This is a genomic window from Frigoribacterium sp. CFBP 13712, assembly GCF_014842255.1.
In the GTDB taxonomy this organism is placed as follows: Bacteria; Actinomycetota; Actinomycetes; order Actinomycetales; family Microbacteriaceae; genus Frigoribacterium.
In genome coordinates, this window is sequence record NZ_JACYVH010000004.1 from 1 (window position 1) to 109,453 (window position 109,453).

General features: G+C 70.9%; 116 protein-coding genes, 2 tRNA genes and 1 pseudogene (1 of these 119 cut by a window edge). 45 read left to right on the plus strand and 74 right to left on the minus strand.

The genetic code is table 11. The annotated features are described in order from the left end of the window. Positions 1-301 precede the first annotated feature (301 nt). A complete protein-coding gene (locus IFT51_RS08285) occupies positions 302-592 on the minus strand; it encodes a DUF4190 domain-containing protein (RefSeq protein ID WP_192060625.1) in 291 nt (96 codons plus the stop codon). Positions 593-751: 159 nt separating this feature from the next. Here IFT51_RS08285 and hutH point away from each other — a divergent pair, with 159 nt between their 5' ends. Then, the gene (gene hutH / locus IFT51_RS08290; RefSeq protein WP_192060626.1) at positions 752-2,335 is read left to right on the plus strand and encodes a histidine ammonia-lyase; all 1,584 of its coding nucleotides are present in this window, start codon (positions 752-754) and stop codon (positions 2,333-2,335) included. 297 nt (positions 2,336-2,632) lie between these two features. On the opposite strand, the gene IFT51_RS08295 is transcribed toward hutH, so the two are convergent. Together IFT51_RS08295 and IFT51_RS08300 are read right to left on the minus strand one after the other, a co-directional pair. Continuing rightward, the gene (locus IFT51_RS08295) at positions 2,633-5,236 is read right to left on the minus strand and encodes an MMPL family transporter (protein ID WP_192060627.1); all 2,604 of its coding nucleotides are present in this window, start codon (positions 5,234-5,236) and stop codon (positions 2,633-2,635) included. 142 nt (positions 5,237-5,378) lie between these two features. After that, positions 5,379-6,023, minus strand: coding sequence for a TetR/AcrR family transcriptional regulator (locus IFT51_RS08300; protein ID WP_192060628.1), 645 nt, complete (start codon positions 6,021-6,023; stop codon positions 5,379-5,381). A 169-nt stretch (positions 6,024-6,192) separates the two neighbouring features. On the opposite strand from IFT51_RS08300, the gene IFT51_RS08305 reads away from it, so the two are divergent. Continuing rightward, the gene (locus IFT51_RS08305) at positions 6,193-7,491 is read left to right on the plus strand and encodes an NAD(P)/FAD-dependent oxidoreductase (RefSeq protein WP_192060629.1); all 1,299 of its coding nucleotides are present in this window, start codon (positions 6,193-6,195) and stop codon (positions 7,489-7,491) included. 84 nt (positions 7,492-7,575) lie between these two features. On the opposite strand, the gene IFT51_RS08310 is transcribed toward IFT51_RS08305, so the two are convergent. From IFT51_RS08310 to IFT51_RS08365, 12 genes are all read right to left on the minus strand, one after another. Continuing rightward, on the minus strand, positions 7,576-9,666 hold the full coding sequence (locus IFT51_RS08310) for a fructose-specific PTS transporter subunit EIIC (protein ID WP_192060630.1): 2,091 nt from the start codon (positions 9,664-9,666) through the stop codon (positions 7,576-7,578). A 33-nt stretch (positions 9,667-9,699) separates the two neighbouring features. Next, on the minus strand, positions 9,700-10,668 hold the full coding sequence (locus tag IFT51_RS08315) for a 1-phosphofructokinase family hexose kinase (RefSeq protein WP_192060872.1): 969 nt from the start codon (positions 10,666-10,668) through the stop codon (positions 9,700-9,702). 101 nt (positions 10,669-10,769) lie between these two features. Beyond that, complete coding sequence (locus IFT51_RS08320; RefSeq protein WP_192060631.1) at positions 10,770-11,558, minus strand: DeoR/GlpR family DNA-binding transcription regulator; 789 nt, start codon at positions 11,556-11,558, stop codon at positions 10,770-10,772. A 137-nt stretch (positions 11,559-11,695) separates the two neighbouring features. Further along, positions 11,696-12,907: a Fic family protein gene (locus IFT51_RS08325; RefSeq protein ID WP_192060632.1), complete on the minus strand. Its 1,212-nt coding sequence runs from the start codon at positions 12,905-12,907 to the stop codon at positions 11,696-11,698. Between the two features lie 121 nt (positions 12,908-13,028). Next, a complete protein-coding gene (locus IFT51_RS08330; RefSeq protein ID WP_192060633.1) occupies positions 13,029-13,733 on the minus strand; it encodes an NADPH-dependent F420 reductase in 705 nt (234 codons plus the stop codon). 44 nt (positions 13,734-13,777) lie between these two features. Further along, positions 13,778-14,188, minus strand: coding sequence for a hypothetical protein (locus IFT51_RS08335; protein WP_192060634.1), 411 nt, complete (start codon positions 14,186-14,188; stop codon positions 13,778-13,780). After that, positions 14,188-15,180 carry an Asp23/Gls24 family envelope stress response protein gene (locus IFT51_RS08340; RefSeq protein ID WP_192060635.1) on the minus strand — a complete coding sequence of 331 codons (993 nt, stop codon included), beginning with the start codon at positions 15,178-15,180 and terminating at the stop codon, positions 14,188-14,190. Before IFT51_RS08340 ends, IFT51_RS08335 begins: the two co-directional genes overlap by 1 nt. Positions 15,181-15,328: 148 nt before the next feature. Next, on the minus strand, positions 15,329-15,934 hold the full coding sequence (locus tag IFT51_RS08345) for a hypothetical protein (RefSeq protein ID WP_192060636.1): 606 nt from the start codon (positions 15,932-15,934) through the stop codon (positions 15,329-15,331). Next, entirely contained in the window at positions 15,931-16,509 is a 579-nt protein-coding gene (locus IFT51_RS08350; protein ID WP_192060637.1) for a DUF6286 domain-containing protein, read from the minus strand. Before IFT51_RS08350 ends, IFT51_RS08345 begins: the two co-directional genes overlap by 4 nt. Next, positions 16,506-16,859 (minus strand): hypothetical protein, encoded by a 354-nt coding sequence (locus IFT51_RS08355; protein WP_192060638.1) that lies wholly within the window; start codon positions 16,857-16,859, stop codon positions 16,506-16,508. The genes IFT51_RS08350 and IFT51_RS08355 overlap by 4 nt, the downstream gene beginning before the upstream one ends. Next, on the minus strand, positions 16,856-17,044 hold the full coding sequence (locus tag IFT51_RS08360) for a DUF2273 domain-containing protein (RefSeq protein ID WP_192060639.1): 189 nt from the start codon (positions 17,042-17,044) through the stop codon (positions 16,856-16,858). Before IFT51_RS08360 ends, IFT51_RS08355 begins: the two co-directional genes overlap by 4 nt. Then, positions 17,041-17,481 (minus strand): Asp23/Gls24 family envelope stress response protein, encoded by a 441-nt coding sequence (locus tag IFT51_RS08365; RefSeq protein WP_192060640.1) that lies wholly within the window; start codon positions 17,479-17,481, stop codon positions 17,041-17,043. The genes IFT51_RS08360 and IFT51_RS08365 overlap by 4 nt, the downstream gene beginning before the upstream one ends. A gap of 257 nt (positions 17,482-17,738) precedes the next feature. On the opposite strand from IFT51_RS08365, the gene IFT51_RS15100 reads away from it, so the two are divergent. The 4 genes from IFT51_RS15100 (at position 17,739) to IFT51_RS08385 (ending at position 20,531) form a co-directional block, all read left to right on the plus strand. Next, entirely contained in the window at positions 17,739-18,335 is a 597-nt protein-coding gene (locus IFT51_RS15100) for an RNA polymerase sigma factor (protein WP_243216454.1), read from the plus strand. Beyond that, a complete protein-coding gene (locus IFT51_RS08375) occupies positions 18,332-18,970 on the plus strand; it encodes an Asp23/Gls24 family envelope stress response protein (protein WP_192060642.1) in 639 nt (212 codons plus the stop codon). The genes IFT51_RS15100 and IFT51_RS08375 overlap by 4 nt, the downstream gene beginning before the upstream one ends. Then, entirely contained in the window at positions 18,967-19,368 is a 402-nt protein-coding gene (locus IFT51_RS08380; protein ID WP_192060643.1) for a hypothetical protein, read from the plus strand. The genes IFT51_RS08375 and IFT51_RS08380 overlap by 4 nt, the downstream gene beginning before the upstream one ends. Positions 19,369-19,577: 209 nt before the next feature. Beyond that, positions 19,578-20,531 (plus strand): diacylglycerol kinase family protein, encoded by a 954-nt coding sequence (locus tag IFT51_RS08385; protein WP_244637104.1) that lies wholly within the window; start codon positions 19,578-19,580, stop codon positions 20,529-20,531. Between the two features lie 81 nt (positions 20,532-20,612). Here the strand turns inward: IFT51_RS08385 and IFT51_RS08390 are convergent, their stop codons facing one another. Further along, complete coding sequence (locus tag IFT51_RS08390) at positions 20,613-21,398, minus strand: SDR family oxidoreductase (RefSeq protein ID WP_192060644.1); 786 nt, start codon at positions 21,396-21,398, stop codon at positions 20,613-20,615. 206 nt (positions 21,399-21,604) lie between these two features. Between IFT51_RS08390 and IFT51_RS08395 the strand changes: the two genes are divergently transcribed. Next, complete coding sequence (locus tag IFT51_RS08395) at positions 21,605-22,630, plus strand: SDR family NAD(P)-dependent oxidoreductase (RefSeq protein ID WP_192060645.1); 1,026 nt, start codon at positions 21,605-21,607, stop codon at positions 22,628-22,630. 105 nt (positions 22,631-22,735) lie between these two features. Beyond that, the gene (locus IFT51_RS08400; RefSeq protein WP_192060646.1) at positions 22,736-23,338 is read left to right on the plus strand and encodes a TetR/AcrR family transcriptional regulator; all 603 of its coding nucleotides are present in this window, start codon (positions 22,736-22,738) and stop codon (positions 23,336-23,338) included. Here IFT51_RS08400 and IFT51_RS08405 read toward each other — a convergent pair. Further along, positions 23,286-24,572, minus strand: a complete 1,287-nt coding sequence (locus IFT51_RS08405) for an acyl-CoA dehydrogenase family protein (protein WP_192060647.1) — start codon at positions 24,570-24,572, stop codon at positions 23,286-23,288. The genes IFT51_RS08400 and IFT51_RS08405 overlap by 53 nt on opposite strands. Before the next feature lie 162 nt (positions 24,573-24,734). Here IFT51_RS08405 and IFT51_RS08410 point away from each other — a divergent pair, with 162 nt between their 5' ends. From IFT51_RS08410 to IFT51_RS08425, 4 genes are all read left to right on the plus strand, one after another. Beyond that, positions 24,735-25,826: a MetQ/NlpA family ABC transporter substrate-binding protein gene (locus IFT51_RS08410; protein WP_192060648.1), complete on the plus strand. Its 1,092-nt coding sequence runs from the start codon at positions 24,735-24,737 to the stop codon at positions 25,824-25,826. Beyond that, positions 25,823-26,860: an ATP-binding cassette domain-containing protein gene (locus tag IFT51_RS15550; protein ID WP_192060649.1), complete on the plus strand. Its 1,038-nt coding sequence runs from the start codon at positions 25,823-25,825 to the stop codon at positions 26,858-26,860. The genes IFT51_RS08410 and IFT51_RS15550 overlap by 4 nt, the downstream gene beginning before the upstream one ends. Then, positions 26,853-27,533 (plus strand): methionine ABC transporter permease, encoded by a 681-nt coding sequence (locus tag IFT51_RS08420; RefSeq protein WP_243215034.1) that lies wholly within the window; start codon positions 26,853-26,855, stop codon positions 27,531-27,533. The genes IFT51_RS15550 and IFT51_RS08420 overlap by 8 nt, the downstream gene beginning before the upstream one ends. Positions 27,534-27,620: 87 nt before the next feature. Continuing rightward, positions 27,621-28,208, plus strand: coding sequence for a sugar O-acetyltransferase (locus tag IFT51_RS08425; RefSeq protein WP_192060650.1), 588 nt, complete (start codon positions 27,621-27,623; stop codon positions 28,206-28,208). Between the two features lie 40 nt (positions 28,209-28,248). Here the strand turns inward: IFT51_RS08425 and IFT51_RS08430 are convergent, their stop codons facing one another. The 3 genes from IFT51_RS08430 to IFT51_RS08440 form a co-directional block, all read right to left on the minus strand. Next, positions 28,249-28,542 (minus strand): helix-turn-helix transcriptional regulator, encoded by a 294-nt coding sequence (locus IFT51_RS08430; RefSeq protein WP_192060651.1) that lies wholly within the window; start codon positions 28,540-28,542, stop codon positions 28,249-28,251. A gap of 88 nt (positions 28,543-28,630) precedes the next feature. Next, complete coding sequence (locus tag IFT51_RS08435; protein WP_192060652.1) at positions 28,631-28,786, minus strand: zinc transporter permease; 156 nt, start codon at positions 28,784-28,786, stop codon at positions 28,631-28,633. A gap of 138 nt (positions 28,787-28,924) precedes the next feature. Further along, a complete protein-coding gene (locus IFT51_RS08440; protein WP_371740745.1) occupies positions 28,925-30,109 on the minus strand; it encodes an ROK family protein in 1,185 nt (394 codons plus the stop codon). 83 nt (positions 30,110-30,192) lie between these two features. Between IFT51_RS08440 and IFT51_RS08445 the strand changes: the two genes are divergently transcribed. Further along, positions 30,193-31,200 carry an arsenic resistance protein gene (locus IFT51_RS08445; protein ID WP_371740746.1) on the plus strand — a complete coding sequence of 336 codons (1,008 nt, stop codon included), beginning with the start codon at positions 30,193-30,195 and terminating at the stop codon, positions 31,198-31,200. A gap of 1 nt (position 31,201) precedes the next feature. Here IFT51_RS08445 and IFT51_RS08450 read toward each other — a convergent pair whose 3' ends face one another. Further along, positions 31,202-31,582 (minus strand): MmcQ/YjbR family DNA-binding protein, encoded by a 381-nt coding sequence (locus IFT51_RS08450; protein WP_192060654.1) that lies wholly within the window; start codon positions 31,580-31,582, stop codon positions 31,202-31,204. A 215-nt stretch (positions 31,583-31,797) separates the two neighbouring features. On the opposite strand from IFT51_RS08450, the gene IFT51_RS08455 reads away from it, so the two are divergent. After that, positions 31,798-32,346 carry a GNAT family N-acetyltransferase gene (locus IFT51_RS08455; RefSeq protein WP_192060655.1) on the plus strand — a complete coding sequence of 183 codons (549 nt, stop codon included), beginning with the start codon at positions 31,798-31,800 and terminating at the stop codon, positions 32,344-32,346. A gap of 8 nt (positions 32,347-32,354) precedes the next feature. On the opposite strand, the gene IFT51_RS08460 is transcribed toward IFT51_RS08455, so the two are convergent. Further along, positions 32,355-32,738 carry a MerR family transcriptional regulator gene (locus tag IFT51_RS08460; protein WP_192060656.1) on the minus strand — a complete coding sequence of 128 codons (384 nt, stop codon included), beginning with the start codon at positions 32,736-32,738 and terminating at the stop codon, positions 32,355-32,357. 202 nt (positions 32,739-32,940) lie between these two features. Between IFT51_RS08460 and IFT51_RS08465 the strand changes: the two genes are divergently transcribed. Continuing rightward, positions 32,941-34,455 (plus strand): SulP family inorganic anion transporter, encoded by a 1,515-nt coding sequence (locus tag IFT51_RS08465; RefSeq protein WP_192060657.1) that lies wholly within the window; start codon positions 32,941-32,943, stop codon positions 34,453-34,455. 61 nt (positions 34,456-34,516) lie between these two features. Here the strand turns inward: IFT51_RS08465 and IFT51_RS08470 are convergent, their stop codons facing one another. The 6 genes from IFT51_RS08470 to IFT51_RS08495 form a co-directional block, all read right to left on the minus strand. Beyond that, positions 34,517-36,418: an ABC transporter ATP-binding protein gene (locus IFT51_RS08470; RefSeq protein ID WP_192060658.1), complete on the minus strand. Its 1,902-nt coding sequence runs from the start codon at positions 36,416-36,418 to the stop codon at positions 34,517-34,519. Positions 36,419-36,466: 48 nt separating this feature from the next. Further along, entirely contained in the window at positions 36,467-37,114 is a 648-nt protein-coding gene (locus IFT51_RS08475; protein ID WP_192060659.1) for a signal peptidase I, read from the minus strand. Then, positions 37,111-38,409 (minus strand): RICIN domain-containing protein, encoded by a 1,299-nt coding sequence (locus IFT51_RS15555; protein WP_192060660.1) that lies wholly within the window; start codon positions 38,407-38,409, stop codon positions 37,111-37,113. The genes IFT51_RS08475 and IFT51_RS15555 overlap by 4 nt, the downstream gene beginning before the upstream one ends. 2 nt (positions 38,410-38,411) lie before the next feature. Beyond that, positions 38,412-38,975, minus strand: a complete 564-nt coding sequence (locus tag IFT51_RS08485) for a hypothetical protein (RefSeq protein WP_192060661.1) — start codon at positions 38,973-38,975, stop codon at positions 38,412-38,414. Further along, positions 38,975-39,541, minus strand: a complete 567-nt coding sequence (locus tag IFT51_RS08490) for an alternate-type signal peptide domain-containing protein (protein WP_192060662.1) — start codon at positions 39,539-39,541, stop codon at positions 38,975-38,977. Before IFT51_RS08490 ends, IFT51_RS08485 begins: the two co-directional genes overlap by 1 nt. 301 nt (positions 39,542-39,842) lie before the next feature. After that, the gene (locus IFT51_RS08495; protein WP_192060663.1) at positions 39,843-40,220 is read right to left on the minus strand and encodes a helix-turn-helix domain-containing protein; all 378 of its coding nucleotides are present in this window, start codon (positions 40,218-40,220) and stop codon (positions 39,843-39,845) included. Positions 40,221-40,310: 90 nt separating this feature from the next. Here IFT51_RS08495 and IFT51_RS08500 point away from each other — a divergent pair, with 90 nt between their 5' ends. Then, positions 40,311-40,961 (plus strand): NAD(P)-dependent oxidoreductase, encoded by a 651-nt coding sequence (locus tag IFT51_RS08500; protein ID WP_192060664.1) that lies wholly within the window; start codon positions 40,311-40,313, stop codon positions 40,959-40,961. 63 nt (positions 40,962-41,024) lie between these two features. Here the strand turns inward: IFT51_RS08500 and IFT51_RS08505 are convergent, their stop codons facing one another. Continuing rightward, complete coding sequence (locus IFT51_RS08505; RefSeq protein WP_192060665.1) at positions 41,025-41,588, minus strand: hypothetical protein; 564 nt, start codon at positions 41,586-41,588, stop codon at positions 41,025-41,027. Between the two features lie 218 nt (positions 41,589-41,806). Between IFT51_RS08505 and IFT51_RS08510 the strand changes: the two genes are divergently transcribed. Both IFT51_RS08510 and IFT51_RS08515 read left to right on the plus strand, forming a co-directional pair. Then, on the plus strand, positions 41,807-42,556 hold the full coding sequence (locus tag IFT51_RS08510) for a helix-turn-helix transcriptional regulator (RefSeq protein ID WP_192060666.1): 750 nt from the start codon (positions 41,807-41,809) through the stop codon (positions 42,554-42,556). Next, a complete protein-coding gene (locus tag IFT51_RS08515; protein ID WP_197981939.1) occupies positions 42,553-43,413 on the plus strand; it encodes a hypothetical protein in 861 nt (286 codons plus the stop codon). The genes IFT51_RS08510 and IFT51_RS08515 overlap by 4 nt, the downstream gene beginning before the upstream one ends. A 9-nt stretch (positions 43,414-43,422) precedes the next feature. On the opposite strand, the gene IFT51_RS08520 is transcribed toward IFT51_RS08515, so the two are convergent. Then, on the minus strand, positions 43,423-44,370 hold the full coding sequence (locus IFT51_RS08520; RefSeq protein ID WP_192060667.1) for a GlxA family transcriptional regulator: 948 nt from the start codon (positions 44,368-44,370) through the stop codon (positions 43,423-43,425). A 129-nt stretch (positions 44,371-44,499) separates the two neighbouring features. Here IFT51_RS08520 and IFT51_RS08525 point away from each other — a divergent pair, with 129 nt between their 5' ends. From IFT51_RS08525 to IFT51_RS08535, 3 genes are all read left to right on the plus strand, one after another. After that, a complete protein-coding gene (locus IFT51_RS08525; protein ID WP_192060668.1) occupies positions 44,500-45,138 on the plus strand; it encodes an isochorismatase family protein in 639 nt (212 codons plus the stop codon). A 117-nt stretch (positions 45,139-45,255) separates the two neighbouring features. After that, positions 45,256-46,143 carry a helix-turn-helix transcriptional regulator gene (locus IFT51_RS08530; protein WP_192060669.1) on the plus strand — a complete coding sequence of 296 codons (888 nt, stop codon included), beginning with the start codon at positions 45,256-45,258 and terminating at the stop codon, positions 46,141-46,143. Positions 46,144-46,231: 88 nt separating this feature from the next. Further along, positions 46,232-47,443: an MFS transporter gene (locus IFT51_RS08535; RefSeq protein ID WP_192060670.1), complete on the plus strand. Its 1,212-nt coding sequence runs from the start codon at positions 46,232-46,234 to the stop codon at positions 47,441-47,443. Positions 47,444-47,531: 88 nt separating this feature from the next. Here IFT51_RS08535 and IFT51_RS15345 read toward each other — a convergent pair whose 3' ends face one another. The 5 genes from IFT51_RS15345 to IFT51_RS08555 form a co-directional block, all read right to left on the minus strand. Next, positions 47,532-47,654 (minus strand): hypothetical protein, encoded by a 123-nt coding sequence (locus IFT51_RS15345; RefSeq protein WP_256415638.1) that lies wholly within the window; start codon positions 47,652-47,654, stop codon positions 47,532-47,534. A 400-nt stretch (positions 47,655-48,054) separates the two neighbouring features. After that, positions 48,055-48,639 carry a DUF1349 domain-containing protein gene (locus IFT51_RS08540; protein WP_192060671.1) on the minus strand — a complete coding sequence of 195 codons (585 nt, stop codon included), beginning with the start codon at positions 48,637-48,639 and terminating at the stop codon, positions 48,055-48,057. A gap of 68 nt (positions 48,640-48,707) precedes the next feature. Beyond that, positions 48,708-48,929, minus strand: a complete 222-nt coding sequence (locus IFT51_RS08545) for a hypothetical protein (RefSeq protein WP_192060672.1) — start codon at positions 48,927-48,929, stop codon at positions 48,708-48,710. 159 nt (positions 48,930-49,088) lie between these two features. Beyond that, positions 49,089-50,255 carry a Fic family protein gene (locus IFT51_RS08550; protein ID WP_371740747.1) on the minus strand — a complete coding sequence of 389 codons (1,167 nt, stop codon included), beginning with the start codon at positions 50,253-50,255 and terminating at the stop codon, positions 49,089-49,091. A gap of 169 nt (positions 50,256-50,424) precedes the next feature. Next, positions 50,425-50,781, minus strand: a complete 357-nt coding sequence (locus tag IFT51_RS08555) for a VOC family protein (protein ID WP_192060674.1) — start codon at positions 50,779-50,781, stop codon at positions 50,425-50,427. A 335-nt stretch (positions 50,782-51,116) separates the two neighbouring features. Here IFT51_RS08555 and IFT51_RS08560 point away from each other — a divergent pair, with 335 nt between their 5' ends. The 3 genes from IFT51_RS08560 to IFT51_RS08570 all read left to right on the plus strand — a co-directional run bounded on the left by IFT51_RS08560 (position 51,117) and on the right by IFT51_RS08570 (position 54,644). Further along, a complete protein-coding gene (locus tag IFT51_RS08560; protein ID WP_192060675.1) occupies positions 51,117-52,163 on the plus strand; it encodes an NAD(P)-dependent alcohol dehydrogenase in 1,047 nt (348 codons plus the stop codon). Between the two features lie 210 nt (positions 52,164-52,373). After that, positions 52,374-53,210, plus strand: a complete 837-nt coding sequence (locus tag IFT51_RS08565) for an alpha/beta fold hydrolase (RefSeq protein WP_192060676.1) — start codon at positions 52,374-52,376, stop codon at positions 53,208-53,210. A 126-nt stretch (positions 53,211-53,336) separates the two neighbouring features. Then, a complete protein-coding gene (locus tag IFT51_RS08570; protein WP_192060677.1) occupies positions 53,337-54,644 on the plus strand; it encodes an alpha-amylase family glycosyl hydrolase in 1,308 nt (435 codons plus the stop codon). A gap of 51 nt (positions 54,645-54,695) precedes the next feature. Here IFT51_RS08570 and IFT51_RS08575 read toward each other — a convergent pair whose 3' ends face one another. After that, a complete protein-coding gene (locus IFT51_RS08575; RefSeq protein ID WP_192060678.1) occupies positions 54,696-55,877 on the minus strand; it encodes an MFS transporter in 1,182 nt (393 codons plus the stop codon). 177 nt (positions 55,878-56,054) lie between these two features. On the opposite strand from IFT51_RS08575, the gene IFT51_RS08580 reads away from it, so the two are divergent. Both IFT51_RS08580 and IFT51_RS08585 read left to right on the plus strand, forming a co-directional pair. Beyond that, on the plus strand, positions 56,055-56,414 hold the full coding sequence (locus IFT51_RS08580) for a carboxymuconolactone decarboxylase family protein (protein ID WP_192060877.1): 360 nt from the start codon (positions 56,055-56,057) through the stop codon (positions 56,412-56,414). After that, positions 56,411-56,812, plus strand: coding sequence for a cupin domain-containing protein (locus tag IFT51_RS08585; RefSeq protein WP_192060679.1), 402 nt, complete (start codon positions 56,411-56,413; stop codon positions 56,810-56,812). Before IFT51_RS08580 ends, IFT51_RS08585 begins: the two co-directional genes overlap by 4 nt. A gap of 59 nt (positions 56,813-56,871) precedes the next feature. On the opposite strand, the gene IFT51_RS08590 is transcribed toward IFT51_RS08585, so the two are convergent. The 6 genes from IFT51_RS08590 to IFT51_RS08615 all read right to left on the minus strand — a co-directional run bounded on the left by IFT51_RS08590 (position 56,872) and on the right by IFT51_RS08615 (position 62,391). Continuing rightward, positions 56,872-56,941 (minus strand) — tRNA-Arg (locus tag IFT51_RS08590). Positions 56,942-57,077: 136 nt separating this feature from the next. Further along, positions 57,078-57,545, minus strand: coding sequence for an RbsD/FucU family protein (locus IFT51_RS08595; RefSeq protein ID WP_192060680.1), 468 nt, complete (start codon positions 57,543-57,545; stop codon positions 57,078-57,080). An 81-nt stretch (positions 57,546-57,626) separates the two neighbouring features. Continuing rightward, complete coding sequence (locus IFT51_RS08600; RefSeq protein WP_192060681.1) at positions 57,627-58,682, minus strand: ABC transporter permease; 1,056 nt, start codon at positions 58,680-58,682, stop codon at positions 57,627-57,629. Beyond that, positions 58,675-60,282, minus strand: a complete 1,608-nt coding sequence (locus IFT51_RS08605) for a sugar ABC transporter ATP-binding protein (RefSeq protein ID WP_192060682.1) — start codon at positions 60,280-60,282, stop codon at positions 58,675-58,677. The genes IFT51_RS08600 and IFT51_RS08605 overlap by 8 nt, the downstream gene beginning before the upstream one ends. Next, complete coding sequence (locus IFT51_RS08610; protein WP_192060683.1) at positions 60,279-61,319, minus strand: ABC transporter substrate-binding protein; 1,041 nt, start codon at positions 61,317-61,319, stop codon at positions 60,279-60,281. Before IFT51_RS08610 ends, IFT51_RS08605 begins: the two co-directional genes overlap by 4 nt. A 124-nt stretch (positions 61,320-61,443) precedes the next feature. Continuing rightward, complete coding sequence (locus IFT51_RS08615) at positions 61,444-62,391, minus strand: sugar phosphate isomerase/epimerase (protein ID WP_192060684.1); 948 nt, start codon at positions 62,389-62,391, stop codon at positions 61,444-61,446. Between the two features lie 185 nt (positions 62,392-62,576). Between IFT51_RS08615 and IFT51_RS08620 the strand changes: the two genes are divergently transcribed. Both IFT51_RS08620 and IFT51_RS08625 read left to right on the plus strand, forming a co-directional pair. Beyond that, a complete protein-coding gene (locus IFT51_RS08620; RefSeq protein WP_192060685.1) occupies positions 62,577-63,533 on the plus strand; it encodes a ribokinase in 957 nt (318 codons plus the stop codon). After that, positions 63,481-64,236 carry a DeoR/GlpR family DNA-binding transcription regulator gene (locus IFT51_RS08625; RefSeq protein WP_192060686.1) on the plus strand — a complete coding sequence of 252 codons (756 nt, stop codon included), beginning with the start codon at positions 63,481-63,483 and terminating at the stop codon, positions 64,234-64,236. Before IFT51_RS08620 ends, IFT51_RS08625 begins: the two co-directional genes overlap by 53 nt. 34 nt (positions 64,237-64,270) lie before the next feature. On the opposite strand, the pseudogene IFT51_RS08630 reads toward IFT51_RS08625, so the two are convergent. The 16 genes and pseudogenes from IFT51_RS08630 to IFT51_RS08705 form a co-directional block, all read right to left on the minus strand. Next, positions 64,271-64,543: pseudogene (locus tag IFT51_RS08630) on the minus strand (sugar ABC transporter permease); the annotation flags it as partial. Then, entirely contained in the window at positions 64,471-65,223 is a 753-nt protein-coding gene (locus IFT51_RS08635; RefSeq protein WP_308196199.1) for a LacI family DNA-binding transcriptional regulator, read from the minus strand. The pseudogene IFT51_RS08630 and the gene IFT51_RS08635, both read right to left, overlap by 73 nt. 128 nt (positions 65,224-65,351) lie before the next feature. Further along, positions 65,352-67,373 carry a serine hydrolase domain-containing protein gene (locus IFT51_RS08640; RefSeq protein ID WP_192060687.1) on the minus strand — a complete coding sequence of 674 codons (2,022 nt, stop codon included), beginning with the start codon at positions 67,371-67,373 and terminating at the stop codon, positions 65,352-65,354. Between the two features lie 136 nt (positions 67,374-67,509). After that, positions 67,510-68,256 carry a TIGR03943 family protein gene (locus tag IFT51_RS08645; protein ID WP_192060688.1) on the minus strand — a complete coding sequence of 249 codons (747 nt, stop codon included), beginning with the start codon at positions 68,254-68,256 and terminating at the stop codon, positions 67,510-67,512. Beyond that, entirely contained in the window at positions 68,249-69,280 is a 1,032-nt protein-coding gene (locus IFT51_RS08650; RefSeq protein ID WP_192060689.1) for a permease, read from the minus strand. The genes IFT51_RS08645 and IFT51_RS08650 overlap by 8 nt, the downstream gene beginning before the upstream one ends. 33 nt (positions 69,281-69,313) lie before the next feature. After that, a complete protein-coding gene (locus IFT51_RS08655; protein WP_192060690.1) occupies positions 69,314-69,961 on the minus strand; it encodes a thioredoxin domain-containing protein in 648 nt (215 codons plus the stop codon). Positions 69,962-70,022: 61 nt separating this feature from the next. Then, positions 70,023-70,703 carry a cation diffusion facilitator family transporter gene (locus IFT51_RS08660; RefSeq protein WP_192060691.1) on the minus strand — a complete coding sequence of 227 codons (681 nt, stop codon included), beginning with the start codon at positions 70,701-70,703 and terminating at the stop codon, positions 70,023-70,025. Continuing rightward, positions 70,700-71,053 carry a helix-turn-helix transcriptional regulator gene (locus IFT51_RS08665; RefSeq protein ID WP_192060692.1) on the minus strand — a complete coding sequence of 118 codons (354 nt, stop codon included), beginning with the start codon at positions 71,051-71,053 and terminating at the stop codon, positions 70,700-70,702. The genes IFT51_RS08660 and IFT51_RS08665 overlap by 4 nt, the downstream gene beginning before the upstream one ends. Before the next feature lie 272 nt (positions 71,054-71,325). Then, positions 71,326-71,916 carry a DJ-1/PfpI family protein gene (locus IFT51_RS08670; protein ID WP_197981941.1) on the minus strand — a complete coding sequence of 197 codons (591 nt, stop codon included), beginning with the start codon at positions 71,914-71,916 and terminating at the stop codon, positions 71,326-71,328. A gap of 147 nt (positions 71,917-72,063) precedes the next feature. Beyond that, the gene (locus IFT51_RS08675) at positions 72,064-72,834 is read right to left on the minus strand and encodes an ABC transporter ATP-binding protein (RefSeq protein WP_192060693.1); all 771 of its coding nucleotides are present in this window, start codon (positions 72,832-72,834) and stop codon (positions 72,064-72,066) included. After that, entirely contained in the window at positions 72,831-73,871 is a 1,041-nt protein-coding gene (locus IFT51_RS08680; RefSeq protein WP_243214279.1) for an iron ABC transporter permease, read from the minus strand. Before IFT51_RS08680 ends, IFT51_RS08675 begins: the two co-directional genes overlap by 4 nt. 13 nt (positions 73,872-73,884) lie before the next feature. After that, positions 73,885-74,979, minus strand: a complete 1,095-nt coding sequence (locus IFT51_RS08685; RefSeq protein WP_192060694.1) for an ABC transporter substrate-binding protein — start codon at positions 74,977-74,979, stop codon at positions 73,885-73,887. 118 nt (positions 74,980-75,097) lie between these two features. Beyond that, a complete protein-coding gene (locus IFT51_RS08690; RefSeq protein ID WP_192060695.1) occupies positions 75,098-75,943 on the minus strand; it encodes a DJ-1/PfpI family protein in 846 nt (281 codons plus the stop codon). A gap of 47 nt (positions 75,944-75,990) precedes the next feature. Further along, positions 75,991-76,770, minus strand: coding sequence for an ABC transporter ATP-binding protein (locus IFT51_RS08695; RefSeq protein WP_192060696.1), 780 nt, complete (start codon positions 76,768-76,770; stop codon positions 75,991-75,993). After that, positions 76,767-77,834, minus strand: a complete 1,068-nt coding sequence (locus IFT51_RS08700; protein ID WP_192060697.1) for an iron ABC transporter permease — start codon at positions 77,832-77,834, stop codon at positions 76,767-76,769. Before IFT51_RS08700 ends, IFT51_RS08695 begins: the two co-directional genes overlap by 4 nt. Then, positions 77,831-78,877 carry an ABC transporter substrate-binding protein gene (locus IFT51_RS08705; RefSeq protein ID WP_192060698.1) on the minus strand — a complete coding sequence of 349 codons (1,047 nt, stop codon included), beginning with the start codon at positions 78,875-78,877 and terminating at the stop codon, positions 77,831-77,833. Before IFT51_RS08705 ends, IFT51_RS08700 begins: the two co-directional genes overlap by 4 nt. A gap of 133 nt (positions 78,878-79,010) precedes the next feature. On the opposite strand from IFT51_RS08705, the gene IFT51_RS08710 reads away from it, so the two are divergent. Continuing rightward, the gene (locus IFT51_RS08710) at positions 79,011-79,244 is read left to right on the plus strand and encodes a hypothetical protein (RefSeq protein ID WP_192060699.1); all 234 of its coding nucleotides are present in this window, start codon (positions 79,011-79,013) and stop codon (positions 79,242-79,244) included. A gap of 89 nt (positions 79,245-79,333) precedes the next feature. Further along, positions 79,334-80,278 carry a PDR/VanB family oxidoreductase gene (locus IFT51_RS08715; protein ID WP_192060700.1) on the plus strand — a complete coding sequence of 315 codons (945 nt, stop codon included), beginning with the start codon at positions 79,334-79,336 and terminating at the stop codon, positions 80,276-80,278. A 57-nt stretch (positions 80,279-80,335) separates the two neighbouring features. Here the strand turns inward: IFT51_RS08715 and IFT51_RS08720 are convergent, their stop codons facing one another. Then, positions 80,336-80,947 (minus strand): DUF5134 domain-containing protein, encoded by a 612-nt coding sequence (locus IFT51_RS08720; protein ID WP_192060701.1) that lies wholly within the window; start codon positions 80,945-80,947, stop codon positions 80,336-80,338. A gap of 77 nt (positions 80,948-81,024) precedes the next feature. Between IFT51_RS08720 and IFT51_RS08725 the strand changes: the two genes are divergently transcribed. The 5 genes from IFT51_RS08725 to IFT51_RS08745 all read left to right on the plus strand — a co-directional run bounded on the left by IFT51_RS08725 (position 81,025) and on the right by IFT51_RS08745 (position 87,466). Further along, a complete protein-coding gene (locus IFT51_RS08725; RefSeq protein ID WP_192060702.1) occupies positions 81,025-82,476 on the plus strand; it encodes a PepSY domain-containing protein in 1,452 nt (483 codons plus the stop codon). Between the two features lie 91 nt (positions 82,477-82,567). Beyond that, positions 82,568-82,786, plus strand: a complete 219-nt coding sequence (locus IFT51_RS08730; protein ID WP_192060703.1) for a heavy-metal-associated domain-containing protein — start codon at positions 82,568-82,570, stop codon at positions 82,784-82,786. A gap of 108 nt (positions 82,787-82,894) precedes the next feature. Then, on the plus strand, positions 82,895-83,101 hold the full coding sequence (locus IFT51_RS08735; protein ID WP_243214286.1) for a heavy-metal-associated domain-containing protein: 207 nt from the start codon (positions 82,895-82,897) through the stop codon (positions 83,099-83,101). Further along, positions 83,094-85,169: a cytochrome c oxidase assembly protein gene (locus IFT51_RS08740; protein WP_192060704.1), complete on the plus strand. Its 2,076-nt coding sequence runs from the start codon at positions 83,094-83,096 to the stop codon at positions 85,167-85,169. The genes IFT51_RS08735 and IFT51_RS08740 overlap by 8 nt, the downstream gene beginning before the upstream one ends. Further along, entirely contained in the window at positions 85,166-87,466 is a 2,301-nt protein-coding gene (locus IFT51_RS08745; protein WP_320477915.1) for a heavy metal translocating P-type ATPase, read from the plus strand. Before IFT51_RS08740 ends, IFT51_RS08745 begins: the two co-directional genes overlap by 4 nt. Positions 87,467-87,486: 20 nt before the next feature. Here IFT51_RS08745 and IFT51_RS15560 read toward each other — a convergent pair whose 3' ends face one another. From IFT51_RS15560 to IFT51_RS08770, 5 genes are all read right to left on the minus strand, one after another. Further along, positions 87,487-88,329, minus strand: a complete 843-nt coding sequence (locus IFT51_RS15560) for a M56 family metallopeptidase (protein WP_192060705.1) — start codon at positions 88,327-88,329, stop codon at positions 87,487-87,489. A 50-nt stretch (positions 88,330-88,379) separates the two neighbouring features. After that, positions 88,380-88,760 (minus strand): BlaI/MecI/CopY family transcriptional regulator, encoded by a 381-nt coding sequence (locus IFT51_RS08755; protein ID WP_192060706.1) that lies wholly within the window; start codon positions 88,758-88,760, stop codon positions 88,380-88,382. Positions 88,761-88,823: 63 nt separating this feature from the next. After that, positions 88,824-89,705, minus strand: a complete 882-nt coding sequence (locus IFT51_RS08760) for a thioredoxin domain-containing protein (RefSeq protein WP_192060707.1) — start codon at positions 89,703-89,705, stop codon at positions 88,824-88,826. A 188-nt stretch (positions 89,706-89,893) separates the two neighbouring features. After that, positions 89,894-90,457, minus strand: coding sequence for a hypothetical protein (locus IFT51_RS08765; RefSeq protein ID WP_192060708.1), 564 nt, complete (start codon positions 90,455-90,457; stop codon positions 89,894-89,896). Positions 90,458-90,544: 87 nt separating this feature from the next. Then, positions 90,545-90,925, minus strand: a complete 381-nt coding sequence (locus IFT51_RS08770; RefSeq protein ID WP_192060709.1) for a helix-turn-helix domain-containing protein — start codon at positions 90,923-90,925, stop codon at positions 90,545-90,547. A gap of 65 nt (positions 90,926-90,990) precedes the next feature. Here IFT51_RS08770 and IFT51_RS08775 point away from each other — a divergent pair, with 65 nt between their 5' ends. Together IFT51_RS08775 and IFT51_RS08780 are read left to right on the plus strand one after the other, a co-directional pair. After that, entirely contained in the window at positions 90,991-91,839 is an 849-nt protein-coding gene (locus IFT51_RS08775; RefSeq protein WP_192060710.1) for an SDR family oxidoreductase, read from the plus strand. Positions 91,840-91,912: 73 nt separating this feature from the next. Next, on the plus strand, positions 91,913-92,398 hold the full coding sequence (locus IFT51_RS08780; RefSeq protein WP_192060711.1) for a GNAT family N-acetyltransferase: 486 nt from the start codon (positions 91,913-91,915) through the stop codon (positions 92,396-92,398). Positions 92,399-92,543: 145 nt separating this feature from the next. Here the strand turns inward: IFT51_RS08780 and IFT51_RS15565 are convergent, their stop codons facing one another. From IFT51_RS15565 to IFT51_RS08805, 5 genes are all read right to left on the minus strand, one after another. Then, the gene (locus IFT51_RS15565; protein ID WP_192060712.1) at positions 92,544-93,743 is read right to left on the minus strand and encodes an MFS transporter; all 1,200 of its coding nucleotides are present in this window, start codon (positions 93,741-93,743) and stop codon (positions 92,544-92,546) included. 63 nt (positions 93,744-93,806) lie between these two features. After that, positions 93,807-94,010 carry an ArsR family transcriptional regulator gene (locus IFT51_RS15350; protein ID WP_192060881.1) on the minus strand — a complete coding sequence of 68 codons (204 nt, stop codon included), beginning with the start codon at positions 94,008-94,010 and terminating at the stop codon, positions 93,807-93,809. Between the two features lie 452 nt (positions 94,011-94,462). Further along, entirely contained in the window at positions 94,463-95,122 is a 660-nt protein-coding gene (locus IFT51_RS08795; RefSeq protein WP_192060713.1) for an HAD hydrolase-like protein, read from the minus strand. Positions 95,123-95,337: 215 nt separating this feature from the next. Beyond that, a tRNA-Arg gene (locus tag IFT51_RS08800) sits at positions 95,338-95,410 on the minus strand. Between the two features lie 99 nt (positions 95,411-95,509). Next, complete coding sequence (locus tag IFT51_RS08805) at positions 95,510-95,800, minus strand: hypothetical protein (protein ID WP_192060714.1); 291 nt, start codon at positions 95,798-95,800, stop codon at positions 95,510-95,512. Positions 95,801-95,961: 161 nt separating this feature from the next. On the opposite strand from IFT51_RS08805, the gene IFT51_RS08810 reads away from it, so the two are divergent. Next, on the plus strand, positions 95,962-96,822 hold the full coding sequence (locus IFT51_RS08810; protein WP_192060715.1) for a phosphatase PAP2 family protein: 861 nt from the start codon (positions 95,962-95,964) through the stop codon (positions 96,820-96,822). A 212-nt stretch (positions 96,823-97,034) separates the two neighbouring features. Here the strand turns inward: IFT51_RS08810 and IFT51_RS08815 are convergent, their stop codons facing one another. Next, positions 97,035-98,237: a VIT1/CCC1 family protein gene (locus IFT51_RS08815; protein ID WP_192060716.1), complete on the minus strand. Its 1,203-nt coding sequence runs from the start codon at positions 98,235-98,237 to the stop codon at positions 97,035-97,037. 252 nt (positions 98,238-98,489) lie between these two features. Here IFT51_RS08815 and IFT51_RS08820 point away from each other — a divergent pair, with 252 nt between their 5' ends. Next, positions 98,490-99,401 carry a DUF429 domain-containing protein gene (locus tag IFT51_RS08820; RefSeq protein ID WP_192060717.1) on the plus strand — a complete coding sequence of 304 codons (912 nt, stop codon included), beginning with the start codon at positions 98,490-98,492 and terminating at the stop codon, positions 99,399-99,401. On the opposite strand, the gene IFT51_RS08825 is transcribed toward IFT51_RS08820, so the two are convergent. Both IFT51_RS08825 and IFT51_RS08830 read right to left on the minus strand, forming a co-directional pair. Continuing rightward, positions 99,398-99,784, minus strand: a complete 387-nt coding sequence (locus IFT51_RS08825; RefSeq protein WP_192060718.1) for a YchJ family protein — start codon at positions 99,782-99,784, stop codon at positions 99,398-99,400. The genes IFT51_RS08820 and IFT51_RS08825 overlap by 4 nt on opposite strands. Before the next feature lie 67 nt (positions 99,785-99,851). After that, complete coding sequence (locus IFT51_RS08830; RefSeq protein ID WP_192060719.1) at positions 99,852-100,265, minus strand: VOC family protein; 414 nt, start codon at positions 100,263-100,265, stop codon at positions 99,852-99,854. A gap of 145 nt (positions 100,266-100,410) precedes the next feature. On the opposite strand from IFT51_RS08830, the gene IFT51_RS08835 reads away from it, so the two are divergent. The 5 genes from IFT51_RS08835 (at position 100,411) to IFT51_RS08855 (ending at position 104,409) form a co-directional block, all read left to right on the plus strand. After that, entirely contained in the window at positions 100,411-100,806 is a 396-nt protein-coding gene (locus IFT51_RS08835) for a hypothetical protein (RefSeq protein WP_192060720.1), read from the plus strand. A 64-nt stretch (positions 100,807-100,870) separates the two neighbouring features. After that, positions 100,871-101,761, plus strand: a complete 891-nt coding sequence (locus IFT51_RS08840; RefSeq protein WP_192060721.1) for a metallophosphoesterase — start codon at positions 100,871-100,873, stop codon at positions 101,759-101,761. A 136-nt stretch (positions 101,762-101,897) separates the two neighbouring features. Continuing rightward, a complete protein-coding gene (locus IFT51_RS08845; RefSeq protein ID WP_192060722.1) occupies positions 101,898-102,914 on the plus strand; it encodes an NAD-dependent epimerase/dehydratase family protein in 1,017 nt (338 codons plus the stop codon). A gap of 55 nt (positions 102,915-102,969) precedes the next feature. Then, positions 102,970-103,872 carry an aminodeoxychorismate lyase gene (locus IFT51_RS08850; protein WP_192060723.1) on the plus strand — a complete coding sequence of 301 codons (903 nt, stop codon included), beginning with the start codon at positions 102,970-102,972 and terminating at the stop codon, positions 103,870-103,872. A 285-nt stretch (positions 103,873-104,157) separates the two neighbouring features. Further along, on the plus strand, positions 104,158-104,409 hold the full coding sequence (locus tag IFT51_RS08855; protein WP_192060724.1) for a hypothetical protein: 252 nt from the start codon (positions 104,158-104,160) through the stop codon (positions 104,407-104,409). A 190-nt stretch (positions 104,410-104,599) separates the two neighbouring features. Here IFT51_RS08855 and glgX read toward each other — a convergent pair whose 3' ends face one another. Then, a complete protein-coding gene (gene glgX, locus IFT51_RS08860; protein ID WP_192060725.1) occupies positions 104,600-106,648 on the minus strand; it encodes a glycogen debranching protein GlgX in 2,049 nt (682 codons plus the stop codon). Between the two features lie 376 nt (positions 106,649-107,024). On the opposite strand from glgX, the gene IFT51_RS08865 reads away from it, so the two are divergent. Continuing rightward, on the plus strand, positions 107,025-108,074 hold the full coding sequence (locus tag IFT51_RS08865; RefSeq protein WP_192060726.1) for a hypothetical protein: 1,050 nt from the start codon (positions 107,025-107,027) through the stop codon (positions 108,072-108,074). 197 nt (positions 108,075-108,271) lie between these two features. On the opposite strand, the gene IFT51_RS08870 is transcribed toward IFT51_RS08865, so the two are convergent. Next, positions 108,272-109,453, minus strand: partial view of an amino acid transporter gene (locus IFT51_RS08870; RefSeq protein WP_192060727.1) — the 3' portion only. 810 nt of this gene lie beyond the right edge of the window; only the last 1,182 of its 1,992 coding nucleotides appear in the window; its start codon lies beyond the right edge, outside the window; the stop codon is at positions 108,272-108,274.

The window sequence follows — 109,453 nt, forward strand, 5'->3', positions numbered from 1 at the left end:
TGGAGCCGCTGTTGGAGTCCATCGAGCACGCGGCGAGCGAGAACACGAGGGCGCCGGAAGCGACGAGGCCGAGTCCGACCTTGGTGATCTTCTTACGGGAGAAAGCATTCATGATCAGGTCCTTTTCTGTGATTCCCGGTGGGGATGAAAAGGATTCGCCACCCTCCCCCGAAAGGATTGGAACGATCTTCTTTCGTTATCGCCCCGTTACCTGCGCGGGCGACCGGTGATCCGTCGCGCGCCTCCTCAGGGGGGGGTACGACGAAGGGGCCGGGCACATGGCCCGGCCCCTTCGGCTGGATCAGCCCTGGAACGTCTGGACGGCGATCATCGCTCCGACGACCATCGAGGCGATGTTCGCCGCGATGCCCACGAAGCCGAGGATGATGCCGACGAGCGCCATCGTGCGGGCGTTCTCGCGCTTGCGTGACAGGAAGCCGAGGATGACGGCCGCGATCGCCATGAGGATCCACAGGATCGGGAAGAACGGGCTGAGCACGACGCTCACGATGCCGAAGACGAGCGACAGGACGGCCATCGTCTTCTTCTGCGTGGCGGGCGTGGCGTCGGGTGCCGGGTTGGCGTAGGTCATGGGTTCCCCTTGGTGTGAAAGATGACAGGCCGTCGTGATCGAACGGCCCGGTACGGATCGAAGATACCGGCAACCGGGGCGGCAGGCACGGACTCGACTCGAAAGGCGCCCACGGCGCGCCCACGGTGCGCGGCCGGGGCGACGCGGTGTGATGTGGTCATGACCGACTCGACCCGCGCCTCCTCGTCCACCACCGCCCCCGACGAGACGCCCGTCGTCGTCGGGATCGGCCCCGTCTCGGCCGCCGACGTCGTGCGCGTGGCGCGCCACGGCGTCCGCATCGGGATCGCCGAGGAGGCGCGGGTCGCCGTGGCCGCCAGCCGCACCGTCATCGACGCGCTCGCCACCGACGACCGCCCGCACTACGGCATCTCGACGGGCTTCGGCGCCCTCGCCACGACCTACATCGACGCCGACCGTCGCACGCAGCTGCAGAAGAGCCTCGTGCGCTCGCACGCCGCCGGATCGGGGCCCGAGGTCGAGCGCGAGGTCGTGCGGGCCCTGATGATGCTGCGCATCTCGACCCTGCTGACCGGGCGGACGGGCATCTCCCCCACCACCGTCGAGCGCTACGTCGATCTGCTGAACGCCGGCATCACGCCGATCGTCGCCGAGTACGGCTCGCTCGGCTGCTCGGGCGACCTGGCCCCTCTCGCCCACTGCGCGCTGGCCCTGATGGGAGAGGGCGACGTGCGCGACGCGTCGGGCACGGCCATGCCTGCCGCCGAGGCCCTGGCGGCCGCCGGCATCGAACCGGTCGTGCTCGCCGAGAAGGAGGGTCTGGCGCTGATCAACGGCACCGACGGCATGCTCGGCATGCTGACCCTCGCCCTCGCCGACCTCGACCTGCTGCTCGCCACCGCCGACGTCTCGGCCGCGCTGTCGATCGAGGCGCTGCTCGGCACCGACGCCGTGTTCGCGGCCGATCTGCACGCGCTCCGCCCGCAGGCCGGGCAGCAGTCGTCGGCCTCGAACCTCCGCCGACTGCTCGCCGGGTCGCCCATCGTCGCGAGTCACGCCCACCCGGGTCACACCGTCGTGCAGGACGCCTACTCGCTGCGCTGCGCCCCGCAGGTGCACGGCGGCGCGCGCGACACCGTCGACCACGCCCGCCTGGTCGCCGACCGCGAGCTCGCCTCGGCGGTCGACAACCCCGTCGTCACCGTCGACGGGCGCGTGCAGTCGAACGGGAACTTCCACGGGGCGCCGGTCGCCTACGTGCTCGACTTCCTGGCGATCGTCGTCGCGGACGTCGCGAGCATGTCCGAGCGGCGCACCGACCGCCTCCTCGATCCGCATCGCAACCACGGGCTGCCGGCGTTCCTGGCGCACGACGCCGGGGTCGACAGCGGACTGATGATCGCGCAGTACACGTCGGCGGGCATCGTCTCGACGCTGAAGCGGCTGGCCGTGCCGGCGTCGGTGGACTCGATCCCGTCGTCGGCCATGCAGGAGGACCACGTGTCGATGGGCTGGTCGGCCGCCCGCAAGCTGCGGACCGCCGTCGACGGACTCGCCCGCGTCGTGGGCATCGAGGTGCTGGCCGCTGCTCGCGCCCTCGAGCTGCGCGCCCCGCTCGAGATGGGGGCTCCGGCGCGCGCGGTCGTCGAGGCCCTGCGGCCCGAGGTCGGCGGACCGGGGCCGGATCGCTGGCTCGCGCCGGAGATCGACGCCGCGCACGCCGCCGTCGCGTCGGGCCGGGTGCGGGCTGCGGCCGAGTCGGCCGTGGGGGCGCTGGACTGACGCGTCGCCTGGCCGCCGCGGGGGGTTCGGCGGGTCCGTGTCGGCGGCGGCGGGTGCGCTGGGCTGACGCGGCGGGGGCGCGGCGGGTCCGTGTCGGCGGCGGCGGGTCAGCGCTGACCCGCCGCGGATGACGGGAACCCGCCGAACCCCCTCGGGACATGCAGGAGGCGCGGTGCGGGAACCCGCCGAACCCGATGGGGACACGCGGGAGGCGCGGGGCCGGAACCCGCCGGACCACGCGGGGATACGCAGGAGGCGCGGTGCGGGATCTCCCCGCACCGCGCCTCCTCGGTTCCGCTACGCCCGGTGCGCGGGCGGGCCGTCCGACCCCTGCACGTGCGGAGCACCGTCGGGTGCGGCACCCTCGATCACGTGCGACGCGTGCTCGCCGTCGGCGTTCGCGGCGGCGTCGGTCGAGCTGCCGGGGTGCGACCGCTCGAGCGAGGCTCCCTCGACGTCGACGTCGGGCAGGATCCGGTCGAGCCACTTCGGGATCCACCACGCGGCGTCGCCCAGCAGGTGCATCACCGCGGGGATCAGCAGCAGGCGGACGACGAAGGCGTCGACCAGCACGCCGAGCGCGAGCCCCAGACCGATCGACTGGATCATCACCGAGTTCGAGAACACGAAGCCGGCGAACACCGCGGTCATGATCAGCGCGGCCGCGGTGACGACGGTGCGCCCCGCGTGGACCCCGCGCTGCACGGCGAGACGCGCCCCCGCACCGTGGGCGTACGACTCGCGCATGCCGCTGACGAGGAACAGCTGGTAGTCCATCGCGAGCCCGAACAGCACGCCGACCATCAGGATCGGCAGGAAGCTCAGGATGGGCCCCGGGTCGTGCACGCCGAAGACGGGCGCCAGCCAGCCCCACTGGAACACCGCGGTCACCCCGCCGAACGCCGCGAACAGCGACAGCACGAACCCGATGGTCGCCGTGATCGGCACGAGGATCGACCGGAACACGAAGATCAGGATGATCAGCGAGAGCCCCACGACGACGAGCAGGTAGAGCGGCAGCGCGGCCGACAGCTTCTCGCTGACGTCGATGTTGCCGGAGGCGTTGCCGGCGACTCCGAACTCGGACACCCCGTCGAGCTCGAGACCGCGCAGATCGCGGACGAGCTGCTCGGTCGACTCGTCGGTGGGACCACCGTCGGGCACGACCTGGAAGGCCAGCAGCGTGTCGTCGTCGGAGGCGCCGATGGGCGCGACGGCGACCACGTCGGACTGGTCTTTCAGCAGTGTTCCGACGCGGACCTGCTCGGCGACGAGATCGTCGTCGGACACGGCCTCGTCGAGATCGGCGACGACGAGCAGCGGACCGTTGACCCCGGCGCCGAACTTGTCGGCGACGAGCGTGTACGCCTTGTACGCGCTCGAGTCGACGGGCTCGGACGAGCCGGCCGGCAGACCGAGGCGCATGGAGAGCGCGGGGATCGCCACGATCAGCAGCACGATGACGCCGCCGATCAGGGTGAGAACGGCACGGCTGGTCTTCATGGGCTTGCTCGGCACGCGGACCGGGCCGGTGTGACCGACTCGGGCGCGGACCTTCTTCGGCAGGATGCGCATCCCGACGATCGAGAGGAGCGCCGGCGTGAGCGTGATCGCGATGAGGATGGCGGCCAGCACGCAGACCGCGCCGACCGTCCCCATCAGGCCGAGGAACGGGATGCCCGTGAGGTTCAGCGCGAGCAGGGCGATGAGCACCGTCGAGCCGGCGAAGACGACCGCGTTGCCCGACGTGCCGTTGGCCAGCCCGATCGACTCGGGCAGCGGGGTGCCGTCGCGGAGCTGCGTGCGGTGCCGGTTCAGGATGAAGAGCGAGTAGTCGATGCCGACCGCGAGACCCAGCATCACCCCCAGCACGGGCGTGACCGACAGCATCTCGACGGTGCCCGAGAGGGCGAGCGAGGCGAGCACGCCGACACCCACGCCGATCAGCGCGTTGATGAGCGGCAGACCGGCGCCGATGAGGGTGCCGAGCATGACGAGCAGCACGATGGCGGCGATGACGACACCCGCCACCTCGCCCGGTCCGAGGATCTCGGGGATGGAGGCGGCGATGTCGTTCGACACCTCGGCGCGGACGCCGTCGATGTCGGCCTCGTTCATCTCGGCGACCACGGCCTCCTTCGACTCGGCCGGGACGAGGTTCAGCGCCTCGTCGAACTGGATGGTCGCGACGGCGGTCGTCTCGTCGGTCGAGACCTGACGGATGTCCTCGGCGAGGGCGAGCAAGGCCGCGCCGTCCTCCAGGGTCGAGCTCTGCGTCTCGAGCTCGGTGCGGCTGGAGTCGAGGGTCGCCTGCTGCTCGTCGATCTGCTGCTGGCCGGCGTCGATCTGAGCCTGCTGCGCGTCGAGCTGCGGCTGCGCGGCGGCGAGCTGACCCGCGGCCTCGGCCTGGGCGCGCGCGGCGTCGAGCTGCTGCTGACCGGCGGTGAGCTGGTCTTGCGCCGCGTCGATCTGCGACTGGCCCGCCTCGAGCTGCGCGGTGCCGTCGGTGATCTGCTGACGACCGTCGGCGACCTGCTGCTGCTGATCGTCGAGCTGCTGCTGCGTATCGAAGGGGTTCGTGCTGCCCTTGACGTCGTCGAGCTCTTCGGTGGACGTCAGCAGATCGCCGACGGCGGTCTTCTGCGCGTCGGTGAAGGGAGCGTCGTCGGTCGTGGTGAACACCACGGTGCCGGTGCCGCCGCTGGCCTGCGGGAACTTGTCGGCCAGCTCGTCGCTGACCTCCTGGGTGGCGGTGCCGGGGATGCTGACGGCGCTCGTGAGCGTGCCGCCGAACAACGCGAACGCGCCGCCGGCGAGGCCGAGCACGACGAGCCAGGCGACGACGACCGTCCAGGCCCGGCGGGCGGCGAACCGTCCGAGTCGATAGAGCAGAGATGCCATGGTGCTGGGTTCCTCCAGAAGGTGAAGCGGGGTGTGCTGCGGTGGGGGTGGTGGAGCCTCGCGTCGCGTCGTCGGGAAGGAGGTGCGGGTCGGCCGTCGCGGGCGGCGGCCGGGGGGCGGTCGGGGGGCGGTCGGGGGGCGGTCAGTCGGCGGGTGCGTACCCGCGTCGGACGGTCGAGACGAGTCGGTCGAGGAGGGCGTCCCACTCGGCGCGCGAGGCGGGGTCGAGGGAGGCGCCGGTCGCGGTGATCCAGCGGTGCGAGACGACGGCGATGCCGTTCATCATCGAGCTGACCAGGATCTCCGCCTCGAGTCCGTCGGCGTCGCTGCCACGGACGGCGAGCTCGGCGGAGAGCTCTTCGGTCGTGCGGGTGAAGACGTCCTGGATGAGGTGGTGCGACCGCGGATCGGTGCCGTCGTCGCCGAGCACCGTCCAGAGGTAGGCGATCACGGCGGGCAGGTCGATGCCGCGCATGGCGGCGGTGATCTCGGAGAACATCGACGCCGGCGAGCCGTCTCCGACGGGGGTCGCCGCGGTCGCGGCCCGGAACTCGTCGACGGCGCCGGTGAGCACGCGGGTGCAGGCCGTCATGACGACCTCGTCGAGCGAGGCGAAGTGGTTGAAGACGGTGCGGCGCGAGACGTCGGCCCGCTCGGCGAGCTCGTCGACGCTGAACCTCGGGGCGCCCCGTTCGGCGATCAGGGCGTCGGCGGCGTCGACGATCGCGAGGCGGTGCCTGGCCTTGAGGGCGGCACGGCGATCGGGCGCGAGGGTCTTGACGGTCACGTGCCTACACTAAGTGCACCGACGCACTCGGTGCACGGTGCGGGGCTGGGGATCGACTGGGACTTCGGAGGCGCGCCGAGGCGAGTAAGCTCGCGGCTGGCCGCACGAGGGCCGCGAATTCAAGGGTCGATGGGGATCCGCACACCATCGACACCCGCAGGAGCTCAGCATGAGCGAAGATCACCGTAAGCACGTCGTCATCGTCGGCGGAGGGTTCGCCGGCATCGCCGCCGTCAGGGCGCTGCGCGATGCCGACGTCCGCGTGACCCTCGTCGATCGCCACGTCTACAACATGTTCCAGCCGCTCATGTACCAGGTCGCGACCGGCGGCCTCAACGCCGGCGACGTCACCTACTTCCTGCGGAGCCTCCGCTCGCGGCAGTCGAACGCCGACTTCCGTCACGGTCTGCTCACCACCATCCGCCCGGACGAGCGCATCATCACCCTGCGCGACGGCGAGGAGATCGCCTACGACGCCCTCGTGCTCGCGAACGGCGTGAACACCAGCTACTTCGGCACCAAGGGCGCGTACGAGTACGCCTACTCGATGTACTCGCGCTCGCAGGCGCTGCGGATCCGCGACGAGCTCTTCACCCAGCTCGAGAACGCGGCCGCGTCGCAGGGCAGCGGGGAGGTGCGGGTCGTCATCGTCGGCGGCGGTGCGACCGGCGTCGAGATGGCCGGCTCGCTGGCCGAGCTGCGCGACCAGGCCCTGAAAGACGCCTACCCCGAGATCGACGCCTCGAGCATCACGATCACGCTCGTGCACCGCAGCGGCGAGCTGCTGAAGCCCTTCGCCCCGCGCCTCCGCCGCTACGCCGCCAAGGTGCTGCGCAAGCGCGGCGTCGATCTGCGCCTCGACACGGGTGTCGAAGAGGTGCGCCCCGACGGGGTCGTCGCCGCCGACGGCGAGTTCATCCCGGCCGAGCTCGTCATCTGGGCGACCGGCGTCGCCGCGCACGCCGAGGTCGCCGGCTGGGGTGTGCCGCAGACCCACGGCGGGCGCATCCAGGTGAACGACGACCTCACGGTCAAGGGCCTGAACTGCATCTTCGCCGCAGGCGACATCGCCGCCACCGACGACGCCCTCGCGCAGCTGGCCCAGCCGGCCATCCAGGGCGGCGAGCACATCGGCGAGCAGATCCAGCGGATGTTCGCGGGCAAGCCGCTGACCAGGTTCAAGTACCACGACAAGGGCACCATGGCCACGGTCGGCACCAACGCCGCCGTCGTCCAGCTGCCGAACGGCTTCACCCTGACCGGCCCGATCGCCTGGCTGCTCTGGGTCTTCGTGCACATCACGAGCCTGCTCGGCAACGGCAACCGCCTGTCGACCCTCACCCACTTCACCGTCCGGTACCTCTGGGCGATGCGCAAGCGGGCCATCCCGATCGTCGGCGACGTGCGCCCGGTGCGCCCGAACGGCGACCGTGCGCCCGAGAAGTGGCAGACGGAGAAGACCGAGTAGCGCCTCCTCGGCCACCCCGCCACGAAATCAACAGCCCGCCACCGGATTCGGTGGCGGGCTGTCGAGTGTGTGGCGGCGTGGGGCCTAGGCGACGACGGGGCTGCGCTGACCGACGACCGAGCCGGCCTCGGCCGCCTCGACCGACGCGTCGGCACCGGCCGGCGTCGAGCGACGGACGAACTTCTTCAGCAGCACGAGCACGACCGCGCTCACCACGGTGCCGGCGAGGATCGCGACGACCCACATGCCGAGACCCGTGATCGCGAAGAACACGAAGAAGCCTCCGTGCGGGGCCTGCGACGTGACTCCGGCGGCCATCGAGATGGCTCCGGTCACCGCGCCTCCCACCATGCTGGCGGGGATCACGCGCAGCGGGTCGGCTGCAGCGAACGGGATGGCGCCTTCGGAGATGAACGACGCGCCCAGCAGCCAAGCCGCGGTGCCGTTCGAGCGCTCGACCTGGGTGAAGCCCTTGCGGTACAGCACCGTCGACGCGAGCGCCATCGCGAGCGGGGGCACCATGCCCGCGCCCATGACGGCGGCCATGATCATCAGCGGTGCGGGGTTGTCGGTCAGCGAACCGGCCGAGAGACCGGCGACCGCGAACGAGTACGCGACCTTGTTGACGGGTCCACCGAGGTCGACGCACATCATCAGACCGAGGATGACGCCGAGGATGATCGCCCCGCCGCCGTTGAGGCCGTTCAGGAAGTCGGTCAACGCGACGGTCAGCGCGGCGATGGGGCCGCCCAGCACGAGGACGAGCAGACCGGACGCGAAGATCGAGCCCACCAGCGGGATGATCACGACGGGCATCAGACCGCGCAGCCACCGCGGCACGCTCAGACGGCCGATCCAGTAGGCGGCGAAGCCGGCGAGCAGACCGCCGACGAGACCGCCGATGAAGCCGGCGCCCATGAAGACGGCGACGGCACCGGCGACGAAGCCGGGCGCGATGCCGGGTCGATCGGCGATGGCGTAGGCGATGTAACCGGCCAGGGCGGCGACCAGGAAGCCCATCGACAGATTGCCGATCTGGAACGCGGCGGCACCGAGGAAGTACTGCAGACCCTCGGGCGGCAGGTTGGTCAGCGAGTAGTCGGTCAGCACGGTCGCGGCGTTGCCGGCGATCTCGTAGCCCGACAGCAGGAACCCAAGCGCGAGCAGCAGACCGCCGCCGGCGACGAACGGGATCATGTACGACACGCCGGTCAGCAGCCAGCGCTTGAGCGACGAGCCGAAGCCCTGCTTCTCGGCGGTCGAGCCCGCGGCGGCACCGGCGGCACCGGCCGTGCCGCCCACGCGGGCGGCGTTCGGGTCCGTGGCGGCGGCCAGGGCCTCCTTCACCATGGCGTCGGGAGCGTCGACGCCGCGCTTGACCGGTCCGCGGACGACGGGCTTGCCGGCGAAGCGGCCCTGGTCGCGCACGTCGACGTCGACGGCGAAGATCACCGCGTCGGCCTCGGCGATGACGGCCGGGTCGAGCGGAGTGACCTTGCCCGAGCCCTGCGGCTCGATCTGCAGGTCGGCGCCGAGGCGCTTGGCCGCGGCGACGAGGGCGTCGGCGGCCATGAAGGTGTGCGCGATGCCGGTCGGGCAGGCGGTGACGCCGACCAGCTTCGGGCGGCGGGCGCCGTCGGTCGAGCCGGCGGCACCGGCGGCCGAGGAGGCGCTGGTCGCGTCGGTCGCGGACGCCGCGGTCGCGCCGCGCGTCTCGGCGACCTCGCCGCTGACCTCGTCGTCGACGAGCTTCACGATGTCGGCGGGGGTCTTCGCCGCGCGGAGGGCCGCGGTGAAGTCGTCGCGGATGAGCGCACGGGCGAGCGTCGAGAGCACCGTCATGTGGTCGCTGTCGGCGCCCTCGGGCACCGCGATCATGAAGACGATGTCGGCGTCGCCGTCGGGTGCGCCGAAGGGCACGGTACGGGCGAGGCGCGAGAACGCCAGCGTGGGCTCGGTGACCGAGGCCGACCGGGCGTGCGGGATGGCGATGCCGCCGGGCACGCCGGTGCCGACGGAGGCCTCGCGCTTGATGGCGTCGTCGGCGAGCGAGTCGGCCGAGCCGGCGCGTCCGGTCGCCGCGACACGGGCGGCCAGGGCGCGGATCACGTCGGTCGACGTGCCGCCCAGGTCTTCGTCGAGACCGACGAGGTCGGTGCTGATGAGGGATGACATGGTGTTCTGCTCCTTGGGTGTGGGCGACGCTGCTCAGAGGTGCCCGACGGCCGCGGGGGCCACCGGGACGACGTCGATGTCGTCAGGGAAGGTCTGGTCGAGGGAGGGGACGATGCTGCCGGGCAGGGCCGCCGCGGCGGCTCCCGACGCGACGGCCTGGGCGAGGCGCGCGGGGGCGGGAGCGCCCGTCGTCTCGGCGAGCAGGTAGCCGGACAGCGACGAGTCGCCGGCGCCCACCGTGCTCAGGGCGGTGATGACGGGGGCCGCGGCGAACCACGAGCCCTCGCCGTCGATCAGCAGGGCGCCGGCGCTGCCGAGGGTCAGCAGGACGGTCTCGACGCCGAGCCCGCGGAGGCGACGCGCGCCCTCGACGGCGGACGCGGGGTCGGCCTCGTACTCGGCGGGGTCGCCGCCGACGATCTCGGCGAGCTCCTCCGCGTTCGGCTTGACCAGATCGACGCCGACGCCCGAGGCGATGAGAGCGGCGAAGGGCTCGCCCGACGAGTCGACCGCGATGCGGGGTGCGTCGTCACCGCAGGAGGCGCGCACGGCCCGGACGACGTCGGCCAGCCAGGTGGTCGGCAGGCCGGGCGGCAGCGAGCCGGCCAGCACCAGCCACGAGGCGAGCGGCGCGTGCTCGACGATCAGCGCTGTCAGCGCGTCGGCGTGGGCGCTGAGATCGGGGCCGAGCTCGTTGATCTTGGTGGTCGTGCCGCCGGGCTCGGTGACGGTGACGTTCGAGCGCAGGCGCACGTCGATCGGGAGGTTGACCGTCGGCACGCCCCGCTCGCGGAGGGCGACGAGCACCGGGTCGTCGAGCGCGCCGGGCAGCACGGCGACCGTCTCGGCACCCGAGGCGACCAGTGCGCGCGAGACGTTGACGCCCTTGCCGCCCGGCTCGTCGGTTGTGCTCACGGACCGCTGGACGGCACCGCGCTGCAGCTGACCCGAGAGCTCGATGGTGCGGTCGAGCGAGGGGTTCGCGGTGACGGTGAGGATCATGCGGGCTGCTCTCTGCGGATCGACTCGGTGCGGATCGGCGTGCTGGGGGTCGAGATGCTGCGGGCTCGGGCTCTCGGAGACCGGCTGCTGAGGGGTGGCGGTCATGCGACGATCACCTCGACGTCGGCCTCGGCGAGCGCGTCGGCCAGATCGGGGGCGGGGGCGGCGTCGGTGACCACGGTGTCGATCTCGGGGAGGCGCGCGAACCGGACCAGCGCCTCCTCGCCGTGCTTGGTGCGGTCGATGACGGCGACGATCCGACGCCCGGCACGGACGTAGGCGGCCTTGACCGCGCCCTCGAACTCGTCGGGGGTAGACAGGCCGAACCCGGCGCTGACGCCGTTGGCCCCGACGAAGACGATGTCGGGGCGGAGGGCCTGGATCTGCTCGACGGTGGTCGTGCCGACGGCCGCGCTGGTGAGCCCGCGCACGCGACCGCCGAGCAGGTGCAGTTCGATGTGCGGGCTGTGCTGCAGCAGCGCGGCGATCGGAACGGCGTTCGTGATGACCGTGAGCACGGTGCCGGTCTCGGCCGGGACCCACGTGGCGAGCTGCGCCGCGACGGCCGCGGTGGTCGTGCCGGCGTCGATCGCGATGGAGCCGGTGAAGGTGGCGGGGACGAGCCGGGCGGCGGCGGAGGCGACGGCGGTCTTCTCGGGCGAGTGCTGCCCCTCGCGCTCGCTGAGACTCAGCTCGCGGATGCTGGAGCGCCCCGCGGCGACGGCTCCGCCGTGCACGCGCTGGAGGAGACCGGACTGCTCGAGCTGATCGAGGTCGCGGCGGACGGTCTCGGGGGTGACGTCGAAGCGGACGGCCAGATCGGCGACGGAGACGCGGCCCACGGTGCGCAGGTCGTCGGCGATGGACTCGTAGCGCTCTGTCGCGTACATCCCGGTGACCTCTTCGTCGTCTGCGTGCTCTCACGACGGGTGCTCTCGTCGTGCTGACGAGACTCTACGTCGATGAACCCACAGAAAACAAGATCAGCGAAGAGAAACGCAGAATCCGCGAGTCGGGCGCTCAGGGGTCACGGGTGTCTGCGCTTGGCCCGCTGCGCGAACGCGTCGAGGGCGACGAGCACGTCCGGCGCCTCGAACACCCGGTCTCGCCGCGCCTCGCCGATCGGCCGGATGATCCCGTCGGCGGCGAGCCGGTCGATGCCGGCCCGCGCGTTGTTGGTCGCGACACCGAGCTCACGGGCCACGAGCGACACGTCGACCACGGGCTGGCGCTGCAGCAGATCGAGCATCCGGTGCCCTGCCGAGCCCTGGCGAGCGCTCGTCAGATCACCCCACTCGAGGCGGAGTTCGGTCAGATCCGTGACGAGCGCCCTGCCGTTGACGACCGCTGCGAGCGTCGCGTCGACGAAGGCCCGGACGACGGGCTCGACCTCGCCCTCGCGATAGGCCCCGAGCGCCGCAAAGTACCCGGACGTGTCACTGAGCAACCCGGCCGAGACGGGCACGGTGACCTGCCTCGTGATGCGCAGTCGGCGGAGCATGGAGTGCACGATGGCCCGACCCGTCCGCCCATTGCCGTCGGGGAACGGATGGATGGTCTCGAACTGCGCGTGCGTCAGGGCGACATGGGCGAGGGCCGGGATGTCGACCCGTCGTGCGAAGCGGATCAGGTCGTCCATGGCGGCGGGCACCCGGTCGGCGTGCGGCGGGACGAAGTCGGCGGTGTGCGGGCTGCGACCGGAGCCCCCGATCCAGACCTGCTGATCACGCCACGAGCCCGTGAGGTGCGGCTGGTCGTCGGCCAGCAGCGCCGCGTGCATGCCGATCACCGCAGCCTCGTCGAGGTCGTCCGCCAGGGTGAGCGCCGCCTCCATCGCGTGCACGTTCGCCACGACCAGCCGTGCGTTCGGGCCGGCCTTCTTACCGAGGGCCGCCAGGGCGATGCCTCGGGGCAGAGCCGTGAGATTCTCGATCTCGGAGCTCGAGGCGCTCTCGCTCCGCAGCAGGATGGCGGCGAAGGGAGCGGTGAAGGCCCCGACCTCGGTGTCGAAGCGGGACAGCTCGGCGACGGCGTCCTCCGCATCGACGACGAGATCGGCGGACAGCCCGGGAGGCGCGGTGGCGGCGATCTCGGGCGTCACCGCTGCGAGATACGGACCCCGCGCCCGGAGTCTGGCACGGCGCGAGGCCGGTGCATGCTCGTCGTCGTCCCACGCGTACGACTCGAACCGGACGCCTGGCCATGCCGCCGATGCGGCAGAGGACGCGACTGACTCCATGCGACGATCTTAGCCATGGTTATGGACTTAACCATGGTTAAGAGAATCTCTCAGCCATGGTTGCCTCGATGACCATGGTCAGTGAGGTGCGGTGTCGACGCCTCGGAGAAGGAGGCGCGGGTCAGGCGGGCTCGACCGCCGAGTCGCGCGATCGTGCACGACCGACGGCGAGGCCGCGCTGCGAGGACCAGAACGAGCGGGCGGTCTCGACCAGTTCGGCGGCGCCGACGTTCGCGCCGAAGGCGAGCGAGCCGGGCTCGAGCGAGATGCCGTCGGCGAGGCTCGGCAGCGCGACCGGGTCGAAGCCGATCGCATCGACGATCTCGGCGACGCGGGCCAGGGCCGCCTCGTCGTCGGCGGCCAGCGCGATCGCCTTGCGCTCGGGGTCGCCGGCGGGCAGCGCGCCCTCATCGAGGTCGTGATAGCCCATGTGGTTGAAGCCCTTGACGATGATCGAGTCGGGCAGGTGCCGCTGCACGAGCTCGCTCGTCGACTGCCGCACGTCGGCCAGGTCGTCGCGGATGCCGTCGGTCTCCCACCAGTAGTTCATCGCGTCGACGACGATCTTGCCGGCGAGGGCGTCGACCGGCACGGAGTCGAGCTTGCCGAGCGGGAGCGCGAGCACGACGATGTCGGCCTCGCGGGCCGCCTCCTCCGACCAGACGGCCCGGGCACCCGGGGCGATCACGTCGACGATCAGGCGGATGCGCGCGGGGTCGCCCGACCCGGAGAGGAGCACCGGGTGCCCCGCGGCGTGCAGGAGGCGGGCGAGCACCGTGCCGACCTTGCCGGCGCCGAGGATTCCGATGGTGGCAGGAGACGTCATGCGTCGTGCAACCACAGAGCCGCTGTGGTCATTCCTGGTGCGGATCAGGCCCCGGGGAAGTACTGCCGGATGAGGTCCTGGATGAACGGGACGACGTCCTGCACCTGGTCGACCCCGGCGATCGCCACGGCGACCAGCGGCCAGAGCGACACGAGCAGCGTCGAGATGACGGCCGCGACACCGAGGATCCAGGCGAGCGCGCCGTTGCGGACCTTGATGATCAGCACCAGCAGCACGAGGGCGAGGATGTAGCCGATCGCCAGCGCCGCGACGATCTGGCCGACGGGCACGTCGAGGGCGCCGGCCGTGCCGCCGTCCGCCGCGCCGATCAGCGTCAGCACGGGCACGAGCACCCCGACGACGATCAGGAAGCAGACGATCGCCGAGGTGATCAGCGCCGCCCAGACCGCCCGAGGGCGGGGGCGTCGGGTCGAGCCCGACCGGGCGCCGCGCATCAGCGGGCCTGGCCGTTCTCGTCGCGGGCCGCCTCCGCGGCGGCCGCGTCGGCGGCGACGTCCGCAGCAGCCTGCGCGGCGTCGGCGGCAGCCTGCGCCGCGTCCGCTGCGGCCTGCGCGGCGGAGGGGGCGGCCGTCGGGGTCCCGCTCGCGTCGGACGAGGTCTCGCTCGCGTCGTCCGAGGTCTCGTTCGCGTCGCCAGAACGCTCTGCGTCGTCGGGCGCTTCGCGGGCGCGGCGGGCGTCGCTCTCGGCCGCGTCGGCAGCCGCATCAGCGTCGTCGGCGGCGTCACGGCGGTCGGCGTCGCGGCGGCCCTTCTCGTCGTCCACGGCGTCGGCGATGCCGTCGAGGGCGTCGGCCGTCTTGCTCTTGGCCGTGTCGACGACGTCGGCGGCGACCGTCTTCGTGGTCTCGAGCGCGTCGGACGCGCCCTTCTTACCGTTCTCGAGCGCGTCGGACGCACCCGCCTTGGCCTTGTCGGCGGTCTCGGAGGCCTTCGCGCCGGCGGTGTCGAGCGCCTCCTTCGCCTGGGCCTTCTTCTCGGCGATCGCCCGCTCGCGCTGCTCCTTCTTCTCGGCGTCGGCCGCGGCCTTGGCGGCGTCGGCCTCGTCGAACGGGCCGTGCACGTCGGTCACGGTCACGTCGATCGTCACCGGCTCGCCGTCGAGCTGACCGACCGCGTGACGGACCTGGGTGCGGATGGTGTCCGCCAGCTCGGTCACGTTGGTCGGGTACTCGGCGACGACGGACACGTCGACGGCCAGACCCGTGTCGGTCGTGGTGACCTTCACCCCGGCCGAGTCCGCCGAGCCGACGGCGTTGCGGACGGCGCCGACGACGCGGGCCGCTCCGGTGCCGAGACGGTGCACGCCCGTCACGCCGAGCACGGTGACCGCGATGGTGCGCTCGAGTCGCTGCTCGGGCGTCTCGGGAGCGGACTGACCGGCCGAGTCGAGGTCGATGGGGGTGACGTGGTGGGTGGACTCGGACATGAGGCCGTCCTTTCTTCGTGATGCGGGAGGCGGTCTGCGCGATGCAGGCGGCGGGGTCGTGCGGGTCGGGGGACGGCGATGGCCCTCGTCCTCGTCGGAGGTCGAGGGCCATCACCGGGGTGGTGCGGATGCTGCTGCGGAGCGCTTCTCAGTCGAGGCGCGTGGCCGAGGCCATCTGCGTGCGGAGACCGCCGTTGATCTGGATGACCACGGGCGTCTCGGTGCCGAGCAGCTCGTCCCAGCGGGCGACCGCCTGGTCGATGCTGCGACGGATCTCCACGGGCGAGGCGCCCTTGCGAGCGTCCGCGGTGACGCGGAGGACGTTCTCGCCCTTGACGCGGAAGGCGGTGACGTCGATCGAGACGATCCCCGCGGTGTCGGCCAGCGCCTCCTCGAGGACCTGCTCGGCGACCTTCGCGTCGATGACGAGGCGTCCACCGGTCGGCTCGTCACGGCCCGACCCCTCGTGGACGGTCAGCAGCTCGCCGGTCTGACCGTGCCCCTGACGGAGCGCGAACCAGACGAGCAGGAGGATCAGCACCAGGGAGGCGGCGGCGACGACCCAGAGGATCCAGACCTGGTCACCCGACAGGGCGTCGGAGACCGGACCGGACGCGTCGGAGGCGGCGCCGGAGACGGTGTCGCGGACGTCGGGCCAGAGGGCCCCGACCGCCACGGCCGCACCGCCGGCGAGCAGCACGAGGCCGATCACGAAGACGAGGAGACGGTTGAGGGCGCGATTGGTGTTGTTCATGCTCCGACCGTTCCTTTCTTGGACAGACGCACGGTGTGCGTGAGCGCGGGGCTGAAGTCGTACGCGTCGAGCTCGTCGCGGACGGCCTCGTCGATGCTGCGCACGTCGGTGTTGCGACCGGAGGTGCGGGTCACCTCGATCAGGGCCTTCCGCTTGCCGACGCTGACGCTGACCTGCGAGGGGTCGACGTCGCCGGCGTAGCTCGCGGTGCGGGCCAGCGAGCGGGCGATGACCCGGTCGTCGACGATCGCCGCGGTGCGACCGACCTGACCGCCTCGACGACCGCGGCGCCCGGGGGCGAGTGCGACGACGATGAGGACGATGCCGATCACGGCGACGACGGCGCCGATGGCCGTGAGCACGCCCACGGCGCCCCCGGCGGCGCCGAGCACGGCGCTGGCGGCGTCGGCCGGAGCGACGAGCAGCGGCTGCTGCCCGATCGCGGCGAGCACGGACTCCGTGCCGATCCAGGCGAGGACGACGATCAGGATCACCGCGAGGGTGATCGCGATGACCGCACGCGACGAGTGCGTCTCACGACGCACGACGCGGCGGTAGAGCGGACTGCTGCTCATGAGACCCGCTTCCTTTCACGGAGTTCGGCGCCGGTGATCTGGAGATCGACGCGATCGATGGACGACCCGGTCAACTGCAGGACCCGGTCGCGGATGGTGCCCTGCGCCGAGGTGAGGCGTTCGAGCAGGGTGCCCGACGAGCGGGCGGGGATCCCCAGCGGAGTGATCCGGATGGGGGTCTTGGCGATCACGCTGAGCGCGCCGTCGCGGTCGGCCAGTTCGACCGACACATCGGACGCGGTGACCTCGAGGGCCTCCGCGGTGACGGCCGACACGACCCGGCGGACGGCACGCGACGTGATCTTGTTCCGGCCGTGGAGGGTCTGGTCGGCCGTCACCGCCGCGGTCACGACGACCGCCGCCCGCGGAGGGCGTCCGCGAGACCGCGGACGTCGAGCTTGCCCTCGACGACACGACCGACGCCGAAGCCGATCGCCATGGCGATGGCCACGAAGACGAAGGCCCAGAATCCGAAGGCCACCGCCGTCAGCGCGAGGACCGCGCCGACGAGGATGCCGGTTGTCGTGGCGGTCACTTGACGCGGCTGTCGTCGGTGTCGTCGTCGTTGTCGTCCGAGGGGATGTAGACGTCGGAGACGGTGACGTTGATCTCGGCGACCTCCATGCCGACGACCTGCGAGATGGCCTCGGCGACCGACTTGCGGACGTCGTCGGCGACGCGCTGCAGCTCGACGGGGTACTCGGCGACGATGACGATGTCGGCGGCGACCTGCTTCTCGCCGACCTCGACGGAGACGCCCTGGCTGCGGTCCTGCTGGTTGATGGCGTTGCGGATGGCGCCGATGGCACGGGCCGCTCCGTTGCCGAGGTCGTGGACTCCACGGACCTCGCGGGCGGCGATGCCGGCGACCTTCGAGACGACGCCGTCGGCGATCGTGTTCTTGCCGGTGGCCGACGAGCCCGAGGTCTTCGCGGCGGCGGAGCCGGTCGTGGTGGGGGTGACGTTGCTCATGGGATTGCTCCTTGATGTCGTTGTCGCTGGATGTCGTGGTCGCCGACCCGGGGAGGTCCGCGATGCCCGTGAAGCGGGACACATCATTCAGACGCATCGAGCATCTCGGAGGTCACGGTCGTTCAGGTTCCTATCAGGAACGATCGACGGGTCACTCGTTTTCCGGCCGGACGACGGCCCCGGTCGGGGGGCCTCCACCGTTACCGGCCAGCGCGGACGCACCGCCTGCGACGAGGTGGTATCCACGAAGGGCGCGGGTGATCGACCCGCGCACCGCACGCCATGAGGAGGTCGTCATCACCACCGACGATCCCCTCCTCGACGCCGGCGACGCACTCCTCGCCGCTCGAGCCCGCGACGGCGACGTCCACGCGTACGAGGTCCTGGCCCGTCGGCACGGTCCCCTGATGCGCGTGTACGCCTCGCGCCTCCTCGGCTCCGATCTCGAATCCGACGACGTCGTGCAGGACGCGTTCCTCACCGCATGGCGACGACTCGGAGATCTGGAGAACCCCGCGCAGGTCCGCAACTGGATGATGCGCATCGTCAGCAACAAGAGCATCGACCGCCTTCGCGCCCGGCGCGACCACGACGACATCGATCAGCGCGACCCCGCGGCACCCCGGTCGCAGTCGCCCGACCGGGTCGTCGAGGCCCGCCTCCAGATGGACGCCATGTGGACGGCGCTCGACAAGCTCCCCCTCGACCAGCGACGCTGTTGGCTGCTGCGCGAGACCGCCGAGTACTCGTACGCCGAGATCGCCGAGGCCCTGGGCATGTCGGTCTCGACCGTCCGCGGGCGGATAGCCCGAGCACGCACCTTCCTGATGACGGAGATGGAGGCATGGCGATGACGACACCCGACGACGCCCTGCCCGGTGCGACGCCTCCCGACGGCGCGCTGCCCGACGAGGCGCTCCCCGACGAGACCGTCGACGGGTACTCGGTCGAGCGTCTGAGCGACTACCTCGACAGCGGCAGGTCCCCCCGCGACGCCGGCATCGAGGGGTCCGCCGCGTGCCGTCTCTATCTGATCTCGCTGGCCCAGGTGCACGAGCTCTCGCGCGCCTCCCTCGAGAGCGAGGCCACCCGCGAGCCCGACCGCGACGGACTGTGGATCAGCAGCCTGCTCGAGTCGATCAGGCGCGAGGTCGTCGGCGGCCGCGAGATCCCGGTCAGGCACCCCGACCCCGGCATCGACCTGCGCATCACCGAGGCCGCCGCCCGCGGTCTCGTGCGGCGGACGGGCGACGCGGACAGCGGCGTCGTGCTCGGCGCCACGACCTTCTCGGGCGACGTCACCCAGCCGGGCGAGCCCATCACGGTCGAGGTCACGGCCGCCGTCCGCTACGGCCGCGACATGCGACTCGTCGCCGACGAGCTGCGCGCCCGCATCGTCGAGACGCTGACCCGACACACCCACCTGACGATCGCCGCCGTCGACATCGTGATCGACGACGTCCTCCTCCCCCGAGCGGACGACCGATGAGCACCGACGACCGACTCTCGCAGAACCTGACCGACCTGCTGCGGCGGATCGACGGCGTGATCGACGTGTTCGACGCGCATCCCGCCGTCGAGTCGACCGTGCGCGCCGTCGCGGCCGAGCTCGACTGGGCCGAGTCGACGGGGCTCGTGCACGTGCACCGCTCCCCCGGGATCGTCGCCGTCACGGCGAAGGTCGCGACCGACCTCGACGGCTCCACGCCGGAGATCCTCGCGCGTGCAGCCGAGGCCCTGAAGGCACGGGTCGAGCAGGGCGCGGACGACGCGGGCGAAGGCGCGAGTGCGGGTGCGGGCGAGGGCGTCGACGGCGACCGCGCCGAGACGCTCGTGACCGTGACGGCGCATCTCGTCGACCGACCGAGCGGCCCCGCCTCCGTCTGACCGGGCCGCGGGACCACGCGGCGGCGTCGCGGGCCGCGGCCTGGCGCCGACGGGCCTGGCGCCGACGGGCCTGGCGCCGGGGGCCGATGGCGCCCCCGTGACCCGCCGGGGCTCCGGACGCGACGGGCACCGCGCCTCCTCGGCTCGGCGACCTTCGGCGTGTGTTCTGCGGTTTCATGGAGGACCACCCCGCACTCAGAAGGTCGTCCATGCGCGCAGCCGTCGTCTATAACCCCATCAAGATCGATCTCGATGCCGTCAAGGCGGTCGTCGATCGCGAGCAGAAGGCCGCGGGATGGGACGACACGCTCTGGTTCGACACGTCGAAGGAGGACCCGGGGCGCGGCGCCACGCTGGAGGCGCTGGAGGCGGGGGTCGACCTGGTCATCGCAGCCGGCGGTGACGGGACGGTGCGCATCGTCGCCGAGACGCTCGCCGATCACGACGTCGCCTTCGCCCTGCTGCCGTCGGGCACCGGCAACCTCCTCGCGCGCAACATGAACCTGACGCTCGACGACGTCGACCACTCGATCCACACCGCGTTCACCGGTCAGGACCGCGCCATCGACCTCGGACGCATCGAGATCCGCGCCGGCGACGGCTCCATCTCGAAGCACGCGTTCCTGGTGATGGCGGGGGTCGGCATCGACGCGAAGATGCTCGCCGCCACCGACGAGGACCTCAAGGCGAAGATCGGCTGGCTCGCCTACGTCAAGGCGATCGTCGTCGCCCTGCGCGACGAGAACACCCTCAAGCTGCGGTACCGGTTCGACGACGGGCCCACGAAGCGATCGCACGTGAACACGGTGATCGTCGGCAACTGCGGCACCCTCACCGGCAACATCCTGCTGCTGCCCGACGCGGCTCTCGACGACGGCCAGTTCGACATCATGCTGCTGCGCCCCGAGGGTCTCGGCCACTGGCTGCAGATCATCGGGAAGGTGCTGATCGAGAACGGCCTCGTGCAGCGCACTCCGCTCAAGCGCATCGTCGGCTCGCGCGAGATCGCGGCGATGAACTACGTCAAGGCGAAGCAGCTGACGGCCCGCCTGTCGGAGCCCCAGGAGATCGAGCTCGACGGCGACGGCTTCGGCAAGGCGATCGGGTTCCGCACGACGATGGACGCCGGGGCGCTGCGCGTGCGGGTGCCGCGCGACGCGTAGCGCGACGAGACCCCAGCAATTCGCTCAGACCCCCTTGCGCGCACTGGGGTCAAAGCGAATTGCTGGGGTCTGAGCCGAACGCTAGTACTTGGCCGACTGCCCGCCGTCGATCGGCACGACCGCCGCGTTGACGTACGTCGCGTCGTCCGACAGCAGGAACGCGACGACCGAAGCGATCTCGGCGGCCTCGCCGTAGCGCTTGGTCGGGTTGATCTGGATGAACTGCTCGGCGGCGCCCTTGGGGTCGTCGGCGTCGAGCTGGCGCATGGAGGCCTCGACCATGGGGGTCCAGATCGCTCCCGGCGCGATGGCGTTGACGCGGATGCCGAACTGGCCGTACTCGACGGCCGAGTTGCGGGTCAGCCCGACGACGCCGTGCTTCGCGGCGGCGTAACCCGACTGGTTGCCGACGCCGCGGATGCCGCCGACGCTCGCCGTGTTGACGACCGCGCCGCCGTCGCCCTGGGCGCGCATGACGCCGAGCACCTTCTCGAGCCCGAGGAAGACGCCGCGGAGGTTGATCGACACGACCTTGTCGAACTCGTCGGCCCCGAAGTCCTCGGTGAGGTTCTGCCGACCCTCGATGCCGGCGTTGTTGAAGAACGCGTCGATGCGTCCGAAGCGCTCGAGCGTGGCGGTCACGTAGGCGTCGACGTCGGCTGCGCTCGACACGTCGGCGACGGCGGTCAGCACCTCGGCACCGGGGACGGCGTCGAGCACGGCCTCCTGCGAGGCAGCGAGGCCCTTCTCGGAGATGTCGACGAGCGCTACGCGCGCACCTTCCTGTGCGACACGGACGGCGGCGGCGCGGCCGAGGCCGGACCCCCCGCCGGTGATGAGGACGACCTTGTCGGTGAAACGCTCCATGGGGATGACTCCGGTTCTCTCGGTGACTCGGCGGACCCGACGCTTCGCCGAGCCCTCGGCACGCGACGTCGCGCACCTCGTTTCACGCTACACCTGTCGCTTTACCCTCCCCCCAGGTCGTGCGGCGACGACATCCGGCCCGCTCCCAGCAAAACGAGACAAACTGTCTCGAAATAAGCCGCCCGACCCGTGGAGAAGAGACCCGCATGCCCGAGAACACCGCCCCCCTGACCGGTTCGAGCACGATCGGCCGCTGGCTCGAGCACTCCGAGGGCGGGCCGGCCCTGCGGGGCGCGCTCGCCCAGGGCGGGGAGTTCGACGAGAGCACCCTCACCCCGGTGCTCGGCCTACCCCTGCAGCAGCTCGTGTCGCTCAGCCAGGGCCGACTGCCCCAGGAGCTCGTCGACGGCCTCGTGCTGCAGGTCAACGGCGGGGTCCGGCCCGACGACACCGACGACGCCGACGGCCCGTGGCGCGAGACCATCACCGCCGGTCGCTTCGCAGGGCGGACGGTCGTCGTGACCGGGGCCGCGGGCGGCATCGGAAAGGCCACCGCGTCGCGTGTCGCCCGAGAGGGCGGGCGCGTGATCGCCGTCGACATCACCGCGCCGGGGCTGGAGGCGCTGGTCGCCTCCCTGCCCGACAGCACCGTCGAGACAGTGGTCGGCGACATCACCAGCCAGGCCGACATCGACCGCATCGTCGAGGTCGCGGGCGGCCGCATCGGCGCGCTGGCGAACATCGCCGGCATCAACGACGACTTCTCGCCGCTGCACGAGACGAGCGACGCCATGTGGGAGCGCGTCATCGGCATCAATCTGACCGGCGGTTTCAAGCTCTCGCGCGCCGTCATCCCGGTCATGCTCGCGGCGGGCCGGGGCTCGATCGTGAACGTCGCCTCCGAGGCGGGTCTGCGCGGCAACGCGTCGGGCAACGCCTACACGGTGTCGAAGCACGGCGTCGTCGGGCTGACGAAGTCGGCCGCGTTCATGTACGCGAAGCAGGGCCTGCGGGTCAACGCGGTCGCCCCCGGCGGCGTCGCGACCGGCATCCCGTTCCCCGCGAACGTGTCGGAGGCGGGTTCGGCGCGACTGCGGCCCTTCCAGGCGGCCATCCCGACCGTCGCCACGGCCGAGGAGCTCGCCGCGTCGATCACGTTCCTGCTGAGCGACGACGCGGTCAACATCAACGGCGCGGTGCTCGCCTCGGACGGCGGCTGGTCGGTCCAGTAGGCGGCGCGCCTCTGCAGGCGGCGCATCTCAGGAGGCGCGGGTCGGCGAAGCCCAGGAGGCGCGGGTCGGCGATCACCGGCCCGCGCCGTGCACGAGGATGACCGTATGACGACAGCACGCCCCGGCCGGGTCCGCAGCGAGGCGGCGCGCCTGGCCATCCTCGAGGCGACGACGAGCGAGCTCGCCGAGCGCGGCTACGACAAGCTGTCGCTCGACCGGATCGCGGCGGCCGCCGGGGTCGGCAAGGCGACCATCTACCGCTGGTACCCGAACAAGGGGGCGCTGGTCGCCGAGGGGATGCTCTCGGGGCACCTCCTCCCCCGGGTCGCCGTGCCCAGCAGCGGTGATGTGCGCCGCGACGTCACGCACTGGCTGATCGAGACCTCCGCGTCGCTGACCGAGCCGACGACGGGGGGTCTCGTCCGTGCGACGATCGCGGCGACGGCCGAGGACGCCGACGTGGCCCGGCACTACGACGACCACGTCACCTCCGTCGCCCGGGCCGAGCTCGTCGCACGGCTCGAGTCCGGTCGGCGCGACGGTCAGGTCGACGCCGACGCCCCCCTCGACGCGCTCGTCGAGGCGCTGGTCGGCGTCGTCCTGCTGAACGTGCTGACCCGCCGCGAGCCCGACGCGACCGCGCTCGGCGCCACGGTCACGCTCCTCTTCGACGGCGCCGGCTCGGCGGGAGGTCGCGGCGGTCGCTGATGGCGACCCCCTCGCCGGCAGCAGCGGCAGTGCCTGCGGCAGCGGCGGCGGCATGCGGGCCGGTGCGGAACGGCGTGCCGTTCAGCCGGTGGTCGCCCAGGGCCCGCTCGCGGTGGATCGCGGGGTTGTGCGAGGCGATCGTGCGCGCATTGCGCCAGTGCCGGTCGAGCGACCGGTCCGCGTCGACGGCCGACGCGCCTCCCACCTCGAAGAGCGAAGTCGCCGCCTCCAGCACCAGGGGCAGCACGACCTGCTGCGCCTCGAAGACGGTGGCCAGCGCCCGCTGGTACTCGTCTTCGCCGGCCCCGTCGTCGCCGTCGAGCGCGTCGAGACCCCGCACGGCGGACAGCGTGATCGCCTCGACCGACGACGCGATCGCCGAGAGACGACCGACGACGCTCTGGACAGACGGATCCTCCCGGGGCAGCGACACGCCCGCCACCCCGAACGTGCGGGTGCGCGGGCGGACGAACCCGACCGCGTCGCGCAGCACGGCCCGCGCCGTGCCGGCCTGCGCCGCGAGCAGCACCAGCTGGTACAGCGCCTGCGTGTAGGCCAGCGGTCGACGCTCGGCGTTCTCGCTCCAGGGCAGCACCTGTCGAGGGTCGACCTCGACGTCGTCGAACACGGTCGTGCCGCTGCCCGTGAGGCGCTGACCGAACCCGTTCCAGTCGTCGACGCGGGTGACCCCCGGCGCATCGGCCGGCACCGCCAGAGCCACGGCCTCGTCGCCCCGCCTCGCCCCGACCCAGATCCAGTCGGCGTAGATCGTGCCCGTGCTGTAGAACTTCCGCCCCGAGAGCAGCAGGCGACCGCCTCTCTCGTCGAGGCGCGTCTCGGTGGCCGTCGCGTCGCCGCGTTCCGCCTGGGCGTTGCCCACGAGGGTGCGACCGGCACCGAGCCTCCTGAGCCATTCGGTGCGGAGCGCCCCCTCGGGCTGCGCCCGCTGCGTCTCGACGAACGCGATGTGACCGCGCAGCAGCTGGGGCAGGTTGGAATCGGCGGCGCCGAGGCGGATGAGGAGGCGGAACTCCTGTTCGAGGGAGATGCCCCAGCCACCGAATGCGGTCGGCACGCGCAGGGCCCCGAAGCCCGCCTCCTTCAGGGCGGCGACCTCGTCACGAGGGAGGCGGCGGTCGCGTTCGCGCGCCACGGCGCCGTCTGCGATCGCCTCGATCACGGGGCCGAAGGCCGACTCGAGGCGCTCGTCGAGGTCGCGGTTCTGTTCGCTCATGCCGTCCTTTGTGTCACGGGCGGGACCGGTCGCGACAGTGCCCCGTCACATGACGACACGTCGTGACACACGGCGAAAGACGGCGACACATGTCGCACGGCGCGGCGCGGGGCTCTGGCAGGGTTCACAGCCATCACCCGCCCCTCGACGTCAGGAGTCACCGTGTCCGATCACGACGCACCGCAGCAGTCCGCACCGCAGCAGTCCGCACCGCAGCAGTCCGATCCGCAGGAGTCCGATCCGCGGGAGTCCGATCCGCGGGGGTCCGCAGGCGGAGGACGTGCACCCAGCGGGCTCCGCGCCTCCCTCGACGACTCTCGGCGGCGGCGGCGACGCGGGCTGCTCGCCGGCGTCGGGGTGGTCGTCGCGGCGGCGCTCGTGGGCGGCGGCTTCTGGGCGGGCACCGCCGTCGGGGGCGCCGACGCGCAGGCCGCGGGCTCGGGCGGGTCGGGCGAACGGCTCAGCGTGCGGATCGCGGGCAGCGGCGAGAGCGACCTCCAGGACGCCGTGAAGACGGTGGCCGCCGAGGAGGGGCTCGACGTCACGTGGGTCAACTTCGACGACTGGACGCTGCCGAACTCCGCGCTCGTCGCCGGCGAGGTCGACGCGAACGCCTTCCAGCACACGGCGTTCCTCAGCGCCTACAACGTCGCGAACGACACCGACCTGACCCCGGTGTTCTCCACCACGATCACGCAGTGGGGCGTCTTCTCGGCGACCCTGGACTCGATCGGCGACATCGGCCAGGGGGCCCGGATCGCCATCCCCGACGACGCCTCGAACGGCGGCCGCGCCCTGTTCATCCTCCAGGCCGCGGGATTGATCGAGCTGGGCCCCGACGTGGGCGTCTACCCGACCGTCGACGACGTGACGGGCAACGACCTCGGGCTCGAGTTCGTGCCGATCGGCGCGACGACGATCCCCACCCAGTTCGACGACCCGAGCCTCGACGCCGTGGTGGTCGGCACGTCGTACTTCGACCCCTCGCAGGACGTCGACGCCGACGACGCCCTCTACCTCGACGACTCGCTGAGCGCCGAGTCGCGGCCCTACGTCAACGCCGTCGTCACGCGCGCCGACGACGCGGACGACGAGGCGTGGACCCTCCTCGCCGACGCCTACGCCGACCCGCGAGTGGCGGACGCGCTCGAGGAGGAGTCGTTCGGCGCCACGCAGCTCGTCGACGTGTCGGCCGCCGATCTCCGCAGCACGCTCGCCGAGCTCGAGACCGCCGCGCGCGAGCTGGACTCGTGACCGCCGCCCCGGTCGTGACCTTCGAGGAGGTCTCGAAGTCGTACACCGTGCAGGGCCGGCGCTTCGAGGCGCTCAGCGACGTGAACCTGGAGGTGCGGCGCGGCGAGGTCTTCGGCATCGTCGGCTACTCGGGGGCCGGCAAGTCGACGCTGCTGCGCACGGTGAACGCGCTCGAGCGGCCGACGAGCGGTCGGGTCGTGGTCGACGGGCGGGAGGTGTCGTCGCTGAAGGGCAGGGAGCTGTACGCGGCCCGCCGCCGGATCGGCATGGTGTTCCAGCAGTTCAACCTGCTGTCGTCGCGCACCGTCTACGGCAACATCGCCTATCCCCTGCGGCTGTCGGGGCTGTCCCGAGACGACACCGTCGACCGGGTCGACGAGCTGCTCGACTTCGTCGGACTCGCCGACAAGGCGCTCGAGTACCCGGCCAGACTGTCGGGCGGGCAGAAGCAACGGGTCGGGATCGCCCGCGCCCTCGCCAACCGGCCCGACGTGCTGATCTCCGACGAGGCCACCAGCGCGCTCGATCCGCAGACGACCGGCGAGGTGCTCGACCTGCTGCGCCGGGTCAACGACGAGTACGGCCTGACGGTGCTGCTGGTCACCCACGAGATGGACGTCATCCGCGAGCTCGCCGACAGCGTCGCCGTGATGCAGGGCGGCCGGGTCGTCGAGAGCGGATCGGTCTACGAGCTCTTCGCCGACCCGCAGCACCCCACGTCGAGGCGGTTCGTCTCGTCGGTGCTGCACCACGAGGCGACTCCCGGAGCCCTCGCGCGGATCCGCGAGGTGCATACGGGACGCATCGTGCGCCTCCACGTCGAGGACCGCGAATCGAACGACCCGTTCCTCTCCCGCGTCGCCCGCACGCACGGCATCGACTTCAACGTCGTCTACGGCGGCATCAGCGAGCTGCAGTCGAGGCTGTTCGGCGATCTGACCGTCGAGCTGCTCGGCGACGACACGGCCATCGACCGGGCGGTCGTCGACCTCCGACGGACGACGACCGTGACGGAGGTGACCGCCGGTGCGTGACATCGACCCCGCCGTCCTCTGGCCGAAGATCGTGACGGCGCTGCTGCAGACCCTGCAGATGGTGACCGTGTCGTTCGTCCTGGCGACGGTGCTCGGTCTCGTGCTCGGGCTCGTGCTCTACTCGACCCGGCGCGGCAACCTGCTGCAGAACGCGGTGGTCTTCACGTCGCTGAACGCGGTGATCAACGTGATCAGGCCCATCCCGTTCATCATCCTGATCGTCGCGATCTCGCCACTGACCCGTGTCGTGATCGGCACGAGCATCGGCACGGAGGCCGCGATCTTCGCGTTGACGATCGTCGCGACGTTCTCGATCGCGCGCATCGCCGAGACGAACCTGGTGGCCGTCGACCGAGGCTCGGTCGAGGCGGGCGCCGCGATGGGGGCGTCGCCCGTGCGGGTGCTCGCGACGATCGTCGTACCCGAGGCCCTCGGACCCCTCGTGCTCGGCCTCACCTACATCTTCGTCGCCCTGGTCGACGCGACCGCCGTGGCCGGACTCGTCGGCGGAGGCGGACTCGGCAACCTCGCCATCACCTACGGCTACCAGCGGTTCGACACGTTCGTCATGGTGACCGTGATCGTGCTGATCATCGTGCTCGTGCAGGTCGCGCAGCTGCTCGGCAACCTCGTCGCCCGCAAGGTGCTGCATGAGGAGCCAGCCGGTCGGTGACCGGTCGGCGAGCGGTCAGCGACGCCGACGGGCAGCGCCGACGGGCCGAGCCGACACGGCGGGGGTTCGATGTGTACGGTCGTCCACATGACTGTCGACCACTTCGCCGGAGACGACCGCAGCAACCGCGAACGGATGCTCGCCGGAGACCTCTACATCGCCGACGACCCCGAGAACGCGCGCCTCGCGCAACGGGCCGTGCGCCTCGCCGACGCCTACCATCGGGCGGCCGTGGAGGACGAGGCCGCCGCCAGGCCCCTCCTCGAAGAGCTGGTCGGATCACTCGGCGTCGACGCGTTCGTCAAGCCGCCCCTGTTTGTCGACTACGGCGAGAACATCCACATCGGGGCCCGCACGTTCGTCAACTACAACCTCACGGCGCTCGACGTCGCCACGATCACCATCGGCGACGACTGCCAGATCGGGCCGAACGTCCAGCTGCTCACCCCCACGCACCCCGTCGACCCGCAGCCGCGACGCGACAAGCTCGAGGCCGCCCGGCCCATCACGATCGGCGACAACGTCTGGCTCGGCGGCGGAGTCATCGTCTGCCCCGGCGTGACCATCGGCGACGACAGCGTCATCGGCGCCGGGGCCGTCGTCACCCGCGACATCCCGTCGGGAGTCGTCGCCGTCGGCAACCCGGCGAGGGTCGTCCGACGCATCGCGACCTGACACGGATGCGCGACCGGCTCGGCGCCCAGGGCGACGAGGCTCAGGCTCGAGACGCCTCGCCGGCATGCTCGACGGCGTCGTCGACGATGTGCGAGACGTGTCGGTCGGCGACCGAGTAGATCGCCTCGCGGCCGACGCGCGTGACCTCGACGAGACCTGCCGATCGGAGGACGCGCAGATGCTGCGACACCAGGGGCTGAGCCAGACCCGAGGCCTCCACGAGCGCGGTCACGCCCGCCTGCCCCTCGCCGAGGAGGCGGAGGAGTCTGAGTCTCGAGGCCGACGACAGGGCCTTGAAGAGCTCCGCCGCGGAGTCGAGGGCATCGGTGCTCATGACCGACACATTAGCCTCCGCGAATGCGACGAGGGCCCCACCGACCGGTGGGACCCTCGATCATGCGGCGCGGTCGGCCGTCGGACGATCAGTGCTCGTCGTAGTGGTCGCCGTGCTGGGCGTGCTTGTGCTCGCCGTGGACGTAGTCGACGTGGTCGTCGTGAGTGACGGTCTCGTGGCCGCACTCGGTGCCGTGCTCGTGCTCGGTGACGGTGTGCTCGGCGTGGACTTCTGCATCGGTCATGGTGGTGCCTCTCTCATCGGGGGGATGCACCCATCACATCAGACGCATGCATCTATGGCAATACGTTTATCCAATCGATGATGAGAACCGGAACCATCGTCACGTGATGTCCCCGCCGCGACCCCACACCGACGCGGCTCAGCCGATCCGCCCGATGCGGGACTGGATGGCCATGGTGGCGGCCCCGCGAGCCCAGATGCCGAAGTCCGAAGCGCCGATCAGGAGCTCGACGACCGACGCGTCGGGGTCTCGATCCTCGGCCAGCGCCTCCTCGATCCGCGTCCGCACGAGCGGCACCAGCCCGATGCCCTCGCCGGCCAGCACGACGGTGTCGACCATCGTGAGATTGGCGACCGCGGCGATGAACCGCCCCAGGGCACGACCGGCCTGCTCCGTCACCGTCCGGGCCGCCGGGTCGCCCGCACCGGCCAGAGCGAGGACGTCGTCGTACGAGACGTCCCTCCCCGACCCCTCCGAGACGGAGGCGCGGATGCTCGGGATCGACAGCATGGCGCTCGAGCACCCGCGATGCCCGTCCGAGCACAGCGGCCCGGTCGGGTCGAGGGGGTGGTGCGCCCCGAGCCCCAGCCCGGTGTCTCTGGTGATCCGCTGACGCCCGTGCACGACCAGGCCGTACCCGACACCGGCACCGATCGTGATGACCGCGAAGTCGTCGACCCCCCGGCCCAGTCCGAACCAGTGCTCGGCCTCGGTGAGCGCGACGACGTCGTTCGCCACGACGACCGGCAGAGCCAGCCGGGTCGCGAGGAGCCCCCCGAGGTCGATGTCGGACCAGCCGAGGAAGGGCGCTCGGACGACGACGCGCGAGCCCGACACCCGACCGCCGATCGAGACGCCGAGAGCGGTGGGCGCGACGGTGCCGACCGCGCTCGTGAGCTCCGCGACGATCTCGGCCACCGCCTCCACGATGCGCTCCGGCGAGTGGTCGCCGAGCTCGACCACGGCCTCGGCGAGGACCGCCGCACGGAGGTCCGTCGCGACCCCGAAGGCGTGCTCTCCGGTGAGCTTGACACCCACGTGCCAGTGGGCGTCGACCCGGACGTCCAGCGGTCGCACCGGGCGTCCGATGCCGCCCCGGGCGCGCTCGTCGCTCTCGATGAGGAACCCGTCGTCGAGGAGCGGCCTGCTCAGACGCGTGAGGCTGGCCGCCGAGAGCCCCAGCCGGCGGATCAGGTCGCTGCGGGCGATCGGCCCGTGGATGAGCACCTCGCGGGCCAGCTCGCGAGTGGGCGACCGCACGTCGGGACCGGTGCCGAGCGGAACCCCGACCTCGTCGCCTGAGAAGTGATCCGATGCGCCCACACGCTCATCATGACCCACCACGACCGCTCGCGGAGACGGCGGGGCGTGCCCGGCCGCCGCCGCGAGGCCCTACCGTCGTTCGGGTGCCCTCCTCTCCGCCCGTCGACGCCCACCTGACCGGCGCCGTGTCCTGGCTCGAGCGGCACCAGATCGGCCTCTACCTGGCGGCGATCGTCGCAGCGGGCCTCGTCGGGCTCACCGTGCCGGCCGCGCACACCCTCGAGGTGGCGATCGAGCCCGTGCTCGCCCTGCTGCTCTTCGCGACGTTCCTCGGTGTGCCGTTCGCGACCATCCGGCGGGCGCTCCGCGACGGGCGCTTCCTCGTCGCGATCGGGGTGCTGAACTTCGTCGTCGTCCCGGTGGTGGCGTTCGGCCTGTCGCGGTTCGTCGACGACGAACCCGCCCTGCTGTTCGGGGTGCTCCTGGTGCTGCTCACCCCGTGCATCGACTACGTCATCGTCTTCGCGGGCCTCGCAGGCGGAGCCTCCGCCCGTCTGCTCGCGGCGGCACCGGTGCTGATGCTGGCCCAGATCCTCCTGCTCCCCCTGTACCTGCTGCTGATGATCGGCCCCGACGGCGTGGCCGTCGTCGAGATCGGGCCCTTCGCCCGCGCGTTCGTCGTGCTCATCGCCGTCCCGCTGTCGGCGGCCGCGGCGGTGCAGGCCGTCGCACGCCGTCATCGAGCCGGTGTCGCGATCGAGCGGACGATGCTGGCGCTGATGGTCCCGCTGATGACGGCGACGCTGTTCCTGGTCGTCGCATCGCAGGCCGGAGCCGTGGGCGCGTCGTTCGGCCGGCTGCTCGTGCTGGTGCCGATCTACGCGGGGTTCGTCGTCATCATGGTCGCCCTCGGCGTGGGGGCGGGACGGGTGTTCCGGTTCGACCCGCCCGCGACCCGGGCGCTGGTGTTCAGCGGCACGACCCGCAACTCGCTCGTCGTGCTGCCGCTCGCACTCGCGCTCCCGGCATCGATGTCGCTGGCGCCGGTGGTCGTCGTGACCCAGACCCTCGTCGAACTCGTCGGCATGGTGGTGCTCGTCCGAGTCGTCCCCCGACTCGTGCCGAGCCTGAGGGGGCGCCCTGCGAGCTAGGTCACCGCTCCGCGAAGGCGTCGGGGTCGACCGGTCGCCGGGCCCTCGGGAGCCCCTGCACGACCAGCAGATACGACTCCGTGACGAGCTCGTCGACGAGGCCGGCATCGAGGCCGCCGTCGGGGTGCAGCGTGATCCAGTGCCGTTTGTTCATGTGATAGCCGGGAGTGATGTCGTCGTGGTCGCTGCGGAGCGCCTCCGAGTCGGCGGGTGACGATTTGAGGACGACGATCGGGTCGCCGCTCAGCGCCGTCTGCAGCATGAAGACCTTGTCGCGGACCTTGTAGACGTCCCACTCCTCGCCGAAGGGATGGGTCAGCTCGGCCCCGGGCAGCTCGTCCGCCCGAGCCGCGGCCCGCTGCTGGAGCTCGTCACGTCGCATGATGCGTCCTCTCATCCGGAGCCGTCCGTCCGTCCCTCCAGGCTAGGACGCGAGCGCGTCACGTCGCGGCGACGGCTCCGGGTTCGCCCCAGCGGGTCGTCGCGCGGGGCGGGACCATGTCGCGCTCGATCGCCCGACGGGCCCATCATGGACTCATGCCCGATGCGGAGCCCTTAGCCGGCTGCGCACACGGCGCATGCAGGAGGATCGAGGTCATGGACAGTGACACGGTGGCGTCGACTCCTCGCCTGACCCTCCGCCTGCATCGCGAGAGCGACCTCGATCGACTGGTCGCGATCTACTCCCGGCCGGACGTCGCCAGGTACCTCCTGGAGGAGCCGTGGACGGTCGAGTCCGGCCGGGTCCAGCTCGATCGACGGCTGCGTCGGACGGGTCTGGCCGAGCCCGTGGGTGCGCTCTCGCTCGTGATCGAGCGGGCGGGTCTGGCGATCGGGGCGATCTCGATCTGGCGGACGGAGGCGGAGCGGCGCACGGTCGAGCTCGGGTGGACGGTGGATCCCGAGCACGGAGGCAGCGGCTACGCGACCGAGGCGGTCTCGGCTGGTCTGCGGATCGCGTTCGGACAGGACGACGTCCATCGCGTCGTCGCTCAGATGGACGCCCGCAACACGTCGTCCGCTCGCCTCGCGACCCGGGTCGGCATGCGACAGGAGGCGCACCACCGTCAGGACTTCTGGAGCAAGGGCGAATGGACCGACAGCCTGGTCTTCGCCATTCTCGCCGGAGAGCACCCTCCCCGGTAGGCGGCCGGTCAGCGGGTGCGGAGGAGCTCGAGGAACTCGTCGGCCATCTCGAGCTGCCGGCGCAGCTTCTCCCGCCGCGTGATCGTCTGCTCGACGAAGCCGCTCAGCTCCGCACGCAGCTCCGCCCGACGGTTCTCGTCCGAGCCGTTCTCGAGAGCATCGATGATCCGGAGCAGATCCGCCATCTCGTCGAGACTGAATCCGAGGGGCTTCATGCGACGGATGAGGATGAGCCGCTCGTAGTCCGTCTCGGTGTAGAGCCGGAAACCGCCCTCGGTCCGACCCGAGGCCGACAGCAGGCCGATCTCGTCGTAGTGCCGCAGGCTGCGCAGCGACATCTCGGAACGCTCGGCGAGTTCACCGATGTGCATCATGCCGTTCGATGTCGCCATGTGTGACCGACCTCCTACTCGACCCTTACGTTAGGGTAGAGTTCAATTCGTCGGCTGATCAGCCGAGCACCAGAACTTCCTCCCGCCATTCTCCCGCCTTCAGATGCGGTCGAGCAGATGGCGTGGCGCCGACGCGCGCCGACCCCTCCGTCGACACCCACCCGGCTCACACGATGCGAGCCCCTCTCCCCCAGGAGTCCTCATGACCACAGCGACCACCCCGTCCACCACGAGCCGGGACCGCGCCGAGCCCTCGGTGCTGACCGCGCTCCGCACCCCGAAGATCCTCAGCCGGGAGGTCCTCGCCGGCCTCGTCGTCGCGCTGGCCCTCATCCCCGAGGCGATCTCGTTCTCGATCATCGCCGGCGTCGACCCCCGGGTCGGTCTCTTCTCCTCGTTCGTCATGGCCGTCTCGATCGCGTTCCTCGGCGGGCGCCCCGCGATGATCACCGCGGCCACGGGCGCCATCGCGCTCGTCATCGCACCCGTCGCCCGCGACCACGGACTGGACTACTTCATCGCGACGGTCATCCTCGCCGGGATCATCCAGATCGTGCTCGGCGTCCTCGGCGTCGCCAGACTCATGCGCTTCATCCCCCGCAGCGTCATGGTCGGCTTCGTCAACGCCCTGGCGATCCTCATCTTCACCGCTCAGCTGCCGAACCTCATCGGCGTGCCGTGGCTGGTCTACCCGCTCGTGGCGGTCGGCATCGTCGTCATGATCCTCATGCCGCGCCTGACGCGGGTCGTCCCCGCTCCGCTCGTCGCGATCGTGCTGATCACCGTCGCCGTCGTCGTGACCGCGATCGACGTGCCCACCGTCGGCGACGAAGGCGAGCTGCCCCGCAGCCTGCCCGAGCTCCTCATCCCCGGCGTCCCCCTCACCTGGGACACCCTGAGCATCATCGCCCCCTACGCGTTCGCGATGGCGCTCGTCGGACTCCTCGAGTCGCTGATGACCGCGAAGCTCGTCGACGACATCACCGACACCCCCTCGCAGAAGACACGCGAGTCGCTCGGTCAGGGCGCGGCGAACATCCTCTCCGGCCTCTTCGGCGGGATGGGCGGCTGCGCCATGATCGGCCAGACGATGATCAATGTGAAGGCCTCCGGCGCGCGCACCCGCATCTCGACGTTCCTCGCCGGCGTGTTCCTGCTGATCCTCGTCGTCGCGCTCGGCGACGTCGTCGCGATCATCCCGATGGCGGCCCTCGTCGCCGTCATGATCATGGTCGCCGTCGCGACCTTCGACTGGCACAGCATCCGCCCCTCGACCCTGAGGCGGATGCCGATCGGCGAGACCATCGTCATGGTCGCCACCGTCGCGGTCGTCGTCGTCACCCACAACCTCGCGATCGGCGTCGTCGTCGGCGTCATCACCGCCATGGTCGTCTTCGCGCGCGGCGTCGCCCGCCTCGCCACCGTGGAGCGCACACTCGCCGATGACGGCACCGCAGCGCACTACACCGTCACCGGGGCGCTGTTCTTCGCCTCCAGCAACGATCTCACCACCCTGTTCCGGTACCGCGACGACCCCGAGCGCATCGTCATCGACCTCACGCAGGCGCACGTCTGGGACGCCTCCACCGTCGCCGCCCTCGACGCGGTCACGACGAGATACGAGCGGCGCGGCAAGCACGTCGTCCTCGAGGGGATGAACGAGGCCTCCAGCCGGATGCACGACCGGCTCGCCGGCAGGCTGGGCGCCGGCCACTGACCCGTCCGCCTGCGCGCCCGCGAGCGGCGAGACGTCGGCGCAGGGCTCGACGCTTCGGGGGCTACGACCCGCCCCGCGCCTCCTCGTCGGCCGCGACGTCCTTCTGCACGGCGAACTGGGTCCGGTGCAGCTCTTCGTAGCGGCCCGCCGCGGCGATCAGCTCGTCGTGCGTGCCGCGCTCCACGATGGAGCCGTCCTCCACCACCAGGATCATGTCCGCGCTGCGGATGGTGGAGAGGCGGTGCGCGATCACCATCGCCGTCCGACCCTCGAGCGCCTCGCTCAGCGCCGCCTGCACGGCCGCCTCGGACGTGGAGTCCAGGGCCGCCGTCGCCTCGTCGAGGATGACGACGCGCGGCTGGGCGATCAGGAGGCGCGCGATGGTCATCCGCTGACGCTCGCCTCCCGAGAGCCGGTAGCCGCGCTCCCCCACCATCGTGTCGAGCTGGTCGGGCAGCGAGCGGATGAGCGGCTCGAGCCGCGCACGGCGGATGGCGTCCCACACCTCGTCGTCGGACGCCTCGGGCCTCGCGAACCGCAGGTTGGAGAGGATCGTCTCGTGGAACAGATGGCCGTCCTGGGTCACCATGCCCAGGGTGCGCCGCAGGGAGGCGGAGGTCACGTCGCGGACATCCGTCCCCGCGAGGCGGACGGCGCCGCCGTCGACGTCGTACAGGCGCGAGAGCAGCTGCGCGATCGTCGACTTGCCGGCACCGGACGTGCCGACGAGGGCGACCGTCTGCCCCGGCTCGATGCGGAACGACACACCGTGCAGCACCTCGTCGCCACCGCGGGTGTCCAGTGTGGACACCTCCTCGAGGGAGGCGAGGGACACCTTGTCGGCGGACGGGTAGGCGAAGCGGACGTCGTCGAACTCGACGGCCACCGGGCCCTCGGGCACGACGACGGCGTCGGGCTTCTCGGTGATGAGCGGTTCGAGGTCGAGCACCTCGAAGACGCGCTCGAAGCTGACCACGGCGCTCATGATCTCCACCCGGGCGTTCGCGAGACCGGTCAGCGGCACGTAGAGGCGGGTGAGGAGGAGCGCCAGGGTGACCACCTCGCCGGTGTCCAGCTGACCGGCCAGGGCGAGGAACCCGCCGAGCCCGTAGACGAGCGCCAAGGCGAGCGCGGAGACGAGCGTCAGCGCGGTGACGAAGACGAACTGCAGCAGCGCACTGCGGACGCCGATGTCGCGGACCCGGGCGGCGCGGACGCGGAACTCCTCGGCCTCCTCGTCGGGGCGGCCGAACAGCTTGACGAGGGTGGCGCCGGGTGCCGAGAAGCGCTCGGTCATCTGGGTGCTCATCGCGGAGTTGTGGTCGGCGGCCTCGCGACGGAGCGCGGCGAGACGGCTGCCCATGCGCCGCGCGGGCACCAGGAAGATGGGAAGCATGATCACGGCGAGGACCGTGACGAGCCAGGACGTGCTGAGCATGACGATCAGGGTGAGGACGAGGGCCACGATGTTCGTGACCACGCCCGACAGCGTGCCGCTGAAGGCCTGCTGGGCGCCGATGACGTCGTTGTTCAGACGGCTCACGAGGGCGCCCGTCCGGGTGCGCGTGAAGAACGCGATCGGCATCTTCTGCACGTGGTCGAACACGGCGGTGCGGAGGTCGAGGATCACGCCCTCGCCGATCCGCGCCGAGAACCAGCGCGTCACGAGCGACACGGCGGCGTCGGCCACGGCGACCGCGGCGATGAGGACGGCGAGCCGCACGATCGTGGCCACCTCGCCCCGCGCGACGATGACGTCGACCACCCGGCCGGCCAGCACCGGCGTCGCGACCGCGAGGAAGGCCCCGACGATCGACAGGGCGATGAACACCACCAGCCTGGACCGGTAGGGCACCGCGAACTTCATGATGCGCCGCACGGCCTCGCGGGAGATGCCGTGCTGGCCGTCTCTCGCGCTCGAGATCTTGTAGAGCGAGCTCCAGGCCGCGCCTTCCATGCTCATCGCGGTTCCAATCGTCGCAGCCGATCCCCTCTCGTCAGGATAGAGCGGTCAGCCCTGCCGGTCCGCGCGGCGACGGCGGACGACGCCGCGCCCGGTGAGGAACGCCGCGTACCCGAGCAGCCCGACGCCAACGGCCGGCACGAGCCACGCGCGCGCGCCCGCCGAGACGCCCGTGTTCAGCCGCCCCAGCCACGGCACCGAGTACCAGACCTCGCCCATGACCTGCCCCTCGACGACGGCGTCGCGATCGGGCTCGGCGTTGGCGTCGCCCTTCAGCGTGAACGTGCGGCCCGCCTCCCCGACGGTCACCCCCACCACACGATGCGAGATGACGCCGGGCACCCCGGGGCGGATCTGATAGGTCACGACGTCGCCGACCCGGATGTCGGCCGGATCGACCGGGCGCACCACCACGAGCGTCCCGGGAGGCAGACCGGGCTCCATCGAGCCGGTCAGGATGGTCAGCGGCACGCCGCCCACCACCCGCGGCACGACCACGGCGAGCAGCCCGACGGCCACGACGCCGATCAGCACGACCACCGCGACGGCCTGCGCGAGCATCGAGCCGAGGCCCCGGCCCTGCCGATCCGACCCGCCCCGCGCGTGCGAGCCCGAGCCCGAGCCCGACCGCGAGCGGGAGCCCGACCGCGAGCGCGACCCCGCCCGCGACCCCGACGGCGGGGCCGCGTGCGTCACGACGACGCCCCGAGGGTGAACAGCTGGGTCTCCGACGACGTGCACGCCGACACCTGCATCTGCGTCGTCACACCCGACCCGGTGCTGGTCAGGCACAGCGAGTTCCTGTCTCGGAACTGGAACATGCCCGTCCCGGTGCCGACCGGCACGGCGGTCCAGCGCTGAGCGCTGATCGCGTTGTCCGAGCGCAGCACGGACTGGCGATCGCTGGCGCTGTCCCAGTACAGACCCGAGACCGCGGGCGAGGTGATCTTCAGGTACTGCCCCTCGGCGACGAACTGCCACAGCTGCGTCGTGGTGCCCCGGCAGCCGCTCGACCAGAGCGGTGATCCGCTCGTCGAGCCGCCGACCGTCGCGCACCGGTTCGTGGCGACGTCGCGGACGACGTACCGATCGCTGTTGGTGAAGTACGCGGTCGCGTGCCGGATGGCCGGTGACGCCGGGGAGGTGCGGGCCGGGTTCGACGCGTCGAGCGCGCGGATGGCGTACGCGTAGTACCGGAAGGCCCCCAGCCCGGTGTCGGTGTAGCTGCGCGTCGACGCCGGCACGGTGCCGACGAGCACCCCGTCGCGGTAGACGCCGTAGCGGGACACCGCAGCCGAGTCCGACGAGGCGGCCCAGGTCAGCGAGATGCTGCTGTCCGTCTCGGAGGTCTTGGTCGGCGCCCCGGGCGTGAGGGTGTCGGCGACGGTCTGCGTCGACGTCGCCGAGCCGGCGCTGGTCCATGAACCGAGGCGCGCGGTGAGCGCGGCGGTGAGCCTCGCCGTCTGGCCCACCGAGTCGAACCGGTCGGCCTGGGTGATCGACGTCTGGACGCACCAGGACGAGGAGGCGCCGACCGGCAGGGTCCCGGAGGGTGCGCCGACCGTCGCCCACGTTCCCGACGAGGCATCGGCGGGTCGGCTGCCGCAGCGACCCGAGGTCAGCGGCCAGAGTGAGACGCGGGTCGCGGTGGCGAGGGTCGAGCCGCCCGCGGGGGTGATGGCGAGAGTCCACGGGGCGGGCACGGTGCCGGCGTTGGCGACCGTGACGGTCGCCAGATGCGAGAGGGCGGACGACGAGTACGTCGTGGCCAGGCTCTCGACACCGGTCAGCGCGACGGCCAGCCGACCGGTCGAGGTGGTCGCCGAGGCGGTCTGCACGGGTGCCGTCCAGGTCGCCTCGGCGGGCACGGCGATCAGCGCCGTGAGCACGGCGACGACGAGGGCGGCGCCCCACACCGGGGCGCGACGCACCGAGCGGCGCGGGCTCGGTGGCCGGCGCGACCCGCGATGCGATCGGGTGTTCGTGGGCACGGTCAGACCTGCGTTCCGGTGAGACGCAGGGCGAGGGCGAGGTCGCCGAGTCCCTGCGAGGTGCTCCGACCGTCGTCGCCCATCGCGACGGAGACGCAGAGCGTGCGGGACTCCCCCGCGGCGAGGACGACGCTGGTCGGCGCCGACGCGGCGGCAGGTCGATCGGTCGCGGTGCCCGACCAGACGGAGGCCGCGCGGCCCGCGCGGCAGTCGGTCGCCGAGGTGGCCGTGCCCAACCCGAGCAGGAGGGCGGGCACGGGCGCCGTGTCGGCGTGGACGCTCGTCACGGTCGCCGCGGCCACCCCGAGCGAGAGCCCGACGGTGCCGGTGTTCGTCGCCGTGACGGGGCCGCGCAGGGTGAGCCCGGGGTAGAGCGGGTCGGCGGGCAGGGCGAGCGCGTCGAGGGTCAGCGACGCCGACCCCGACGTCACGACGACAGGACCGTCGGAGGTGCTGGCCGAGTCGCTGAGTCGGGCCGACGAACCGCCCACCTCGCCGAGCGACACGACGGCCGCCACGACGGTCGCGACGACCCCCACGACGAGCCACGTGCCGCGGGCGCCCACTAGATCTGGGTCAGGGTCACGGCGACGGCCCCGAGGTCCACCGAGCCGAGCTGCGTGTCGTTCTCGAAGCCGACCGTGGTGCTCTTCGGGAACTCGATGGTGACCGCCACGGTGACGTCCTCCTCGAGGCCGTCGCGCCCGGTCACGGTCACGGCGTCGGGGGTCGTCGTGATGCCGTCGCCGGTGGCGGTCAGCTGGGCCGTCGACGAGAGGTAGTCGGCGAGCGCCACGTCGGACGACGACGTCGAGCTGGCCTCGATCGAGGCGGGGTCGAGGGTGAAGGCCGCGTTCAGGCCGTCTCCGTGCGCGGTGACGGTCATGTCGCGCGAGTAGACGACGACGTCGCCGGGCACGATCGGGTAGCCGGCGATGGTCGACTGCGGTGCGCCTCCGTTGACCGTCCAGGTGGCGGCCTCGGCGCTGGGTTCGACCTCGAGGCCACCGGAGACGATCGTGCCGCCGGCCGTCTCGGCGCTGGTGTTCCAGAGCGCGAACGTGCCCGCGCCCCCCAGGAGGAGGGTGACGCCGGTGGCGGTGGCGATGGTGCCCTTGACGATGGTCTTCATGGTGCGGTCCTTCCGGGCGGCACGGGTGCCGTCGGCTGGTGTCCCGGCTCCTGGCGACCGTGGTCGGCTCCACTCGGTTCAGGGAGAGGGCGACCGTCGGGAGGAGGCACTTGAGATGCCGCGGGAGGCGGCACAGGCAGGGGACGGTATCTGCATGCAGGACCGGTGGATCCACCGGGATGTCTGCTTATCTCAACCATCTCACGGATCGGTGCGATCGATGCGGATGCATCGGAAGCGCAGGCCGATTGCCAGGGTCACTCCGGCGGGCGGGTGCCGATCGGGACCCGACCCGCGCCTCCTAGGCGATCCGCTCGTCGTATTCGCCCCAGGCCTCTCGCACGTCGCCGAAGTGCTCGATCGACCATTCTTCGAGCGCCTTGAGCGGCGCGCAGAGGGTGCGACCGGCCGTCGTGAGCTCGTACTCGACGCGGGGCGGCACCTCGGCGAACACCGTGCGGGTCACGAGCCCGTCGCGCTCGAGACCGCGCAGCGTCTGCGTCAGCATCTTCTGCGAGATGCCCGACACGCTCTTGCGGATCTCGGTGAAGCGGTGCGGGCCCGACTCGAGGGTGCCGACGATCAGGACCGTCCACCGGTCGCCGATGCGATCGAGCACCCGCCGCGTGGGGCAGCCGTCGGCATAGGGGTCGAGCGTGAGAGAGGGGTCGGTTACCAAGAAGTGCCTACTTCCCAAGAGTGACTAATGGATCTACCGTAGCCGTGCGACCCCGCAGCGGGGAAGCCCCAGCACAAGAAGGAGCACGCCATGAGCACCATCACCGTCGTCGGAGGAACCGGCTACGCCGGCAGCGCCATCGTCCGCGAGGCCGCATCGCGCGGTCACGAGGTCGTCTCGTTCAGCCGTTCCGTCCCCGCCGAGGAGGCGCGGGTCGACGGCGTCCGCTACGAGACCGGTTCGATGCTCGACGCCGAGGCCCGCCTCCGTGCCGTCACCGGCAGCGACGTCGTGGTCTCGTCGCTCTCACCCCGCGGCGAGCTCGACGGGAGGATCGTCGAGGCCGATCTGGCCCTCGCCGCCCTCGCGGCCGAGCACGGCGTCCGCTTCGGCGTCGTCGGCGGCTACAGCTCGCTCCGACTCGAGGAGGGCGGCCCGCGTCAGGCCGACACCGACCAGCTGCCCCCCGAGTTCGCGAGCGAGGCCAAGCAGATGAACGAGGTGCTCGAACTGCTCGGCGGCACGGACGACAGCCTCGACTGGTTCTTCGTCTCGCCCGCCCAGCTGTTCGGCGCGTACGCCCCCGGCGAGGCGCGCGGCGAGTACCGCACCGGCGGCGACCGGGCCTTCACCGACGCCGAGGGCGTCTCGGCCGTGAGCGGGCAGGACTTCGCCCTCGCGATCGTCGACGAGATCGACACCCCGAAGCACCGCCGCGCGCACTTCAGCGTCGCCTACTGAGCGTCGCCTACTGAGCGTCGCCTCACGGGCATCATCTGACGGGCGTCGCCTGACGGGCGTCGCCTACTGAGCGTCGCCCTGCAGGTCGGCCACGCGGTCGCCGGCGACCCGCTCGTCGAGCGCCCGGTCGTCGGCGCCGCGGTCGTCGACGGCGCTGCCGTCGAGCGCGCGGGTCGCCGCCTCCGTCACGTCGCGTGCGAGCGCGATGGCGTCCACCCGCAGCAGACGGGCCGCCCGCGACCTCGACACGTCGAAGGCCACTGCGAGGGCGGAGGCTGTGTAGCCGGCCGCGCCGAGTTCGCGTGCGATGCGTCGCTGCTCGACCCGCGCCTCCTCGTCCGGGAGGTCGGGTCGGGTCGCAGCCGCCCAGCGACGCCGTGCGTCGTCGGGGATGTCGATCACGAGGCGCACGTCGATGTCCTCCGGGCGGACGGCCAGCCAGAGGGCGGCCAGCTCGCGCGACTCGTCGACCAGGGTGTCGACGTCGACCGCCGAACCGTGGGCGGTGAACGTGCCGGTGGTGCGATCGCCGCCCTCGGCGCCGGATCCGGTCACGACGACCGTCCACGACGTGGGCGTCGGCCGCACCGCGCGGGCGTGGACGGACCTTCTGCTCGGGGTGGTCATGTCGGGAGGCTCCTGTCATTGACGCCGATCGACGGTGAGACGGCCTGATTCTGACGACGGGCCCGAGTCGTGACGCTGTCGGTGCGCTTCGGGCCGCACCCCCATTAGACCCCCTATCGAGGGTGAGAGCGTCGCGAGCGCTCGAATCAGCCCACGTCGTCACCGTCTCATCTCTGAGACTCGATGACGATCCATCTCAAGATTGATACGATCGGGTGATGGATCTCCAGCAGCTGCCGATGCGCGCCCGTCAGGCCAGCCTGCTCGGTGCCACCGAACTCGCGGCCAGAACCGGGCTCAGCCGCCCGACGCTCTACAGGGTGCTCGGCGGGCGCCCCCCTCGCATCGACGACCTGCGCGAACTGGCCCTGGCCTGCGGATTCGACATCGACGCCGCACTGATCCCCGTCAGCGATCCCCTCGCCGCAGTCGCAGCGAGAGCCGCCCTGGGTGATCCCGACGTCGCCGAGTGGTCGGATTCCGCGACCGCGTGGCTCGAACGACTGCAGCGCTATGTCGCCGCAGGCTCGGAGGCCGACGTGCAGGTCGCGCTCATCGACGAGGCCGGCCGGGCGTCGGCGCCCGCCCAGCGGGAGGGCTCGATCCATCTGCGGGGCGACGCTCGCTATGTGGATCGCCTCGTCTCTGCCGGGTCCGCCTCCGGCGACGACTGGGCGCTCTCGGGCTGGGCGGCGCTCGATGCGATGGAGATCGACGCCGACGCGCCGACCATCCTCTGGACACCCGAGCCGCGACGCGTCGCGCAACTGCTCGCCGACTCCTTCCGCCCCGGTCTCGCGGGGCTGTCGGACCTCATCCTGACTCCGGCCCACCCGTCGGTGTTCGCCGGTGCGCTCGAGATCGACTCCGTGCGACTGGTCGCGCCGATCCAGGCGCACATCGACGCCGTCGGGCTCGGCGAGGCACCTCGCTCGGCCGCTCTGGCGCACCTCCGGCGAGAACGATGACAGACGAGCAGTCACGGGGACTCGGGGCCGACGGGTACCGCACACGGCCCGGGCGCCCCCCGGCCGCTACGACCGAGGCGCGAGCCGGCGCACCACGCAGGGGCCTCCGGGCGACGACCCCCGACGAGACCTTCGCCGCCACGGCCGTCCGCTGGGACATCACCCGCGTGCCCCTCGACCGCATCGAGAGCTCGTCGATCGAGCGGGCACGCCACCGATTCAGGGCGTCGCTACCCGATCTCGTCTGGAACGCCGCGGCACTCGAGGGCAACACCTTCACCCTCCCCGAGGTGCGGACGCTGCTCGACGGCGTGACGGTCGGCGGCCGGCCCCTCGACGACGAGAAGCAGGTGCTCGCCCTGGTCGACGGCTACACCCATCTCGACGAGCTCGTGGCGTCCGGCTCGTTCAGCCTGTCGAAGAGCGTCTCCGACGATCTCCATCGCCGTGTCGCCATCCATGAGGCGATCGAATCGGGCGGCTTCCGTGGCGAGGGGGACGTCGGAGGCGGGGGCACGGTCCGACTCGCCTCCGGCGGACTGGTCGTCGGTGTGCCCCAGAGCGAACTAGCCGGGCGTTTCGCCGCGTCGGCGGATTTCCTCGAAGCTCTCGACGATCCCCGAGAACGAGCCCTCGGCTACTTCGTCTCGGCGACCAGATCGCAGTTCTACTTCGACGGGAACAAGCGGACGGCCCGCCTGATGATGACCGGGCTGCTCATGTCCGAGGGCTACGAGGCGGTCAGCCTCCCGGTGGCGCGCAAGTTCGAGTTCAACAAGGCGCTCGACATCCTGTTCACCGACGACGACGCCACCCCGCTCATGGCGTTCATCGCAAGCTGCGCCTCGCGAGCCTGACCCTGCCGGTCACGCCCGGGCGTCGAACCGGCGTCGGTAGCTCGACGGCGTGCTGCCGAAGGCGCTCGCGAAGTTCTGCCGCAGCGTGACGGGATTGCCGAACCCGCACGACGAGGCGACCTGGTCGATCGGGAGGTCGGTCGTCTCGAGCAGGCGTCGCGCCTCGTCGAGGCGTCGTGATCGCACCCAGGCGGCCGGTGTCGTGCCGGTCGACGCCCGGAACGCCCGCACGAACGTCCGGCGACTCAGCCGCGCCTCCGACGCCAGACGGTCGACGCCGAGCTCGTCGCCGAGATGCTCGAGGGCCCAGGCGGTCGCGACCGCGATCGGGTCCGTCGCCGCATGCTGCGCGACGGGTCGCTCGATGTACTGCGCCTGACCGCCTTCGCGATGCGGTGCGACGACCAGGCTGCGGGCCACCCTGTTCGCGGCCTCCGCACCGAGGCGGGTCCGGACGACGTGCAGGCACGCGTCGATGCCGGAGGCGGTGCCCGCCGAGGTCAGCACGTCGCCGTGGTCGAGATAGAGGACGCCCGGCTCGACGGTGATACCCGGGTGCCTCCGCGCCAGCCCCTCGACGGCGTGCCAGTGGGTGACCGCGCTGCGACCCTCCAGCAGGCCGAGGTCCGCCACGGCGAGGGCGCCGAGGCAGAGACCGACGATCGTCGAACCCCGGTCGTGCGCCGCGAGCACGACCCGGCGTAACGCGGCGCCGGGCTCGCGGCCGTCGTCGACCCACGACGGGACGACGACCAGATCGGCGTCGGCCACGGCGTCGAGACCGGCGACGCCGCCGAGCGAGTAGCCCTCGGCGGTCGTGATCGATCCGGCCCGCTCGGAGAACAGCGTCGTCCGCCATGGTCCGAGCCCCTGGCGGGCGACCTCGTCGAAGACGATCTGCGGCACCGACAGATGGAACATGGAGACGCCCTCGAAGGCGTAGACGGCGATCTTCACGGGCGGACCTCCTCGATGGCCTGAATCCATCGTATCGACGCACACGGGCCACTCGTGCGAGGCGCCCCCCGCGAGGAGGATCGTCGGTGGATCGCATCCCGCGCCGACGCCCTCGAACAAGGAGCCCCCATGACCACACCGAACCGCGCCCTCATCGTCGTCGACGTCCAGCAGGAGTACTTCGCCGGCCCGCTCGAGATCCAGTACCCCTCCGTCGACGACTCCCTGGCCCGTGTCGCCGAGGCCATCGACGCCGCCTCGGCCGCCGGCATCCCCGTCGTGGTGTTCCAGCACACGTCGGGCGAGGGCTCCCCCGTGTTCGATCCGAGCACCGAGGCGTTCGCCCTGCACCCCGAGATCGAGAGGCGTCGCCGCTCCGACTGGAAGTCGATCACCAAGCAGTACAGCTCGGTCTTCGCCGACACCGACCTGCTCGACTGGCTGCACGAGAACTCGCTCGACACCGTCACCCTGGTCGGGTACATGACGAACAACTGCATCCTCGCCTCGGCCGCCGGGGCCGAGGCGGTCGGCATCACCGCCGAGGTGCTGTCCGACGCGACGGGCGCCATCAGCCTCGGGAACGACGCCGGCCACGTCGACGCCGAGACCGTGCACCGCACCCTCATGGCCCTCCTCGATTCGAACTTCGCGGCCGTCGCCACGACGAAGGGGTGGACGACCGCGGTGTCGGCGGGCCAGCCGCTCGCCGCGAGCAACCTGCCCGAATCGGCGACGGCGGGCGCCGCGCGCTTCCCCCGCGGCTGACCGAAGAGGAGGAGGCACGGCCCGCCCGCGCCGGTCCGTCTCCGCTCGCCCGGCTCGCCGGACGGGGGTTCCGGCAGGGCCTGGCTGGGCCTGGCGGGCGGCTCTAGGGTCGGTGACATGGATGAACGAGCCGAGGTCCGCGAGTTCCTCGCTTCACGCCGGGCACGGCTGTCGCCCGAGCAGGCGGGCGTCGTCAGCGCCGGCGGGCGTCGACGCGTCCCCGGGCTGCGGCGTGACGAGGTCGCCCGCCTGGCCGGTGTCAGCGTCGACTACTACACGCGTCTCGAGCGGGGGAACCTCGGCGGGGTGTCCGACAGCGTCCTCGACGCGATCTCCCGTGCGCTCGGGCTCGACCAGGCCGAGACCGACCACCTCCACGACCTCGCCAAGGCGTTCGCCCCGTCGCGTCGCAGGCCGCCCGTCGGCGCCGAGCAGAAGATCGCCCAGTCGCCCGTGCAGCACATGCTCGACGCGATGACCGGCGCGCCCGCCATGGTGACGAACACCCGCATGGACCTCGTCGCCGCCAACACGCTCGGCTTCGCCCTGTACTCCGACATGTACCGCGGCACGCTGCGCCCCGGCAACCACTCGCGCTACATCTTCCTCGACCCGGGCGCGCGCGACTTCTACCCCGACTGGGAGCGCGCGGCCAACGTCAACGTCGCCATCCTCCGCCGCGACGCCGGGCGCGACCCCCACGACGCCGGGATCGCCGCGCTCGTCGGCGAGCTCTCGATCCGCAGCGACGAGTTCCGCACCCGCTGGGCGGCGCACGACGTCCGCCGCCACTACACGGGCGCGAAGCAGTTCCGGCATCCGGTCGTCGGCCTGCTCGAACTCGACTTCCAGGCGATGGAGCTGCAAGACACCCCGGGCCACTCGCTCACCGTCTACACGGCCGTGCCCGGCTCGCCCTCCGACGAGGGGCTCAGGCTCCTCGCCTCGTGGGCCGCGACCGAGCACATCGTCGAGCGCGACCACACGATCGACACCGCCTCCTGACCCTCCACCCTCCGCCGCCCCGCGGCATCCTCCCCGCCACCGGGCACGCCCCGAGGAGGCGCGTCTCCGCGCCCGAAAGGACCTCACGATGGCCACCGCGCCCGTCCCCACCCGCTCGACCCGCGCCTCCGGCCCCACCGCGCCCGTCGACCGTCTGCCGCTGCTCTCGCTCGTCGTCCTCGCGACGATGGGGTTCATCCTCGTCGCGATGGAGACGATGCCGGCGGGTCTGCTGCCCGTCATCGCGGACGGCCTCGACACGAGCGAAGGCGCCGTGGGTCTGCTCATCAGCGCCTACGCGCTCGGCACCGTGCTGGCGACCGTGCCGGCCATCGCGCTCACCCGGGGGATGCGACGCAAGCCGCTCCTCCTGATCGCCATCACCGGGCTGGTCGTGGCGAACACCGTGACGGCGCTCTCGCCCGTGATCGCGCTCGCCCTGGTGTCGCGGTTCGTCGCCGGGGCCTTCTCGGGCGTGATCTGGGGCATGCTCGCCGCCTACGGCCGCCGCATCAGCCCGCCGAGCCGCGCCGGTCTCTCGCTCGCCGTCGTCTCGGCCGGCGCACCCGTCGGCTTCGCGTTCGGCACGCCGCTCGGCTCGTGGCTCGGCATGACCTTCGACTGGCGCTGGTCGTTCGGCGGATTGACCCTGATCGGCGTCGTGGTGTTCGCGCTCGTGGCCGCGGTCGTCCCCGACGCCGCACCGGCACCCGAGGGGGCGCGCCTGTCGCTCGGGCGAGTGTTCCGCATCCCCGGCATCGCGGTGATCCTCGCGGTGATCGCCGCCTGGATGCTCGCGCACAACACGATCTACACGTACGTCTCGCCGTACCTGCGGGCCGGCGGCTCGGGGCTCGGAGTCGACGTGATGCTGCTGATCTACGGCGTCGCCTCGATCGGCGGGATCGTCGTCACCGGGGCGCTGCTCGACCGGTACCCGCGGGCGCTGCTGCACGGCAGCGTCGCGCTCTTCGTGGTCGCCGGGGTGATCCTGCTCGCGGGTCACGCGTCGGTGCCGGCCGTCGTCGTCGCCGCGGTGCTCTGGGGCGTGACGTTCGGCGGGGCGTCGGCTCAGCTGCAGGCGGCCCTCACGACCGTCGGCGGAGACAACGCCGACGTCGCGAACGCGTTCCTGCCGGTGGCGTTCAACGTGGCGATCTTCTTCGCCGGCATCGTCGGGGCGGCTCTGCTGACCACGGCCGACGGCCTCGTGCTGCCCGTGCTGATGATCGGGTCCGGGGTCGTGGCGTTGGCGCTGACCGTGTACGGGCGGCGCGACGCGTTCCCCGCGGCACTCTGACCGTCGCTGGGTCGCCCGCGACGAAGGCCCTGCCGATCGTTCGGGAGAGCCTTCGCCCTGGCTTCATCGCATGCGGTGATGCGCGGGACTACGGGCGGATCAGCACCCTGAACGCCTCGTGGGAGTCCATCAGTTGGCAGCCCTCCGCGATCTCCCACAGGCGCACTTTGCGGTCGAACACGCGGCCCGGGTCGATGGTTTCGTCGAGCACCTGACAAGTGGAGCTGACGATCGACTGGGGAGTGCTCGACGCCAGGTACGACTACACAGCCATCGTCTGAATGTCGGAACCGGGATCACCGTCGCAGAAGGGGCTGTCGCGTCTGGCTGACCCTCTGAGAGTTGGTCGAAGTCGTTTGGTCAGCGTAAGACACGGCGCGAGCTAGTCGCACCGTCCTCTGTGTAGGGGGGCTCTCCTCGATGCAAGCATTCGGCCACGCTCCAAGCACCCTCGGACCAACATCTCGTCGGGGCCGAGGATAAGACGAGGAAAGTTGAACCCGTACTGCGTCTGCTCGCCGTGGATGAAGCGGAGCTCGTCCGGGGAGTCGAAATCGATGGTGCCCGAGACCTGGATGGTGGTGCTGGTGCCACGACCCTAGCCCGAGCGGTCAGTCCTCGGGGTGCAGGCTCTCATCGGCGGGCATCGTCCTCCATGCGGTGAAGTGCACGGTGAGGTCGGCGCGCGACGGGGCGCAGCAGAAGGGGCCGGCGCTCGCCGCGGCATCGGGAGCGAGCGGGGCGACCCGCACCAGACGCCAGGGCTCGGCGTCGACCCGCGCCCGGACCGTGAGCGCATCCCCCGAGCGGCTGGCTCGGATCGTCACGGTCCGGCCGGTCCAGTCGACCGGTGACAGCGACCAGTCGGACTCTCCTCGCGTCACCACGGCACCGAGGCTCTGCTCGCCGTCGCTGAGCTCCACCCCGGCCTTGACCCAGGTCTCGGGGTCGACCGAGACGAAGAGGCCGGCCTGATCGAACTGGGCGGCGAAGTCGAGCACGAACGACACCTCCATCGCCGTGCCCTGCGGGAAGGGCGCGACCAGGGCGTGCTCGGTGTCATGGACGAACCCGTACGAGGTGAGGCGCCAGGCGTCGCTGCCCTCCGTCGCCGTGACCCGCATCCCGTCGACGGCGACGGCGACCGCTGTCGGCTCGGTGGTCCAGGTGCCGGTGGTCCAGGCGATGTCGGTCATGGCGTCCTCGTTCTCGGTGGTCGTCGGGGGTGACGGCGGCAGCGGCGGCAGCGGTGGCGCCGGCGGCGTCAGCGCTCGTGCGTCGGGGCGTCGCCGGCCTGGAGGGCGGCGTGCTGCCTCTCGACGCGTCGGTTCACGGCCATCGCCCGCAGCCCGACCACGATCGAGAACGAACCGCTGACGATCATCAGCACGCCCAGGAGGCCGCTGTCACCTCGCGTGAGCAGCGCACCGCACACGACCACCACGGCGGAGAGGATGAGCTGCAGGGTCGTCCATGTCGTCGTCATCCCTCGACCCTACGAGCCTCCGACCGCGAGCGGCTCGCCCGCACGGCGGAGCGCGCGGCGGAGGCGCGGCGCTCAGACCCCAGGAGGTGGCCGAGACCCCAGCGCGCAGGCGGGGGTCTCGGCGACCCGCTGGGGTCTCGGCGTCTCAGCGGACGTGCGTCACGCCCCCCGCAGTCGGGTGATGCGCTCGCGGATGCGGGAGTCGAGATCGTCGAACTCGTCGAGGACGTCCATCGCCGCGTAGGCCCGGCCGCGGACGCGCTCCGTGACGGCTTCGACGATGTGGTTCTCCGCCAGCACCTCGACGCCGCGATACACGCTCCGCTCAGGGAGGTCGCGCAGCTCGTCGACGAGCTGCTCGACCGTGAAGACGGGCAGCGTCAGCAGAACGGGCAGGATCCGGTCGGCTGCACTGCCTGCCCGAGGTCGGGCCTGTTCCCGCCAGTCCTCCACGTACCGGGCGAATCGGCGCGCAGTGCCTCGCGCCTCACGGGCCGCGGTCTCGACAGAGAGCGCGAGGTCGGTGACGATCGGCGCGACGTCGCCGGTGCGGTAGGCGGTGAGCAGCGAGAAGTAGTGGGTCGTGTCCGCAGCGAGGGCGCTCGCCACAGGCAGCACCGTGTGCGGCGTCACGCCGCGGCGGCGGAGGATCGCCCCGATGAGCGCCCGGCCGATGCGGCCGTTGCCGTCGGTGAACGGGTGGATGCTCTCGAACTGCGCGTGGGCGATCGCCGCCTGAGTGATCGGTTCGACGTCGGCCCGGTTCGAGAAGACGACCAGATCGCGGAGGAGGGCGGGGACGTCATCCGGGGGCGGCGGGACGTAGAGCGCGTTCCGCGGGGAGTGCTGCGAGCCGCCGATCCAGTTCTGCACGTCGCGCACGCGTCCGGCGTACGGGCGCTCGGTCACGTCCGGGTCGTCTCGCATGAGCGCCCCGTGCGCGGTGAGGATCTCGTCGAGCGCGATGGTCGCACCGGAAGCAGCGATGAGCTTCGTGATGGCGGCCCCGGCGGCCACCATCGACATCGCCGAGTCGTTCTCCTTCAGGCCGCCGATGGCCCGTGCGAACGCGAGGGGCGATGCCTCGACGTGTTCGATACGGCTCGAGGCCACCGACTCCATGCGGATCAGGAAGCCGGCGAGCGGGCTGAGCACACCGTCGGCGACCCGCTCGAGGTCGGTCGCCTCGTGGCGGGCTCGAGAGAGATCGCGACTTGAGACGACGGGTACCTCGAGATCGGCGATCATCGGGGGGATCGACGCCCGGACCTCGGAGAGCATCCGGTCTTCCCGCGTGCCGCGGCGGCTCGCGCTAGCCCAGGGCACGGTTCGCGTCGTGTGGGCCGGCCACTCCGCCATCGGGCATCCTCTCGTCGACGACCGAACTCATGATGACAGTTGTCGAGCCTAGATGACAATAGCGAGGAGGTCGTCGCCGCTCGGTGTCGGCGCGGTGCCGGTCCGACCGACACCGCGCCTCCTGCAGGCCCCGAGGTCAGTCGGTCGGGGGCGTGTAGAACTGCAGGTCGTTGCCCTCGGTGTCCTTGAACGGCAGGATGCGGCCCCACGGGTGCTCGCTGATCGTGCCGGTCACGTCGGCGCTGCGCGACTGCAGGTCGGCCAAGGCGTCCTCGAGGGTGCCGTCGGGCTGGAACGTGATGACCGCGCCGCCCTCGCTCGACGCCGCGGCCTCCTCGCGACCGTTCAGGCCGATCATCAGGCCGTTCGCGTCGATCTCGGTCCAGTCGTCGCTCTCGCTCGTCACCGTGAGACCGAGTGCGTCACGGTAGAACGCCGTCGCCCGCCCCATGTCGGTCACGGGCACCCACACTGTTGCCACTCCGCTTGCCATGTCGACTCCTTCGTCCGCCACCGGAATGCCCGATGCAGCGTCTGATCCTTGCTACGCCCCGCACCGTGCGAGCCGTGTCGCTAGTCAGGGCACTTTCCCATCCGGAGGCGTGTCTCACGGGGGCCGTCGCCCTACCGACCCACCCGCAGGAGGCGCGGTGCCGGTCGGACTCGCACCGCGCCTCCTGCGGGCCGTCTCCTCGGGGGGCCCTCTCAGGGCCACCCACGGTCGGCGCGGGAGCGTAACGTCGCAGACGGAGGGCCCGTCGTCGAGCACCGTGTTCCGACCCGCCCCTCGAACCCCCGCGAACCGAACCCACCACCCCCAGGAGAACCATGCGCACCGTCAACGCCTACGCGGCACCGTCCGCCACCGAGCCCCTCGTCAAGACGACCATCGAGCGCCGCGACGTCGGCCCGAAGGACGTCATGATCGACATCGCCTACGCCGGCATCTGCCACAGCGACATCCACACCGTCCGCGGCGAGTGGGGCGAGATCCAGTACCCGCAGGTCGTCGGTCACGAGATCGTCGGCACCGTCTCGGAGGTCGGCTCCGAGGTCACCAAGCACAAGGTCGGCGACCGCGTCGGCGTCGGCTGCATGGTCAACTCGTGCGGCGAGTGCGAGTACTGCAAGCGCGGCGACGAGCAGTACTGCGCCAAGGGCAACGTCGGCACCTACACGGGCGTCGACCCCGCCGACGGCACCATCACGCAGGGCGGCTACTCGCAGGCCGTCGTCGTCACGGAGGACTTCGTGCTCCGCGTGCCCGAGTCGCTCGACTACGACAAGGTCGCCCCGCTGCTCTGCGCCGGCATCACCCTGTACTCGCCCCTGCACCACTGGGGCGTGACCGAGGGCACCAAGGTCGCCATCGTCGGCATGGGGGGACTCGGCCACATGGGCGTCAAGATCGCCGCCGCCCTCGGCGCCGAGGTCACCGTGCTGTCGCAGACCACCTCGAAGAAGGACGACTCGCTGCGCTTCGGCGCCAAGGCGCACTACGCGACCAGCGACGAGCAGACCTTCACCGACCTGGCGAACTCGTTCGACCTGATCATCAACACCGTCTCGGCGAAGGTCGACATGGGCGCGTACCTCGGTCTGCTGGCCGTCGACGGCACGCTCGTCAACGTCGGCGCCCCGTCCGAGCCGCTCGAGGTGCCCGCGTTCGCGCTCATCCCCGCGCGTCGCAGCTGGGCCGGTTCGGCCATCGGCGGCATCCGCGAGACGCAGGAGATGCTCGACTTCTGCGCCGAGCACGGCATCGTGCCCGAGACCGAGCTCATCGACGCCGACCAGATCAACGAGGCGTACGAGCGCGTGCTGAAGTCCGACGTCCGCTACCGCTTCGTCATCGACGCCGCGACGTTCGCCTGAGCCCAGGCCCGGCGGCCCGGGGCTTCCGAGCTCCGGGCCCCGAGCTCTCGGCCCGGGGCCCAGGCTCCGAGGCTCCGTCCTCAGTGCCCGAGCGATAGGCACCGGTTATCCGCATTGCGCAACCCCGACAGCCGGCTGACCGAACCGTCAGCCGGCCCGGGTACGAACGTGGGGGGAAGGCCGCAGCAGCGGCCGGGAAGGCACAACCTCATGACTGAGATCACCGCCCACCACGGGCTCTTCAAAGACACGAACCTCCACGTCGACGACTTCGGCGGCTCGGGACGCACCGTCGTGCTCATCCACGGCTGGCCCCTCTCCGGCGAGTCGTGGAGCAAGCAGGTCCCCGCGTTCCGCGACGCCGGCTACCGCGTCGTCACCTACGACCGCCGAGGCTTCGGACGCAGCGACAAGCCGAAGACCGGATACGACTACGACCACCTGACCGAAGACCTGCACACGGTCCTCACCGAGCTCGACCTGAACGACGTCACGCTCGTCGGGTTCTCGATGGGCGGCGGCGAGGTCGCCCGCTACTTCACGAAGTACGGCACCGAGCGTCTGCACAGCGTCGTCTTCGCCTCGGCCGTCCCGCCGTACCTGATGAAGACCGACGACAACCCCGAGGGCCCTCTCACCAAGGAGGCGGCGGCCGACATGACCGCCGGCCTCACCAAGGACGAGGACTCCTTCTACGACGAGTTCACCACCGGCTTCTTCTCGGTCGACGGCGTGCTCAAGGTCTCCGAGGCCGACCGCCAGGACGCCCTGCGTCTCGCGAAGCAGGCCGACAAGGCCGCCGCGCTCGAGGCCATGGCCTCGTTCGCGAACACGGACTTCCGTGACGACCTCGCCAAGGTGACCGTGCCCACGCTGGTCATCCACGGCGACGGCGACGCGACGGTCCCCTACGAGGGTTCGGGTGCTCGTACGCACAAGGCGATCGCGGGCTCCGAGCTGCACGTCATCGCGGGAGCGCCTCACGGCGCCAACGTGAGCGACGCCGACGAGTTCAACCGCGTCGTGCTCGCCTTCCTCGCGAAGTAGCACTGCTCGCTGAGTAGCACTGCACCCCAGGAGGCGCGGTGCCGGTCCTCGAGACCGGCACTGCGCCTCCTCGGTTCCCGGCCCGCGCCGGGCCGCCGTCGAGCCGCGACCCGTACGGTGGCAGAGGTGAACAGCTCGCAGCACACCATCTGGTGGCACGTCTACCCGCTCGGCTTCGCAGGTGCGGACACGACCGGGGCGGATCGCTCGCCGGCACCGCGCCTCCTCGACCTCGTGCCCTGGCTCGACCATCTACTGGCTCTCGGTGCGAACGGACTCGCCCTCGGGCCGGTCTTCGAGTCGTCGACGCACGGCTACGACACGATCGACTGGCTCGCGGTCGATCCGCGTCTCGGGACCGAGGCCGACCTGGTCACCCTGATCGAGGCGGCGCACGCGAAGGGCGTGAAGGTGATGCTCGACGGCGTCTTCAACCACGTCGGGCCCGAGTTCCCGGCGCTGATCGAGGCGCGGAACGACCCCTCGTCGCCGGCGGCCTCATTGTTCCGCCGTGACGACGACGGCAGCCTGGGCACCTTCGAGGGCCACGGCGGGCTGATCGCGCTCGACCACGACTCGCCCGAGGTCGCCCGTCTGGTGACCGAGGTGCTCACCTACTGGGCCGACCGCGGCGTCGACGCCTGGCGACTCGATGCGGCGTACGCGGTGCCGCCGGCGTTCTGGGCGACCGTGCTGCCGGTGCTGCGCGAGCGCCACCCCGACGTGTACGTGGTCGGCGAGGTGCTGCACGGCGACTACGTCGCGGCGGTGGCCGACGGCGGTCTCGACAGCGTGACGCAGTACGAGCTGTGGCAGGGCGTCTGGCACGGGCTGAACGACGTCAACCTGCACGAGCTCGAGTGGGCCCTGCAGCGTCACGACGGGTTCCTCGACCACTTCGTGCCGCTCACCTTCGTCGGCAACCACGACGTCACGCGCATCGCGAGTCAGATCGACGACGACCGGCACCACGACCACGCCCTGGCGCTGCTCTTCACGCTCGGCGGCACGCCGTCCGTCTACTACGGCGACGAACTCGGACTCCGGGCCCTGAAGGAGGAGCGGGTCGGCGGCGACGACGCCGTGCGCCCGGCGTTCCCCCCGGCGCCCGTCGACGCCCCGGGTGTCGGGGTGCCCGGCGCCCTCCCCGAGGTCCTCGCCCTCCACCAGCGGCTGATCGGCGTGCGACGCCGGCACCCGTGGCTGCACACCGCCCGCAGCCGCACCGTCTCGGTGTCGAACGAGACGCTCGTGCTCGAGGTCGTCGGCGACGGGCCGGGCGAGGCGCTCGTCGTGGCGCTGAACCTGGGCGACGACGAGCTGCGCGTGGCCGAGCCGGCGCCGGGCGAGTGGCTGGCCGGCCGCGACGCGGGGCTCGACGGCGACGTGCTGTCGGTCGGGCCGCACGGCTGGGCGGTCGTCGCGCGACGCTGAGGCGCGGGCGCGGGCGGGGTGCGGTCGCGCGGGATGGGGTGCGGTCGCCGACTAGTCGTCGTCACGAGGTCCATGCGGACCGGAAGAGGCCGCGGCGTTCAGGGCGCGCACCGCGCGGGGCGCCATGGCCGCCGCGCAGGCGCCGACGACCAGGACCACCGCGACGGTGACGACACGGGGCTCCAGGGCGAGGGCGGCCCCGCCCGCGACGGCGCCGATCGCCCCGCCCAGCAGCGCGGCCGCCTCGTAGGTGCCGAGGGCCTCGCCGACGCGGCCGTCGGCCGACCCCGTCACGAGCTCGAGCTCCACGGGCTCGACCAGCGCCCAGGCGGAGCAGGCGAGCACCCAGGCGATGCCGATGGCGAGGGGCTGATCGACGAGGAACAGCGCCGCCGAGGCCACCGTGCTGGCGGCGGTGGCGAGCACCAGCGTGCGGGGGGCGCCGAGGCGGGCTGCCAGGCGTCGCCCCGGGACGGGCAGCAGGGACCACACGACGAGGCCGGGGAGGAAGGTCAGGGCGATCGCATCGACGCCGAGCCCCTGCCCCTGCAGCTTGAGGAGGACGGCGAGGCCTACCGCGCTCTCGACGAGGGCGACGACGGAGACGAGGACGAGCAGCGGCAGGAGGCGACGTCGCAGCGCCCGCGACGCGACGCGGTCGCGCTCGGTCACGGTGCGACGGTGGTCGAGCCGCAGCAGGGCCGCGCAGCAGGCGAGGGCGGCCGCTGCCCCGAGGGCGAAGACGCCTCTGCTGCCCACCAGCCCCAGGGCGGACAACCCGACCACGTAGCCGACCCAGGTGCCGGTGGCCTCGCTGGAGATGAGGCGGGCGAATACGGCGGGCTCGTCGGCGGACCCCTCGGCCACCATCGCCCGCACGGGCACGCGGAAGAGACTCGCACCGAGGCCGGCTACCGCAGCGGACACGATGGCGGTCGGCACGTCGGGGCTGAGCGCGTACCCGGCGGCCCCGAGCGCGAGCGTGGCGGCGCCGAGGGCGGCGACGCGGTTCCTGGCTCTGGTGTCGGCAAGGCGTCCCGCCGCGGCTCGGGCGAGGAAGGACACCACGAGCTCCAAGCCGACCACCACGCCGACGAGCGTCGACGAGGCACCGAGCGAGGCCGCAGCCCAGAGCGGCACGAGGAACCCCAGCACCTCCACCACGCCACCCACGGCTCCGGCCGTGGAGAGCGCGGTGGACACCCGCCTCGACGTCGTGAGATCAGCGCCCATGCGCATCACCCCCGATCGGGCGAAAGTCTGGCACGCAGCGCCGGGCCGGACCATCCGCCGAGCGACGGAGGCGTGGAGCGGCCCTCGTGGGGTGCCACAGCAGTGCCCCCCATCTGATCTCCGCAGGGCGTTCGCTGGAGATCGCGACCACGAGACGTGGTCGTCGACGACGAGAAGATGAGGAGAACGACCGTGGCAGAACAGCGCAAGCAAGTCGGGGGTGGACGGAACATGTTCGGGGACTTCGCTCCGAAGCTCGCCGCCCTCACCGACGACGTCCTGTTCGAGGACGTCTGGAACCGAACCGAACTGTCCGCACGCGACCGGAGCCTGATCACGGTCGCCGTCCTCGCCGCCGGTGGGCACACCGGGCAGCTCGAGTTCCACCTGGGCCTCGCTGTCGAGAACGGCGTGACCCAGGAGGAGCTGATCGAGGCCATCACCCACGTCACCCTCTACGCCGGCTGGCCCAATGGCATGGCCGCGATGGGGGTCGCCAAGAAGCTCTTCACCACGGAAGACCAGGAGAAGTCGTGAACATCGAGCCCGCCACCCCTACGAGCAAGAACCCGCCCGAGCAGTTCGCCGGCGACGTCTGGCTCGACCCGATCGCACTGCCCCACGAGGACGGCCAGCACATGGTCGTCGCCACCGTCCGCTTCGCCCCGGGCGCCCGGACCGCGTGGCACTCCCACGAGAAGGGCCAGTACCTGCGCGTCACCGCCGGCGTCGGCCGCTTCGGCACCCGCGACGGCCAGATCATCGACGTCCACCCCGGCCAGACGATCTACACCCCGCCCGGGCAGGAGCACTTCCACGCCGCCGCGCCCGGTGTGTTCATGGAGCACATCGCGATGCTCGAGAACGGCGACGACCCCGCCACGACCACCACCTGGCTCGAGCACATCGCCGACAGCGAGTTCGACGGCGGCTAGGTCGGCGAAGTCGCACGAAAAAGGCGGCCCACGTAGTGGACCGCCTTTTTATTGTGTGCGCTTGGAGGGACTCGAACCCCCGACCTCCTGATCCGTAGTCAGATGCCTGGGAGGGTTGCCGTTACGGCAAGAACTGGCAGTCGCTCACTGCGGGCCTGAATGCCGTCGGGCAGGTCACACCGACCCCGGCCCGACGACCTCTCGGCGGCCTCGTGCTCCGCCGTTCGACGCGGTCACCGAAGTAGAGACCGGCGGCGACGGCGGATCACGACGACACGGAGCCGCGGTCGACGTCGATGACGCCTTTACGGAGGATGAAGCAGCCGTACGGGCCAGGGTCCGACGTCCGGACGACGGCGAAGGACCGGCGAGCCGCGGCGTAGAAGTCGAACCGTTCCACTGCCTCCACGGTGACCGGGTGGCCGGTGATCCCGTCGAGCGTGGCTTGGAACTCCAGTTGCACCGGCACGAGGCGCTCAGGGTCGTCGACGACTGCCATCCTCTTGACGGGGGCTTCGACGAACGTGTCGAGAGGCATCAGCGAGAGGATCGCAGTACAGGCTCGAGGGAGGTCGCAGCCAGCGAGGTCGACGACCTTGCCGTGGGTCGTGTGGGCCGCGATGGAGGCTGCCGGGTGGTTCACGTCGCAGAGGAGCAGATCGTCTCCGTGCCCCATCGACATGAGGACGAACAGCAGCTCGGCGGTCAGTGCACTGTCGATGCCCTTGAGCATGACGACTCCTTCGGTGAGTGGTGGCTGGACGGGACGGCGGAGGGGTCAGGGCGCCTGTGGCACCTGACCCCGCCGCCATGGTCACTCCCGGGCAGCGGCGCGGGTGTTGAGCTGGTCGAACGCGACCGCGACGAGGATCAGCAGGCCGATCGCGATCTGCAGGTAGAACGAGTTCACCGCGAGCAGGTTGCCGCCGTTGTTCAGGACCCCGATCAGCAGCGCGCCGCAGGCGGCGCCGATCGCGCTTCCCCGTGCGCCGGACAGGCTGGCCCCGCCGATGACGCAGGCCGCGATGGCCTGCAGCTCGAAACCGGTGCCGGCTGTCGGGACTCCCGCCCCGAGGCGGGAGGTCAGGAGGACGCCCCCGACGGCGGAGAGCAGGCCGGCGATGCCGTAGACCGTGATGGTCACCAAGCGCACCGGGACGCCGGCCAGGCGGGCCGCTTCCGGGTTCGAGCCCACGGCGTAGACGTACCGGCCGAAGACGGTGCGCTTGAGAACGAAGGCCGCGATCGCCGCGATGACGACGAACAGGATCAGCAGGTTCGGGATGCCGGCGACCGAACCGTTGGCGATGGTCTGGAACTCCTCGGGCAGGCCCTGGATCGTGTTGGCGTCGGTGATGACGAGCACGACTCCTCGAGCGATGCCGAGCATGCCCAGGGTCGCGATGAAGGGCGGGAGCTTGAACCTCGTCACGAGCAAGCCGGTGATGATGCCCAGCACGGCGCCGACCAGGGCCCCGAGGAGGAGCGCGAGGGGGATCGGGACCCCCGCGACGAGCAGCTGAGCAGTGACCGCGCCGGCCAGGCCGAGGATCGACCCGACCGAGAGGTCGATGCCGCCGGTGAGGATCACCATCAACTGGCCGATCGCCAGGATGCCGAAGATGGACACCTGCCGGGCGAGGTTCGCGAGGTTGTTGCCGGTCAGGAAGTCGTCGCTCGCGAGCGTCAGGGCGCCGAACACGACGAGGAGGACGATGAGCACGCCGCTCTCGCGGCCGGCGATGCTGCCGAGGGTCGTGACCCGCGGCTTGGACGACGCGCGGGCGGCTGCGGCCGCGGCGTCGTCGCCGTTCCGCACCACCCGGATGGTCGTGGTCTCGATGGGTTCGCGCCACATCAACTTAGGCATGGGGGACTTCCTCGATGTTCTGTCGGGTGACCGGGTCGGAGTGGGGGTCGTGGCTGAGCGGCGCGATGCCGTGCAGGTGGTCGGAGGGGTCGTCGACCCCGCCGCTGGCGAGGCGGAGCACGTCCTCCTCGGAGGCGCCGCCCGGCAGCTCACCGGCGACGGCGCCCTCGCGGAGGACGACGACGCGATCGGCGAGGCCGAGCAGCTCAGGGAGGTAGGACGAGACGACGATGACGGCGAGTCCGCGGCGGGCCAGGTCGTTGATGACGTCGTAGAGCTCGCCCTTGGCGCCGACGTCGATGCCCTTCGTCGGCTCGTCGAACATGATGACCTTGGGCTTGGTCAGCAGCCAACGTGCGAGGAGCACCTTCTGCTGGTTGCCGCCGGAGAGCGTCGAGACCGGCTGGTCGTAGGAGCCGGCGCGGATGCGCAGACTGTCGAGCAACGCGTCGGCCTCGTCTGACTGGGCCTTGCCGGGCAGCAGCCCTCGGCGGGACCCGACCCGGAGGCTCGCGATCGTGACGTTCTCCCGGATGGAGAGCTCCGGCAGCAGGCCGAGCACCTTCCGGTCCTCGGTAAGCAGGGCGACGCCGGCGTCCATCATCGTGCGCGGGCCGTCAGGCCGGACGACGGCGCCGTCGATCAGGATGTCCCCCGATGCGACGGGCTCGGAGCCGAAGACGCTGAGCAGCAGCTCGCTCCGCCCCGAGCCGAGCAGGCCGCCGATGCCGAGGATCTCGCCGCCTCGAGCCTCGAGGTCGACGGCAGGGCTGTCCGGCGTGCGCCGGAGGGCGCGGAGGCTCAGGCGGGCGGGATAGACCTCTCGTGCCTCATCCGGGTAGAGCGACGACACTTCCCGGCCGACCATGGCGTTGATCAGGGTGTCCTCGGTGTAGTCGCTCATGGGGCCGCTCTGGGACAGCTCGCCGTCGCGCAGCACCGTCACCCAGTCACCGATCGCGAACATCTCCTCGAGCCGGTGCGTGACGTAGAGGATCGCGACGCCCTCGCGTTTGAACTTGCGGATCTGGTCGAGCAGACGGTCCGACTCGGCCTCGGTCAGCGCCGTGGTCGGCTCGTCGAAGACGATGACCTTGACCGCGTCGGCCGTGACGACCTTGGCGACCTCGACAAGCTGCTTCGTCGCTGCCGGCAGCCGCTCGACGATGACGTCGGGGTCGACGTCGGCGAGGCCGAGCGAGTCGAGGACGAACCGGCACCGGTCGTGCAGGTCACGGGCCCGGATCACGCCGGAGCGTGACGGCAAGCGGCCCATGAACATGTTCTCGCCGACGGACAGGTGCGGCAGGAGGCTGAGCTCCTGGTAGACGGCCTGGACGCCCGCGGTGCGGAGGGCCCCCGGGGAGGCGGTGGTCACGGTGGCCCCGTCGATGTCGTAGTCACCCGAGTCTCGGTGCACGGCACCGGTCAGGACTCTGATCAGAGTCGACTTGCCGGCACCGTTCTCGCCTGCCAGGCAGTGCACCTGACCGGGGACGAGCTTCAGCGAGACACCGCTGAGGGCCTGGACGGCACCGTAGGCCTTAGAGACGTCGGTGAGCTGCAGGACCGCAGTGCCCTCGGGCTCGCGGACGGTCATCCGTTGGTCTCGGCAGTCTGCGGCTCGAGGAGCGACTTGATCTCGGGGCTGTCCATGTTGTCGCGGTCGGCCACCGCGACGCCGGGGTCGAGGCTGGCCGGCGGGATGCGGCCCTGGGTCGCCATCGCGGCCTCGACGACTCCCTGGTAACCGAGGAACCACGGGTTCTGCACGACCAGGGCGTCGATGCTGCCGTCGGCTAGGGCCGCGTTCTCCGCCGGGTCGGAGTCGAACGCGACCACGGCGATGTCGTCGGCGGCGTCGTTGTCCTTGATGGCGGTGGCCGCGCCGACGCCCGAGCTGTTGTTGTCCGCGAAGACGCCCACGAGGTCCGAGTTCGCCGAGATCGCGTCGTTCACCTGTGAGGCGGCGGTGCCGATGTCGTTGTTGTTGTAGCTCTGCAGGCTGGAGTCGATGTCGGGGCAGTCGGTCGCGAGGCCTGCGCGGAAGCCGGCGTCACGGTCCTGGTTGGCCTCGATGCCGGCGATGGGCGCCTCGACGAGGACCTTGCCGGTGGTGGTGCCCTGCTCGGTGAGCAGCTGGCACATGCGCTCACCGGCGGCCGTGCCGGCGAGGATGTTGTTCGTGCCGATGTGGCCCTCGATCTCGGCCGTGACCTTCGTGTCCGCGGTGATGACCTTGATGCCCGCCTCGCGGGCGGTGTCGATCGAGGCGTTAAGGGCCTCGCTGGAGCTCGGGGCGATGAGGATCGCGTCGGCTCCGCGTGAGACGGAGTTCTCGACGAGCTGCACCTGGCCGGCGATGTCCGTCTCGGAGGTGGGGCCGAAGGTGTTCACCTCGATGCCGTAGTCGGCTGCCGCCGCCTCGGACCCGGCGAGGAGGGTCTGCCAGTAGGCGGAGTCGCTGGCGCGGATGATGACGTCGACCTTCACGCCGGCCGCCGCGCCTCCGTCCCCACCTCCGCTCGAGGCGGCTTCGGAGACCGTCGCCCGGCCGCCGACGACGCCGAGAACGAGGGCGACGAGGGCGATCGCCGCTACGAGGGACAGGGAGAAGACAGTTCTAGATCGCGCCATTGCGTGTCCACCTAGGTGTGAGAAGGGTTCGGGTGTTCGTGTTCGAGGTGTTCTGGGAGGGGCCGGTGCCTCGCTCGACGGGGACCGTCGCGGGCACCGGCCCGGGAGCCTGGTGGCTCGTGGGTCAGGCGGTGTGGCCTGCGGGGGTGATGCTCAGCAGCTGGTTGCGGAGGCGCTGTGAGGCGATGCCGTCGGCCTGGTCGATGACCGAGGTGATGTGGTCGACGCCGACGGCCTCGATCTTCGCGATGAGGAGCTCGACGGTGGCGCGGTTGGTCTCCGCCTCCTCCTGTGCGTCTTCGCGGATCGGGAAGGTGTCGAAGTAGATGACGCCGTCGTAGTCGTGGCGGAGCAGGTAGTACAGGAACTCGATCGTCTCGAAGGGGTGGATCGAGCCGATCATGAGCCCGTCGTCGTGGTCGTTGTTGCCGTCGTTGAGGTGGACGCCCCAGAGCTTGCCCTCGGCGAGGAGGAGCGCGGCACCGAAGCCGGGAGCGTCGCCAGCCATGAGCATGTGGGCGAAGTCGAGGGTCGCGCCGACGTTCGGCCGGTCGATGAGCTGGAGGACGTGCAGGGTCTGGCCGACGCTGCGGATGACGGAGTGGACGCGTTCCTCGTAGGGCTTGTACTCGATGCTGATGCGGACGTCGGGGCGGTAGTCGGCGAGCTCCTGGAAGGCCTCGACGATGCGGCCGAGGTCACGCGCGTAGTCCTTCTGGAACGTGTAGTCGAAGCCGTCGAAGCCGAGCCAGACCGTGACGAGGTCGCTGCCGCCGAGGGCCGCGGCGTCGATGCCCGCCTTCGTGAGCTCGATGGCCTCGCGGCGCACCGCCTCGTCGCGGTTGCTGTACTCGCCGTGGACGAAGTCCTTGCGGAACCGCATGGCGACGCTGTTGAGGGTCAGTCCGAGCTCGTCGAGGAGGGGCTTCATGTCGGCGGGCTCGATGCCGACGAAGTGCTCGGGGTAGTTGAGGTCGACGTAGTCGATGCCCTTCGTCGCGCTGATGCGACGGAGGGCTGCGGCGGTGTCTCCACCGGCGATGAACGAGTTAAGGCGCGTGGCGAACTTCATGAGGGAGACCGTACGGAGCATGATCACTATTGTCAAGCGTTGTCATTTTTGGTCAACCGCGATCGCCCAGCAGGCGTTGTTCAGTCCGTATATTCAACTCTCGGTGCTTTGACAACGATTGTCACGCTCGCCTAATGTCAAGCCAGGCGACGCTGTGTCGTCGGCACAATGGAGTGGAGAACGGCATGACGGCGAACGCCATCGTGGTTATCGGGAGCATCAACTACGACCTGATCGTCAGTCAGGATCGACTCCCCCGCCGCGGTGAGACGCTCGTGTCGACCGGCTTCCGCAGCGACTTCGGCGGCAAGGGCGCGAACCAGGCGGTCCAGGCGGCGCGACTCGGCGCCCGAGTCCAGTTCGTGGGTGCGGTGGGCGCGGACCACTACGGGGCGATGTGTCGCGCGAACTTGGAGCGCGAGGGCGTCGAGTGCCGTCTGCGCCCGACGGACGCGGTGAGCGGCCTGGGACTCGTGAACGTCGTGGGCGACGGGGAGGTGCACGCGACGATCGTCGAGGGCGCCAACGCCGTCGTGACCGGTGACTGGGTCGACGCCGCCGCCGACCTCGTCACCTCCGCCGCGGTCGTCGTGCTGCAGAACGAGGTACCGGCCTCGGCGAACGACCGCGCGATTGTCCTGGCGGCAGCAGCTGGCGTGCCAGTCATCTACAACGCGGCACCAGCCAGGCCCGTGCCGCTCGCGACGACCCGCGCCTGCACGTGGTTCGTGGTGAACGAGGACGAGGCCGCCGAGTACCTGGGGCACGCCCTCGGCGACGTCGCCGACGACGACGCCATGCGTGCAGTCATCGAGGAGCTGACGTCCTTCTGCGCGAACGTCGTCCTGACCCTGGGCAGTCACGGCTGCTATGTTTCTGCAGATCGGCGAGTGGAGTTCGTCGGGGCCGTGGAGGCCCGGGCGGTCGACACGACAGGCGCAGGTGACTCCTTCATCGGCGCGTTCGCCACGGCGATCGCTGACGGGGTCGACCCGTTCCAGGCGTCCCAGACGGCGGCCCTGGTCGCCTCGATCACGGTGGCGGGGATGGGTGCCCAGTCCAGCATGCCGACACGGGAGGAACTCGACCATGAAGTCGTTCGCGAGACACCAGCTGATCCTCGACCGGGTCGCGCTGGGTGACTCGATCCTCATCGACGACCTCGTCACCGCGACGGGCGCGTCCCCCTCGACCGTGCGCCGCGACATCCGCGAGCTCGAGCGCTCCGGCCAGGTCGTCAGCCTGCGCGGGGGCGCCATCCGTGCCGAGGAACGCGCGGCGGAGCTGCCGGCGGCCCTGAAGTCGCAGATCAACCGCGACGAGAAGGTCGCCATCGCCCGCGCCGCCGCCGCGATGGTCGTCGAGGGCGAGACGATCTACGTCGACTCCGGCACGTCGCTGACCGAGTTCATGATCGCGCTCCCCAACATCGGTGTCCACGTCATCACGTCGAACACCCAGGTTCTCGGGATGGTGCCGCGCCCCAGGGTCACCGTCACGGCGCTCGGGGGCGACTACCTCCCCGACATCGGCTCCGTGGCCGGCACGATGACCGACCGCCAGCTCGAGGATCTCTACTTCGACCGTGCGTTCATCGGCGTCACCGGCATCGACGTCGCTGCGGGCGTCACCACCTTCGACATCCGAGAGGCCAACAAGAAGCGCATCGTGCAAGCGCACAGCCGCGAGACCGTCGTGCTCGCCGACAGCAGCAAGTTCGACGTCGTCTCGCTCTGTCGCTCGTTCAGCTTGTCGGTGTGCACGGTGGTCAGCGATCTCCGCGCGCCGGTTCTCGAGGCAGCGAGGTCGTTCGTGGTCGCACCGGTCAGGGACGTCGGGGCCTGACCCCGAGCGTGTGGGATCGGCTCCGTCGTGGTCATCAGGTCTGCCGACGTCTCGCCATCACAGCGCGCTGCAGGAGAACGAAGACCAGGAGTATCCCACCGGTGATGATGGTGGTCGCCTCGGGCGGGATGCCTCCGTCTCGCGTGATGAGCACGTTCATGAGGCCGAGCACGAGCGCTCCCACAACGGACCCGAGCACGAAGCCGACGCCGCCGGTGAGGAGGGTGCCGCCGATCACCGTGGCGGCGATCGAGTCGAGCTCCCAGCCGATGCCCGTGATGTTCTGCGCGCTCCCGAGTCGGGCTGTGTCACGATGGGCCGCTCGTGCATGCCCCAGGCCCGGGTGCGCGTATGGAAGGCACGCTCGCGAGCGCGTGCGTCGAACCAGTCGAGTGGCCCTGAGAGATGGAGGACGTCGCGGTGACCCAGCGACGCGAGGTGATCGACGGCCAGCTTCGTGCCGGCAGCCTGGTCGACGGAGACCGTGAGGAAGGCCGGGTCCTTCTCGGCCTTGACGACCAGGGTCGGCAGCCCCGTCGTGATGGTCCGGAGCACGGCCACGGACGACGAGCGCGGAGCGACCACGCAGAGTGCGTCGATGCCCTGGCCTGTGAGGTGGCGCACGGCCTCCTCGGGCGTCGCCGAGTCGTCGCGGAGCGCGAACGACGCCACGGAGTACCCGCCGTCGCGTGCCGATCGCTCGATGGCCCGCAGGATGCTCGACGGACCGAACTCGACGGCGCTCTCGATCAGCACGCCGATCCGGAGGGCTCGCTGGGTCACGAGCTCGCGCGCGGCGCTGTTGGGCCGGAAGTCGAGCTCGGCGACGACCTCGAGCACGCGCTGGCGCGTGGACTCCTTGACCTGCGGGTGACCATTGAGTACGCGGGACACGGTCATGTGCGACACACCGGCACGCTCTGCCACCTCGCGAAGACCGAGACGTTCACCGCCGCCTCTGACGCTCACCCGGACTCCATCCTGCACGCTTCGCAACGCAGCTCGGCGTCATCTGCGCCGGCGTGGAGGTTCTGGATGGCGCCCGTCCATCTTAGGCGGGGCCCTTCACCGACAACGGGACATCGATCCGGTCGTGGAGGCACAGATCGCGCAGGTCAGTAGGAGATGTCAGGGAGCAGCAGGCCACCGGTGACGGCGGCGTACCCGAGCCCCGTGAACGCGAGGACCAGCAGCGCCTGACCGGCGACGGCGACGAGCTTCCGGAGGCGTGGAGGCGCTCCGCCCCCGGCGACCCGCTGAGCAGGCGCGCGCCTGACCCGCCCGACGAGTACGACCACCGCAGGCAGCACCCCGGCCACGGCGACGGCCGTCAGGACCTGCGCCGTCCGCAGCACGAACGCAGCGGGCGGTCCGGCGTCGCTGAGGAGGGCGGACGCGACCGTGGCCCAGAGCACGCCGGCGACCACGAGGGCCAGCAGGGCGACGGCGACCCCGACTCGACCGATCGTCTCCGCACGCGACTCGACGGACCCCGTCACGCACCTCCCGGACCAGATCCGGCGTCCCGCTGCGACGATGGTGCCCAGCAGAGTCAGCACCAGCACGGCCAGCGACGCGACGAGGACGAGGGGCAGCACCTGCCGCGTCGCCGGCATCGGCTGCAGGGTGAACGCCGGGTTCAGCCCGACGGCCTGGACGGCACTGTCGACCTGGTCGACGGCGACCCTGCGGTCGCCGTCGATCTCCTGCCAGACCCACGGCTCGACCTCCACCAGCTCGACCGGCGCCCCCGACGTGTCCGTGAGGGCCGAGATCAGGACGGAGTCGCCGGTACCTCGGGAGATGTCTACAGGTGACAGGGCGTAGAAGAGCCGGACGAAGGTCGACTCCGCACGCCTGGACACCTGGTAGCTGCCCACCAGGGCGTCCGCATGGTCGCCGGCGGTCGCCGTGGCCGTCACGGCCGTCGCCTCCGCAGCGTCGGAGGGGAACCACCGGTCGGCGAAGCCGTCCACGAGGGCGTCCCGCACGGCAGTCGTGGCGTCGCCCCGAGCGCCCGTGCTGTTGAGGGAGACGTAGATGCCCGCGTCGTCGTCGGGCCAGAGGTCCATCTGGGCGTGGAAGGCCGTGAGGTCACCGCCGTGCCCGAGGACCCGGCGACCGTTCCGGTCCTCCTCGAAGAGGCCGAGCGTCATGCGAGGCCCCGCAGCGAGACCGCCCAGGTCGTCACGCCCGAGCGCGGGGGCGTGCATCTCCGTCAGGGTCTCGGGCTTCAGCATCCCGTCCGCGTGTCCGAGCTGGGCGAGCATGAAGGCGCTCATGTCCGACGCCGTCGCCGAGATCGCACCGGCCGGTGCCGGCGAGACGATCTCGAAGGGCACAGCTGCTGCCCCGGCTGCATCCCAGCCCCCCGAGACCAGGGCCGCGTCGTCGGCGGTCAGGGGCTGGTCGAGCGTCGCGGTCGTCATGCCGGCCGGGTCGAAGACCCGCTCCTGCACGAGATCGGACCACGGACGCCCCGTGGCCTGTTCTGCGACGTACGCCGCGACTCCGTTCGACCAGTTCGAGTAGGCAGGCGTCGTGCCGGGCTCGTAGATCTGCTCGGGCGGCTCGACGGACACGGCGTCCCGCAGCGTCGTCGGGCCCTCCCCCGGCCCCGCGATGACCCCGGCCAACTCGTCCTCGAAGCCCGCGGTGTGGCTCAGCAGATGTCGGAGGGTGACCGGACGGTCGAAGGCCCTGGGCAGTGTGACGTCGAGGCGGTCCTGGACGGGGTCGTCGAGGTCGAGGACGCCCTCCTCGACGAGCGACATGACGACGGTCGCCGTGATGACCTTCGAGATCGACCCGATCCGGAAGAGCGTCCGGTCGGGGTCGACGGGACGTCGGTCCGCCCGCTCGTCACCGAGGTCGGACCAGCCCCAGCCCCGTTCGGTGACGACCTCGCCGTCGGCGACGATCGAGACGGTCGCGCCGACGATGCCCTCCCTCTCCAGGGCTGCCGGGACGAACCCGTCGAGCCAGGCATCCGCCTCGGCGGTCGTCAGCTCGGAGGCGCCTCCCCCGAGGCCCGGGACGACGGAGGCGCGAGGCGCGGTGGCGCAGGATGCCACGAGCAGGCAGGCCAGCAGCGTCGAGACCACGCCTCCTGCGGTCCTGAGGCGGGCGTTCGTCACGGGCGTTCTCCTGGGGCGCGAGCGAGGGCGGACCGGGCGTCGCACCTCGACGACCATATCGGTCCGCGACGAAACCTCACATGCTGGCTCGTGGTCGTCTGGCCGTGCTGGTCGCGTGCGCGATCTCGAGTCGTTTCTAGTTGTAGATGTAGGGATCGTCGGGCTGGGCGGCGTTCCTCACGGAGTCAGCCGTCACGGCGATGCCTTGAGCACTGCTCGTGCTGGCGTTCACGGCGAACTCGCCCTCGAGGTCGATCCACTCGTCGGCGTCGTAGGTGTCGTCCCAGTTGGGCATGTAGACGGGGACGCCGACGGCTTGGGCGTCGATGGCGCAGTGGCTGATGTAGAACCGCGACACGTAGAACACGTTGCCGGGGTCGTCTCCGTCGGGGGTGATGAACCCCGTGGCCTGAACGGTTTTGCCTTCGTAGAAGCCGATGTCGCTGGTCTGCCTGAGGAGGGATGCCCAGTCGAGTAGTGAGAGGTTCGCGGTCGAGGCGTCGGGTTCGGATTGCTCGTCGAGGGTCGTGGTGTCCCCGAGCGGGGCTGTGCTGTTGACGTCGCGCTGCGCCGCCGTGGCGGAGGTCAAGGTCGCCGGCGGCAGGAGGACCATCGCTGCGGTCACGAGTGCCGCGACCGTGCCGCCGATGCCTGCAGTGACGCGGCCGAGCGTCCGCGGCCGCGCCTCGGCGTGGTGATGGACGGTGACGCGCATGGCGCTGACGAGGACGGCGGCGAGGCCGAGGGTCGACATGACGACCGCGAAGATCGCGTGCTTGGGGGCGACGTAGAGCTCGAGCTGTCCGGTGGCGGCGAGCCACAGGGTCGAGACGGACATGACGCCGATGAGGGCGAGGCCTTGGTAGCGCTTGAGGTCAGGCATGGAAATTCACCATGAATCCGATCGTGGCGCTCATGAGAGCGACGACTGTCGTGATCTGGACGAGGGTCGTGGTCGTGAAGGTGGTCCGCATCATGGCGAGCATCTTGATGTCGACGATGGGGCCGAACAGCAGGAACGCGACGATCCCACCGGGCATGAACGTCGAGGCGAACGGGAGGATGAAGAACGCGTCGATGTTCGAGCAGATCGAGATGACGAACGCGAGGGCCATCAGCGCCAGAACCGACCAGACGGGGTTGCTGCCGAGCGTCACCAGCACGGAGCGGGGAACGGCGACCTGGACGAGGCCGGCGATGAATGCTCCGAGGACCAGGGCCGGCATCACGGCGGCTGCTTCGCGGGCGAAGAGGTCCCGGCTCTCCTGCCAGCGGGATCCGCTGTGGTCGTGATCGTCCGTGGCGGGGAGGGCGCACTCCGCGGCGAACTTCTCCGTGAGCAGCTTCTCGGGGGTCGGGTGCTGGCTGAACAGCCAGCCGACGAGGTTCGCGATCAGGAACCCACCGACGATCCGGGAGACCAGGATGCCGTCGGTGAAGCCGAACACCTGGTAGGTGGTGAGGATCGTGACCGGGTTCACGATCGGCGCGGCGACGAGGAACGTCATGGCCTCCGGGACCGAGAACCCCTTCGCGATGAGGCCGCGCGAGAGGGGCACGTTGCCGCACTCGCAGACGGGCAGGAGCACACCGAGGACGGAGATCACGACCCGCCGGGCTGCCGTGTTCCGAGGAAGGACCTTCACGATCCACCGGTCGGGGATCCAGACCTGCACGAGGACAGAGATGAGGAGGCCGAGGATCACGAACCCGAGGGACTCGATCATCACGCTGACGGTCAGGGTGATGAGGTCCTGTGTGGCGTTGGGCAGGTCGACGAGGGCGATGTCTCCCGTGAGCGTGCGGACGAGGAACACTGCAGCGAGCACGCCGGCAGCGACGAGGAGCCCGATGCGCTGAGCACGGCGGGCGACCTTGGGCCGTGTCCGTGTGAGCAGGTTGGTCATGGGCCAGCCTCCTCTGTACCGGGCGCCGCGCCGTTAGTTCTGGTCAACGGCGTCTTGGACAGCTTGCCTCAGCTCGTCCGGAGTCGACAGCTCGATCGGCTCGTCACCCAGGAAGATCGTCGGCGTCGCCTCGACCCCGAGCGCCATGCCGGCGTCGAAGTCCTGCTGCACCCGTGCCTCCGTCGACGGATCGCCGACTGCGTGGTCGTACTGGCCCATGTCGAGCCCCAGGTCCTCCGCGTAGCTGCGGAACACGTCGGCCTTCGACTCCTGCTGCTCGCCCCACTCAGCCTGGGTATCGAACATCCGCTGGCACATCGCCTCGAACTGACCCTGCTCGGCTGCTGCCTCGACGGCGATCGCAGCGTTCATGGAGTTCTCGTGTCCGGGCAGCGGGAAGTACCGGGTGACGAAGGTCACTTCGCCCGCGTGCGTCTCGCGCAGCTCCTCGACGACGGGGTGCACCGCAGCACAGACCTCGCACTCGAAGTCGAGGAACTCGGTGAACACCACCGACCCGTCGGGGGCGGTGTCGAGACGGTGGCTGTTCTCCGCGACGACGGTCACCTCAACCGGGTCGGCCTGCGGTGCGGCCGGTCTGACCAGGACGACGGCCGCGACCGCCGATGCCGCGGCGAGGGCGCCGATCAAGGCGAGGTTGATCTTCGTGGTGCGCTTCATGGTTCTCCTGGCGGTCGCGGCACGGACGTCGTGCCGTCAGGGGGGGGAGGTGGTGGCTAGGTCAGCAGCAGTCGCAGGGCTCGACCTGACGCTCGCCCGTCAGAGCCGACACGGGCGTCTTGCACGCGTCGCCGCGCCACGCCTCGAGTCCTTCCCGCACGGCGAACACGACGATGACGAGCCCGGCTACCGGATCAGCCCATGTCCACCCGAACGCGAGATTGAGCACGAGGCCGACGAGGACGGCCGCCGACAGGTACGAGCAGATGAGCGTCTGCTTTGAGTCCGCCACGGCCGACGCCGAGCCCAGCTCGGTGCCGGTGCGGCGCTCGACCAGGCTGAGGAACGGCATGATCGCGAGGCTCACCGCGGCGAGAACGATGCCGACCGGGGAGTGGTCGGGCTCACGGAGACCCGTGAGTGACAGCACTGCGTCGACCGTGACGTAGGCGGCCAGGCCGAAGAACGACACGGCGATGACGCGCAGCGCGACCCGTTCCCGCTTCTCCGGGTCGGGGGCGGCGAACTGCCATGCGATCGCGGCTGCCGACAGCACCTCCACGATCGAGTCGAGGCCGAATCCGATCAGGGCGGTCGAGGAGGCGACGGTGCCGGCGGCGATCGCGACGATCGCCTCGATAACGTTATAGGTGATCGCGACGGCGACGATGATCCGGATGCGACGCTGTAGGAGCAGACGGCGGGCGGGAGCGAGCAGGGCGGGAAGAGTCGTCGTGCTCATGCGCCGGTCCCGCAGCAGAGGGGGACGTCGCAGGCGTCGTCGGTGCAGGGCTCCCCGTCGTCGACGGCGAGCACGACGTCGACCAGGGCCGTCAACGCCTTCGTGAGGTGAGCATCGGCGATCTCGTAGCGGGTCGATCGCCCCTCGGGCACGGCGACGACGATGCCGCAGCCACGGAGGCAGGAGAGGTGGTTCGACACGTTGGACCGGGTGAGTTCGAGCTGATCGGCGAGTGCGCCTGGGTAGCCGGGTTCATCGAGCAGGTGCAGCAGGATGCGCGATCGGGTCGGATCGGCCATGGCGCGCCCGAGGCGGTTCATGACATCGGCCCGCGTCGAAAGGGTCAGCATATGCTGACTATACAGCCAATACTGACGAGTTGGTCTGGGGCGCCACTCAAGTCAATTGGGCCTTCGAGCGCCGGACACACTGCTCTTCGGCAGTCGTCCTGCACGAGAATGGCCAGTCATCTGATCCCCCAGGACGGAGACCTCGAAGGCGAGCTCGAGCCTCATGGGCTTCGTGACGGACTGCGTCCAGGTGACGCGGGCGCCCGCGTCGCCGCCCTCGACGCGAAGGTCCCGCAAGGGCACCTCCTCCGACTTGCCTGAAGCCCTTCCCCTCACCGTTCCGTCATCGACAGAGAAGACCAGCACGGCTCGCATGGTCCCGATGGGTGTTCGCATCGAGATGTCCCATGTGCCGGTGACGCGGCCGATGGAAGCGCCACACGGGTCGTCGGAAATCGGCGCGGTCGGGGCCGTCCCAGCGCGAGCGCCTCAGGTCCGCGCGCGGCCCAGACGATGCCACGGCGCTCGTACCCGAACAGCTTTTCGACTGCAAGGGCGATGCGGGGCCCGAACTCCCGCTCCAGCAGGTGAAGAGCGAGGTCGAGGCCAGACGTCACACCTCCGGCACTGGCCAGGTCGCCGTCGTCCACGACGCGAGCTCTGACCACGGTCGTCCCGGTCGCCTCGAGGACGTTGTTGCCCTGGGTGTGCGTGACTGCCGCCCTCCCTTCGAGGAGGCCAGCCATGCCGAGCGCGAGGCCACCGACGCAGATGATGGCAACGAGTGTGTCGGGGGCCGCCAGGGCTCGACGCATGAGGTCGGGCAAAGCAGTCTCGCCGAGGCCGGCGAGGATGACGGGGATGGTCCTGACCATGTCCGGATCCCCGACGGTGGGTCCTGACGCTCCGGGCAGGATCACCATGCCAAGTGCTTCTGGTCCAGGACGTGGCTGGCCGTGAGCGTCATCCCTCGGGTGCCGCTGACGACGGATCCCGGTTCGTCGAGGGCGACCAGCCTGGGGAAATGAGCCCTGCCGCTCTCGTGACGTGGTCCTGGTGTGTCCCGTCTGTCATCGGCCTATCGGCGCCGTCACGAGGTGCGGGCGCCCGGTCAACGGGTGCTCGATGATCGCCGAACGGCAGCCGAAGACCTCTTCCGTGAGCCTTGAGGTGAGCACCTGAACGGGGTGTCCGGAGGCGCGGATGCGCCCTTCGTGCACGACGAACAGATGATCGGCGTGGGCGACGGCGTGGTCAAGGTCGTGCAGCACGACGACCCTGGTCAGGTCGACATCCTCGAGGAGGGCGAGCAGGTCGTGCTGCGCCCGGACGTCGAGGTGGTTGGTGGGTTCGTCGAGCAGCAGCACAGGCGCGTCCTGGGCCAGGGCCCTTGCGAGGAGCACTCTCTGACGCTCACCACCGGAGAGCGTCAGATAGCGACGCTCGAGGAGGTGCACGGCACCGCATCTCTCGAGGGACAGCCGCATGATCTCGCGATCCGCCGCGGACTCCACGGCGAACCATCTCTGGTGCGCATGGCGTCCGGTGGCGATCACGTCTCGGACGAGAAGGCTGTCGTTCGTCGTCTGGTGCTGGGTGACGACTGCGCGAAGTCGTGCGGCGTGGCGAGGCGTGATCGTCGAGACGTCGGTGTCACCGATGAGGATGCTCCCCGAATCGGGCTGGAGGGCTCGATACATCGCGCGGAGGAGGGTCGACTTCCCCGAGCCGTTCGGGCCCACGATCGCGACGAACGAGCCCTCCTCCACCTCGAGACTCAGGTCGTCGATGAACGGGCGTCCGCCCAGGCTGATGGTGACGTGGTCGAGGGAGACCCTCATGCTCGCTTCCCCTCGGAGTTCATCAGCCAGAGGAAGAAGGGGCCGCCGATGAGGGCGGTGAACACGGTGAGCGGGTATTCGTTCGGGCTGCCGACGGTGCGTGCGACGAGATCGACGAGGATGAGGAACAGAGCCCCCGCTATTGCTGAGACCGGCAGCAGGCGCCTGTGGTCTGACCCGACGAGCAGCCGCATCGCGTGCGGGATGATGAGGCCGACGAAGCCCACTCCCCCGGCCACGCTCACCGCCACCGCGGTGAGGACTGCCGAGACCAGCAGCAGCCCGAGTCGGGTGCGCCGCAGGTCGACGCCGACTGCGGTGGCGTCGTCGTCGCCGAGTGCGAGAGCGTTCAGGCCTCGCGACTGAGCGAGCAACCACGCCCCCGCGACGACGAGGACCACCGCGGGCAGGACCAAGGCCGACCACCGTGCCCCGGCGACGCTCCCCATCATCCAGAACAGGATGCCTCGCAGCTCACCGGGATCCGCGTGGAGCTGGACGAAGCTCGTGCCGGCCATGGCGACGTAGCCCAGGGCGACCCCCGACAGCACGAGCCTCATGTCGGTGAACGAGCCAGACCGCTGCGCGAACGCGAAGACCAGTCCGAGCAGCCCGATCGCCCCGACGAAGGCGGCGACGGAGGTCGTGACGCCCAGCAGGGCGGCCGACCCGAAGGCCATCACCAGAACGGCCCCGAAGGAGGCGCCCGAAGACACCCCGATGATGTACGGGTCCGCCAGGGGGTTGCGGAGCAGCCCCTGGAGAGCTGCCCCCGCGAGGGCGAAGGATGCCCCGACGATCCCGGCTAGGACGACCCGGGGAGCTCGCAGCTCCCAGATGATCCTCTGGTCGAGGGGATCGATCGAGCCCCTGTCCCCGCTGAGGTTGCCGACGACGGTCCGCACGACCGCCTCGGGGCTCACGGAGACGCTGCCGATCGAGACCGCCACGACGGCGACGACGGTCGTCGCGGCGGCCAGGACGACCATCCACGCGAGCAGCGAGCCCCGTCGCGTCGGCGACGCACGAACTTCCACGAACCCCGGCCGATCAGAAGGCGTCGGGGTGCGCAGCGCGAGCGATCTTGTCGATCGCGGCGGCGTTCGTCGGCCCGACGTACACCCCGTCCGACACGGTCACGTAGCTGTTGTTCTTGGCTGCGTCCCACTGCGGGTACTCGGCGAAGAGCGCTGCCGCCTCAGCGTCGAGGTCTTCTCCCCGAGTGAACCCGCCGACGACCAGGATGTCCACATCGGCGGAGGAGAGCTGCTCTTCGTCGATGGCCGAGGTGAAGGTCAACCCGCTGTCCTTCAGTGCGCCCGAGACCCCTGCGCGGGCGAGGACGTCGTCGAAGATCCCCCCGAGGAACACGGCGGGCATCCCGTTGGGCGTCATCATCGACATGCCGGGGAACACGATCAGCCCCGTGGGCTCTTCCTTGCCCTCGACGGCTGCCGACACGGCGTCGATCTGACCGCGCAGGTCATCCACGAGGACCTGCGCCTCGTCCTGCACGTCGAAGACGTTGCCGACCAAGTTGAGGAAATCGAAGGACGACTCCACGGTGGCCTCGTCGAACGCGCCGAGTTCTTCCTCTGTCGCGTCCTCCTTGCCCATGGCGCAGTTGGCAGGGTTGACGAGGGTCTCGATGCCCGCCTCGGCGAGCTCCTCCCGTGACGACTGACCGGAACTCGGGTCGAACCCTCCCGAGGTCGTCGCGATGACGAGGTCCGGCTCGAGCGCGAGGAGCTGCTCGGCGGGGATCTCGAAACTGCCGGCCATGTCGACGTCTCCCGTCGGGAGCGCGTCGATCTGCTCGACCAGTCCCGGCATGTCGGACATGCCGTAGTTCTGGGTGTTCGCGAGGATCGTGTCCTCGAGATCGAGCATCACGAGTGATTCCACCTCGGAGACCGACGCTCCGTTCATCAGGACGACTCGAGAGGGCCGCTCGTCGAACGTCTGGGTGAGGCCGCAGTTCTCGATGCTGAGGGGATACGACGTCGGCCCGCCGGTGAGCGTCGTCCCGTCGCCGACCGGGCCGGCTGAATCGGCAGGAGACGGAGTGGCCGAGCACCCCACCAGGGCGGTGAGGGTGACGAGTGATCCAAGGGCCAGCGCGGTACGTGATCTGGCGAAGTGCATGGGAGGGCCTTTCTTCAGAGGGAATGATTGACTCTACAAGTTGTAGAACACAGCGACACGCGGATTCCTCCACGTCGACACACCGTGCGCCGCATGGCGAACGGATGCCCGTGCAGTGTCAGCGTGCGGGGGCGCGGAGCTCTTCGACGAGCGGTGCGAGGAAGTCGCGAGAGAGGTCGGTCAGTGCCGGGCCGGCCTTCTCGGGAGTGCCCGTGTCGATTGGGGGCTCAGGGGCGTACTCGGCGCCCAGAACGGCGAAGCGTGCCATCTCCTCCCCGCACAGGTACGAGACCAGCGTGATGGCGAGGTCCATGCCAGCGGTGACTCCTGCCGCTGTCAGCCGGTTGCCGTCCTCCACCACGCGCTCGTTGACCTCGACGGCGCCGTAGCCGGCCAGGAGGTGCCGGACGGACCAGTGCGACGTCGCACGTCGTCCCTCGAGGAGGCCTGCGGCGGCGAGAGCGATCGAGCCGGAGCAGACGCTGGTGACGTAGGTCGCCTGGTCGCCGAGGCGTCGCAGGTCGGCCATGGCACGGGCGTCACGGAGGAGGATGCCCGTGTCGCCACCGGGCACGAGGAGGACTTCTGGGGCGACACGCATGTCGTGGAGCGCCAGCGCGGACACCAGGGCCACACCGCTGCTGCTCAGCACCGCTTCATCCGCGGAGCCCGTCGTGACGAAGTGCACGTCCGCGCCCGTCGCTGCCAGGAAGTGGAAAGGACCGACGACGTCGAGAAGCTCGAAGCCGGGGTGCAGGACGATCAGGATCGTCTTGCCCGTGGCGAACCGCATCCCGGGCCGCGCGGCGAGGGTGTGGTGAGCAGCGACGGAGCGGTCGATGGCGTTCTGCTTGGCGGGGTCGTCGCCGACGACGCTGAACAAGGTGCTCCCAGTCTGGTCGTTCCCTGCCGTGCGTCCAGGCAGCGCCTCGGTCTCCGTGCTGTCGTGGGATTCATCGTTCATGTCTGGTTCTCCTTCTCGTGATGGTCGTGGTGGGTCGAGGTCGGCCGTCAGCTGTCCGCATAGACGAGCTGCAGGCGACCGGTGAGCGGGTTGACGAGCGTGTCGGCGCGAACGCCGAACACGCGCTGCAGCAGCTGCGGAGTGAAAACCTCGCCCGGCAGCCCCGAGGCGACGACCCGGCCATGTTCGAGCACGACGATCTCGTCGCAGTAAGACGCCGCAAGGTTCAGATCGTGCAGCGTGACCAGGGTCGTGACGTCGAGCGCCCGGACGAGAGCGAGCAGCTGGAGCTGGTGTCGGATGTCGAGATGGTTGGTGGGCTCGTCGAGAACGAGGAGCCGTGGCTCCTGCGCGAGCGCCCGGGCGAGCTGCACGCGTTGCCGTTCTCCGCCTGAGAGCGTGCTCATGCCACGGTCGGCGAAGTCCTCGACACCAGCCCTCCTCATCGCCAGCTCGACGACTCGCCCGTCGTCGGCACGGCCCGATCCGAGCAGGCTGCCGTGCGGCAGGCGTCCGGTCGTGACGCAGTCGACGACGGTGAGTTCGAGGTCGACGGCGCTGTCCTGGACGACCGCCGCGGTGAAGCGCGCCGCCTCCTTCGCTGACATCGACCAGACGTCTCGATCGTCGGCGAGCACGGTCCCCTCGGCCGGCCGCAGCATGCGGTAGATCGTCCGCAGAAGTGTCGACTTGCCGCTACCGTTCGGACCCACCAGGCCGACGACGTTCCCGTGAGCACTCAAGGCCACCTCGTCGATGATCCGGCGTCCGGCGAGATCGACGCTGACGCCTTCGACGCGGAGCGCTCCGCCTGCCCTGACGCTCATCGTCCGCTCCGCCCGGAGCGGCGCAGCAGCCAGAGGAAGAACGGCGCACCGACGACGGAGGTGAGGAGACCGACCGGCACCTCGGTCGGCGCGAGGAGCAGCCGGGCGCCGATGTCCACCAGCACCAGGAGGAGCCCTCCGGCGAGAGCGGACGCAGGCAGCACCCAGCGGTGGTCGGAGCCGATCACCATGCGGACCGCGTGCGGCACGACGAGGCCGACGAACCCGATGGAGCCGCTGACCGCGACGACGACGCCGACGAGCAACGAGGTGATGACGAACAACCCCAGTCGCACCCGGCCCACGTCGACGCCGAGGCTCGCGGCCGTCTCGTCGCCGGTGAGGAACGCGTTGAGGACGGGGGCGAGGAGCACCAGCACGGCCGTCGACATGACCAGCACGAGGGCCGGTACCCCCAGGTCGCTCCAGGTCGCCGCGGCGAGGCTGCCGGCGAGCCACGAGAGCACTTGCCCGACACCCTGGTTCGCGCCGCTCGACCGGAGGACGAGGTAGCTCGTGACGGAGCTCAGCAGGTACGACAGAGCGACGCCCGCGAGCAGCAGCCTGTTCGGCGTGACGCGCCCTCCCTGCTGGGCGAGAACGAAGACGAGGAGGGTCGTGACGAGAGCTCCGACGAACGCGGCCACCGGTGTGGACACGGCGGCGAGGGCACCGGTCGTGAGGGTGAGCGCGGCCACCGCGGCGACGGAGGCGCCCGACGAGACGCCGAACACGAACGGGTCTGCCAGGGGGTTCCGCACGACGGCCTGGAGGACGGCACCCGCGACCGCGAGGGCCGCCCCGACGACGAGGCCGAGGAGGGTGCGAGGCAGACGGAACTCCCACACGATCTGGTCGTCGAGACCGTCGACGCGACCGAGGGCCCACGGTGCCAGGCGCCCGCCGACGACCTCGAGGACTCGACTCGGCGCGATGCCGACGCTGCCGACGGCCACGGACAGGACGACGGCCACGACGCAGGCGGCCACGAGCACACCGATCATCAGCTGCGGGTGTTGGAGAGCCCTGATCTGCTGCCGGGAAGCGGTGGCCGCGCCGTTCATGAGGAGGGGACCGTCAGGTCCAGGTCTGAGTGGATCGCGTTGGCGATCTTCGTCAGCCCGACCATGACCGAGATGGAGGAGTCGGTCTCCTGCGTGGGCACCTCGGTGATCCTGCCGGCCTGCACGGCGGGCAGGTCGGGGAAGTTCTCTTCGAGGAACGCCTTCTGGGACGCGAAGTCCTGTCCGGGAAAGGTCCCCACCAGGACGACGTCCGCGTCGGAGGCGGCGAACTCCTCCTTGCTGACGTAGACGGAGTCCGACGAGAACACGTTCTCGCCTCCCGCTGTCGTGATGAGATCGTCGTAGATGCCGCCCGCGAGGACGATCACCGGACCGGTTCCGCCGTTGAAGTAGGCCGTCTTGACGGTCGGCTCGCCCTCGACAGCCGAGACGACGGCCGATCTGTCGGCCTCGAGCTCCGCGACGACCTCGTCAGCCCTGTCAGCGACGTCGAAGATCGTCCCGTAGTCGCGGAGCGTCTTCTCGACGGACTCGATGTTCCAGGTCTCGGTGCTCTGCGAGTCGGTCGAACCGCAGAGGTTGGCGCCGTAGACGGCAGCCCCGGTCCGTTCGAGCTGCTCGACGGACGCGTAGCCCTGCGAGGCGTCGAACGCGAAGCCGTCGAGGACCTGACCGGTCACGAAGTCGGGCTTCTCGCTGAGGAGGACCTCCTTCGAGGGGAAGCCCATCTGACTGCCGACGTCCTTGAGCCCCGTCGCCTGCGACGCGACCGACTCGGGATAGGGCGCGTAGTTCTCCTGGACCGCGACGATCCGGTCGCCCAGGCCCAGGGCGAGGAGCGCCTCGGTGTTCGACTGCCACAGGCTGACCGCACGCTCCGGTGGGGCGTCGATCGTGATCTGTCGACCGCAGTTCTCGAGGGTCACGGGATACGTGGTCGACGTCGACCGAGTCGACGCCGCACCGGGGGGCGAGCTCGCGGGCGTCGCCTCGCCGTCTGCGGCCGTGCACGCGGTGGTCAGGAGCAGGAACGCGGCCGCCGCCCCGGTTCCGGTGAGGACGTGTCGGACGGTGGGTCGCATGGGACTCCTTCAGTCGGTGATGACCGCTATTCTACGTCTCGTAGAAGTCTGCAGAGAAGTACTTCTCGACGATGAACTGCATTCTGTAGAACACCGTCGTGACCACACCGGAGAACAACTCGAGGGAGCACCGATGACCACTGCCGATGAGATCGACCACCTCCCGTGGCTCGACACGGCGACGAGCCTCACGCAGGTGGTCGCCATCGCCGTCTTGATCGTGATGGTGCTCGCTCGACCCACGCCGGACGACGACGACCCGCGGGCCGTGACCCTCGGCGACGACGTCGCCTCCCTGAGGCACCTCGCCGACCGGCTCGCCTCCCGATTCGCTCGAGCGCTTCGAGCACCGAGAGACCCCTCATGACCCCGCCGCTGTTCCGGGCCCTGCGCACCCGCCGGATGCGCGGCTCCTCGACTCGTGGAACGACCCTGTCTGCAAGACAGTCAGTACGCGTGCACGACATCACCCGGGCGGCCCGCGACGCGCTCCTCGTCGAGCTACGGCCCGTCGAGCCAGACCAGGAGCTCGAGACCTTCGAAGCCGGGGCGCATATCGACCTCCACCTCGACGAGCGCCTCGTGCGCCAGTACTCGCTCGTCAGCCACGGCGAGGACACGGCGAGGTACCTCGTCTGCGTGCGCCACGACCCGAACGGTCGCGGCGGCTCGGCGGCGGTGCACGAGCGCCTCGCCGTGGGCGACGTGGTCGACGTGTCGCCACCCCGCAACACGTTCCCCCTCGGCAGGTTGGACTCGTCGGCGGTCCTCCTGGCAGGGGGCGTGGGCATCACGCCGTTCGTGACGATGGCCGAGCAGCTGCACCGGCGGGGCACGCCCTTCGAGCTCCACACCTGGTCGCGCGACGCCCATGCCCTCCCCCTCCTCACCGTCCTCACCGCCAGCCCGTGGCGTGATCGCGTCACCCTGCACCACAGCGACGAAGGCGACTCCTTCCGGACGAGCTGGCCGCGGTCGCTCGAGACGGTCGACGACGGAGGCGCGGTGTACGCCTGCGGGCCCGAGGGCTTCGTCAGCGTGGCCCGTGACCGCGCCCTCGCGGCGGGCTGGCGGACGGACCAGGTGCGATGCGAGAGCTTCGACCCACCCGCCGAGCCGACTCGAGACGGCGACAGGACCTTCACCGTCGTGGCCCGCTCGACGGGCGAGAGGATCGAGGTCGGGGCAGACGAGTCCATTGCGGACGCCTTGGAGCGGCGAGGCTACGAGACCTACCGCTCCTGCGGCCAGGGGCATTGCGGGTCGTGCCTGACCGCCGTGCTCGGCGGCGTCCCCGATCATCGCGACGACTTCCAGACGGAGGTGGACCACGCTGCAGGGACCCGCATCAACACCTGCTGTTCGCGGTCGCTCTCTCCCGTCCTCGAACTCGACGTGTGAGCCATGGGCGGTCACGTGGGCCCGTGGGCCTGGGCCCTCATGGGCGCGAGGTGGGCACTACACGTTCATCAGGACGAGCATCCACGCCATGCCCGCGGCCATCACGACATGGCAGAGCAGGTGGACGCGGTGCCCCCGGCTGACGAACATCTGCACGAGCCACCAGAGGGCCGCGGCCACTGAGACGACGACGAAGAGGACGTTGACGACGTCGGCCCAGATGGGGGTCGCCGTCAGCATGTCGGCACCGGCGTCCGCTCCGGCGTGCTCGGCGTGGACCGATCCCCCGCCGGGGCTCATGGCACCGGCCATCAGCAACGGCATCGCGGCGAGCATCCAGATCATGGCCACGTCCAGCGCGATGTGGCCCGCGAGGTCGGTGCGCGCACGCCGGGACGACGCGCGCAGGAGCGGCGGCACGAGAGAGAGACCGAGGATCGCGAACAGGAGGACCTGTGCCCAGGTCACGACGTCCATCGCGAAGAACCAGGTCATGGCGATCATGGCGATGCTCATGACGCCGTGGTTGACGTCGACGAGCTCGCCGTCGGTGATGACTGCTCGCCGATCCGCGGCACGGAGCCTTCCCACCAGGGCGTCCCCCACGCAGATCACGAAGGTGAACGCGAAAGCGATGGTCAGGACGATGTTCCAGGGGTAATCGATCACGTCGACAGGTTAGTTCTACATCTTGTAGAGTGCCAACTCGACGACCGGACGATCCCGGTCCCGACCGAGAGGCTGGCATGACCGCGACCGAGATGGACCGCCGCACCGGAGCCGACGTCCCGAACAGGCCGACAGGCCGAGTGGGCCGTCCAGGCAAGCGTCCGACGAACTGGTTCGCCGCTTTCTGGCGGTGGCACTTCTACGGTTCGATCATCGTCATCCCGGTCCTGTTCATCCTCTCGATCTCGGGCTTGACCTACATGTTCCGAGCCGAGGTGGACTCGTTCACTCATCCCGGCGTCCTCACCGTCACCGCCCCCGAGGACGCAGAGCGCGCCTCCCTGTCGAGCCAGGAGGCTGCTGTCAGAGACGCGTTCCCGGACAGGGAGGTCCTCTCCGTCGTGGACGCGGTCGGCGACCGTTCGACCGTCTTCGTCACGGAACGCGCCGACGGCGTCGGGAGCAACGTCTACGTCGACCCGTACTCGACCACCGTGACGGGGGACCTGACCGAGAACGAGCTCGTCTCGAACTGGGCCGAGCGCATCCACGGCGACCTGCTGCTGGGCGACGAGCAGATCGGCGACAGGATCGTCGAGCTGGGGGCCAGCTGGGCGATCGTCCTGACCATCACGGGGTTCATCATCTTCTTCCTGGGTCGCCGTCCCCGAGGCGCGGCTCGGGCGAAGAAGGTGCCGGGCTCCAGGCTGCGCGGCATGCACGCGATCGCAGGCCTGCCGGTCGGGCTGGGCATCCTGATGCTGGTCGTCTCCGGCCTGCCGTGGACGGGCGTCTGGGGTTCACTTGCCGAGCAGGTCGCGGCGGGCGACGGAGGATCGCTGTGGGGCGCGGACCCCGGCGCCGAATCGACCCTCGGCGACCTGATCGAGGACACCAACGGGACGACAGCTCCGGCCGGCTGGGCGATCGCAGGCGGCCCTCTGGGGACGAGCCAGGGCGCCGGCTCGATGATCTCGATCGACGAGGCCGTAGCCGCCGCTCGCGACGAAGGCGCGCCCGAGCCGTACTCGATCGTCTACCCGGAGGGGGACGACGGCGTCTTCAGCGTCATGGGCAGCCAGTGGAACGACAACGGCAACCCCTCCGAGTCCGACGTGGCCCTCGAGAAGACCGTCCACGTCGACCAGTACACCGGCGACGTCGCCGGCACCTATGGTTACGACGACTTCAGCGCCACCGCCAAGACGGTGTCACAGGGCGTCGCGCTGCACGAAGGACGTCGCTTCGGCACCGTCAACACGGTTCTCACGGTGCTCTTCTGCCTCGCCGTGATGTTCCTCTGCATCTCGGGGCCACTCATGTGGTGGACCCGTCGAGGACGCGCCTCCGGACTCTCGGCCCCCCGGGCGGCGCTCCCCGTCTGGAGCAGCAGGGTCCTGCTCATCGCGATGGTGGCCCTGGGGCTCTTCCTGCCGATCTTCGGGCTGTCCCTGATCCTCGTGCTGGCACTGGACCAGCTGCTCATCCGAAGAGTGCCGCGCCTGCGCAAGTTCTTCGGCTCGGTCTGATCACACAGCCGAGTCGCCAGATGTCGGACGAGACTGCCGACGACCGCTCGGGCATCACGCCCGTGCGGCCCACGATGGAAAGGAATGCACGATGACCACTTGGACAGGGCCCGTGAACGGCCTCACCTGCAACGGCTGCGTGACGACGGTCACCGAGACTCTCATCGGCCTCGACGGCGTCGACTCGGTCGACGTCGACCTCGCCCCCGGGAAGACATCGACGGTGACTGCGCACGGTACGCGCGAGCTGAGCGACGCCGAGGTCGGCGCCAGCCTCTCGGCGGTCGGAGCGTTCTCGATCGCTCGCTGAGGAACCGGTCGACGTCGAGAGAACACGTTCGCCACCGCGTTCTACAGCACGTAGAGTGGGAGGTGCGTGAGGCGTCGACCGGGAGGCCTCCACTTGAGAGGACCCCCTGTGCAGACCACGTTCACCGTCGCCGGCATGACCTGCGAGCACTGCGAGAAGCGAGTCACCGGGGAGGTGGGCGATGTCGTCGGTATCGAGGCAGTGACCGCCGACCACGTGACGGGCCTGCTCTCCGTGACCAGCGCCTCCGCCCCCGATCCCGAGGCCGTCCGCGAGGCGGTCGAGGAGGCGGGCTACACCGTCGTCGATGGCTGAGACGATCCCGCCACCCCCCGCAGCCGCCGCCTCAGCGGGCCCCTCGCGGCGAACTCGCGATCGGCGCGCGGCCCTCGGCTCGGTCTTCGTCGGCATCCCGCTGCTCGCCGTCGTCGTGACCGTCGTCGTGATGGGCCCGTCCGGGTACGAATCCCTGCACCGACCTGTGCCCGACCTCGTCACATCCCTGATAAGCGGTCTGCTCCGGGTCGTGGCCGAGTGCGCCGGCTCCGTGACGGTGGGCGCATTGTTCTTCGCCGCCTTCATCCGAGCACGCTCGGGCGCCCGCCGGCTCGTCGTCGACAACGGTCGTGACCTGAGCACCGTCCGGTGGGCGTCGCTCCTCTGGGCCCTCAGTGCGACGAGCCTCGCAGCCGTCGACGCCGCCGACGCCAGCGGGCAGTCGCTCGATCGCCTGCTGGAACCCGGCTCGCTCGCGTACCTGATGTCCGCCTCCTACCTGCCCGGCGCGTGGGTGGTGGCAGCTGTCGTCGCGTGGACCATCTACCTGATGGCGAACTTCCTGGGGACATGGCAGCCGCTCCTCATCATGCTCGCCCTCAGCATCCTCGCCGTCCTCGCCCCTGTCGTGGTCGGGCAGGTCCTGGTCGGACCGCAACACGACTTCGGCGGAGATGCTGCCATCATCGGCACACCCGCCACGACCATCCTCACAGGACTCGTGTTCCTGGTCGCCTGGGCTGCCGCGCGAGGGGACGCCCTCGGCGCGGTCGAGGCCCGCCGACTGCGGTGGACGGCGGTCGTTACCGGCGTGATCGCGGCGGGCACCCAGACGATCATCGCCGCGTTCATGCTGGCAGGCTCGGCCCCGTGGGAGAGCGCGACGGGGTGGCTGTTCCTGGTGCGGTTCGCCCTCCTCGGCGCCCTCGGCGTGCTCGGTTGGCGGGCGACACGGCCCGCTGCCGCTCCGCAGCACTCGACCTGGACCATCACGGCACTCGCCGCTCTGCTGCTCTCCGCGCACCTCGGGATCACCAGTGCCATGACGCGCATCCCGCCTCCTCAGTACTTCGTCCCCACCTCGGTGGACCAGGTGTTCCTCGGCTACGACGTCGACAGCGAGCCGAGCCCGCTCGTGCTCCTCCTGGAGTGGCGGCCCAACATCCTCTTCGCCGTCCTGACCGCCGCCGGGATAGGCCTGTACCTCTGGGGTGTCCGACGGCTCCGACAGCGCGGCGATGCCTGGCCCGTGGGACGCACGGTCGCCTGGGTGCTCGGCTGGGCCACGGTGTTCCTCACGACGTCATCCGGTCTCGGCAAGTACTCCAGCGTGTCGTTCAGCCTGCACATGATCCTGCACATGTCCCTCAACATGCTCGGGCCGCTGCTGCTCGTGATGGGCGGCGTCGTGACGCTCGCCCTGCGAGCCAGCACCGCACACCGGAGGAACGAGCCCGCAGGCGTGCACGAGTGGATCACCGCCATGCTCAACTGGCGCCTGACCCATGCCTTCTACCACCCCATCCACGTCTTCGTCTCATTCGTCGGCACCTACTACCTGCTCTACCTGACGCCGATCTTCGGGGAAGCACTGAGGTACCACTGGTCGCACCAGCTGATGAACCTCGACTTCCTCATCATCGGCTACGTCTTCTACAGCCTCGTCATCGGCGTCGACCACCCGCCGCGGCCTCTGCCCCACATCGGCAAGCTCGGCCTCGTCCTCGCCGCGATGCCCTTCCACGCCTTCTTCGGCGTCGTCATCATGTCGAGCGAGACCGTGATCGCACGGAACTACTACGAGTACATCGGCAAGTGGTGGATGACCGACCTCGCCCACGACCAGTACGTCGGCGGCGGCATCGCCTGGGCCGCCGGCGAGCTGCCCCTGATCGCAGTCGTCATCGCCCTCGTCACCCAGTGGTCGAGACAGGACTCCCGACGCGCGAAGCGGGTCGACCGCCACCTCGACAGCGGCATCGACGACAGCTTCGAGGCCTACAACGACATGCTCAATCGGCTCTCCGGCCGGAGCACCACCCCCTCGGGAACGCCCGAGACGACGGCGACCGCCGAGCGGGTGCCCGAGATGAAGGACCAGACGTGACCACCACCTCCCAGCCCACGGCAGCCGTCGACACGACCACCGCCCCGTCGGAGGCGTACTTCGAGCTCGACGTCGGCGGCATGACCTGCGCGTCGTGCGCGAACGCCGTCGAGCGGAAGCTCAACAAGCTCCCCGGGGTGACCGCCTCGGTCAACTACGCCACCGAGCGCGCGCTCGTCTCGGGGCTGGCGCCCGCACAGGTCGACACCGCCATCGCCGCGGTCGAGAAGGCGGGCTACGCCGCCGCGATGCGACAGGGCGACGACGACAGCTGGACCGCCAGGGCCACCGAGACCACCATCACGTCGCTGCGTCGCCGACTCGCCGTGGCTGCTCTACTCACCATCCCGCTCTGCGACCTGACGATCCTGCTCGCGCTCGTCCCCGGTTTCCGGTTCGACGGATGGCAGCTCGTCTGCGTCCTGCTGGCCGTGCCCATCGTCACGTGGGCGGCGTGGCCGTTCCACAAGGCGACCTGGCGCAGCCTGCGTCGAGGCACGTTCGGCATGGACAGTCTGGTCTCGCTCGGCAGCATCGTGTCCTTCGGGTGGGCCGTCTACACGCTCGTCTTCGCCCCGAGCACGGAGCCGGGCTACTGGCTCGGCTTCGGCGTGACCCCCGCCGGCGCCGACGCCATCTACCTCGACGTCGCTGCGGGCATGGTCACGTTCCAGCTCGGCGGACGCTACTTCGAGACCCGCTCGCGCCGCCGCGCGGGCGACGTGCTGAACGCCATCGGGAACCTGGCCGTCCGGCAGGCCCGCGTCCGTGACGCCGACGGCACCGAGCGTGTCGTGCCGTCGACCGAGCTCCGTGTCGGGGACACGGTCGTCGTCCTCCCTGGCGAGCGGATCGCCGTCGACGGGACCGTCTCGTCCGGGACGTCCACCGTCGACACCAGCGCCATGACCGGCGAGTCCGTCCCCGCGGACCTCGCACCGGGAGACGACGCCATCGGCGGCACGGTCAACGTCACCGGACGTCTGGAGATCACCGCCGTCACCGTCGGCGCCCGCACCCGCCTGGCCCAGATGGCGGCCCTCACCGAGGACGCCCAGAGACGCAAGGCCGGGGTGCAGACCTTCGCCGACAAGGTCTCGTCCGTCTTCGTGCCCTGCGTGATCGTTCTCGCTGTCATCGTGACCGCCATCTGGCTCCTGATCGGTGCCGAACCCTCGACGGCCGTCGGCAACGGCATCGCCGTCCTGATCATCGCGTGCCCCTGCGCACTCGGCCTCGCCACCCCGACCGCGCTCATGGTCGGCATCGGACGCGGCGGGCAGCTCGGCGTGCTCATCAAGGGACAGGACGCCCTCGAGGCGAGCGGTGTCATCGACACCGTCGTCCTCGACAAGACCGGCACCGTCACCACCGGCGGCATGCGCGTCGTCGACGTCGTCGTCACCGGGATACTCGATCGCGAGACCCTGCTGCGCCTCGCCGGCAGTGTCGAGACGGCCTCGGAGCACGCTGTGGCCCGCGCCGTCACAGCGGCAGCATCCGCCGAGGTCGGCATCCTGTCGACGCCCGAGGGCTTCACGGCGCTGACCGGCCTCGGAGCCCGCGCCGTCGTCGACGGCCACCAGATCCTCATCGGCAACGCCCGCCTCCTCCGGGAGAACGGGATCGAGCTCGACGCCGTGCTCACCGAGGCGGTCGAACGGCTCGGCTCGACCGGCGCCTCCGCGGTCCTGCTGGCCGTCGACGGTGTCGCCTCGGCCGTGTTCGGGGTGCACGACGACATCAAGCCGTCCGCACCTGCCGCGGTCGCGGGGCTCCGAGCACTCGGCCTGCGCACCGTGCTCCTGACCGGAGACACGGACGGCGTCGCGCAGACGGTCGGCGCAGCCATCGGAGTCGACGAGGTCATCTCGGGTGTCCTGCCGACCGACAAGGCCGCTGCGATCTCCGCCCTCCAGACCGACGGCCACAGGGTCGCGATGGTGGGTGACGGCGTGAACGACTCCGCTGCTCTCGCGACCGCCAACCTGGGGCTCGCCATGGTGCAGGGCACCGACATCGCGATGAAGGCCGCCGACATCATCCTGGTCAGGGACGACCTGCGTGTGGTGGTGGACGCCGTCCAGCTGTCACGCCAGACGCTCCGGACGATCAGGCTCAACCTGGTCTGGGCCTTCGGGTACAACGTCCTCGCCATCCCCCTGGCTGCGGTCGGCTTGCTCAACCCGCTGATCGCAGCGGCGACGATGGCCCTGTCGTCGGTGCTCGTCGTGTCGAACAGCCTGCGGCTGCGCTCGTTCGAGCCGAACCGCAGCGGAGGCGCACCCCGCGGGTGATGCGCCTCTGCTGACGTCGGTCAGCCGTGCACGCGCACTGCCAGCGGAGACCGCCGACGGGACGGTGAGTGCCGGTTGCTCGCCTCCACAAGGCGACGAGCGCGGAGCGACAACGACTCGTCCCGGGCGAGGTGCGCCATCTTGACCAGCGCGTTGGCGGTGTGCACCGTTCCCAGGCGCCGCGCGGCCGCGTCGTCGGCGATGAGCTCGACGAGCATCCTGGTGGTGCGCTCCAGGTGCCGGGCTCCAGCCAGGCCCGGAGTGCACGCCCTGTTGAGCTGCGCGAGCTGCGCGATCACGCCGTGGTGCTGCCGCAGGTGCGTCCGCTCGTGCTCGACGACCGCCGCCAGCTCCATGGCGGTCAGAGCCCGCTCGAGCGCCGTCGTGACGAGCACCCGGTTGCTCGGGGCAGGGATGCTCATCGCGAAGGCGCGGTCGAAGGGCACGACGGTCACATCGACCCCTCCCACCCGTGTGCTCGGGTGGCAGGCCGCCACCAGCGCCATCTGCTGGTGCAAGGCCCGGTCCGTCGCCGCGAGCGGCTCGAAGCGCGTCGTGACGAGCGCCACCAGCCCCCCTACGGCGACGAGACCGCCCCAGCCGACCACGACCAGCACCGTCGACGCGAACCACCCACCCATCGGGTCCGACGAGGCTTCCCGAGAGAATGCGACCGCGGCCATCGAGTTGACGAGCCCGAGAGCAGCCGCCGCGATGCCGCCGAGGAACGCGGTGTACCAGGAGGCGAGCGCCAGCCGCGGCCAGCGGAACCGCCAGCGGCCGTGCGCCAGCACGAAAGGTGCACCGACGATCAGCACGAGCGACGCCCCGATGCAGGCGAGCACGATCAAGGCGACCGCCACCTAGATCACCCTGCCCGAGACGAGCTGGCCAGGGACCAGCCGTCCAGGGGTCAGTCGGCTTCGAGCGCCGCCCGCAGCGCCTCGACGTCGCGAGGATCGAGCTGCCCGGCGAAGCGCAGCAGCGCAGCGCTTCGGTCGCTGCTCGCCACGAGGGCGGAGACCATCGTGCTCGCAGCGGACTCCGACTCCGACTGTGCCGCCGAGAAGACGAATCCGCCGCCCGCAGCGGGTGCCTTGACGACGGACCCCTTCTTGTGGAGACGATCGAGGATCGTGAGCACGGTCGTGATCGCCGGGGTCGCGTCGAGCTCGAAGGTCGCCTGGACCTCTTTCGCCGAGGCAGGAGCGCCCGCACGCCAGAGGGCTCTCATGACCTCGTTCTCGAGCTCGCCGCGAGAACGCTTGGCGGGAGTGTCGGACTTGTCGGTCATCCCTCGACTCTATCCGGGCGACGGCTTCCCCGATGGTCACGACGGCCCGGGGTTCCGCGGACCTCACGGCGCCTCCGTGCCCGTCGCCCCACCCGACACCTGCGCCACGAACTGCGCGAACGCAGCGGCGTCGGTCGGCGAGCCCTGGTACTGCTGGCCGTTGACCAGCACGGTCGGCGTCGCGGACACCGCGGCGAGGTCGGAGTTCGGCACCGGGTCGTTCAGCGCGCGCTCCGTCGCGGAGGTGACCCACTCCGTGAACTCGCCGTCGGTGATGCAGGAGGCGACGGCAGGGTCGTCGACGCCGGCGCCCTCCACCAGCGTGACCAGCTCGTCGTTCGTCAGGCCGGTGGTGTTCTCGGTCGGCTGCTGGGCGAACAGGGCGGTGTTGACGTCGAGCGCAGTATCAGGCTGGTAGTTCGCGACGCAGGCCAGCACGTTCGCCGACCGGGTCGAGTACTTCGACCCGAGGCTCGCGTTGTCGAGGAACCCGAGGGGGTGGATCTCGAGCTCGGCCGCTCCCTCGCTCACCCAGGTCTCGAGCTGTTCGGCGTTCGTCGTGTCGAACTGACCGCAGAAGGGGCACATGTAGTCGAGGTAGACGACGATGCTCGGCTTCTCGGTCGTGCCCGCCGCCGAGGGTGTCGGGGAGCCGTCGGCCGGCGTCGCGTCCGTCGTCACGGCCGATACGGTCGTGCCATCGCCCGACAGCAGGATGCCGTCACTCGCCATGTTCCGGGGGCCGGGGCCCGCCGGCACGAGGGACCTCGTGATCACGAGGGCGATGACGGCCAGCACCGCCAGCACGCCGACGATGAGACCGCCCTGAAGGGCCCACTTGTTGCGCCGACGGCGTCTGGCCTCGGCTTCACGGGTGATGCGGGCCTTCTCGCGGGCCGACTCCCGTCGTTCGCGTTTGGTTTCGGAGTTGTGTGTTGCGGACAAGATGACTCGTCTCGTTCTGGTCGGCACGGGGTGCCGGAGTTTCCAAGGTGCTCGTCCGGTCGCAGCGACGCAGACGGGCGCATGCCGGGACGTCGTCCACGGTGAGGATGCGCAAGAAGCTCTGCCGGCGTGTGAGCGACGGCAGAGCACACGACACGCGCTCTCGGCGCATCGTGCATCAGCTCGGATCAGGCGGCGAGCGGCGGTCCTCGAAGGGGCTGGGCAGGCGCCGCGGCGCGGAGCGCGTGGGGGATGATCCGTGCGACTCGCGGCACGAGGTGCCGGGCGATCCGCGGTGCGGTGGTCACCGCGATCCCCGTGGCGGAGATCACGATCAGCAAGACCCGGTCCGCCAGACCGATGGCAGCGCGGACGGCCCTCTCGCCGCGCCAGAGGCCGGCGACGGTCACCAGCCAAGCGGCAGCGTGCGCGATCCACATCACGCCGCCGTGGTGCATCGCCGGCATCGCCCCCGCTGCCATCGATGTGTCAGCCACGAGCACGAGAGTCTCGTGTGCGTGGTGCCCGCCGCCGGTGACGGCTACACGAGCAGCGCCTCCTCCCCCCAGGGAGAAGAGCAGGTGGAAAGCCGCCTGAGAGACGGCGACGACGATCGAGAGCCGGACGAGCGACGGGCCTCTTCCCGCTAGGGCGACACCCAGTGGCAACGAGAGGGCGATCGCGAGGACGACGCCGAGCACGCCAGGAGAGGAGCCGCCACCCGCGACGTGCGAGAACGCTGCCAGGGTCACTGCAACGAGGGTCGCCGATGAGCCACGCGCCAGGCGTCCCCATCTCGACTGCACTGTGGCCGCCTCCCGCTCGTTCCGGTTCTCAGCCTAGATGGCTGACGCCGCAGGTCGGTGGGAGTCCGCCGTCGCGGCGTCGTCGGTGTCCGCGACGGCGGGGACGGCCAGCGCCCAGGCGTTCATCGACTCGAGCACGGGTCGGAGCCCGAGCCCCGTCGGGGTCAGCTCGTAGACGACCCGCGGGGGGATCTCGGCGTAGACCGTCCTGGTGACGAGGCCCGACGTCTCGAACTTGCGGAGACGGTTCGTCAGAGTGTGAGCACTGATGCCCGGCAGCGACTCCTTCAGCTCGGAGAACCGGGCCGGCCCCTCGAGCAGATTCCGGACGATGAGGGTCGCCCAAGGGCCGTCGAGCAGGGTCAGGAACTTCGCGATGCCGCACTCGGGCCAGATATCCCCACAGAAAGCCATGAAAAAAGAGCTTAGGCCAATAGTGCAGTTGACGTAACCGATGCACTAGATGCACTAATTGGTCCATGACCTATCTCATCCACGGCGCCACGGGCGCCCAAGGCTCCCCCGTCGCCGCTGCACTCACCAAGTCCGGCGCCTCCGTCGCTGCGGCTGTCCGCGACCCCTCCACATATTCGGGAGACGGCACCGCCGTCGCCGTCGACCTCACCTCTGTCGCATCGCTGGCGGCCGCCTACGAGGGCGTGGACGGCGTCTTCGTCCACCTGCCGATCGGCACGAATGAGCAGCAGCTCGCTCACGCCCGCAACATCGTCGCCGCGGTCGACCGGGCACGTCCCGGCCGCGTCGTCGTCTCCACCAGCGGCTACCCGACCGAGGACGACGGCTCGGGCGCAAACCCCGTAGCCGCGCTGATCGATGGGCTCACGGCAACCGGCGTCTCGGTCGCGATCGTCGCGCCTCGCCTCTTCCTCGAGAACCTCCTGCTGCCTCCCGTCACGGCCGGCGTGGAGAAGGATGGCGTGCTCCGCTACCCGATCCGTCAGGACTACGCCGTGTCGTGGAGCTCGCACCTCGATGTCGCGGACGTCGCCGCACGGCTGCTCACCGACGCGTCCGTCGTCGGCGTGGTCGGAGTCGGCGCCCTTCCCGGTCTGGTCGGAGCGGATCTCGCCGCCGGCTTCGCAGCGCAGTCCGGTCGCGCCGTCCAGTTCGAGTCCCAGGAGCCGGACGACTTCGGGAGCCTGATCGAACCGCTCTTCGGCAAGGCCGGGTCCGACCCCGTGGTCGACTCGTACCGCTGGCGCGCCACGCAGGAGTCCGAGCTGATCGACCCGGCGACCAGCGCCCAGGAGCGTCTCGGTCTCAGCCCTCGCTCCGTCGAACAGTGGCTGGTCGATCTACAGGGCTGACGCTGGGTACGGTGGGGTGCCGGGCCTGCTGAATGATGGGATCACCGTGGACGACAGTTACACCCTCCGCCCGATGAGCGAGGCGGACCTTCCCACCGTGCTCTCGATCTACCAGCAGGGAATCGACGGAGGCGACGCGACCTTCGAGTCGGCTCCACCGACTCCGGAGCAGTTCGATGCTTCGAGGCTCGCAGAGCACCGGATCGTCGCGGCCTCCCGCTCCGGCCGCGTCGTCGGCTGGGCTGCTGTTTCACCGGTGTCTCCCCGGGCTGTCTACGGCGGCGTCGTCGAACACTCCGTGTACGTCGATGCCGCCGCCCGAGGCTTCGGAGTCGGGCGAGGGTTGCTCCGGGCCCTCGTGGAGTCGACTGAGGCAGCGGGCATCTGGACCTTGCAGGGAGTCGTGTTCCCCGAGAACACGGCCAGCCTCGCGCTCCACGCCGAGCTGGGGTTCCGGGTGGTCGGCCGGCGGGAGCGGATCGCCGCACCCCTGGCCGGGCCCCTCGTGGGACGTTGGCGAGACACGATCCTCATCGAACGTCGATCCCAGCTCACGTGACGGATTGTCGCCGGCCCAGGGGTTGCGGCCCTTGTTCGCCGTGGCCTGGGTCACCGGCCGAGGGTGCGCCCTGCCCCCAAGGGATGTCATGGCCTCGTCGTGATGAAGCGTGTGATGTGAGGGTGTGGTTCCAGGCCGGTCGACCTCAGGTCAGATGACTGTGGCGCCGTCTTGTGAGTGCGGGCGCGAGAACGGCGGCGACGAGGAAGAGGGTCGCGACGGGCCAGAGCGCCGGCAGCAGCCCGAACCCCTGGGCGAGCAGACCGATCAGAGGTGGCCCGATGAAGCTGGCGACGTACCCCACGCTCGCGACCAGAGCCACTCGTGCCGCGGGATCGTTCCCCTCGGCTGCAGCGGACATGCCGAGGGGGAAGCCCATGGAGACCCCGACTGACCAGAGGACCACGCCCACGACGAGCGTCACCGTGCCGAGGTCGAGGATGAACAGGACGACGCCCACCAGACCCAGGATCGAGGTCCAGCGGATCATGCTCGCCCGGCCGAATCGGTCGACCAGAGGTCCAGCGGCGACTCGCACCACCACTTGAGCTGCGGAGTAGATCGCGATCGCCAGTGCTGCGAAGGTCTCCGGTTGATCCAAGGCATCCCGCACGACGACACTGATCCATCCGTTGGCAGCCCCCTCACCGAACTCCGCGGCCAGCATCACGACCCCGATCGCCAGGAGCCGGCCATCGATCAAGCGAAGCAGTGGCATTCGCGACCGTCCTGGCCCCGGCGCTGGCCTCGACCGGCGGGTTCCGCGGCTGCCTGATGGAATAGCGCGCACGAGCAGGACTCCTGCAATCGCGATCAGGGCAGCTTGGGTGAGCAACTGGGTCTGAGGCGGGATGCCGAGAGCGGCGCAGGCAGCACCAACGCCCGAGCCGATCACGGCTCCTCCAGGCCAGGCAGCGTGCATGAGGGGCAGAAGCGACCGTCGAGACAATCGTTCGATGACTGCGCCGTCGATATTGATCAGCACATCCGTCGCACCGACACCGGCCCCGGCGATACCGAGCCCGAGGAGCAGCACTCCGACACTCCCCATCGCCACACCGAGGGCGACGGACACCACACCGATGGCCATCGTCATCGCCGTGACGAGGAGGGCGCGCCGCCCACCGACGCCGGAAAGCAATGTGCGTGAGGCGGCCAGCCCAGCCATGGACCCGAACGTCGTCGCTAAGAGAACGAACCCCAGCTCCGCGTCGGACAGGCCGAGATCCGAGCGGATCGCCGGCAACCGGGCCGCCCAGCTCGACAGCGCGAATCCACCCAACGCGAACGCACCGAGGATGGCGAACAGCCACCCCCGACGAGCCCTTGCTGCTGCCTCTGTCACTATGCCCCCAAATTTTACAACGTTGTAATCCTGAGCTTAGGGGACATGCGCGCTTCGCCTCAGTCAGCCCTGGTGCGCCTCGTCTGCATGCTCGACGGCGTCGTCGACGATGTGAGACACGTGCCGGTCTGCCACCGAGTAAATGGCTTCACGGCCGACGCGAGACAGCCACGCGGCCCGCAGGACCCTGAGGTGCTGCGACACGAGCGGCTGCGAGAGACCGGAGGCCTCGACGAGAGCGGTGACGCCTGACTCGCCCTCGCCGATGCCCCTTCAGGACGCTGTCGACCAGGGGGAGGCGCTGCTGCGGGACGCCGCCGAACGCACCCTTCGGCTCGTCCTGCTCGGTTCATCCATCTCAGCTCGACAGACGGATCGGGGTCGGCATCTGCAGAGCCTGTGAGCGACTCCGGCCAGGGGATGCAGGTTGCCGTGCGAGCCTGTTCATCAATAGGCCGGGTCCGACCCCGTGGTCGACTCGTACGCTGCCGCGCCACGCAGGAGTCCGAGCTGATCGACCCGGCGGCCAGCGCCCAGGAGCGCCTCGGTCTCAGCCCTCGCTCCGTCGAGCGATGGCTGGTCGACCTGCAGAGCTGACGCTCAGTTCGACGGCTGTCTCGCCGGCTTCACGTCGGGGCGTCGACGGCGGCGGCGTCGGGCACTCGATGCACGTCGACGCCGTCGCCCAGATTCCGGGTGGTGGCTCGGGGTCGGGGTCGCTAGGCGATCGGTCCACCCAGGACGAGGTCTCCCACGTCTCGAGGCGCGGCCGCCGTCAGCCGTGCGCCCGCGCGGCGGAGCTCCTCGGCGGTCCCGAAGCCGTAGAGCACCCCGATCACGTCGACACCGTTCTCCAGGGCGGCTTCCACATCGTGCTCGCGATCGCCGATCATCACGACCTGTCCCGGCGAAGCGCTTCTGGTCTGCAGCGCGCGACGGAGCGTGACGGCCTTGCCGACCACGTCGTCGGGAGCACGACCGTGCACCGTCGTGAAGGAGGAACGGAGCCCCGTCGTCTGCAAGGCGCCCTCGGCGAATTCCTGGATCTTGGCCGTCACCACGCCGAGCTGGACGCCGGCAGCGAGCAGACGTTCGAGGAGCTCGCCGATGCCCGGGTACGGACGGTACTGGGCGATCCCCCCGTCTGCGTAGTGATCACGGTAGTGCCCGACGGCCTCGGTCACGGCCGCCGCGTCGAACCCGTAGAGATCACGGAAGGAGTGCTCCAAGGGCGGGCCGACGAATCGACGCAGAGCCGCGGGGTCGGCCTCTACGACACCCATCCGGGCCAGAGCGTGGGCTGCAGCCTCCGTGATGCCCGAGCCCGGGTCGCAGAGGGTTCCGTCGATGTCGAAGAGGGCGATGTCGTAGTGCCGCATGTGTTCTCCTGACCTGTGGATCTAGGACGATACCCACCACTCGCCTCCGAACGAGAGCTGGCCGAGCTCTATCAGCGGGACGTGCAGGAGGGACGTGGTCGTCTCGCATCCGGCGGTCGCCTACGGCGCGCCAGCGACGCCGGGCCGCTGGGGGTTCGAGTCCCGGAAGGCGCACGAAAAAGGCGGCCCACGTAGTGGACCGCCTTTTTGTCGTGTGCGCCTGGAGGGACTCGAACCCCCAACCTTCTGATCCGTAGTCAGATGCTCTATCCGTTGAGCTACAGGCGCATTTCTCCGGCCGATTGGCCAGAGGAAACACTACACGAGGCAGGGCCTCCCCGCCAATCGGCCCGGAGGGCGCGGGTCAGGCCCAGCCGGAGGCGCGGGTCAGGGAGCGCGCGGACCCTCGGCGTCGTCGTTCCGCTCGCCGAGCAGCTCGTCGATGTCGTCGGCGTCGGCGGTGCCGGTCCGCTCGCGCATGTCGCCGGTCGCGTCGCGACCGTTCACGTCGTCGGACCCGCCACCGGAGCCGGCGTCCGACCCGGGCGCGGGCGGGGCGTCGGCCGTGCCGCTGTTCTCCGACACCTCGACGGTGGGGGTGTCGTCGCGCTCGCCGAAGGTGCTGTCCTCGTCGGTGACGCCGCCCTGGTGCGGCTCGTTGCTGTTCGTCGTGCTCATGGATCCTCCTCGATCGGGTAGGTGACAGTCTCCACCTGCCCGACCCGCGCCTCCCAGGCTCACCGCAGACAAGGCCGACGAACCTGGGAGTCCCTCGGCTTTCGGGTCATTCCGTGCCCCGTGGGAGGTTCCGCCCAGCGACCATGTTGTTTCATTGGTCGGTGTCCGCTTACCCGACCGTCTCCGCACCCCCGGCTGTCCGCCGCCCGGGTGCCACTCGGTGGGCGGTCACCTCGGGCGTCGCAGCCGTCGCTCTCGTCGGCGTCTACATCGCGGCAGTGCTGACGCCGGCCGGCCAGCGGGTCGAAGACAGCATCCTCGCGTCGGTCGACGGCAACACGCTGCTGCAGTCCGGCGTCGCGCTCGATGCGATCTCGCCCACGGCCGTGCTCGCGATCCTCGTGCTCACCGTCGGCGTCTCGCTGCTGCGCCGCCGCCCGGGTGCCGCGATCCAGTCGGCAGGGCTGATCATCGGGGCGACCGTCACGTCTCAGCTGCTCAAGCAGTTCGTGCCCCGCCCCGACCTGACCGGCGAGCTCTACAGCAACAGCTTCCCGAGCGGGCACGCGACCATCGCCGTCGCCGGCCTGCTCGCGGTGATGACGGCGTTCGGCCGTCACCTGCGGCCCCTGCTCTTCGTGGTCGGCACGGCGTTCGCGGCGATCGTCGCCGAGCAGACGGTCGCCTACGGCTGGCACCGCTGCAGCGACGTGGTCGGCTCGTGCGCCGTGGCGCTGCTCTGGCTCGGGATCGTCCGGTTCGCCGCGACCCGCTGGTCTCGCGCTGCGACGACCGTCGACCAGGTCGGCGCGAAGTCGCACGCGGTGACCTCGAGCATCATCGGTCTCGCGGTCGTGGTGTGCCTCGCGACCTCGGGGGCGGTCTGGGGCATCGGCATCGGCAGCGACATGAGCCTTTCGGGGTCGACCGGGTACGGGGTGCTCGACGGCGCCCGCCTGGCCGCGGCGGGCGTGGTGCTCGTCACGGCCTGGATCGCCTGGAAGCTCGACCGCCGAGCCTGACCGCCGAGGAGGCGGCGCAAGCGGTGCGGCGGGTCGGTGTCCTCCGCGGCGGGTCAGCGCTGACCCGCCGCGAGTGACACGAACCCGCCGAAGCCATTACGCATCAGAACGTAATAGCTAGCGCGGGTTGGGGGTGCCCGCCGAAGCGGCTGCGCATCGAAACGTGATAGCCCGCGCGGGTTGCGGGGACCCGCCGCGGGTCGCCGTCGGGCTCAGCTCCCGCCGGTCCCGAACAGCAGCCCGAGCGCATACGTCACCGCGGCCGCGCCGAAGCCGATCGCGAGCTGCCGCAGGGCACGGCGCAGCGGACTCGCACCCGACAGCAACCCGACGACGGCGCCCGTGCCGAGCAGCGCGATGCCGACGAGCACCGCGGCGACGACGACGGCGGTGAGTCCCTCGAGGCCGAACAGGTAGGGCAGCACGGCGATGATCGCGCCCGATGCGAAGAAGGAGAAGCTCGAGCCGGCGGCTCCGAACGCGGTGCCCAGAGCGTCCCGGTCGTCGTCGGGAGCGGAGACCGGAGCAGCCGCATCACCGCGTACGTCGCCGGCCTCGACATCGCCGCCGACCCGCAGGTCGCGCACCGCACCTCCTCGTGAGCCGGAGTCGTCCGGACCACCGAAGGGCGCCTCCCCCTGGTCCGTCCCGCCGAGCACGGCGCGGGCCCGCGCATCGGCGTCGACCGCCGACATCCCGCGCGCGCGGAACACCAGCGCCAACTCGTTCGCGTCGACGTCGAGGTCGGCGAGCACTCCGCGGGTCGCGGGGTCGGGGGTCGACGCATCGAGCAGTTCGCGTTGCGACCGCACCGAGACGTACTCCCCCGCGCCCATCGAGAGCGCCCCGGCGAGCAGCCCCGACAGGCCGGTCAGCAGCACGACACGGTTCGACACCCCGGTCGCGCTGATGCCGAGCACGAGGGCCAGGTTGCTGACGAGTCCGTCGTTGGCGCCGAAGACCGCCGCCCGGAACGACCCCGAGAGCCGCGTCCGCCCGCGCTCGGCCAGGGCGCGCACCACCTCGCCGTGGATCCGCTCGTCGGCCGCCATCGCGTCGGTCGCGTCGACGTCGGTCGCGTACGGCGAGCGGGCCTCGGCGCTCTGCACCAGGGCGAGCACGAAGATCGACCCGAACCGCCGGGCCAGCAGGCCGAGCACGCGCGTGCGCACGTCGGTGCGCGCGGGGCGCCCGACCCGGTCGCCGAGCAGCGTGAGCCAGTGCTGGGCGTGACGGGCCTCCGCGTCGGCGAGTGCGAGCAGGATGTCGCGCTCTTCGCCCGTGCGGCGTCGGGCGAGGTCGCGGTAGGTGCTCTCCTCGGCGCGCTCGTCGGCGAGGAACCGGCGCCACCGCCGCAGATCGGCGGGCGTTGGCGCGGGCGCGGCGGCGACGGGGCCGCCCGGTGTGCTCGACATGCCCCCAGTATCGGTGCTCGCGGGCGGCCCGTGCGGCGCGGGGGGCGGGTTCGGCGCGGGGGGCGGGCGGCGCGGGCGGCGCGGGCGGCGCGGGCGCGGGCGCGGGGGCGCTGGTGCGGGCGCGGGGGCGCTGGTGCGGGCGCGGCGGCGGGCGGGTTCGNCCCGGCGAGCACGGGAACCCGCCGAACCACCCGGCTAGCACCGAAACCCACCGGAGCCCGGAGCCGAGGAGGCGCGGGTAGCGTCCCCGACGTGACCTCACCCCGCTTCGTCGGCATCGACCTCGCCTGGCGCGACTCGACCCCGGCGCGACCCGCGAACGAGACCGGTCTCGCCGTGATCGACGCCGACGGCACGGTGCTCGACGCCGGCTGGGCGCGCGGCGTCGACGAGGTCGTCGAGTGGATCGGCGCCTGGGCGACCCCGGGCTCGTCGATCGCGATCGACGCCCCGGTGCTCGTGCCGAACGCGACGGGCATGCGGCCGAGCGAGCGGGAGGTGGCGCGCGCCTACGGTCGCTGGCACGTCGCGGCCAACGCGAGCAGCGCCTCCTTGGCGTGGCTGGGCGGTCGCACCCTCGGCGAGCGCCTCGAGTCGGCGGGGATGGTCTACGACGACGGCGTGGCCGAGGTGCCGGCCGATCGGTCGTCGTACTTCGAGTGCTACCCGTACACGACGCTGGTCGGCATGTCCGAGCTGGGCTACGAGACCCGGCGGCCGCGCTACAAGCGACCCGACACGACGCTGCCGCTCGCCGATCGCCGGGCCGCGCGGGCCGCGGTCTGCGACGACCTGATCGCCCGCATGAGTGCCCTGGACTCGGCCACCCCGCCGCTGTCGCTCGCGTCGCACACGGTGTCGCGCCTCCTCGTCGACGAGCCCTCGCCGCTCGTCGACCGGGCCTACAAGCACCGGGAGGACCTCCTCGACGCGCTGCTCTGCGCCTGGACGGCGTCGATCAGGGTGCGGACGCCGGGGCGGCTGCAGGTGCTTGGCAGCACGACGGAGCCCGACGAGCGAGGGAGGCGCGCGACGCTCCTCGCGCCGGCCCGCGACTCGCAGCGGCTGGCTCCCGCGCCGCGGGCTCTCGGCCGCCCGGAGACGTCGGGCCGCACGCCCGGCGCCCCGGCCCAGGGCGCACCGGACCGGGGCGCACCGGCCTAGGAGACGTCGCCGTCGATGTACAGCCAGCGCCGGTCGCGGTCGCGTACGAACCGGCTCGCCTCGTGCTGCACGTGCACCTCACCGTCGGTCTTCGAGTGCGCCTCGAACTCGACGACGCCCGTGTCGTCGAAGGGACCGCCTCGCTCGGTGCGGAGGATGTCGAGCCGGAACCAGCGGGTGCCGGCCTCGACCTCGAGCGCGGTCGGCCGGGTCGACGGGTGCCAGGTGGCGGCGAGGTAGGGGGCGTCGCGCAGCGAGTAGGCGGTGTAGCGCGAGCGCATCAGACGCTCGGCGGTCGGCGCCGCGGCACCGCGGTGCAGGGGGCCGCAGCAGTCGCCGTAGACGTCTCCGCTCAGGCAGGGGCAGCGGGCGGTGTCATCCATCCCGCCATTCTCGCCGGTCGGCGCAGGGGGCCGCGGCGGCGGCGGCGCCGGCAGCGGCGGGCGGCGTTCAGGCGGCCTCGCCGGCGATGTTGACCATCCAGTGGATGCCGTACCGGTCGGTGACCATGCCGAAGCTGTCGCCCCAGGGGGCCTTCTCGAGCGGGACGCCGACGACGCCGCCCTCCGAGAGCCCGGCGAAGTAGGCCGTGAGCTCGTCGGCGTCGTCGCCGGACAGCGACAGCGAGATGGAGTTCTCGCTCTCGAGGGGGATGTCGTCGGGGCGGTCGGAGGCCATCAGCAGCATGCCGTTCGCCGCGATCAGCTGGCCGTGCATGAGGCGGTCCTTCTCGGCCGGGCCGCCCATGCCGAACTCGCCGAAGGTGCTGACCGTGTACTCACCGCCGAACACCGAGCGGTAGAAGTCGAGCGCCTCGCGCGCCGTGTCGCGGAAGGCCAGGTACGGGGTGAGCTGGGTGGGCATCATCGCTCCTCTTCGTCGGTGACGGCAGCATGGCACCGGTCGACCGCCGACGGAACCCCTTGCGGCGTCCTCATCCGCGACTCCCGTCCGGGGGCGACCCGAACTGGGCCTCGTCGGGCTCGGCGCCGGGTGGCACAGTGACACGATGAGCACCTCGCCCGGCGACGGCCCGCACGCCGTGCACGACGCCGAGCTCGTGTTCGCGCACGTGCGCGCGGTGGTCGGCGACCGGGCCACCCGCCAGGCGTCGCCCCGGCTGTCGGCACGACTGACGGCGCGGGCGCTGCGACGCGCCGGGTTCCACCACGTGACCGGCGAGCGGCTCACCGCCGGTGATCTGCGCCGCGACCGCACCCAGTTCTTCGACCGCAGCGAGACGGTGCTCGTCGAGGTGCTCGCGCTGCCGCGCTGGTTCTACGGCCTGTACGTCGAGCCGAACACCCCGACCTGCACGCAGTGGGCCGAGGTGACGGCCGTGCTCGACGAGCTCGGCCGCCGCGTCGACGCCCGCCTCGCCCCGGCCGACGACTTCGCCCACTGACCCCGCTCGCCCGCGTCGCGGCCCGTCGCGATCGGATGTCGGCGGCCGTCTCTACGCTGACCTCATGCAGCCACTCGCGCCGGGGGCCCTCCGCCTCGTCCATGTCAGCGACTCCCACCTGACCGGCGACGGCACCCTGCACCAGGGCGTCGTCGACACCACTGCGGCGCTCGACCGGGTGCTGGCCGAGGCGGGGCGGGTCGAGGGGGTGCGACTGCTCGTCGGGTCGGGCGACCTGTCCGACGACGGCAGCAGCGCCTCCTACCGTCTGCTGCGCGGTCGGCTCGACTCCTGGGCGGCGCCACGGGGTGCGGCCGTCGCGCTGGTGCCCGGCAACCACGATCTGCGGGCGGGTTTCGCCGAGGTGTTCGGCGGAGACCCCGATGCGCCGCTCGACCGCGTCGTCGAGGTCGACGGCTGGCGCGTGATCGGGCTCGACACCTCGGTGCCGGGCGCCGGCTACGGCGACCTCCGCCCGCGCCAGCTCGATCTGCTGCGCGATCTGCTCGCGACCCCCGCCGCGCGGGGCACCGTGCTGGTGCTGCACCACCCGCCGCTGCCCGCACCGACCACGCTGCACGAGGCCCTGGCCCTCCGCGCTCCGGAGGCGCTGGCTGCGGTCATCGACGGAACCGACGTCAGGGTCGTGCTCGCCGGCCATTACCACCACCACATCGTCGGCGACCTCGCCGGCGTGCCCGTCATCGTGGCCCCCGGGGTCGCCAACGACACCGACGTCGCGGCGCCGGAGGGCACGGAGCGCGCCGTGCGCGGGTCGGGCTTCGTCGTCGTGGACATCGAGCCCATGGACGTCGAGCCCGGCGGCGGGCACGTCGGCGGCGTCCGATCGACGGTCGTGCGGGTGTACGACGCCCACGACGGCGACGAGGTCTTCTCACTCGATCGCGACACGGTCGAGCGGATCGCCGCGGAAGCCGGGCCGCCGCGCGACTGACACGAGCCGCATGACGATGACGACCGGAGGGCCCGCGGGCGGGCCCGGCACCCCGGCCGTCCAGCCCCTTGGCGTACGCTCGCAGCACACGCGGGCAGCGCCCGCACCCCTTGTCGCACAACCAGGAGGAGCCCGCATGCGCGTGGTCGTCGTCGGAGCCACGGGCAATCTGGGCACGGCCCTCCTCAGACGCCTGCAGGCCGAGCCCCGCGTGACCGAGCTCGCCGGTGTCGCACGCCGCGGGCCGCGCTCGGCCTCGCCGCCCTACGGCGACGTCACCTGGTTCGGCATCGACATCGGCGACGACGCCGCCCCCGAGCAGCTCGCCGCCGCGTTCGCCGGGGCCGACGCCGTCGTCCACCTCGGGTGGGCGCTGCAGCCCAGCCACGATCGCGACGCCATGTACCGGACCAACGTGACCGGCACCTCCCACGTCCTCGATGCCGTCGTGCGCGCCCGGGTTCCGCACGTGCTGATCGCCAGCTCGGTCGGCGCCTACAGCCGCGGCCCCAAGGGGCGCCGGGTCGACGAGTCGTACAAGACGCGCGGCGTGCGGCACTCGAGCTACTCGTCGTACAAGGCGACGAACGAGAGCGTGCTCGACGGGTTCTCGCGGCAGCACCCCGACGTCGTCGTGACGCGGATGCGCCCCGGGCTGGTGTTCCAGGCCGCGGCGGCGCGCGAGATCGTCGGGCTCTTCGCCGGGCGCTGGGTGCCGACCACCTGGCTCAGCCGGTTCCGACCGCCGTTCCTGCCGCTGTCGCCCCGCTTCGTCTCGCAGGTGGTGCACGCCGACGACGTCGCCGACGCCTTCTGGCGCGCCATCGACCGGCGGGCAGGGGGCGCGTTCAACCTCGCTGCCGAGCCCCTCGTCGACTCGTACTCGATCGCCGAGGCGTTCGGCAGCCGCGTCGTGCCCGTGCCCTACCGGGTGCTGCGCACCGCCGCGCTCGTGACCTGGCTGCTGCGCCTCCAGCCGACCGAGCCCGGCTGGCTCGACATCGCCGCGAAGATCCCGGCGATGTCGACCGAGAAGGCCCGTCGCGAGCTGGGCTGGGCTCCGACCCGCACGGCCGACGAGACCCTGCGCGAGTTCGTCGGCGGACTCGCCGCCGGCACGTCGAACGAGGCGTCGCACCCCCTCAGCGGCTGACCCGCGCCTCCGCCGCCACCACCAGCGCCACCGCCGCCGACCGAGGAGAACCGCCGTGTCCGACCTGCCCCCCGCCTCCCTCGTCGTCGTCGACCGGCCGATGCGGGGCACGCCGCCCCGGGGCCCCGGCGACGTCGGCTTCCGGCTCGTCGACCCCGACAGCATGACGATCCACGTCACCGACCTCGGGGTCACCCGAGGCGACGGCGTCTTCGAGGGCCTGGGCGTCGTCGACGGGGCGGTGCAGGCGCTCGAGCCGCATCTCCTGCGCCTGGCGCGGTCGGCCGCCATGCTCGATCTGCCCGAGCTCGACCTCGACGTCTTCCGCGCCGCGTGTCTCGCCTCGGCCGCCGCGCACGAGCCGGCTCCGTTCCTGCTGCAGAAGCTCGTCGTCACCCGGGGCATCGAAGGCGGCGACGGCACCCCCACCGCCTGGGTGCGGACCGCCGTGATGGACGACCCCGCGCCCGAGCGCCGACAGGGCATCTCGGTGGTCTCGCTCGACCGCGGTTACCGGCACGACGTGGCCGAGACGTCGCCGTGGCTGCTGCAGGGGGCCAAGACGCTGTCGTACGCCGTCAACAAGAGCGTGCTGCGCGAGGCCGCCCGCCGCGGTGCCGACGACGTCCTCTTCGTCAGCAGCGACGGCTACGCGCTCGAGGGTCCGTCCGCCTCGCTGATCGCCCGCTTCGGCGACCGGTACGTGACGCCGCGCACCGACCAGGGGATCCTCGCCGGCACGACCCAGGCGGCCGCGTTCGACGCACTCGGACGACGCGGAGTGACCGTCGAGTACGCGCTGCTGACGCTCGAGCAGGTGCGTCGGGCCGACGCGCTCTGGCTGGTCTCCAGCGGTCGGCAGATCGCGCCCCTCACGTCGCTCGACGGCGTCGCGCTGGTCGTCGACCACGACGAGACCGAGCGCCTCGGCGAGGCCCTCGTCGGGCGGCGGAGCTGACGCTGGCCCGCCCCTTCGGCACCGGCGGAGACAGCCGACGAACCCCGTTGTCCATGATGCGAACGGACTCCGTCGGCGACTGGACGACCCTCGGAGCCGGTGCGAGAGTGACGGTGCACCGGTTCACGGCGGTGCGACACCAGTTCCCCTCACGGTGACCACAGGGACACCAGAAATGAGTTGAACCATGATCTCCACCCCCGATTCGATCTCCTCCCCCGCCGTCCTCGACCTGGCCGAGACCCAGCCGCTCGACCTGGCCGCCCTCTTCGCGGCGGACGCCCGATGAGCGCCGCATCCCTCGAGCGCCTCTCGCACGAGGCGCTGGTCGCGCACATCCGCAGCCGTGTCGACACGTCGAGCGAGAGCTTCTACCGCCGCGAGGTCGGCGTCTCGGCCGTGCGCATCACCGCGTACCCGAAGCGCCGCCGCGCCTCCACCGCGCTCGCCTCGCAGCCCGAGACGCCCGCCGCCTCGAGCGAGCCCACCTACGCCGACTTCCTGCGCGGCACCCGGTCGGAGCTCGCCTCCGCCTGACCCCGCACGACACGAAGGGCCCATTCCGCCGACCGGCGGCGCGGGCCCTTCTGCGTGTCGGCCTCCGACGTCGCTACGACCGCCCTCGGAGGCCGGACCGCGCCTCCTGAACCGCCAGGTCGCGACGTGCGGGCGGCACCGGCACCGCGCCTCCTGACCGGCGGCCGAGGAGGCGCGGTGCGGCACGTGCCTAGGAGGCGCGGCTCCGCAGCAGGGTGAAGCTCGCGTCGCGGACGAGCAGCGTCGTGACGGCGCCCTCGACCTGCTGGCCGGGGTCGCTCGACAGCGCGAGCTCCCACTCGCCGTGGGGCGCGTCGGGCACGTTGAACTCGACGACGGCCGTCGAGCCGTTGACGAGGTAGGCGAACGCGTCGGCGTCCTTGTGGGTCAGCACGAACGTGATCGCCTTGTTCTCGCCCTGCTGCCAGTCGCCGCTCGTGAACGAGTGGTCGTCGGCGCGACGCACCTGCACGTGGTCGTCGCTCTCGACCTCGGGCGCGTAGCGGAACCAGTCGGGGCGGAGGGCCGGATTCTCGCGGCGGAGCGTGATGAGCTCGGTCGTGAACGCGAGCAGGTCGCGGTCGGCGCGCTCCCAGTCGAACCACGAGATCTCGCTGTCCTGGCAGTAGGCGTTGTTGTTGCCGCCCTGGCTGCGGGCGATCTCGTCACCGCCGAGGATCATCGGGACCCCGGCGCTGACCAGCAGCGTGCCGAGGAAGTTGCGGCGCTGACGGTCGCGGTACTCGTTCACCGCGGGGTCGTCGGTCGGGCCCTCGGCGCCGCCGTTGAACGACTTGTTGTCGCTCTCGCCGTCCTGGCTGTCCTCGCCGTTCTCCTCGTTGTGCTTCTCGGCGTAGCTCGTCAGGTCGGCGAGCGTGAAGCCGTCGTGCGCGGTGACGAAGTTGACGCTCGACAGCGGCGACCGGCGGTCGGCCTCGTAGACGTCGGGGCTGCCGAGCACGCGGTCGGAGAACGTCGACAGCACGCCGGGCTCGCCGTTCCAGAACTCGCGGACGTCGTCGCGGAACTTGCCGTTCCACTCCGACCAGTCGGCCGGGAACCCGCCCACCTGGTAGCCGGCGGTGTCCCACGGCTCGGCGATCATCTTGACGCTTCGCAGCACCGGGTCCTGGTGGATCAGCGTCAGGAACGCGCTGTGCTCGCTGGCCTCGCCGCCCTGACGGGTCAGCGTCGTCGCGAGATCGAAGCGGAAGCCGTCGACGTGCATCTCGGTGACCCAGTAGCGCAGGCTGTCCATGATCAGACCGAGAGCGGCGGGGTGGCTGACATTCAGGCTGTTGCCGGTGCCGGTGGTGTCGAAGTAGTTGCCCTCGTCGCCCTCGACCAGGCGGTAGTAGGCGGCGTTGTCGATGCCCTTGAACGAGATGGTCGGGCCCATGTGGTTGCCCTCGGCGGTGTGGTTGTAGACGACGTCCATCCACACCTCGAGACCGGCCGCGTGCAGGTCCTTGACCATCTGCTTGAACTCCGCCACCTGACCGCCGCGGGTGCCGGCGGCCTTCGAGGCGTACTCGTCGTGCGGGGCGAAGAATCCGATGGAGTTGTAGCCCCAGTAGTTGCGGAGGCCCTTCTCCTCGAGGTGGCTGTCCTGCACGAACTGGTGCGTCGGCAGCAGCTCGACCGCGGTGACGCCGAGGTCGGTGAAGTGCTTGATCGCGGCCGGGTGACCCATGCCGGCGTAGGTGCCGCGGATCTCCTCGGGCACGTCGGGGTGCTGCTTCGTGAAGCCCTTGACGTGGACCTCGTAGACGACGGTGTCCTCCATCGGCGTCAGCGGGCGCTCGTCGTCGCCCCAGTCGAAGTCGCGGTCGGCGATGACGTTGCGCGGCATGGCGGGGGCCGAGTCGGTGTCGTCGCGCGTCTCGGGCTCGTTCATGTCGTGGCCGAAGACGGCCTGACCCCAGTCGAACGTGCCGTCGAGGGCGGTCGCGTAGGGGTCGAGCAGCAGCTTGTTCTCGTTGTGGCGGACGCCGTTCGCAGGGTCCCAGGGGCCTGCGACACGGAGGCCGTAGCGCGAGCCGACCCGCGCCTCCTCGACCACGGTGTGGAACACGTGACCGGTGCGGGCGTCGAGCTCGAAGCGCGTCTCGGTGCCGGCGTCGTCGAAGAGGCAGAACCAGATGCGGTCGGCGGTCTCGGAGTACACGGCGACGTGCGCGCCGCCTTCGGGCAGCGGGGTGACGCCGAGGGGGTAGGGCAGGGAGCGGGGATCGGTCATTGATCCAGATGTACAGCAGCGGCGCGCGCGAGGGCCAAGCTGAGCGGTCGGGCCGCCCGCCGTACCCCGCGCTGCCCTGCCGCCCCGGCCCGCGCCCTGCCGCCCCGGCCCGCGCCCTGCCGCCCCGGCCCGCGCCTGCGCCGCGCCACCCCGCCCTGCCACCCAGCCCCCCCCCGCCCCGCCCCGCCCCGCCCCAGCGATGAACCGCGTTCGCGAAGATGAACTGCGATCTATCGCGGTTCATCTTCGCGAACGCGGTTCATCGCGGCTCACAGGCCGACGAGACGACTCCTCCACACCGGCGTTCCGCCCCTCTCGGTACACAGCCCAGGAGGCGCGAGCCGGCCTGGCGACTCCGGGTCGCCACGATCGGTGCATGACCCCGACAGACCCCCGCCGCTGCCCGATCGTCTACGCCGCCGGCCATGGCGCCGGGACGCGAGAGCAGCGGCGCCTCCAGCTGAGTGCGCTGCGAGGCGATCTCATCCGCATCCACAGGGGCGTCTACGTCGCAGCAGACGTCTGGAGCGGACTCGACGCGCGCGGACGGCATGTGGTCCTCACCCGAGCCGTGACCGCCGGCCTCGACGAACGGTGCGTCATCGGACACCACACCGCCGCGGCCGTATGGGGCCTGCCTCGCGTGCACGACGACTACGGCGACGTGGTGACCGTGTTCGACCCGAGACGCTCGACGACCAGCAGGTCCACGCACCTCCTGCGGCGTCCCGGCATGGTGACACCCGACGACCAGGTCGTGGATGATGGGCTGCGGCTCACGACCATCGAACGGACCGCGGTCGACGTCGCACGGACGGCGTCGTTCGCCGACGCGGTGCTCTGCGTCGACGCCGTCCTGCGGCGGCTCGTCCTGCCCCACGTCGATCGACCACTGGACCCGGTGGTCGTCCGAGCCCTCGATTCGCGGCGAGCCGATCTGCTCGGCCGGTTGGGCCCTCCGTCGCATCCCGGCAACCGCTCTGCGCGACGCGTCCTCGAATTCGCGTCGCCCCTGGCCGAGAGCGCCGGGGAGTCGTTGTTGCGCGTCGTCCTGTTCGAACTGGGCCTGTCGCACGTCGAGCTGCAACGGGTCTGCAGAGATCGGGGCCGCTTCGCCGGGCGATGCGACGCCTTCCTGGCCGAGCTCGGAGTGGCCATCGAGTTCGACGGCCACGCCAAGCTGACCGACCCCGAGATGCTGCAGGGACGGCGACCGGCAGACGTCCTGCGGGAGCGGAGTCGGCGGGACCGGCGCCTCCTCGGTGACCCTGCGATCCGCGTCGTCGTGCACTGCGAGTACATCGACCTCGTCCAGCCCGAGAGGCTCGTCGGACTGCTTCGTTCAGCCGGGGTGCCGCTCGACCCTCGTCGCGTGACCGCCGCCGCTCGCATCGCCCGTCGGCGCTTCACGGGCATGACGTCATGAACCGCGTTCGCGAAGATGAACTGCGATCTATCGCGGTTCATCTTCGCGAACGCGGTTTATCGCGGGGCGGGGCGGGGCGGGGCGAGCCGGGGCGGGGCGAGCCGGGGCGGGGCGAGCCGGGGCGGGGCGAGCCGGGGTGGGGCGAGCGAGGCGGGGCCGGGCCGGGGCGTGGCGAGCGCAGAGCGCCTCGCGCGGGGCTAGCTGACGTGCACGTCGGGGCGGCGCGAGCGGTGCGGCTCGGCCTGGCGCAGGACCTCGCGGGTGACGGGTGCGACCTCGCCGGCGCCCGTCACCAGGAACCTCCCCATGTTCGACAACGGGCTGCCCTCGGTCCACTCGAAGTAGATGTCGGGCACGACGCCCGTCTCGTCGCGGATCGCCAGCAGCACCGACGCGATCGTGTTCGGCACCGCGCCGCTCGTCACACGCAGCACCCGGTACCCGTGCACGACGCAGCCGGTGACGACGAGGTCCTCCTCGAAGTCCGACGAGTCGCCGGGGTGCACCTCCAGGAAGATGACCGGCGAGCGCTGCGGGATGCCGCTGTACCGCCGCTCAGCGCTGAGCTTCTTCTTGTAGATCTCGGCGACCTCTCGCCCCGGCTCGTGCGCGATCACGCGGATCGACCCGTACTCGTCGGCGTCCTCGCGCACGTACCCGAGCGCGGTGTCGTCGAACGAGATCGAAGTCGCCCGCAGCTGGAACGACCGGCGCACCCGCGAGAACAGCGACACGGCCATGATGCCCACGATGAAGATCGCCGCGATCTTGACGCCGTCGGGCCGCTCGACGACGTTGACGATGGTCGTGTAGACGAAGACCAGGGCGATGGCGCCGAAGCCGATCGTGCGCTTCGACTGGCGTGCGCGCCGAGCCGACAGGGTGACCGCGACGGAGGCGCTGGTGATCAGCACGAGCACCCCCGTCGCGTAGGCCCCGCCCTGGGCGTCGACGTCGGCGTCGAACACGATGGTGATGATGAACGCCACGACGGTGAAGACGAGCACGAGCGGGCGCACCGCGCGCGCCCACTGCGGCGCCATGCCGTAGCGGGGCAGGTACCTCGGCACGAGGTTCAGCAGGCCGGCCATGGCCGAGGCCCCGGCGAACCACAGGATGCAGATGGTGCTGATGTCGTAGATCGTGCCGAAGCCGTTACCGAGGTACTCGTGCGCGAGGTAGGCCAGTGCGCGGCCGTTCGCCGCGCCTCCTGCCTGGAACTGCTCTTGAGGGATCAGCAGGGTCGTGACGAAGCTCGACAGGATGAGGAACGAGCTCATGATGATCGCCGCGGTGGTCAGCAGGCGGCGGGCGCCGCGGATGCGACCTGTGGGTCGCTCGGCGGTGTCGGTCGCGTCGCCGGTGATCTGCGGCATGAC

What these genes read in the sequence shown, in the direction of transcription:
- IFT51_RS08285 (WP_192060625.1), bottom strand. Translation starts at nt 592, where the DNA reads ATGACCTACGCCAACCCGGCACCCGACGCCACGCCCGCCACGCAGAAG.
- hutH (WP_192060626.1), top strand. Translation starts at nt 752, where the DNA reads ATGACCGACTCGACCCGCGCCTCCTCGTCCACCACCGCCCCCGACGAG.
- IFT51_RS08295 (WP_192060627.1), bottom strand. Translation starts at nt 5,236, where the DNA reads ATGGCATCTCTGCTCTATCGACTCGGACGGTTCGCCGCCCGCCGGGCC.
- IFT51_RS08305 (WP_192060629.1), top strand. Translation starts at nt 6,193, where the DNA reads ATGAGCGAAGATCACCGTAAGCACGTCGTCATCGTCGGCGGAGGGTTC.
- IFT51_RS08310 (WP_192060630.1), bottom strand. Translation starts at nt 9,666, where the DNA reads ATGTCATCCCTCATCAGCACCGACCTCGTCGGTCTCGACGAAGACCTG.
- IFT51_RS08315 (WP_192060872.1), bottom strand. Translation starts at nt 10,668, where the DNA reads ATGATCCTCACCGTCACCGCGAACCCCTCGCTCGACCGCACCATCGAG.
- IFT51_RS08320 (WP_192060631.1), bottom strand. Translation starts at nt 11,558, where the DNA reads ATGTACGCGACAGAGCGCTACGAGTCCATCGCCGACGACCTGCGCACC.
- IFT51_RS08325 (WP_192060632.1), bottom strand. Translation starts at nt 12,907, where the DNA reads ATGGAGTCAGTCGCGTCCTCTGCCGCATCGGCGGCATGGCCAGGCGTC.
- IFT51_RS08330 (WP_192060633.1), bottom strand. Translation starts at nt 13,733, where the DNA reads ATGACGTCTCCTGCCACCATCGGAATCCTCGGCGCCGGCAAGGTCGGC.
- IFT51_RS08335 (WP_192060634.1), bottom strand. Translation starts at nt 14,188, where the DNA reads ATGCGCGGCGCCCGGTCGGGCTCGACCCGACGCCCCCGCCCTCGGGCG.
- IFT51_RS08340 (WP_192060635.1), bottom strand. Translation starts at nt 15,180, where the DNA reads ATGTCCGAGTCCACCCACCACGTCACCCCCATCGACCTCGACTCGGCC.
- IFT51_RS08345 (WP_192060636.1), bottom strand. Translation starts at nt 15,934, where the DNA reads ATGAACAACACCAATCGCGCCCTCAACCGTCTCCTCGTCTTCGTGATC.
- IFT51_RS08350 (WP_192060637.1), bottom strand. Translation starts at nt 16,509, where the DNA reads ATGAGCAGCAGTCCGCTCTACCGCCGCGTCGTGCGTCGTGAGACGCAC.
- IFT51_RS08365 (WP_192060640.1), bottom strand. Translation starts at nt 17,481, where the DNA reads ATGAGCAACGTCACCCCCACCACGACCGGCTCCGCCGCCGCGAAGACC.
- IFT51_RS08375 (WP_192060642.1), top strand. Translation starts at nt 18,332, where the DNA reads ATGACGACACCCGACGACGCCCTGCCCGGTGCGACGCCTCCCGACGGC.
- IFT51_RS08380 (WP_192060643.1), top strand. Translation starts at nt 18,967, where the DNA reads ATGAGCACCGACGACCGACTCTCGCAGAACCTGACCGACCTGCTGCGG.
- IFT51_RS08385 (WP_244637104.1), top strand. Translation starts at nt 19,578, where the DNA reads ATGCGCGCAGCCGTCGTCTATAACCCCATCAAGATCGATCTCGATGCC.
- IFT51_RS08390 (WP_192060644.1), bottom strand. Translation starts at nt 21,398, where the DNA reads ATGGAGCGTTTCACCGACAAGGTCGTCCTCATCACCGGCGGGGGGTCC.
- IFT51_RS08395 (WP_192060645.1), top strand. Translation starts at nt 21,605, where the DNA reads ATGCCCGAGAACACCGCCCCCCTGACCGGTTCGAGCACGATCGGCCGC.
- IFT51_RS08400 (WP_192060646.1), top strand. Translation starts at nt 22,736, where the DNA reads ATGACGACAGCACGCCCCGGCCGGGTCCGCAGCGAGGCGGCGCGCCTG.
- IFT51_RS08405 (WP_192060647.1), bottom strand. Translation starts at nt 24,572, where the DNA reads ATGAGCGAACAGAACCGCGACCTCGACGAGCGCCTCGAGTCGGCCTTC.
- IFT51_RS08425 (WP_192060650.1), top strand. Translation starts at nt 27,621, where the DNA reads ATGACTGTCGACCACTTCGCCGGAGACGACCGCAGCAACCGCGAACGG.
- IFT51_RS08430 (WP_192060651.1), bottom strand. Translation starts at nt 28,542, where the DNA reads ATGAGCACCGATGCCCTCGACTCCGCGGCGGAGCTCTTCAAGGCCCTG.
- IFT51_RS08435 (WP_192060652.1), bottom strand. Translation starts at nt 28,786, where the DNA reads ATGACCGATGCAGAAGTCCACGCCGAGCACACCGTCACCGAGCACGAG.
- IFT51_RS08450 (WP_192060654.1), bottom strand. Translation starts at nt 31,582, where the DNA reads ATGCGACGTGACGAGCTCCAGCAGCGGGCCGCGGCTCGGGCGGACGAG.
- IFT51_RS08455 (WP_192060655.1), top strand. Translation starts at nt 31,798, where the DNA reads ATGGACAGTGACACGGTGGCGTCGACTCCTCGCCTGACCCTCCGCCTG.
- IFT51_RS08460 (WP_192060656.1), bottom strand. Translation starts at nt 32,738, where the DNA reads ATGGCGACATCGAACGGCATGATGCACATCGGTGAACTCGCCGAGCGT.
- IFT51_RS08465 (WP_192060657.1), top strand. Translation starts at nt 32,941, where the DNA reads ATGACCACAGCGACCACCCCGTCCACCACGAGCCGGGACCGCGCCGAG.
- IFT51_RS08470 (WP_192060658.1), bottom strand. Translation starts at nt 36,418, where the DNA reads ATGAGCATGGAAGGCGCGGCCTGGAGCTCGCTCTACAAGATCTCGAGC.
- IFT51_RS08490 (WP_192060662.1), bottom strand. Translation starts at nt 39,541, where the DNA reads ATGAAGACCATCGTCAAGGGCACCATCGCCACCGCCACCGGCGTCACC.
- IFT51_RS08500 (WP_192060664.1), top strand. Translation starts at nt 40,311, where the DNA reads ATGAGCACCATCACCGTCGTCGGAGGAACCGGCTACGCCGGCAGCGCC.
- IFT51_RS08505 (WP_192060665.1), bottom strand. Translation starts at nt 41,588, where the DNA reads ATGACCACCCCGAGCAGAAGGTCCGTCCACGCCCGCGCGGTGCGGCCG.
- IFT51_RS08510 (WP_192060666.1), top strand. Translation starts at nt 41,807, where the DNA reads ATGGATCTCCAGCAGCTGCCGATGCGCGCCCGTCAGGCCAGCCTGCTC.
- IFT51_RS08515 (WP_197981939.1), top strand. Translation starts at nt 42,553, where the DNA reads ATGACAGACGAGCAGTCACGGGGACTCGGGGCCGACGGGTACCGCACA.
- IFT51_RS08525 (WP_192060668.1), top strand. Translation starts at nt 44,500, where the DNA reads ATGACCACACCGAACCGCGCCCTCATCGTCGTCGACGTCCAGCAGGAG.
- IFT51_RS08530 (WP_192060669.1), top strand. Translation starts at nt 45,256, where the DNA reads ATGGATGAACGAGCCGAGGTCCGCGAGTTCCTCGCTTCACGCCGGGCA.
- IFT51_RS08535 (WP_192060670.1), top strand. Translation starts at nt 46,232, where the DNA reads ATGGCCACCGCGCCCGTCCCCACCCGCTCGACCCGCGCCTCCGGCCCC.
- IFT51_RS08540 (WP_192060671.1), bottom strand. Translation starts at nt 48,639, where the DNA reads ATGACCGACATCGCCTGGACCACCGGCACCTGGACCACCGAGCCGACA.
- IFT51_RS08545 (WP_192060672.1), bottom strand. Translation starts at nt 48,929, where the DNA reads ATGACGACGACATGGACGACCCTGCAGCTCATCCTCTCCGCCGTGGTG.
- IFT51_RS08555 (WP_192060674.1), bottom strand. Translation starts at nt 50,781, where the DNA reads ATGGCAAGCGGAGTGGCAACAGTGTGGGTGCCCGTGACCGACATGGGG.
- IFT51_RS08560 (WP_192060675.1), top strand. Translation starts at nt 51,117, where the DNA reads ATGCGCACCGTCAACGCCTACGCGGCACCGTCCGCCACCGAGCCCCTC.
- IFT51_RS08565 (WP_192060676.1), top strand. Translation starts at nt 52,374, where the DNA reads ATGACTGAGATCACCGCCCACCACGGGCTCTTCAAAGACACGAACCTC.
- IFT51_RS08575 (WP_192060678.1), bottom strand. Translation starts at nt 55,877, where the DNA reads ATGGGCGCTGATCTCACGACGTCGAGGCGGGTGTCCACCGCGCTCTCC.
- IFT51_RS08580 (WP_192060877.1), top strand. Translation starts at nt 56,055, where the DNA reads ATGAGGAGAACGACCGTGGCAGAACAGCGCAAGCAAGTCGGGGGTGGA.
- IFT51_RS08595 (WP_192060680.1), bottom strand. Translation starts at nt 57,545, where the DNA reads ATGCTCAAGGGCATCGACAGTGCACTGACCGCCGAGCTGCTGTTCGTC.
- IFT51_RS08600 (WP_192060681.1), bottom strand. Translation starts at nt 58,682, where the DNA reads ATGCCTAAGTTGATGTGGCGCGAACCCATCGAGACCACGACCATCCGG.
- IFT51_RS08605 (WP_192060682.1), bottom strand. Translation starts at nt 60,282, where the DNA reads ATGACCGTCCGCGAGCCCGAGGGCACTGCGGTCCTGCAGCTCACCGAC.
- IFT51_RS08610 (WP_192060683.1), bottom strand. Translation starts at nt 61,319, where the DNA reads ATGGCGCGATCTAGAACTGTCTTCTCCCTGTCCCTCGTAGCGGCGATC.
- IFT51_RS08615 (WP_192060684.1), bottom strand. Translation starts at nt 62,391, where the DNA reads ATGAAGTTCGCCACGCGCCTTAACTCGTTCATCGCCGGTGGAGACACC.
- IFT51_RS08620 (WP_192060685.1), top strand. Translation starts at nt 62,577, where the DNA reads ATGACGGCGAACGCCATCGTGGTTATCGGGAGCATCAACTACGACCTG.
- IFT51_RS08625 (WP_192060686.1), top strand. Translation starts at nt 63,481, where the DNA reads ATGAAGTCGTTCGCGAGACACCAGCTGATCCTCGACCGGGTCGCGCTG.
- IFT51_RS08645 (WP_192060688.1), bottom strand. Translation starts at nt 68,256, where the DNA reads ATGCCTGACCTCAAGCGCTACCAAGGCCTCGCCCTCATCGGCGTCATG.
- IFT51_RS08650 (WP_192060689.1), bottom strand. Translation starts at nt 69,280, where the DNA reads ATGACCAACCTGCTCACACGGACACGGCCCAAGGTCGCCCGCCGTGCT.
- IFT51_RS08655 (WP_192060690.1), bottom strand. Translation starts at nt 69,961, where the DNA reads ATGAAGCGCACCACGAAGATCAACCTCGCCTTGATCGGCGCCCTCGCC.
- IFT51_RS08660 (WP_192060691.1), bottom strand. Translation starts at nt 70,703, where the DNA reads ATGAGCACGACGACTCTTCCCGCCCTGCTCGCTCCCGCCCGCCGTCTG.
- IFT51_RS08665 (WP_192060692.1), bottom strand. Translation starts at nt 71,053, where the DNA reads ATGCTGACCCTTTCGACGCGGGCCGATGTCATGAACCGCCTCGGGCGC.
- IFT51_RS08670 (WP_197981941.1), bottom strand. Translation starts at nt 71,916, where the DNA reads ATGGTGATCCTGCCCGGAGCGTCAGGACCCACCGTCGGGGATCCGGAC.
- IFT51_RS08675 (WP_192060693.1), bottom strand. Translation starts at nt 72,834, where the DNA reads ATGAGGGTCTCCCTCGACCACGTCACCATCAGCCTGGGCGGACGCCCG.
- IFT51_RS08685 (WP_192060694.1), bottom strand. Translation starts at nt 74,979, where the DNA reads ATGCACTTCGCCAGATCACGTACCGCGCTGGCCCTTGGATCACTCGTC.
- IFT51_RS08690 (WP_192060695.1), bottom strand. Translation starts at nt 75,943, where the DNA reads ATGAACGATGAATCCCACGACAGCACGGAGACCGAGGCGCTGCCTGGA.
- IFT51_RS08695 (WP_192060696.1), bottom strand. Translation starts at nt 76,770, where the DNA reads ATGAGCGTCAGGGCAGGCGGAGCGCTCCGCGTCGAAGGCGTCAGCGTC.
- IFT51_RS08700 (WP_192060697.1), bottom strand. Translation starts at nt 77,834, where the DNA reads ATGAACGGCGCGGCCACCGCTTCCCGGCAGCAGATCAGGGCTCTCCAA.
- IFT51_RS08705 (WP_192060698.1), bottom strand. Translation starts at nt 78,877, where the DNA reads ATGCGACCCACCGTCCGACACGTCCTCACCGGAACCGGGGCGGCGGCC.
- IFT51_RS08710 (WP_192060699.1), top strand. Translation starts at nt 79,011, where the DNA reads ATGACCACTGCCGATGAGATCGACCACCTCCCGTGGCTCGACACGGCG.
- IFT51_RS08725 (WP_192060702.1), top strand. Translation starts at nt 81,025, where the DNA reads ATGACCGCGACCGAGATGGACCGCCGCACCGGAGCCGACGTCCCGAAC.
- IFT51_RS08730 (WP_192060703.1), top strand. Translation starts at nt 82,568, where the DNA reads ATGACCACTTGGACAGGGCCCGTGAACGGCCTCACCTGCAACGGCTGC.
- IFT51_RS08740 (WP_192060704.1), top strand. Translation starts at nt 83,094, where the DNA reads ATGGCTGAGACGATCCCGCCACCCCCCGCAGCCGCCGCCTCAGCGGGC.
- IFT51_RS08755 (WP_192060706.1), bottom strand. Translation starts at nt 88,760, where the DNA reads ATGACCGACAAGTCCGACACTCCCGCCAAGCGTTCTCGCGGCGAGCTC.
- IFT51_RS08770 (WP_192060709.1), bottom strand. Translation starts at nt 90,925, where the DNA reads ATGGCTTTCTGTGGGGATATCTGGCCCGAGTGCGGCATCGCGAAGTTC.
- IFT51_RS08775 (WP_192060710.1), top strand. Translation starts at nt 90,991, where the DNA reads ATGACCTATCTCATCCACGGCGCCACGGGCGCCCAAGGCTCCCCCGTC.
- IFT51_RS08780 (WP_192060711.1), top strand. Translation starts at nt 91,913, where the DNA reads ATGAGCGAGGCGGACCTTCCCACCGTGCTCTCGATCTACCAGCAGGGA.
- IFT51_RS08795 (WP_192060713.1), bottom strand. Translation starts at nt 95,122, where the DNA reads ATGCGGCACTACGACATCGCCCTCTTCGACATCGACGGAACCCTCTGC.
- IFT51_RS08805 (WP_192060714.1), bottom strand. Translation starts at nt 95,800, where the DNA reads ATGAGCACGACGAACAGCAACGAGCCGCACCAGGGCGGCGTCACCGAC.
- IFT51_RS08815 (WP_192060716.1), bottom strand. Translation starts at nt 98,237, where the DNA reads ATGTCGAGCACACCGGGCGGCCCCGTCGCCGCCGCGCCCGCGCCAACG.
- IFT51_RS08825 (WP_192060718.1), bottom strand. Translation starts at nt 99,784, where the DNA reads ATGGATGACACCGCCCGCTGCCCCTGCCTGAGCGGAGACGTCTACGGC.
- IFT51_RS08830 (WP_192060719.1), bottom strand. Translation starts at nt 100,265, where the DNA reads ATGCCCACCCAGCTCACCCCGTACCTGGCCTTCCGCGACACGGCGCGC.
- IFT51_RS08835 (WP_192060720.1), top strand. Translation starts at nt 100,411, where the DNA reads ATGAGCACCTCGCCCGGCGACGGCCCGCACGCCGTGCACGACGCCGAG.
- IFT51_RS08840 (WP_192060721.1), top strand. Translation starts at nt 100,871, where the DNA reads ATGCAGCCACTCGCGCCGGGGGCCCTCCGCCTCGTCCATGTCAGCGAC.
- IFT51_RS08845 (WP_192060722.1), top strand. Translation starts at nt 101,898, where the DNA reads ATGCGCGTGGTCGTCGTCGGAGCCACGGGCAATCTGGGCACGGCCCTC.
- IFT51_RS08855 (WP_192060724.1), top strand. Translation starts at nt 104,158, where the DNA reads ATGAGCGCCGCATCCCTCGAGCGCCTCTCGCACGAGGCGCTGGTCGCG.
- glgX (WP_192060725.1), bottom strand. Translation starts at nt 106,648, where the DNA reads ATGACCGATCCCCGCTCCCTGCCCTACCCCCTCGGCGTCACCCCGCTG.
- IFT51_RS08865 (WP_192060726.1), top strand. Translation starts at nt 107,025, where the DNA reads ATGACCCCGACAGACCCCCGCCGCTGCCCGATCGTCTACGCCGCCGGC.